This window comes from Xanthomonas sp. NCPPB 1067, assembly GCF_020783795.1.
Lineage (GTDB): Bacteria > Pseudomonadota > Gammaproteobacteria > Xanthomonadales > Xanthomonadaceae > Xanthomonas > Xanthomonas melonis.
Genome location: NZ_JAJGQG010000005.1, coordinates 113,512 through 226,015 on the forward strand (window position 1 = coordinate 113,512; position 112,504 = coordinate 226,015).

107 protein-coding genes, 2 other RNA genes and 2 pseudogenes (2 of these 111 running past the window's edge) are annotated in these 112,504 nt (G+C 66.6%); 50 read left to right on the forward strand and 61 right to left on the reverse strand.

Annotated features, from left to right (window positions below):
- Positions 1-459 carry the 3' end of a UDP-N-acetylglucosamine 1-carboxyvinyltransferase gene (gene murA / locus LL962_RS06000; RefSeq protein WP_104587241.1) on the forward strand. Its footprint begins 816 nt before the window's first position, so 459 of the gene's 1,275 nt are visible here — the last part of the coding sequence; its start codon lies off the left edge, out of view; its stop codon occupies positions 457-459.
- Positions 456-785: a hypothetical protein gene (locus LL962_RS06005; protein WP_104587242.1), complete on the forward strand. Its 330-nt coding sequence runs from the start codon at positions 456-458 to the stop codon at positions 783-785. The genes murA and LL962_RS06005 overlap by 4 nt, the downstream gene beginning before the upstream one ends.
- A gap of 529 nt (positions 786-1,314) precedes the next feature.
- On the opposite strand, the gene LL962_RS06010 is transcribed toward LL962_RS06005, so the two are convergent.
- The 6 genes from LL962_RS06010 to purM all read right to left on the reverse strand — a co-directional run bounded on the left by LL962_RS06010 (position 1,315) and on the right by purM (position 5,699).
- Positions 1,315-1,998, reverse strand: coding sequence for a DUF3108 domain-containing protein (locus LL962_RS06010; RefSeq protein ID WP_228316276.1), 684 nt, complete (start codon positions 1,996-1,998; stop codon positions 1,315-1,317).
- Between the two features lie 2 nt (positions 1,999-2,000).
- On the reverse strand, positions 2,001-2,840 hold the full coding sequence (locus LL962_RS06015; RefSeq protein ID WP_228316277.1) for a DUF3108 domain-containing protein: 840 nt from the start codon (positions 2,838-2,840) through the stop codon (positions 2,001-2,003).
- A gap of 64 nt (positions 2,841-2,904) precedes the next feature.
- Entirely contained in the window at positions 2,905-3,573 is a 669-nt protein-coding gene (gene purN / locus LL962_RS06020; RefSeq protein ID WP_228316278.1) for a phosphoribosylglycinamide formyltransferase, read from the reverse strand.
- Positions 3,560-4,177: a DUF2238 domain-containing protein gene (locus LL962_RS06025; protein WP_228316358.1), complete on the reverse strand. Its 618-nt coding sequence runs from the start codon at positions 4,175-4,177 to the stop codon at positions 3,560-3,562. The genes purN and LL962_RS06025 overlap by 14 nt, the downstream gene beginning before the upstream one ends.
- Before the next feature lie 22 nt (positions 4,178-4,199).
- Positions 4,200-4,658, reverse strand: coding sequence for a hypothetical protein (locus LL962_RS06030; protein ID WP_228316279.1), 459 nt, complete (start codon positions 4,656-4,658; stop codon positions 4,200-4,202).
- 15 nt (positions 4,659-4,673) lie between these two features.
- Positions 4,674-5,699, reverse strand: coding sequence for a phosphoribosylformylglycinamidine cyclo-ligase (gene purM / locus LL962_RS06035; RefSeq protein ID WP_228316280.1), 1,026 nt, complete (start codon positions 5,697-5,699; stop codon positions 4,674-4,676).
- A gap of 129 nt (positions 5,700-5,828) precedes the next feature.
- Here purM and LL962_RS06040 point away from each other — a divergent pair, with 129 nt between their 5' ends.
- The 3 genes from LL962_RS06040 to hda are packed head-to-tail and all read left to right on the forward strand — an operon-like array spanning position 5,829 to position 8,826.
- Positions 5,829-6,941: a DUF2066 domain-containing protein gene (locus LL962_RS06040; RefSeq protein ID WP_228316281.1), complete on the forward strand. Its 1,113-nt coding sequence runs from the start codon at positions 5,829-5,831 to the stop codon at positions 6,939-6,941.
- Complete coding sequence (locus LL962_RS06045) at positions 6,938-8,104, forward strand: AI-2E family transporter (protein WP_104587249.1); 1,167 nt, start codon at positions 6,938-6,940, stop codon at positions 8,102-8,104. The genes LL962_RS06040 and LL962_RS06045 overlap by 4 nt, the downstream gene beginning before the upstream one ends.
- Positions 8,101-8,826 (forward strand): DnaA regulatory inactivator Hda, encoded by a 726-nt coding sequence (gene hda / locus LL962_RS06050; protein ID WP_228316282.1) that lies wholly within the window; start codon positions 8,101-8,103, stop codon positions 8,824-8,826. The genes LL962_RS06045 and hda overlap by 4 nt, the downstream gene beginning before the upstream one ends.
- A gap of 79 nt (positions 8,827-8,905) precedes the next feature.
- Here hda and murU read toward each other — a convergent pair whose 3' ends face one another.
- The 4 genes from murU to LL962_RS06070 form a co-directional block, all read right to left on the reverse strand.
- The gene (gene murU / locus LL962_RS06055) at positions 8,906-9,640 is read right to left on the reverse strand and encodes an N-acetylmuramate alpha-1-phosphate uridylyltransferase MurU (protein ID WP_228316283.1); all 735 of its coding nucleotides are present in this window, start codon (positions 9,638-9,640) and stop codon (positions 8,906-8,908) included.
- Positions 9,637-10,656, reverse strand: coding sequence for an aminoglycoside phosphotransferase family protein (locus LL962_RS06060; RefSeq protein ID WP_228316284.1), 1,020 nt, complete (start codon positions 10,654-10,656; stop codon positions 9,637-9,639). Before LL962_RS06060 ends, murU begins: the two co-directional genes overlap by 4 nt.
- A 42-nt stretch (positions 10,657-10,698) precedes the next feature.
- Positions 10,699-10,971, reverse strand: a complete 273-nt coding sequence (locus LL962_RS06065) for a GlsB/YeaQ/YmgE family stress response membrane protein (RefSeq protein WP_104541895.1) — start codon at positions 10,969-10,971, stop codon at positions 10,699-10,701.
- 588 nt (positions 10,972-11,559) lie between these two features.
- Positions 11,560-13,053, reverse strand: coding sequence for a M20 family metallopeptidase (locus LL962_RS06070; protein WP_228316285.1), 1,494 nt, complete (start codon positions 13,051-13,053; stop codon positions 11,560-11,562).
- 157 nt (positions 13,054-13,210) lie between these two features.
- Between LL962_RS06070 and LL962_RS06075 the strand changes: the two genes are divergently transcribed.
- Complete coding sequence (locus LL962_RS06075) at positions 13,211-13,585, forward strand: ComEA family DNA-binding protein (RefSeq protein ID WP_323132941.1); 375 nt, start codon at positions 13,211-13,213, stop codon at positions 13,583-13,585.
- Between the two features lie 422 nt (positions 13,586-14,007).
- Entirely contained in the window at positions 14,008-14,709 is a 702-nt protein-coding gene (locus LL962_RS06080) for a HutD/Ves family protein (RefSeq protein WP_228316286.1), read from the forward strand.
- A 444-nt stretch (positions 14,710-15,153) separates the two neighbouring features.
- Here the strand turns inward: LL962_RS06080 and LL962_RS06085 are convergent, their stop codons facing one another.
- From LL962_RS06085 to LL962_RS06155, 15 genes are all read right to left on the reverse strand, one after another.
- Positions 15,154-16,776, reverse strand: a complete 1,623-nt coding sequence (locus LL962_RS06085) for a sulfite reductase subunit alpha (protein WP_228316287.1) — start codon at positions 16,774-16,776, stop codon at positions 15,154-15,156.
- On the reverse strand, positions 16,773-17,747 hold the full coding sequence (locus tag LL962_RS06090; RefSeq protein ID WP_228316288.1) for an FAD:protein FMN transferase: 975 nt from the start codon (positions 17,745-17,747) through the stop codon (positions 16,773-16,775). The genes LL962_RS06085 and LL962_RS06090 overlap by 4 nt, the downstream gene beginning before the upstream one ends.
- A 227-nt stretch (positions 17,748-17,974) precedes the next feature.
- Positions 17,975-18,778, reverse strand: a complete 804-nt coding sequence (locus LL962_RS06095) for a DUF4198 domain-containing protein (protein ID WP_104587256.1) — start codon at positions 18,776-18,778, stop codon at positions 17,975-17,977.
- A 147-nt stretch (positions 18,779-18,925) separates the two neighbouring features.
- On the reverse strand, positions 18,926-19,441 hold the full coding sequence (locus LL962_RS06100) for a DUF2271 domain-containing protein (protein WP_228316289.1): 516 nt from the start codon (positions 19,439-19,441) through the stop codon (positions 18,926-18,928).
- A 21-nt stretch (positions 19,442-19,462) separates the two neighbouring features.
- A complete protein-coding gene (locus LL962_RS06105; protein WP_228316291.1) occupies positions 19,463-20,101 on the reverse strand; it encodes a PepSY-associated TM helix domain-containing protein in 639 nt (212 codons plus the stop codon).
- A 7-nt stretch (positions 20,102-20,108) separates the two neighbouring features.
- Complete coding sequence (locus tag LL962_RS06110) at positions 20,109-20,867, reverse strand: tetratricopeptide repeat protein (protein WP_228316292.1); 759 nt, start codon at positions 20,865-20,867, stop codon at positions 20,109-20,111.
- Positions 20,860-21,546: a Fe2+-dependent dioxygenase gene (locus LL962_RS06115; RefSeq protein WP_228316293.1), complete on the reverse strand. Its 687-nt coding sequence runs from the start codon at positions 21,544-21,546 to the stop codon at positions 20,860-20,862. Before LL962_RS06115 ends, LL962_RS06110 begins: the two co-directional genes overlap by 8 nt.
- Positions 21,547-21,594: 48 nt before the next feature.
- Positions 21,595-23,913 (reverse strand): TonB-dependent receptor, encoded by a 2,319-nt coding sequence (locus LL962_RS06120; protein WP_228316294.1) that lies wholly within the window; start codon positions 23,911-23,913, stop codon positions 21,595-21,597.
- Between the two features lie 357 nt (positions 23,914-24,270).
- Entirely contained in the window at positions 24,271-24,600 is a 330-nt protein-coding gene (locus LL962_RS06125; RefSeq protein WP_228316295.1) for a non-heme iron oxygenase ferredoxin subunit, read from the reverse strand.
- Entirely contained in the window at positions 24,597-25,136 is a 540-nt protein-coding gene (locus tag LL962_RS06130) for a GNAT family N-acetyltransferase (RefSeq protein ID WP_104587263.1), read from the reverse strand. Before LL962_RS06130 ends, LL962_RS06125 begins: the two co-directional genes overlap by 4 nt.
- Before the next feature lie 195 nt (positions 25,137-25,331).
- Complete coding sequence (locus LL962_RS06135; protein ID WP_228316296.1) at positions 25,332-26,576, reverse strand: cysteine desulfurase; 1,245 nt, start codon at positions 26,574-26,576, stop codon at positions 25,332-25,334.
- Entirely contained in the window at positions 26,573-27,835 is a 1,263-nt protein-coding gene (gene sufD, locus LL962_RS06140; RefSeq protein ID WP_104587265.1) for a Fe-S cluster assembly protein SufD, read from the reverse strand. The genes LL962_RS06135 and sufD overlap by 4 nt, the downstream gene beginning before the upstream one ends.
- The gene (sufC, locus tag LL962_RS06145) at positions 27,835-28,599 is read right to left on the reverse strand and encodes a Fe-S cluster assembly ATPase SufC (RefSeq protein ID WP_104587266.1); all 765 of its coding nucleotides are present in this window, start codon (positions 28,597-28,599) and stop codon (positions 27,835-27,837) included. The genes sufD and sufC overlap by 1 nt, the downstream gene beginning before the upstream one ends.
- 107 nt (positions 28,600-28,706) lie before the next feature.
- Positions 28,707-30,164, reverse strand: a complete 1,458-nt coding sequence (gene sufB, locus LL962_RS06150) for a Fe-S cluster assembly protein SufB (protein ID WP_228316297.1) — start codon at positions 30,162-30,164, stop codon at positions 28,707-28,709.
- A gap of 15 nt (positions 30,165-30,179) precedes the next feature.
- Positions 30,180-30,638 carry an SUF system Fe-S cluster assembly regulator gene (locus tag LL962_RS06155; protein WP_104587268.1) on the reverse strand — a complete coding sequence of 153 codons (459 nt, stop codon included), beginning with the start codon at positions 30,636-30,638 and terminating at the stop codon, positions 30,180-30,182.
- A 173-nt stretch (positions 30,639-30,811) separates the two neighbouring features.
- Between LL962_RS06155 and LL962_RS06160 the strand changes: the two genes are divergently transcribed.
- A complete protein-coding gene (locus LL962_RS06160; protein ID WP_104587269.1) occupies positions 30,812-31,279 on the forward strand; it encodes an SET domain-containing protein in 468 nt (155 codons plus the stop codon).
- Between the two features lie 101 nt (positions 31,280-31,380).
- Entirely contained in the window at positions 31,381-31,920 is a 540-nt protein-coding gene (locus LL962_RS06165) for a type 1 glutamine amidotransferase domain-containing protein (RefSeq protein ID WP_228316298.1), read from the forward strand.
- A 132-nt stretch (positions 31,921-32,052) separates the two neighbouring features.
- Here the strand turns inward: LL962_RS06165 and LL962_RS06170 are convergent, their stop codons facing one another.
- From LL962_RS06170 to LL962_RS06200, 7 genes are all read right to left on the reverse strand, one after another.
- Positions 32,053-32,649: a DUF1439 domain-containing protein gene (locus LL962_RS06170; protein ID WP_228316299.1), complete on the reverse strand. Its 597-nt coding sequence runs from the start codon at positions 32,647-32,649 to the stop codon at positions 32,053-32,055.
- Positions 32,650-32,704: 55 nt separating this feature from the next.
- The gene (locus tag LL962_RS06175; RefSeq protein ID WP_228316300.1) at positions 32,705-33,127 is read right to left on the reverse strand and encodes a hypothetical protein; all 423 of its coding nucleotides are present in this window, start codon (positions 33,125-33,127) and stop codon (positions 32,705-32,707) included.
- A gap of 169 nt (positions 33,128-33,296) precedes the next feature.
- The gene (locus tag LL962_RS06180; protein ID WP_228316301.1) at positions 33,297-33,599 is read right to left on the reverse strand and encodes a DUF3861 domain-containing protein; all 303 of its coding nucleotides are present in this window, start codon (positions 33,597-33,599) and stop codon (positions 33,297-33,299) included.
- Positions 33,600-33,687: 88 nt separating this feature from the next.
- Positions 33,688-34,272: a M23 family metallopeptidase gene (locus tag LL962_RS06185; protein ID WP_228316302.1), complete on the reverse strand. Its 585-nt coding sequence runs from the start codon at positions 34,270-34,272 to the stop codon at positions 33,688-33,690.
- 142 nt (positions 34,273-34,414) lie between these two features.
- Complete coding sequence (locus LL962_RS06190; protein WP_104587274.1) at positions 34,415-34,837, reverse strand: HU family DNA-binding protein; 423 nt, start codon at positions 34,835-34,837, stop codon at positions 34,415-34,417.
- Positions 34,838-35,329: 492 nt separating this feature from the next.
- Positions 35,330-36,184 carry a pyrroline-5-carboxylate reductase gene (proC, locus tag LL962_RS06195; RefSeq protein WP_228316303.1) on the reverse strand — a complete coding sequence of 285 codons (855 nt, stop codon included), beginning with the start codon at positions 36,182-36,184 and terminating at the stop codon, positions 35,330-35,332.
- A 311-nt stretch (positions 36,185-36,495) separates the two neighbouring features.
- Positions 36,496-37,188, reverse strand: coding sequence for a YggS family pyridoxal phosphate-dependent enzyme (locus tag LL962_RS06200; RefSeq protein ID WP_228316304.1), 693 nt, complete (start codon positions 37,186-37,188; stop codon positions 36,496-36,498).
- A gap of 305 nt (positions 37,189-37,493) precedes the next feature.
- Between LL962_RS06200 and LL962_RS06205 the strand changes: the two genes are divergently transcribed.
- The 3 genes from LL962_RS06205 to LL962_RS06215 all read left to right on the forward strand — a co-directional run bounded on the left by LL962_RS06205 (position 37,494) and on the right by LL962_RS06215 (position 40,875).
- Positions 37,494-38,531, forward strand: coding sequence for a type IV pilus twitching motility protein PilT (locus LL962_RS06205; protein WP_104543511.1), 1,038 nt, complete (start codon positions 37,494-37,496; stop codon positions 38,529-38,531).
- 160 nt (positions 38,532-38,691) lie between these two features.
- Positions 38,692-39,822 (forward strand): PilT/PilU family type 4a pilus ATPase, encoded by a 1,131-nt coding sequence (locus tag LL962_RS06210; protein WP_104587276.1) that lies wholly within the window; start codon positions 38,692-38,694, stop codon positions 39,820-39,822.
- A 378-nt stretch (positions 39,823-40,200) separates the two neighbouring features.
- Positions 40,201-40,875, forward strand: a complete 675-nt coding sequence (locus tag LL962_RS06215) for a YitT family protein (protein ID WP_167395322.1) — start codon at positions 40,201-40,203, stop codon at positions 40,873-40,875.
- Between the two features lie 13 nt (positions 40,876-40,888).
- Here the strand turns inward: LL962_RS06215 and LL962_RS06220 are convergent.
- From LL962_RS06220 to LL962_RS06230, 3 genes and pseudogenes are all read right to left on the reverse strand, one after another.
- A pseudogene (locus tag LL962_RS06220) lies at positions 40,889-41,788 on the reverse strand (DUF72 domain-containing protein).
- Positions 41,789-41,887: 99 nt separating this feature from the next.
- Entirely contained in the window at positions 41,888-42,427 is a 540-nt protein-coding gene (locus LL962_RS06225) for a DNA-3-methyladenine glycosylase I (protein ID WP_228316305.1), read from the reverse strand.
- Positions 42,424-44,271 (reverse strand): DUF4153 domain-containing protein, encoded by a 1,848-nt coding sequence (locus LL962_RS06230; protein ID WP_228316306.1) that lies wholly within the window; start codon positions 44,269-44,271, stop codon positions 42,424-42,426. The genes LL962_RS06225 and LL962_RS06230 overlap by 4 nt, the downstream gene beginning before the upstream one ends.
- Positions 44,272-44,348: 77 nt before the next feature.
- On the opposite strand from LL962_RS06230, the gene LL962_RS06235 reads away from it, so the two are divergent.
- The 5 genes from LL962_RS06235 (at position 44,349) to LL962_RS06255 (ending at position 47,722) form a co-directional block, all read left to right on the forward strand.
- Positions 44,349-44,915, forward strand: coding sequence for a YqgE/AlgH family protein (locus tag LL962_RS06235; protein WP_104587280.1), 567 nt, complete (start codon positions 44,349-44,351; stop codon positions 44,913-44,915).
- Positions 44,908-45,375, forward strand: a complete 468-nt coding sequence (gene ruvX, locus LL962_RS06240; protein ID WP_228316307.1) for a Holliday junction resolvase RuvX — start codon at positions 44,908-44,910, stop codon at positions 45,373-45,375. The genes LL962_RS06235 and ruvX overlap by 8 nt, the downstream gene beginning before the upstream one ends.
- Before the next feature lie 13 nt (positions 45,376-45,388).
- Complete coding sequence (locus LL962_RS06245) at positions 45,389-46,336, forward strand: aspartate carbamoyltransferase catalytic subunit (RefSeq protein WP_104587282.1); 948 nt, start codon at positions 45,389-45,391, stop codon at positions 46,334-46,336.
- A 188-nt stretch (positions 46,337-46,524) separates the two neighbouring features.
- Positions 46,525-46,959: an OsmC family protein gene (locus tag LL962_RS06250; RefSeq protein WP_228316308.1), complete on the forward strand. Its 435-nt coding sequence runs from the start codon at positions 46,525-46,527 to the stop codon at positions 46,957-46,959.
- Between the two features lie 151 nt (positions 46,960-47,110).
- On the forward strand, positions 47,111-47,722 hold the full coding sequence (locus LL962_RS06255; RefSeq protein WP_167395315.1) for a glycine zipper 2TM domain-containing protein: 612 nt from the start codon (positions 47,111-47,113) through the stop codon (positions 47,720-47,722).
- Positions 47,723-48,000: 278 nt separating this feature from the next.
- On the opposite strand, the gene LL962_RS06260 is transcribed toward LL962_RS06255, so the two are convergent.
- Positions 48,001-48,882: a PhzF family phenazine biosynthesis protein gene (locus tag LL962_RS06260; RefSeq protein ID WP_228316309.1), complete on the reverse strand. Its 882-nt coding sequence runs from the start codon at positions 48,880-48,882 to the stop codon at positions 48,001-48,003.
- A 31-nt stretch (positions 48,883-48,913) separates the two neighbouring features.
- Positions 48,914-49,792, reverse strand: coding sequence for a PhzF family phenazine biosynthesis protein (locus tag LL962_RS06265; RefSeq protein WP_228316310.1), 879 nt, complete (start codon positions 49,790-49,792; stop codon positions 48,914-48,916).
- A 180-nt stretch (positions 49,793-49,972) separates the two neighbouring features.
- On the opposite strand from LL962_RS06265, the gene LL962_RS06270 reads away from it, so the two are divergent.
- The 5 genes from LL962_RS06270 (at position 49,973) to LL962_RS06290 (ending at position 56,966) form a co-directional block, all read left to right on the forward strand.
- The gene (locus LL962_RS06270; protein WP_228316311.1) at positions 49,973-52,582 is read left to right on the forward strand and encodes a bifunctional aspartate kinase/diaminopimelate decarboxylase; all 2,610 of its coding nucleotides are present in this window, start codon (positions 49,973-49,975) and stop codon (positions 52,580-52,582) included.
- Complete coding sequence (locus tag LL962_RS06275) at positions 52,566-53,024, forward strand: hypothetical protein (protein WP_228316312.1); 459 nt, start codon at positions 52,566-52,568, stop codon at positions 53,022-53,024. The genes LL962_RS06270 and LL962_RS06275 overlap by 17 nt, the downstream gene beginning before the upstream one ends.
- On the forward strand, positions 53,021-54,376 hold the full coding sequence (gene murL / locus LL962_RS06280; RefSeq protein ID WP_228316313.1) for a UDP-N-acetyl-alpha-D-muramoyl-L-alanyl-L-glutamate epimerase: 1,356 nt from the start codon (positions 53,021-53,023) through the stop codon (positions 54,374-54,376). The genes LL962_RS06275 and murL overlap by 4 nt, the downstream gene beginning before the upstream one ends.
- The gene (murD, locus tag LL962_RS06285; protein WP_228316314.1) at positions 54,357-55,766 is read left to right on the forward strand and encodes a UDP-N-acetylmuramoyl-L-alanine--D-glutamate ligase; all 1,410 of its coding nucleotides are present in this window, start codon (positions 54,357-54,359) and stop codon (positions 55,764-55,766) included. Before murL ends, murD begins: the two co-directional genes overlap by 20 nt.
- A 399-nt stretch (positions 55,767-56,165) precedes the next feature.
- Entirely contained in the window at positions 56,166-56,966 is an 801-nt protein-coding gene (locus tag LL962_RS06290; RefSeq protein WP_228316315.1) for a dienelactone hydrolase family protein, read from the forward strand.
- Between the two features lie 196 nt (positions 56,967-57,162).
- Here LL962_RS06290 and LL962_RS06295 read toward each other — a convergent pair whose 3' ends face one another.
- Positions 57,163-58,161 carry a polyprenyl synthetase family protein gene (locus tag LL962_RS06295; protein ID WP_104587291.1) on the reverse strand — a complete coding sequence of 333 codons (999 nt, stop codon included), beginning with the start codon at positions 58,159-58,161 and terminating at the stop codon, positions 57,163-57,165.
- Positions 58,162-58,433: 272 nt separating this feature from the next.
- Between LL962_RS06295 and LL962_RS06300 the strand changes: the two genes are divergently transcribed.
- From LL962_RS06300 to LL962_RS06330, 7 genes are all read left to right on the forward strand, one after another.
- On the forward strand, positions 58,434-58,961 hold the full coding sequence (locus LL962_RS06300) for a single-stranded DNA-binding protein (RefSeq protein ID WP_104587292.1): 528 nt from the start codon (positions 58,434-58,436) through the stop codon (positions 58,959-58,961).
- 614 nt (positions 58,962-59,575) lie between these two features.
- Positions 59,576-59,836, forward strand: coding sequence for a helix-turn-helix domain-containing protein (locus tag LL962_RS06305; RefSeq protein ID WP_228316316.1), 261 nt, complete (start codon positions 59,576-59,578; stop codon positions 59,834-59,836).
- Complete coding sequence (locus tag LL962_RS06310; protein ID WP_228316317.1) at positions 59,833-61,167, forward strand: type II toxin-antitoxin system HipA family toxin; 1,335 nt, start codon at positions 59,833-59,835, stop codon at positions 61,165-61,167. The genes LL962_RS06305 and LL962_RS06310 overlap by 4 nt, the downstream gene beginning before the upstream one ends.
- A gap of 414 nt (positions 61,168-61,581) precedes the next feature.
- Entirely contained in the window at positions 61,582-62,502 is a 921-nt protein-coding gene (locus LL962_RS06315; protein ID WP_228316318.1) for a hydroxypyruvate isomerase family protein, read from the forward strand.
- Positions 62,503-62,532: 30 nt separating this feature from the next.
- Positions 62,533-64,218 (forward strand): GMC oxidoreductase, encoded by a 1,686-nt coding sequence (locus tag LL962_RS06320; RefSeq protein ID WP_228316319.1) that lies wholly within the window; start codon positions 62,533-62,535, stop codon positions 64,216-64,218.
- The gene (locus tag LL962_RS06325) at positions 64,218-64,793 is read left to right on the forward strand and encodes a gluconate 2-dehydrogenase subunit 3 family protein (RefSeq protein ID WP_228316320.1); all 576 of its coding nucleotides are present in this window, start codon (positions 64,218-64,220) and stop codon (positions 64,791-64,793) included. The genes LL962_RS06320 and LL962_RS06325 overlap by 1 nt, the downstream gene beginning before the upstream one ends.
- Positions 64,794-64,837: 44 nt before the next feature.
- Positions 64,838-65,581 carry a 3-keto-disaccharide hydrolase gene (locus LL962_RS06330; RefSeq protein WP_228316321.1) on the forward strand — a complete coding sequence of 248 codons (744 nt, stop codon included), beginning with the start codon at positions 64,838-64,840 and terminating at the stop codon, positions 65,579-65,581.
- A 34-nt stretch (positions 65,582-65,615) separates the two neighbouring features.
- Here the strand turns inward: LL962_RS06330 and LL962_RS06335 are convergent.
- From LL962_RS06335 to LL962_RS06360, 6 genes are all read right to left on the reverse strand, one after another.
- Positions 65,616-65,691: non-coding RNA, sX9 sRNA (locus LL962_RS06335), on the reverse strand.
- A gap of 59 nt (positions 65,692-65,750) precedes the next feature.
- Positions 65,751-66,047: a c-type cytochrome gene (locus LL962_RS06340; RefSeq protein ID WP_228316322.1), complete on the reverse strand. Its 297-nt coding sequence runs from the start codon at positions 66,045-66,047 to the stop codon at positions 65,751-65,753.
- A gap of 16 nt (positions 66,048-66,063) precedes the next feature.
- Positions 66,064-66,918, reverse strand: coding sequence for a sugar phosphate isomerase/epimerase family protein (locus LL962_RS06345; RefSeq protein WP_228316323.1), 855 nt, complete (start codon positions 66,916-66,918; stop codon positions 66,064-66,066).
- A 19-nt stretch (positions 66,919-66,937) separates the two neighbouring features.
- Positions 66,938-68,062, reverse strand: a complete 1,125-nt coding sequence (locus LL962_RS06350; RefSeq protein ID WP_228316324.1) for a Gfo/Idh/MocA family protein — start codon at positions 68,060-68,062, stop codon at positions 66,938-66,940.
- A gap of 11 nt (positions 68,063-68,073) precedes the next feature.
- Positions 68,074-69,291 (reverse strand): nucleoside permease, encoded by a 1,218-nt coding sequence (locus LL962_RS06355; RefSeq protein WP_104587298.1) that lies wholly within the window; start codon positions 69,289-69,291, stop codon positions 68,074-68,076.
- 25 nt (positions 69,292-69,316) lie between these two features.
- On the reverse strand, positions 69,317-70,369 hold the full coding sequence (locus LL962_RS06360) for a sugar phosphate isomerase/epimerase family protein (RefSeq protein WP_104587299.1): 1,053 nt from the start codon (positions 70,367-70,369) through the stop codon (positions 69,317-69,319).
- Positions 70,370-70,464: 95 nt separating this feature from the next.
- Here LL962_RS06360 and LL962_RS06365 point away from each other — a divergent pair, with 95 nt between their 5' ends.
- The 5 genes from LL962_RS06365 to LL962_RS06385 all read left to right on the forward strand — a co-directional run bounded on the left by LL962_RS06365 (position 70,465) and on the right by LL962_RS06385 (position 75,795).
- Positions 70,465-71,475: a LacI family DNA-binding transcriptional regulator gene (locus LL962_RS06365; protein ID WP_228316325.1), complete on the forward strand. Its 1,011-nt coding sequence runs from the start codon at positions 70,465-70,467 to the stop codon at positions 71,473-71,475.
- Between the two features lie 296 nt (positions 71,476-71,771).
- A complete protein-coding gene (locus tag LL962_RS06370) occupies positions 71,772-72,578 on the forward strand; it encodes a MipA/OmpV family protein (RefSeq protein WP_228316326.1) in 807 nt (268 codons plus the stop codon).
- A gap of 49 nt (positions 72,579-72,627) precedes the next feature.
- Positions 72,628-73,599, forward strand: a complete 972-nt coding sequence (locus tag LL962_RS06375; RefSeq protein WP_228316327.1) for an aspartyl/asparaginyl beta-hydroxylase domain-containing protein — start codon at positions 72,628-72,630, stop codon at positions 73,597-73,599.
- 139 nt (positions 73,600-73,738) lie between these two features.
- Complete coding sequence (locus LL962_RS06380; RefSeq protein ID WP_208621441.1) at positions 73,739-74,422, forward strand: response regulator transcription factor; 684 nt, start codon at positions 73,739-73,741, stop codon at positions 74,420-74,422.
- Positions 74,419-75,795 (forward strand): sensor histidine kinase, encoded by a 1,377-nt coding sequence (locus LL962_RS06385; RefSeq protein ID WP_228316328.1) that lies wholly within the window; start codon positions 74,419-74,421, stop codon positions 75,793-75,795. The genes LL962_RS06380 and LL962_RS06385 overlap by 4 nt, the downstream gene beginning before the upstream one ends.
- Before the next feature lie 152 nt (positions 75,796-75,947).
- Here the strand turns inward: LL962_RS06385 and LL962_RS06390 are convergent, their stop codons facing one another.
- A complete protein-coding gene (locus LL962_RS06390) occupies positions 75,948-77,453 on the reverse strand; it encodes a GGDEF domain-containing protein (protein ID WP_228316329.1) in 1,506 nt (501 codons plus the stop codon).
- Positions 77,454-77,702: 249 nt separating this feature from the next.
- On the opposite strand from LL962_RS06390, the gene LL962_RS06395 reads away from it, so the two are divergent.
- The 8 genes from LL962_RS06395 (at position 77,703) to LL962_RS06430 (ending at position 87,099) form a co-directional block, all read left to right on the forward strand.
- A complete protein-coding gene (locus LL962_RS06395) occupies positions 77,703-78,710 on the forward strand; it encodes a zinc-dependent alcohol dehydrogenase family protein (RefSeq protein WP_228316330.1) in 1,008 nt (335 codons plus the stop codon).
- A gap of 395 nt (positions 78,711-79,105) precedes the next feature.
- Positions 79,106-79,765: an aldehyde dehydrogenase iron-sulfur subunit PaoA gene (gene paoA, locus LL962_RS06400; protein ID WP_255626215.1), complete on the forward strand. Its 660-nt coding sequence runs from the start codon at positions 79,106-79,108 to the stop codon at positions 79,763-79,765.
- Positions 79,762-80,712, forward strand: a complete 951-nt coding sequence (locus LL962_RS06405) for an FAD binding domain-containing protein (protein ID WP_104587307.1) — start codon at positions 79,762-79,764, stop codon at positions 80,710-80,712. Before paoA ends, LL962_RS06405 begins: the two co-directional genes overlap by 4 nt.
- Before the next feature lies 1 nt (position 80,713).
- Positions 80,714-82,921 (forward strand): aldehyde oxidoreductase molybdenum-binding subunit PaoC, encoded by a 2,208-nt coding sequence (gene paoC, locus LL962_RS06410; protein WP_228316331.1) that lies wholly within the window; start codon positions 80,714-80,716, stop codon positions 82,919-82,921.
- Complete coding sequence (locus LL962_RS06415; protein WP_228316332.1) at positions 82,918-83,928, forward strand: XdhC family protein; 1,011 nt, start codon at positions 82,918-82,920, stop codon at positions 83,926-83,928. Before paoC ends, LL962_RS06415 begins: the two co-directional genes overlap by 4 nt.
- A gap of 290 nt (positions 83,929-84,218) precedes the next feature.
- Positions 84,219-84,827, forward strand: coding sequence for a nucleotidyltransferase family protein (locus tag LL962_RS06420; protein ID WP_228316333.1), 609 nt, complete (start codon positions 84,219-84,221; stop codon positions 84,825-84,827).
- 547 nt (positions 84,828-85,374) lie between these two features.
- Entirely contained in the window at positions 85,375-85,590 is a 216-nt protein-coding gene (locus LL962_RS06425; protein WP_228316334.1) for a hypothetical protein, read from the forward strand.
- A 258-nt stretch (positions 85,591-85,848) separates the two neighbouring features.
- Positions 85,849-87,099, forward strand: a complete 1,251-nt coding sequence (locus LL962_RS06430; protein ID WP_228316335.1) for a DUF819 family protein — start codon at positions 85,849-85,851, stop codon at positions 87,097-87,099.
- A 181-nt stretch (positions 87,100-87,280) separates the two neighbouring features.
- Here the strand turns inward: LL962_RS06430 and LL962_RS06435 are convergent, their stop codons facing one another.
- A complete protein-coding gene (locus LL962_RS06435) occupies positions 87,281-88,465 on the reverse strand; it encodes an XVIPCD domain-containing protein (RefSeq protein ID WP_228316336.1) in 1,185 nt (394 codons plus the stop codon).
- A gap of 36 nt (positions 88,466-88,501) precedes the next feature.
- Positions 88,502-89,266: an ankyrin repeat domain-containing protein gene (locus tag LL962_RS06440; RefSeq protein ID WP_228316337.1), complete on the reverse strand. Its 765-nt coding sequence runs from the start codon at positions 89,264-89,266 to the stop codon at positions 88,502-88,504.
- Between the two features lie 237 nt (positions 89,267-89,503).
- Here LL962_RS06440 and LL962_RS06445 point away from each other — a divergent pair, with 237 nt between their 5' ends.
- Together LL962_RS06445 and LL962_RS06450 are read left to right on the forward strand one after the other, a co-directional pair.
- Complete coding sequence (locus tag LL962_RS06445) at positions 89,504-90,208, forward strand: HAD family hydrolase (protein WP_228316338.1); 705 nt, start codon at positions 89,504-89,506, stop codon at positions 90,206-90,208.
- Positions 90,209-90,312: 104 nt separating this feature from the next.
- Positions 90,313-90,388: non-coding RNA, sX9 sRNA (locus tag LL962_RS06450), on the forward strand.
- Between the two features lie 605 nt (positions 90,389-90,993).
- On the opposite strand, the gene LL962_RS06455 is transcribed toward LL962_RS06450, so the two are convergent.
- Together LL962_RS06455 and LL962_RS06460 are read right to left on the reverse strand one after the other, a co-directional pair.
- Positions 90,994-91,218 carry a YbdD/YjiX family protein gene (locus tag LL962_RS06455; RefSeq protein ID WP_005913245.1) on the reverse strand — a complete coding sequence of 75 codons (225 nt, stop codon included), beginning with the start codon at positions 91,216-91,218 and terminating at the stop codon, positions 90,994-90,996.
- Positions 91,218-93,290, reverse strand: coding sequence for a carbon starvation CstA family protein (locus LL962_RS06460; protein ID WP_228316339.1), 2,073 nt, complete (start codon positions 93,288-93,290; stop codon positions 91,218-91,220). The genes LL962_RS06455 and LL962_RS06460 overlap by 1 nt, the downstream gene beginning before the upstream one ends.
- Before the next feature lie 231 nt (positions 93,291-93,521).
- Here LL962_RS06460 and LL962_RS06465 point away from each other — a divergent pair, with 231 nt between their 5' ends.
- Positions 93,522-94,376, forward strand: a complete 855-nt coding sequence (locus LL962_RS06465; RefSeq protein ID WP_104587317.1) for a pirin family protein — start codon at positions 93,522-93,524, stop codon at positions 94,374-94,376.
- A gap of 352 nt (positions 94,377-94,728) precedes the next feature.
- Here LL962_RS06465 and LL962_RS06470 read toward each other — a convergent pair whose 3' ends face one another.
- The 3 genes from LL962_RS06470 to nfi form a co-directional block, all read right to left on the reverse strand.
- Positions 94,729-95,190, reverse strand: a complete 462-nt coding sequence (locus LL962_RS06470; protein WP_228316340.1) for a hypothetical protein — start codon at positions 95,188-95,190, stop codon at positions 94,729-94,731.
- Positions 95,191-95,442: 252 nt separating this feature from the next.
- Entirely contained in the window at positions 95,443-96,333 is an 891-nt protein-coding gene (locus tag LL962_RS06475; protein WP_228316341.1) for a pirin family protein, read from the reverse strand.
- Between the two features lie 153 nt (positions 96,334-96,486).
- Positions 96,487-97,194 (reverse strand): deoxyribonuclease V, encoded by a 708-nt coding sequence (gene nfi / locus LL962_RS06480; RefSeq protein ID WP_228316342.1) that lies wholly within the window; start codon positions 97,192-97,194, stop codon positions 96,487-96,489.
- Between the two features lie 102 nt (positions 97,195-97,296).
- On the opposite strand from nfi, the gene gpmA reads away from it, so the two are divergent.
- The 3 genes from gpmA to LL962_RS06495 all read left to right on the forward strand — a co-directional run bounded on the left by gpmA (position 97,297) and on the right by LL962_RS06495 (position 100,900).
- Complete coding sequence (gene gpmA / locus LL962_RS06485; RefSeq protein ID WP_228316343.1) at positions 97,297-98,046, forward strand: 2,3-diphosphoglycerate-dependent phosphoglycerate mutase; 750 nt, start codon at positions 97,297-97,299, stop codon at positions 98,044-98,046.
- Between the two features lie 147 nt (positions 98,047-98,193).
- Positions 98,194-98,508, forward strand: coding sequence for a hypothetical protein (locus tag LL962_RS06490; protein WP_228316359.1), 315 nt, complete (start codon positions 98,194-98,196; stop codon positions 98,506-98,508).
- A gap of 289 nt (positions 98,509-98,797) precedes the next feature.
- The gene (locus LL962_RS06495) at positions 98,798-100,900 is read left to right on the forward strand and encodes a M13 family metallopeptidase (RefSeq protein WP_228316344.1); all 2,103 of its coding nucleotides are present in this window, start codon (positions 98,798-98,800) and stop codon (positions 100,898-100,900) included.
- Between the two features lie 156 nt (positions 100,901-101,056).
- Here the strand turns inward: LL962_RS06495 and LL962_RS06500 are convergent, their stop codons facing one another.
- From LL962_RS06500 to LL962_RS06540, 9 genes are all read right to left on the reverse strand, one after another.
- Entirely contained in the window at positions 101,057-101,380 is a 324-nt protein-coding gene (locus LL962_RS06500; RefSeq protein WP_228316345.1) for a hypothetical protein, read from the reverse strand.
- Between the two features lie 175 nt (positions 101,381-101,555).
- A complete protein-coding gene (locus tag LL962_RS06505; protein ID WP_441004859.1) occupies positions 101,556-102,671 on the reverse strand; it encodes a protein-glutamate methylesterase/protein-glutamine glutaminase in 1,116 nt (371 codons plus the stop codon).
- 14 nt (positions 102,672-102,685) lie between these two features.
- Positions 102,686-103,492 carry a CheR family methyltransferase gene (locus LL962_RS06510; protein WP_228316347.1) on the reverse strand — a complete coding sequence of 269 codons (807 nt, stop codon included), beginning with the start codon at positions 103,490-103,492 and terminating at the stop codon, positions 102,686-102,688.
- Positions 103,493-103,495: 3 nt separating this feature from the next.
- Positions 103,496-104,779, reverse strand: coding sequence for an EAL domain-containing response regulator (locus LL962_RS06515; protein WP_228316348.1), 1,284 nt, complete (start codon positions 104,777-104,779; stop codon positions 103,496-103,498).
- Positions 104,780-104,804: 25 nt separating this feature from the next.
- Positions 104,805-105,320 carry a chemotaxis protein CheW gene (locus tag LL962_RS06520; protein ID WP_228316349.1) on the reverse strand — a complete coding sequence of 172 codons (516 nt, stop codon included), beginning with the start codon at positions 105,318-105,320 and terminating at the stop codon, positions 104,805-104,807.
- A gap of 11 nt (positions 105,321-105,331) precedes the next feature.
- The gene (locus LL962_RS06525) at positions 105,332-107,476 is read right to left on the reverse strand and encodes a methyl-accepting chemotaxis protein (RefSeq protein WP_228316350.1); all 2,145 of its coding nucleotides are present in this window, start codon (positions 107,474-107,476) and stop codon (positions 105,332-105,334) included.
- Between the two features lie 91 nt (positions 107,477-107,567).
- On the reverse strand, positions 107,568-109,571 hold the full coding sequence (locus LL962_RS06530) for a chemotaxis protein CheA (RefSeq protein ID WP_228316351.1): 2,004 nt from the start codon (positions 109,569-109,571) through the stop codon (positions 107,568-107,570).
- A gap of 18 nt (positions 109,572-109,589) precedes the next feature.
- Complete coding sequence (locus tag LL962_RS06535; protein ID WP_104587327.1) at positions 109,590-109,919, reverse strand: STAS domain-containing protein; 330 nt, start codon at positions 109,917-109,919, stop codon at positions 109,590-109,592.
- A gap of 569 nt (positions 109,920-110,488) precedes the next feature.
- Positions 110,489-110,629, reverse strand: a complete 141-nt coding sequence (locus tag LL962_RS06540) for a hypothetical protein (protein WP_228316352.1) — start codon at positions 110,627-110,629, stop codon at positions 110,489-110,491.
- An 864-nt stretch (positions 110,630-111,493) separates the two neighbouring features.
- Here LL962_RS06540 and LL962_RS06545 point away from each other — a divergent pair.
- Both LL962_RS06545 and LL962_RS06550 read left to right on the forward strand, forming a co-directional pair.
- A pseudogene (locus tag LL962_RS06545) lies at positions 111,494-111,822 on the forward strand (diphosphate--fructose-6-phosphate 1-phosphotransferase); the annotation flags it as partial.
- A 561-nt stretch (positions 111,823-112,383) separates the two neighbouring features.
- Positions 112,384-112,504, forward strand: partial view of a hypothetical protein gene (locus LL962_RS06550; RefSeq protein WP_228316353.1) — the start only. 641 nt of this gene lie beyond the right edge of the window; 121 of the gene's 762 nt are visible here — the first part of the coding sequence; its start codon is at positions 112,384-112,386; its stop codon lies off the right edge, out of view.

The window sequence follows — 112,504 nt, forward strand, 5'->3', positions numbered from 1 at the left end:
CTCGCCGAGGCCGGCGCCAGCATCACTGCCAGCGGCGACAGCATCACCCTGGACATGCAGGGCAAGCGCCCGCGCGCAGTCAACCTCACCACCGCCCCGTATCCGGCGTTTCCCACCGACATGCAGGCGCAATTCATGGCGCTCAATTGCGTGGCCGAGGGCGTGGGCGTGATCAACGAAACCATCTTCGAAAACCGCTTCATGCACGTCAACGAGCTGCTGCGCCTGGGCGCGGATATCCAGGTCGAAGGCCATACCGCCATCGTCCGCGGCGCCGAACGCCTGAGTGGCGCACCGGTGATGGCCACCGATCTGCGCGCCTCCGCCTCGCTGATCCTGGCCGGGCTGGTGGCCGACGGCGAGACCACCATCGATCGCATCTACCACCTGGACCGTGGCTACGAGAACATCGAGGAGAAGCTGGGGGCGCTGGGCGCGACCATCCGGCGCACCGCATGATCCTGCGCGGACGCTTCACCACCCGACGCAAGGTCCTGCTGGGCGTGATCGTGCTGATCCTGGCCTGGCTGGCCTACGCCTGGAGCGTGGGCATGGCGATCACCCAGGGCGTGGAATTCAACGACATGGACTGGAACGGCGACGGCACCGCCAGCCGCGACGAGATCGCGCAGTCGTTCTACGCGGTGGCGGTCAAGAAGACCGTCGAAGGCAGGCGCCATTGCGATCTGTTCTATTGGCGCAGCAGCGGCGAGCAGATCCGCGTGGACTGCCGCACGGTGTTCTCCAGCGGCGATGACAAGGCCGCGGCCAAGCCTGAGGAGTGATGGGTTGGTGCGGATGGATCAGTCGTAAAGCGGCTGATCTGCGGCCTGGTCGCAGGGCCCTTGCCCGCCTACCATCGCGGGACACGCTGCAAGTACGTCCTTGTAAGCTCTTACGCGGCATCCATGCCGCGTAAGGTCCCGCGACGGTAGGCGGGCAAGGACCGGTCGAGAGGGTCGGTGTGCATCGTAAGAGCAGGCACCGTGCCCTGCAGTTCTGACAAGCAAGCGTCCGCTAATCTCCCAACCCGAGCGGATCAATACGCAAGCCGATCAACGGACAAGCTTTTAAGCGAACAACCGACCAATTGTCTGGTGCGGTGTCCTCGCCGCTTGCGGGACCGTGTGGCGGCATGGATGCCGCCACCGAGCCTCCACGGACGGATTCACGGCGTGTCCCGCGAGCGGTGAGGGCGCCGCGCGCTCGGTTCAACACGCTTAAAACCGCTATCGACGGGTTGCCCGCCCAATAGCGGTGCCCGGCAGCGCACCGCAGCGCATTCCCGGGCACGCTCGGTCAGGCATAAAACGCTCAGCGCAGCGACTTGATGGTCAGGTCCAGCGCATCCTGGCCTTTTTCCTTTTGCAGCAGGCGCGCCGGCACCGGCAGGTCCTTGACCACCCAGGCGATCAATTCCTTGTCGCCGTCCACGCGCGAGACCTTGGTGGCCTGCTCCTGCTTGCCGTTGACGGTGATGGTGTCCTTGCCGACGACCTTGTAGCTCATCGGCTTGATGCGGCCTTCGTCCACCATGCGGTAGTTCAGCGGCTTGCCGGCGGCCAGGTCGCGGGTGATCGCCAGATTGATCAGGAGCGCGTCCATGTCGCCGGGTTGCAGTTTGACCGGGCCACGGCGATCGGGCTTGATATCGCCGCTCCAGGTGGCCTGGCTGGTCTTCCAGTCGTAATTGGCGGTGACGTTGCGCCGCTTGACCATCATCGAAGACGTGTCGTTGCTGCTCACCGGGCGCAGCTGCCCGCCGGCCTCTTCGAACACCGTGCTCTGGGTCAGGTTGGCCAGCTGGTTCTGGATGGTCAGCGTATAGCGCCACTGATTGGTACCGGCGGCGGCCAGGGTCATGGTGCCGTTGGCCTGCATGCCCATGTAGTTGGCCGAATAATCGGCCTGGAACGGCTGCACGGCAAAGGCCGGCAGGCTGGCCACGGCCAGGGCGGCGGCAGTGAGCAAAGCGTTGGTGCGGGAGAGGGTGTTCATGCTCAGGCTCCTTGGTATTCGACCAGGCGGAGATCGACCTGATCCTCACCTTTGTCACGTTGCAGGATGCGCACCGGGGTCGGAACCCCGTTGGCGATCCAGAGGATGGTTTCGTTGTCGCCGCTGTTGACGCGGTACACGCGCAACGCGTCGTAACTCAGATCGCCGACCTGCACCACCTCGGTGGTGTCGGCGGCGCGGTAGTCGTATTTGCGTACCCGGCCCACGTCGACGTAGCGATAGCTCAGGCTGCGCCCCGGTTGTGCGTCGCGCATCAGCGACAGGTTCAACGACAGCGCGCTCTGGTCGCCGCGTTGCAGGGCAATGGGTTGCTGACGCTCCTTCTTCAGATCGCCGTCCCATTGCGCGGTACCGGCCTGCCAGTCGTACACGCCGGTGACCTTCTTGCCGAAGAACACCGCCTTGCGCACCGTGCTCTGGCTCAGCGGCACATAGGTATCGCCGTCCACCCGAAACACCGTGCTCTGTTCCAGATTCAGGCCCAGGATGCTGGCAAAGCCCTTGCGGCCACGCACCGCCATGTCGATGCGCCACTGACTGCCGTCACCATGGCTGACCTGCATGGTCGCGTCGCCGGCCTCCTTGCCGCGATAAAACGCCTGGTAGGTCGCCACGAACGGCTCCAGCGGTGGTGGCGTCCAGGGGCTGGCCGGCAGCGCAGCTGCGGACGCCGTTGCTGGCTGCGCTGTCGCAGCGGCAGGGGAAGTAGCGGGCGCCGTCGTGGGCGCAGGCGCGGCGGGAGGCTGTTGCGCGCGGCCGGTGCCGGCCGAGGCGAGCAGGGCGGTGGTCAACAGCGCGGTGGCGATCGGGACGACGTTCATGCGCTGAGGGTGGGCACGGGGCCGCAAGGATGTCCGAAAGGGGATGAGGAGGATGTCTCCGCATTCAGGCCAATGCGGTGTCAGCGGACTCTAGTCGCAGTGGCGTAAACAGGCACTGACCGTCGAGATGGATGGCGTCGCCGTGGACCTGCACTCTCCCGCTGGCCAGCAGATCCAGCGTGGCCAGCAGCAACGGGTGCTCGCGACCGAGGACGCGCGCGGCCAGCTGATCGGCGCTGTCGCCGGGCAGTACCGGGACGCGGGCTTGCGCGATCACGTTGCCGGCATCGAGCTCCGGCACCACCAGATGCACGCTGGCGCCGTGCTCGGTATCGCCGGCCTCCAGCGCCCGCGCATGCGTGTGCAGACCCCGGTACTTGGGCAGCAGGGACGGGTGGATGTTGAGCATGCGCCCGGCGAAGCGACGTACCAGCGGCTCGCCCAGGATGCGCATGTAACCGGCGCAGACCACCCAGTCCGGCCGTACCGCGGCGATGGCGTCGCCCAGCGCGGCGTCGAAGGCTTCGCGGTCGGCGAACGCGCGCGGGCTGGCGCTCCAGCGCAGTGCTTCGTCGACCTTGAGCAGCGCCGGCGCCTGCGGGCGATCGGAAAACACCCCGACCACTTCTGCGCGCAGGCGTCGGTCGGCGATGGCGTCGAGGATGGCCTGCAGATTGCTGCCGCGGCCGGACGCCAGAATGGCCAGACGCAGGCACGGGTCAGTGGCGTGCATTGAACGATGTCCTCACCAAGGGGTAGGCGATCAGACTGCCGAGCGTGGCCAGCAGCATGTCGGTGTGTGCATCCCAGGGGTCGCCCTGCTGCCCGTTGTAGGCTTCGGCGGCCTGCGGCGACAGCAGCAGCGCGATGCCCCATTCGAACCATTCGTAGAGCAGGCTGACGCACATGATGCTCATGACGGTCAGTGCGAAGCCCGGCCGTTGCCCCAGACGCGGCCAGCGCCGCGCTGCGAGCTGCGCGATGGCCGGCGCGAAGCAGAGTCCGAACAGCAGGTGGATCAAGCGGTCGAAATGATTGCGGGTCCAGCCGAAGGCGGTGCCTGGCGACCAATGCAGCAGCTGCCGGCTCCATTGCTCGTAAGGCACGTAGGAATACAGCCAGCGCGCACCGATGCAATGCAGCGCGACGAACACGCAGATCAGCACGAACGCTGCATTGCCGAGCCGATGGCGGGGGTCGATCCAGGCCAGCGCGATCAGCCCGATCACCGTCAGCGAACTATGCAACGCCTGTTCGGCCGGCCACGGCGGCGCAATCCAGCTGGCCAGGAACACTGCGACGGCGACCAGCGATGCAGCCGGTTTGACGCCGCGCACTGCGTCTTCGCTCACGCCGGTCTCAGGCTGCGGTGGCCGCGCCACCGAACAAGGCCTTGACCTGGGGGCGCAACAGCACGACCAGCGTGAACACGCCGAGCACGGTGCCGAACGGCATGAACGAGCAGGAGATGCCGGCCACGATCAGGCACAGCAGATGCCGCCGGCGCTGGGCGATGCAGCGGCCGACATAGGCCATGAACCCGGCCAGGGTCAGGCCGCAGCAGATGAACCCAGCCGCGAACACCACGAAGAACCAGCCGAACCAGCGGGCATCCAGCGGCGGCGCATCGGGATTGGTGTTTTCCATCGGCAGGTGCCCGGTCACGATGGCCAGGCCCATGAACAGGTGGATCAGCGGGAACAACGAAAACAGCCCGGTGATGCCGGCCAGCACGTAATGGAAGATCGACAGCAGCTTGAGCTGCTGCAGATCTTCGGCGGTGGCACGCGGCGCCGATGCGATCGGGGAAGCGTCCATGCGGGTCTCCTGGGCTCAGCCGATCCGCACGCGGTCGTCGCCGTGCGTTGTCGTCACCTGACCGATACGCCAGTGTGCCAGCGACTGCGCGGTCAGCGCCTGTTCCAGCGTGGCAGCCTGGTCGGGCGAGACGATCAGCACGAAGCCGATGCCGCAGTTGAAGGTGCGCCACATTTCGGCATCGGCCACCGCACCCTCGCGCTGCAGCCAGGCGAACACCGGCGGCAGAGGCCACGCAGTGGCATCGATGTCCAGCCCCAGCCCGTCCGGAACCACCCGGATGATGTTCTCGGTCAGCCCGCCGCCGGTGATGTGCGCCATGGCATGGATCGCCTCGCCATGCGACCTGAGCAGGGCCAGGATCGGTTTGACATACAGCGCCGTCGGCGCCATCAGCGCATCGATCAGCCGGGTGCCATCGTCCAGCACATGCTCGGCCGGCGCGCCGGCGCGCTCGTAGATCTTGCGGATCAGCGAATAGCCGTTGGAATGCGGGCCGGAGGAGGCGATGCCGATCAGGACGTCGCCTGCGCGTACCTGCGCGCCGTCCAGCAGCTGGGATTTTTCCACCGCACCGACGGTGAAACCGGCCAGATCGTACTCGCCTGGCGGGTACATGTCGGGCATCTCGGCGGTTTCGCCGCCGATCAACGCGCAGCCGGACAACTCGCAGCCGCGCGCGATACCGCCGACCACCGCCGCGGCGGTGTCCACGTCCAGCTTGCCGGTGGCGAAGTAATCCAGGAAGAACAGTGGCTCGGCGCCCTGTACCAGCACGTCGTTGACGCACATGCCGACCAGGTCGATGCCGATGGTGTCGTGCCGGCCGAGCTGCTGGGCAAGCTTGAGCTTGGTGCCCACGCCATCGGTGCCGGACACCAGCACTGGCTCCCTGTACTTGCCCGACAGATCGAACAAGGCACCGAAACCGCCCAGGCCGCCCATCACTTCCGGCCGGAAGCTGCGCTTGACCAACGGCTTGATGCGTTCGACCAGCGCGTTGCCGGCATCGATATCGACGCCCGCATCGCGGTAGGTCATGGGCGAGGGGGCTGAAGGCGTTGGGCTGGTCACGGGCTGGAGGGCTCGGCGGCAAAGACGGCGATTTTAGCAGCCACGTTGGCGCTAGCGTCCCATTCGGGCAACAATTCACCCGGATACGCTTACGCCATGGAACCGTCGATGCGCCGCAGTCTCGCTTTCTTTCTCGCTCTCGTGGTCGCCATGCCGGTCATGCCGGCCTTCGCGCAGGCGGATCTGCGTACCGAAGGCGACGTCGCCAAGGCGCAGAGCGCCTATGACGCCGAAGTGCCGGTCAACAGCCAGAGCGAATCGGACCGCCCGGGTGCGCTGGCCCGCGCACTGGCGGCGGTGCTGGGCAAGGTGTCCGGCGATCGCAGCGTGATGAGCCGCCCCGGGGTGCCGCAGGCGCTGCGCAACGCGCCCAACTACGTCGACAATTACGACTACCGCCAGGATCAGGGCACCTCGCGCACCGGTGCGCCGACCTTCCGCACCACCCTGGTCGCGCGTTTCCGGCAGTCCGACGTGGATGGCCTGATCGCCGCGCTGGGCCTGCCGGTGTGGCCGCTGCCACGGCCCAAGCCGGTACTGTGGCTGGCCATCGACGATGGCAGCGGGCCGCGCCTGGTCGGGGTGGCCCAGGCCAACGCCGCGCGCAGCGTGCTCGACCGCGCCATCGAGCGCGGTTACCGGCTCGGCCTGCCGGGCGGAGCGGCGGCCGAACAGGCGCTGGCAGGCGCGATCTGGCGCAAGGACACGGCAGCGGTGGCGCGCGCCTCGGCCAAGTACAGCCCGCCGATGCAGCTGATCGGCAAGCTCTACCGCAGCGGATCCGGCTGGACGGCCGACTGGACATTCGTGGACAGCGGCAATGTGTTGTCCAGCTGGACCAGCAGCGATGGCGACGCCCGCCGCGCAATGGCCGCCGGTGCCGACGGCGCCGCCGACGCGCTGGTCAAGCGCTATGCCAAGCGGGTGGATTCGGGCGTCCCCGGTGTGTACCGCGCGGTGATCACCGGGATTCACAGTGCCGACGACTATCTGCGAGTTGCCGCCGCGCTGCAGGCGGTCTCGGTGGTACGCAGCATCCGCCCGGTCAGCGCCATTGGCGACCGCATGGAGGTGGATCTGGAATTGCTCACGGGCATTTCCGGGCTCAACCGTATGCTCGGCGACAATAGTCCCCTGGTCTCGGTGTCGGTGCCGACCGAGGGCCCGATCATCCTCGACAACGAGCACGCCGAGTACCGCCTGAAATGACCCTGACGCCCGAAGCCGAGATCGCCCTGTTCCTGCGCCGCCTCAAGTGGGCGGCGGTGATCGTCGGCGTGCTGTGGGTGGTGGCGTTGCTTGCCCCGATCCTGACCCCGTTCGTGCTGGCGCTGCTGTTGGCCTGGCTGGGCGACCCGCTGGTGGATCGCATCGAGCGTGCCGGACGTTCGCGCAACGTGGCGGTGTCTCTGGTGTTCGTGCTGGCGACGCTGTTGTTCGTACTGGCGTTGATGATCCTGGTGCCGATGATCGAACGCCAGATCATGACCCTGATCGAAGCGCTGCCGCAGATGCGCACCTGGGCGATCCGCACCGCGATCCCCTGGCTTGAGGCCAAGACCGGCGTGGAGCTGATGGGCTGGCTGGACCCGGAGCGCCTGATCGAGTGGATCCGCAGCCACTGGGAGCAGGCCGGCGGCGCGGCCAAGACCTTCTTCGGCTACGTGTCGCGTTCGGGCTTTGCGATGGTGACCTGGGTGATCAACCTGGCGCTGCTGCCGATCCTGGCGTTCTACTTCCTGCGCGACTGGGACCGGCTGGTGGAGCGGGTGGCTGCGGTGATCCCGCGCGCCTACATCGGCACCGTGAGCCGGCTGGCACTGGAATCCAACGATGTGCTCGGCGGCTTCATTCGCGGCCAGTTCCTGGTGATGCTGGCGCTGGGTGCGATCTATGCCACCGGCCTGTCCATCATCGGGCTCAATCTCGGCCTGTTGATCGGCATCATCGCCGGCTTCATCAGCTTCATCCCGTATCTTGGCGCCACCACCGGCATCGTGCTCGCCCTGCTGGCGGCGATCGTGCAGGCCCAGGGCCTGGATCTGAAGCTGCTGATCGGTGTGGGTGTGGTGTTCACGGTCGGCCAGCTGCTGGAAAGCTATGTGCTTACCCCGCGCATCGTCGGCGACAAGATCGGCCTGCACCCGGTGGCGGTGATCTTCGCGGTGATGGCCGGCGGCCAGTTGTTCGGCTTCCTCGGCATGCTGCTGGCGTTGCCGGTCGCGGCGGTGGCCAATGTGCTGCTGCGTTATGCGCACGAGCAGTACACCCGTAGCGATCTGTATGCGGGCGAGCGCGCCGGCATCGTGCTGCAGTCCACCAACGAGCGCAGCGTCATCATCGACCCGACCAAGGACGCGGATCGGCTGTGAGTGTCCCGCAGTTGCCGCTGGCGTTGCGCGCGCCCTCCGATCAGCGTTTCGACAGTTACATCGCCGCGCCCGAAGGGGTGCTCGCACAGTTGCAGGCGCTGGCCGCCGGGCAGGTGAACGATTGGCTGTACCTGGCCGGTCCCGCCGGTACCGGCAAGACCCATCTGGCGCTGGCGGTCTGCGCAGCGGCCGAGCAGGCCGGGCGCGGGCCCGCCTACCTGCCGCTGCAGGCCGCCGCCGGCCGCCTGCGCGATGCGCTCGAGGCGCTGGAAGGGCGCAGCCTGGTCGCGCTGGATGGCGTTGACAGCATTGCCGGGCAGCGCGAGGACGAAGTGGCGCTGTTCGATTTCCACAACCGCGCGCGCGCTGCCGGTAGCACCTTGCTCTATACCGGGCGGCAGATGCCCGACGGGCTCGCTCTGGTGCTTCCCGACCTGCGCTCGCGGCTGGCGCAGTGCGTGCGGATCGGATTACCGGTGCTCGACGATGTGGCACGTGCGGCAGTGCTGCGCGACCGTGCGCAACGACGCGGTCTGGCCCTGGACGATGCCGCCATCGAGTGGTTGCTGACCCATAGCGAGCGCGAGCTGGCCGGTCTGGTGGCCTTGCTGGATCGGCTGGATCGCGAATCGCTGGCCGCCAAGCGGCGTGTCACGGTGCCGTTTCTGCGGCGGGTGGTGGCGGGGGCGGGACCCGGGACCCGGGACCCGGGACCCGGGTAGGGCAGAAGCGAAGCGGATCGCGATGCCGTGTGGATGCGCTCTGGTGGGCTGCTCCAGGCAATGCCCACGCTGCGGCGGGTCAGCTTTTCCCGGGTCCCGGGTCCCGGGTCCCGGGTCCCGCCAATTCCCGCTGCAAATCCGCCAGCCGCTGCGGCGTGCCGACGTCGGTCCAGCGCCCGCCATGGTGAATGCCATCGATCACGCCTGCTGCCATCTGCGCGCGCAGGATCGGCGCCAGCGCAAACCGCGGTGCCATGCCGGCGGATTCGGGTAACGGCCCGACGATCGATTGCCAGTCGCGCAGCAGCGCGGGCCGATACATGCCGATTCCGGCGTAGGTGTGTGTGGCAGGTAGATCGGCGCGGACCTTGCCGTCGGCGTCCAGGGCGAAGTCCGCGCGGGCCGCATACGCAGGCGGGTCGACCAGCACCAGTTGCGCCAACCCGGCGGGTGTGTCGGACAGGCGCGCGAAATCGAAGTCGCTCCAGATGTCGCCGTTGACCAGCAGAAACGGCGCATCGCCCAGCAACGGCAGCGCATGCAGCATGCCGCCGCCGGTTTCCAGCGGCGTGGGGCCTTCGAAGGAGTAGGTCAGGCGCAGGCCGAAGGCGCCGCCATCTCCCAGCGCTTGCGGAAACTGCTCGGCCAGCCACGAGGTGTTGATGACCACCTCGTCCACGCCCAGTGCCGCGAGTTTGCGCAGATGCCAGACGATCAAGGCCGTGCCGCCGACCGGCAGCAGCGGCTTGGGCGTGTGCTCGGTGAGCGGGCGCATGCGCTCGCCGAATCCCGCGGCGAAGATCAACGCCTTCATGCCGGGACCTGCGTCATCCGCGCGGCCAGGGCCGGCTTGATCACGTCCTCCAGCACGCCGATCAACGGCGCCAGCTCCGCGTAGCGCGGCAGTACCTCGTCCAGGTAGGCGATGAAGCGCGGCACGTTGTCCAGATACCAGTGCTTGCCGTCGCGATGGCTCAGGCGCGAAAAGATACCCAGGTTTTTCAGATGCCGTTGCACGCCCATCCAGTCCGCATCGCGCAGGAACTGCGCCAACGGCGGAACCGGCAATCCGGCCGCCACGGCGCGCCCGTGGTAGCGCGCCAGCCAGCCGTCCACCCGTGCGATCGGCCAGCTCACCGAGGTGTCCTTGAACAGGCTGATCGGATCGTAAGCGATCGGGCCGATCACGCAGTCCTGGAAATCCAGCACCGCCGGGCCATCGGGCACCGGCATCAGATTGCGCGGCATGAAGTCGCGGTGGGTGAATACGCGGGGCTGCGCCAGCGCGTTGTCCATCAGGCGGCGCTGCACCAGTTGCAACTGTTCGGCATGCGCACACTCCAACCGCACGCCCAGGTGCCGGCCCAGGAACCATTCCTCGAACAATCCGGCATCGCGTTGCAACAGGGCCTCGCCGAACGTGCCGCTATCGTTCGGTGGCGAAATGCGTTGCAGCAACAACAGTTGCGTGATCGCCCCGTCCAGCAGCGCGTCGGCATTGGCCTCGGTCAGCACCTGCGCCAGGGTCGGTGCCCCAAGGTCCTCCAGCAGCAGGAAGCCGCTCTGCAGATCCTGCGCAAGTACCTGCGGCACGCGCACGCCCTGTGCGCCCAGCAGCGCCTGCATGCGCAACCACGGGGCCACGTTTTCCAGCTCCGATGGGGCATCCATCAGGATGCGATCGGCGCCACGCCCCTGGGTGCGCCAATAGCTACGAAATCCCGCGTCGACCGACGCGCGTTTCAACGTGGCATGCGGATCGTCGAGCGCATGGCGCGCCCATTGCAGGCGGAGCGCGTCGCGCGCGGTTTCTGAAGGCGATGGGGTCATCTGTCGTTGCTGAGGTAATGGGGAAAGCGCGTGCTGCAGCGCTCAGCGCTTGCTTCCGCTGAACAGCCGCAACAGCGCGAGGATGGCGATGGCGCCGAGCAGTGCGCCCAGGAATCCGGCCGGCTCTCCCGGCCGGTACCAGCCCATGTAGCGGCCGAACCAGCTCGCCACCACCGCGCCGGCGATGCCCAGCACGATGGTCAGCAGGCAGCCCAGACGTTGCGTGCCCGGGGTGATGAAGCGCGCCAGCAACCCGACCACGAAGCCGACCAGCAGGATGTACAGCCAGCTGTCGCTACCAAACAATGTGTTCATTGCAGCACCAGAGCGATCGGGATCGGCAGACTAGCATTTCGGATGCCGTTCGCTCGCGCTGCGCGCGCAGCGCCGGCCAGCTCGGTGGGGCCAGCGACCTCGTTGTTGGAGCGCGTGAAGCAAGGTGTCGTGCGCGCCGTGCGACGGCAGCAACCTACGCAGGAAAGGCGCGCAACGACCCGCTTGGCAGGCAGCACGATTGCGACATCTGCCGACGCCGTGAAAGGGAAGGGAGCGGGGAGCATTGCGGGCTGCCTGGAGACGGCGCAGGCCGCCGACGCATGGCCGACACCGGTAATCTGCCCCCGCCTGCACCGGCGGCGGCTCACCGGTCACGCTCGCCAGACACCGGATGCAGCTCCGTCAGTGCGTTCCGTCCGTGCAGGGCGACAGCAGCCACACCGCGAATGGAGAGCGCCGTCCACGCTCATTGAACGCACGGACGGAGCCCCTCTCGCATCGGGAGAGGGGCGGGGTGAGGGTGCGGCCGCCAGGCAATCCAAACCGATCGCCTCCTGCCAACCCCGGACGATGCAGTCCGTCCGACGATCCTCTCACCCCACTGCATGCAAGGCCCTGTCCCGGAACTCAGCAGCAGCCGTGCCCGCCATGCCGGGTACCGCTGTCGGCGGCCACCGGCGAGCCGCTGGTCTCCCCGCGCAGGCAGGCTGCGTGATGTTCTGCGATCACCTTCGACACGCAGGCGGTCACCCGCTTGCCCATCGGAATGTGCAGGAACTCGTTGGGCCCATGCGCATTGGAGTGCGGGCCCAGTACGCCGGTGATCATGAACTGCGCGCCGGGAAACTTCTCACCGAGCATGCCCATGAACGGGATCGAGCCGCCTTCGCCCATGTACATGGCCGGCTTGGCGAAGAAGGCCTGGCTGGCATCGTCGATGGCCTCTGCCAGCCACGGCGCCATGGCCGGCGCATTCCAGCCGGAGGAGGCCTTTTCCAGCTCCAGGCTCACCTGGGCCCCGTTGGGCGGGTCGCGCAGCAGCGCTGCCTTGAGCAGCTCGCCGCAGGCCTTGCCATCGGCGGTCGGTGGCAGCCGCAGCGACAGCTTCACCGCCGTCTGCGGGCGCAGGACATTGCCGGCTGACGCCAGCGGCGGCATGCCGTCCACGCCGGTGACCGACAGCGCCGGGCGCCAGGTGCGGTTCAACACCAGCTCGGTCAGGTCGTCGTGCATCGGCACCAGGCCATCGACCATCGGGAACTTGTCGAAGATCGCGGTATCCAGCGTAGCTGCGGCCGCCTGCGCCTGGGTCAGCCGCTCGGCGGGCACCTCCACGTGCAGCCCTTCCAGCAGGATGCGGCCGGTGTTCTCGTCCTCGATGCGCGACAGCAGTTGGCGCAGCAGGCGGAAGCTGGAGGGCACCACCCCGGACGCATCGCCCGAATGCACGCCTTCTTCCAGCACCTTCACGGTGAGGTTGCCACCGGTGAGGCCGCGCAATGACGTGGTGCACCACAGCTGTTCGTAATTGCCGCACCCCGAATCCAGGCACACCACCAGCGACGGCTTGCCGATACGCTGGGCCAGGTGATCCACGTAGGCAGGCAGATCGTAGCTGCCGGATTCTTCGCAGGCCTCGATCAGCACCACGCAACGCGCATGCGGCAGGCCCTGGGTGCGCAGCGCCAAAACCGCGGCCAGCGAGCTGAAGATGGCGTACCCGTCGTCGGCACCACCGCGGCCATAGAGTTTGTCGCCGCGCAGCACCGGCTCCCACGGGCCGAGGTCGGCGTCCCAGCCGGTCATCTCCGGCTGCTTGTCCAGATGCCCGTACAGCAGCACGGTGTCCTCGCCCGATTCCGGGCCAGTGGCCGGAATCTCGATGAAGATCAGTGGCGTGCGGCCTTCCAGGCGCACCACCTCGACCTGCATGCCCTCGATCGCCTGCGCGCGCGCCCAACGCTCCATCAGGGTGACGGCTTGTTCCATATAGCCGTTGGCCACCCAATCGGCATCGAACATTGGCGATTTGTTGGGAATGCGAATGTAATCGACCAGCTGCGGGACGATCTCGCGGTCCCAGGTGTCGCTGATGAATTGGTCGATCTTGGCGCTGTCCATGGAGGCTCCGAATACGTGACGTAGCAGCGCATTCTACGCCTGCCATTCGGGGTAGGGATTTTCCTACAAGGCGGCGCGCAGTTCACCGGCTGTATGAAAAGAGGGCCGGCGATAGGATTGCTGCATGTGGCGCGGGACACTGGCTCTGTCGGCAGGAATGCTGGCTAGGACCATCACCCAAGTCACAAGGAGCGTTGCAATGAAGTCATTTACCGTAGTCCTGAAGTCCCTGCTACTGGCGTTGTTGTTGTCCTCGAATGCGTATGCGCTCGACAAGGTCGATATCAACACCGCCTCTGCTGAGGAATTGGACAAGGTGCTGATGAACGTCGGGCGATCAAAAGCCGAGGCGATCGTCGAGCACCGTCAGGCGAACGGTCCATTCAAGAGCGCCGAGGAACTGGCGCTGGTGAAGGGCATCGGACTCAAGACGGTCGAACGGAATCGCGACCTGATCGAAGTGGGGGCCACGATGGCGCCCGCCAAGAAGGCTGCCAAGGGGGCGGTGGTGAAACCGGTGGGACGGCGTTGAGGGGAATGGATCCGAGATACGGTTCGACGCGAGGATGCGTGGCCGCAACCTAACTGGACAGGATGTCTGGGGGATGGCTGGAAGCCGACAGGGACGTGGAATCGCCCGGTGTTGCACTTGGACGTGCAGCCGGGCGTTTTTCGTTGGGCGTGCGTGGCTGTGGATTTCCTGGCGACGGATTCCGCCGGATGCAGCAGGCCAGGGGCGTCGCCTCCTGCGCGCGATCTCGCCCATCCCGTATACGCCCGATCCCGTGCACGGAAACAACAGCAGCGTCCCTTCAAGCATCGACGTCGCGCAGCAGGCGCGCGCGCATCGGGTGATGCCTGGAGCCTGCGCGCCGGAGTAGTCGCGTGGCGTCTTCGGGTGACACGCGTGCCAGCGTGACGGCCGCAGTCTCGTGCCTGAGGCACAATGCGCCAATGCAGCTGACAGATCTGAGCAGCCGGGTGATTCCGGCCAACGAGTACCGTCGTGAGCGCTGGCGCAATCGCTTGGGCTGGACCCGCGAAATCCTGCGGCTCGGCGATGCGCAACACTGGGCGTTGCGCCTGTCGATCGCCGAGATCGAGCAGGATGCGGCCTTCTCCGCGTTCCCTGGCGTCGATCGCGAACTGGTCCTGTTGCGCGGCAATGGGATGCGCCTGCAGTTTGGCGGCGGCGGTACCGGCGATCCGCATGCCGGCACGGCGGCGAGTCGGGCTGGTGGCGGCAGTCGGGCGCCTGGGCACTCCGTCGACGCGGCCGAGGCAGGCGCAGCAGGCGATGGTCGCTCGGTGGCATTGTCGCCGCCGTATCAGCGGGTTCGGTTTGCTGGCGAAGACACGGTGCACGCGACGCTGTTCGACGGTCCCACGCAGGACTTCAACCTGATGTGGCGGCGCGATCTGCTGCAGGCCGAACTGCTGCACCGGCCGTTGGTCGGCACCATGATGTTCTTCGCGGATCCAGACACGGCCTGGGCCATCCATCTGCTCGCCGGGCAGGCCAGCTTCGGGCGCGACAGCGCGCTGCCGCCGCTGGCTGCCGGTGATACGGCCTGGCTGAGTGCCTCGACGCGCACACGCCATGTACTCGATGGCGGCGGAGAACTGCTGGCGATCCGGGTGAGTCCGCTCTCCTGAGGGCACACCGCTTCTGGCTGCTGCTGCGCGCGGCAGACATTGCAATGCCACGGCCCCCCCAAGCTCTCTGAGCGTCTTTTCGCACGCAGGCCGCCCCGTGCTTCGGTGGTATTGCCTCAATGGATCGGTTTGCTTTGCATCGGTCGCTTCGCCGCGGCGCGGGAGAGTCGGGTGCGTTGATCGATACGCGTCGGGTGTGGCGTCCGCATCGCCTTTCGCGATGCAGATGTCGGTCATTGCCCATGGACCGTGGTGTCGGTTGCCCAGGCATCTGGCACGAGGTCATGCTCGATACATCGATGCGCGTTGGATGCCTGCGCATGCCGTGCACCGATGCAGCGGTGCAGCGGTGCAGCGGTGCAGCGATTGTCCAGCGATGCGGTCGGGCCGCCGCAGGGCCGGAGGATGCCGCGGCAATGCGTGGTCGCGGCGTGGCCGTGCACCTCAGTACACGTCGCGGCGATAACGGCCGCTATGCAGCAGCTGCAATCTGGCCTCGGAGCCGAGGACGCTGTCGAGCGTACGATCCACTTCGGGCGCCATGCCGCGCAGGCTGCCGCACAGATAGATGCAGGCACCCCGGTCGATCCAGAGCCGCAGGCGATCGGCGGCAGCGGCCAGCGCGTGCTGCACGTAGCGCATCGTCGGGTCGCCATCGCGCGAATACACCAGATTCAGGTGTGCGATGCAGCCGTCCCGCTGCCACTGCTGCAGCTGGTCGGCATAAAGCGCATCGTGCGCCGCGTTGCGTTCGCCGAACACCAGCCAGTTCTCGCAGGCGCCCGCGGCGATGCGTGCGCACAGATGCGCGCGCAGGCCAGCGATGCCGGTGCCGTTGCCGATCAACACCATCGGCAGGTCCGGCGCCGGCGGATGGAAACCGGGATTGCTGCGGATGCGCAGCGCGATCGGCGCATGTAGCGGGGCATGAGCGCACAGCCAGCCGCTGCCCAGGCCGAGACCGCCATCGGCATGCCGGTGTTCGCGGACCAGCAGTTCGGCATGTCCCTCCTGCGGAATCGACGCCAGCGAGTAGTCGCGATGCGGCAGCGCGACCAGGTTGCGGACCAGTGCGGGCACGTCGATCGCGCCAGTTGCGGGACTGCTGGCCGCAGTGCCGTCGGCGGGCAGCCGTGCGCCGCCCAGCCAGTCGCGCAATGGGCGATCATCGATCAGGCGCGCGCCGTCCAGCTGATGCCGGCGCAACCACGCGTCCACCAGATCCGGCGGATTCTGCGGGGCGATCTCGGCGATGTCGCCTGCGCTCCATTGCGGCAGCTGACCATCGCATGGGGTGAGCCGAAGGCGCTGGATGGGCGCGCCGGCGCTGCCCGGATTGACGTGGACACGTTCGCACAGCTGCCAGGCGGCGTAGCTCGGCACGCTCCATGTGGCCTGCGTGGCGAGCGCAGGCGCCAATGCGCTCAGTTGGCGCTGCCATTGCTGCAATGCATGGGGATCGGCGTTGTCGACATCGATGCGTTCGAAGAGCGCGTCGGCGCCGCGCGCCTGCAGCCAGCTGTCGATGCGGCGGCCGAAGGCGCAGAATTGTGCGTAGCGACGATCGCCCAAGGCCAGCACTGCGTAGCGCACGGCGGCAAGATCCTGGCTGTCGCGGGTGAGCCAGTCGCGCTCCACGGCCTGCGCGTGGTCGGGTGCATCGCCTTCGCCGCTGGTGCTGAGGATGCATAGCAGCCGCGAGACACGCGCGAGTTGATCGGTATCCACCGCTTCGAGCGGCAGGGTGTGGGCGGCGACGCCTGCGGCCTGCAGGGCGTTGGCGCTGCGCTCGGCCAGCTCGCGGGCGAATCCGGTCTGGCTTGCCCACACGATGAGCACGCCATCGCTTCCCCCTTCGGCGCCATGCTGTTTGCGGCGCCGTGCCAGTACCGCCACGCAGAGCACTGCGTACAACAGTACCGCGACACTGGCCCACTGCCAGCGGGCTGGTGCCGGAGTGCTCCACCAGATACCGGCATGCAGGCTGCCCAGCCAGCCGGCGAGTCCCGCCAGCGCAAGCAGCAGCGCGCCGTTGCCCAGCCACAGGCGTGCAGAAGTGCGGCTCATGCCCGAGCCAGATGCCGTTCGAAGGCCGGGCTCATGGATTCGTGCAGCGCGCCGTCCTGGCGGGTCAGGAATCGCACCGCCAGCTCGCTGCTGCGGGCGTGGGCAAGCCCGGCCTCCGGGCCGAGAACGGTCATCGCGGTGGCCCAGGCATCGGCATGCATGGCGTCGGCCGCCAGCACGGTCACGGCCGCCGCGGCATGCGGCACCGGCGCGCCGGTGCGCGGATCGATGGTATGCGCGTAGCGCGTGCCGCCGGCATCGAAGCGATGCCAGCGGTCACCCGACGTGGCCACCGCCAGCCCGTCCAGCACGACCACACGCGCCGGCAACCCGGCACCGGCCTCCTCGTCGGGAGCCGATTCGACCAGCACGCGCCAGGCGCTGCCATCGGGTTTGCGGCCATAGCCGAACAGCTCACCGCCCACCTCGATCAGGGCGCTGGCGACACCGGCCTGCAGCAATGCGCGGTGGACGCAATCCACGCCGTAGCCCTTGGCGATGGCGGACAGATCCAGCGCCACCGCGCCCGTCTGCAGCACCCGCCCGTCCACCAGATCCACACGCCGCCATCCGCAACGCAGGCTGGCCAGCGCGATCTGCTCGGGTGCAGGTACCCGTCGCTGGCCTGCGCCGGCACCGAAGCCCCATAGCTCCACCATTGGGCCGACCGTCGGATCGAACGCGCCGCCGCTGGCGTGCGCGATTTCCAGTGCAGTGCGCAGCACGGTGTGGAAATCCTCGGGCAAGTGCTGCCACTGGCCGGCTGGCGCGCGGTTGTAGCGGCTGATGTCCGAGCCGGCTTCCCAGGTGCTCATCTGCGCGACGACGCGGTCGAGCGCCGACTGGATGCAGGCATGCAGGGGATGCAGGTCGCGTGCGGGCGACACCACCAGCTTGACGCTCCAGGTGGTGCCCATGCTGCTGCCGCCCAGGGTGGCCAGCGTGGAGGGGACGGAAGCGGCTGAAGTCATGCGTGGACCGGAGAGCGATGGGGCAGGGCCGCAATGGTGACCTGCGGCGCGGCCGGGTGCAGCTGCTTGCTGAAGGAGCGCTGCGCTCGTCGGCAAGCGGTGGGAGTGGGCCCCTTCGACCATCGACGCAGTCGTCCATTGCACGGGGCGCGGCGGGGCGTGATGCCCCGCGCTGCCACGGCGTCGGCAACCGCCGAGGCCGTGGCAGGCCAGGCTTGAGCAGGCAGTTATTGCGGCAACACTTCGAGCGTCGCCACATAACCCAGGCGACGCTGCTTGGCCTGCGGCAACGAGGTCTTGCTGTCCTCGCTGCCGGTTTCCAGCCAGTACATGCCGGGCTCCGGCCAGGTCACGCTGAAGCCACCCTTGGCGTCGGTCTTCAACTTGATCTCGTTCTGCGCATCGCGATAGCGGGTGCCGCCGCGCACGATTTCGATCTCCAGGCCCGCCGCCGGCTTGCCGTCCAGCTGCAGGGTGAATTGCGCCGCTTCGCCGGCGACCAGGTCGTTGGGGTGGGTGACCGGAACCAGCTCGATGCCCTTGCCGCTGGGCTTGAACACCGTGGTGGTCGGCGCACCGCGGGTGACGAAGGTTTCCACCCGGCTGAGCGACTGCGACACCTGCAGGTCCTGTGCATTCTTCGGGACCTCGCTTGCGAAGCTGGCCTCGTTGCCGCGCCAGCGCTTGGGCTTGCCGTCCTCCTTCCAGCTGGCGAACAGACCGGCATTGACGATGCTGAGCTTGTAGGTGCCGGGTTGGGCGAGCTGCAGATCGAACACGCTGCGGTACTTGCCGGTGGCCGGGTTCTCCGGCTTGAGCGCGCTGCCGTCGGGCGCGGTGATGCTCAGGTTGTCCAGCCGCAGCGGCACATGGTTGAAGTAGAACAGGTCGTTCGAGACGGCAGCATCGACCGTGATCCAGGGCGCTTCGCCGGCGATGACGGTCTGCGATGGCAGCAACCAGGCCTTATGGGCGAGTGCGCTGACTGGCAGCGCGGCGAGCAGGGCGACCAGGACGAGGGAACGTTTCATGACAACTCCTTGAATGACGATGACAACGGTGGGTCACGTGTCTGATCAGCGCGAGACTGCAACGCTGCGTGGATGCGTGGAAAACGAAGGATCTTGGCTGCCTCAAGCGAACCGCAATGTGCATCGCTGCGGGCGGCACTGCAGCGGTCAGGGCTTTGCGACCAGGCTGACGGCGCCGAGCTCGCTGTTGCCGCTGGCCTTTGCGGTCTGTGCCGATGTCGCCGGCCAGGTGAAAGGCAGCTTGACCAACTCGCGGCCGCCGACTTCGCGGGCAGCTTCCACCACCAGCGTGTATTGCCCGGCCGGCAGCGACTTCAATGCGCCCTTGCTGTCGGAGAACGACAGCGCATGTGCGCCGGCCGGACGGGTGGGGCCGGTGACGCCATCGACCGGCACGGTCAGGGTGCGGCCGCTCTTGCGCCACCACTGGCGCAGATCCGGCAGCCACTTGGTCCCGTGGCCTTCGGCTGTGTCCTTGGACTGATACCAGACCGCAAGATTGGCGGCGACCTTTTGATCGGCGCCCTCCAGCCAGATCGCCACATACGGGCGGTGGTATTCGGCGACGTTGAGCTTGGGAATCTCGACGCTGATGTCGAGCGTGGCCGCGTACGCCGGCATGGCGAGCAGGCCGCTCAGGGCGATGGTGAGGGTGGTGCGCATGATCGTCTCCGATGGGAAAGGTCAGTGGATCAACAGCAGGGCAAGCAGCAGCGGGATCAGCAGGCCCAGGCCGACCAGCGGCCAGGTCATGCGGCGTTGCCGCGCATGCAGATGCAGCAGGAACAGGCCGGTGATGCAGAACACCAGGCAGGCGACGGCGAAGACGTCGATGAACCAGCCCCAGGCGGGCCCGGCATTGCGGCCCTTGTGCAGATCGTTGAGATACGCGACCCAGCCGCGCGAGGTGCGCTCGTATTCGACCGCCCCGGTCGCGCGGTCCAGGCTCAGCCAGGCATCGCCACCCGGGCGCGGCAACGCGACGTACACCTCCTCGGGCGACCATTCTCCGCTGCGCGTGCCGATGCCGACACCGAGCTCGCGCCCCAGCCATTGCGCAACGCGTGGCGGCAGCGGCGCATCGCCTTGCTGGCGCTCGCCCAGGGTGGTGAGCAGGGCCGCCGGTAGTGTCAGCGTGCGATGCTCGGTCGACGGGCTGGCTTCGATGCGCGCGGCGTGGTTGAGGGTCAGCCCGGTGATCGCAAACAGCAGCATGCCGATCAGGCACAGCGCAGAGCTGATCCAGTGCCATTGATGCAGCATGCGCAGCCAGAACCCGCGGCGCTGTCGGGCAATGGCGACGGGGTCGGGGGGGAGCGACATGCCGGGCTCAGACCACGTCCGCAGTGACGGCCGCTTGCAGTTGCGCTTGCCGTGCAGCCACTTCGCCCAGCAATGCGCGCAGGCGCGGCTGCGGCGCACTGTCGAGCAAGGCCGCGAGCTGGCGCAGAAAGCCGGCATGACCACCTGCGATGGCGCGGCGCAGCCAATGCTCTGCCTGCTCCAGCGCGCCTGCGTCGGCCAGCAAGGTGGCGTAGCTGGCCTGGCCGCGGAAGTCGCCGGCCTCGGCGGAGCGGCGATACCAGTCGTGCGCGGCTTGCGGGTCGGCGCGGCAGGCCAGGCCCTGGTCGAGATAGCGCGCCAGGAAATTCATCGACTTGGCGTGGCCGCGCTCGGCGGCGCGGCGATACAGCGCCAGGGCCTGCTCTTGGTCCTGCTCCACGCCACGCCCGGACGCGTAGAGATGCGCCAGGTTGTACATGCCCCAATCCAGATCGTGCTCGGCCGCGCGGCGATACCACAACGCCGCCAGCGCTTCGTTGACGGGGGTTCCGAAGCCCAGTTCGTGGCAGCGTCCGAGTCGGTTCATGGCGTCCGGATGCCCGGCATTGGCGGCCACTTCATACCACAGCATCGCTGCGGCCGGGTCGGCCGGGATGCCGCGCCCTTCGGCGTACAGCTGCGCGAGCAGCAACTGCGCGTGGATGTCCTGACCGGCAGCGGCCTTGCGCAGCGCGGCGACGGCGCGATCGGGCTGCGTGCGCAGCAACGCGATCAGTCGTGCGGGCTCCAGCGCAGCCTCAGACATCGGCCCATTGCCGCAACAGGTTGTGATACACGCCGGTGAGCTGGATCAGCGATGGATGGCCGGGCGCATCCTGGGTGAGGCGGCGAATCGAAACATCCAGTTCGAACAGCAACCGGCGCTGCGCTGCGTCGCGCAGCATGCTTTGCGTCCAGAAGAACGACGCCAGGCGCGTACCACGGGTGACCGGCATCACCCGGTGCAGGCTGGTGCCGGGATAGATCACCAGATGCCCGGCCGGCAGCTTGACCGACTGCGTGCCATAGGTGTCCTCGATCACCAGCTCGCCGCCGTCGTAGCTGTCCGGGTCGCTGAGAAACAACGTGCCGGAGACATCGGTGCGCACCGGTTCGGCGCCGCCACGGCTGCGGTCGTAACGCACCGCGTTGTCCACGTGATACCCGAACGATTGCCCGCCGCTGTAGCGATTGAACAACGGCGGATAGATCCGGCGTGGCAGCACGGCCGAGAAGAACGTACTGCTGCGCGACAATGCCTCCAGCACCAGCGCGCCGGCATCGCGCGCGATGGCGCTGTCTTCGGGTAGCTGTGCATTGTCCTTGGCCTGGGCCGATTGATGGCCGGCGGTGATGCGGCCATCTGCCCAGTCGGCCGCACCCAGGCGCGCACGCAGCGTGTCCAGCTGCGCGGCATCGAGGACCTCGGGGATGGACAGCAGCATGCGGTGGTCTCCATGCCGTCCGCACGCGGCGGACGGCGTCTTGCTGGGTCAGAAACTGAAGGTGGCGTTCAACACCGCCGAGCGCCCTTCGCCCGGAATCGCCCAGCCGTTGCCGGCAGTGACCGTACCGGCGGCATTGACGGTGAGGTTGTTGCGCACGCTGGTGTAGTACTCCTCGTCGAACAGGTTGTTGACGTTCAACTGCAGGCTGAGCCAATCGTTGACGCGCAGGCCGACCATCGCACGGTGAACCCAGTAGTCGTCGGTCTTGATATAGGCCGCGGTCGAGCCGTTGTTCGGGTAGAAGCCGCCCTGGTAGGTGATGCCGTAGCCGAAGATCCAGCGATCCAGCGTGTAGGTGGTCCAGACATTGCCGGCATTGCGTGGGGTCTGCACCAGTTCGCGTCCGGCCACCGGGTCGCCGGTGAGGCTGGCGGTGCGGTTGGACACGCTCTGCAGCACTTCGCTGTCCAGGAAGGTGTAGTTGGCGAAGATCGACCAGCGGTCGGTCAGATAGCCGGCCACGCCCAGCGCCACGCCGTCCACGCGCGCCTTGCCGTCCAGCACCTGTTCGGGAATCAGCGGGTCGCCGCTGTTGACCCGGTAGTTTTCGCGCTCGTTGCGGAACACCGCCGCGGTCAGCGCCAGACGCTCGTCCAGTACGTCCCACTTGCCGCCCAGTTCGATGTTGACCGCCGTTTCCGGCTCCACATTGCAATTGGCGCCGGCGGTGGCGGTGGCGACCGGCGTGCACGAGCCGTTGACCGAGGCCTTGGACGGGGTCTTGCTGTTGGCGTAGGACAGGTACAGGCTGGCGTTGTCCGCCGGCTTGAACACCAGGCCTGCGCGGTAGGAGAACAGGTCTTCTTCGTTGCCCGCCGGGAAGCCGGCCGCGACGCCGGTGACATCGCCGGCCGCGTTGACGGTGTAGTTGGTGCTATCGCCTTCGTTGTGCTCGTAGCGGCCGCCGAGATTGAGCATCCACTGCTCGTTGAACTGCAGCGTATCGAACAGGTACACGGCCTGATTGGTCAGGCTGCCCTTGCTGCGGCCGGTGCGGAAGTAGTTCTGCGGGCCGGTCCAGATGTTGTACGGGTTGTCGAAGGACTGCTGCGGATAGGTAATGCCGGTGGTGGAGCCGTCGGCGTTGCGGAAGGTGGTGCCGCTGTCCAGTTCGAAGTCTTCCTTGCTGATCGCCACGCCGGCGACGATGCGGTGCTCGATGGCGCCGGTGTGCAGCGTTGCGGTCAGGTCGGTCTGGCTATGGGCGATGAAGTTCTCGGTATTGCGTACCAACCCGCGCGGGCCGCTGCTCGGGTTCCAGGTCGCCGGCCGCTGGCCCACGCAGGCGCGCCCGGTGTACGGGTCGGTGCCGTTGGGCAGGCACCAGGTGCCCTGCAGCGCGGTGGCATTGAGGGACTGGTCCACCCGCTGCACGCGCGCCAGGCTGCGCAGCTTGAACGTGTCGCTGAAATCCATGTCCAGCACGCCGGTCAGCATGTCCACGTCGATCTCCTGACGCGAAGTGTTGCGGTACCCGAAATAGGTTTCCGGATCCACGCCCGGCAGCGGGCCGTCGTTGAACGGGCTGAGCGCGAACGGCACGCCGTATTGCGGCAGATTGTTGTCGTGCTGGTGCAGGTAGCTCAGGGTGAAGCGAGTGTCCGAACCCAGGCCGAAGGTGACCGACGGCGCAAAGCCCCAGCGATGACGGAACTCTTCATCGCGGCCGGGCACGTCCTGGGTGTGGCCCATGGCGTTCAGGCGCACTGCGGTGCCGTTGTCGAAATCCTGGTTGCTGTCGACGGTGAGGCGGCCGTAACGGTCGCTGCCGCCGCCGACCAGCACGTTGGTGAAATCGCCCTGGCCCGCGGTCTTGGTCACCAGGTTGATGTTGCCGCCGACCGAGCCGGCACCGGACATGGCCGAGTTGGCGCCATTGATCAGTTCCACCGCTTCCAGGTTGAAGGTGTCGCTGCGGCTGTACTGCGCGCTGTCGCGCACGCCGTCGGTGGTGATGTCGCTGCTGGCGGTGAAGCCGCGCAGGTTGATGCTGTCGCCATAGCCGCCGCCGCCTTCGCCTGCACCGAAGGTGATGCCGGGCAGGGTGCTGAGCACGTCGCGCAGCGACAGCAGGTTCTGCTGGTCCATGGTCTGCTTGGTGACCACGGTGATGGTCTGCGGCGTGTCACGCAGCGCCTCGGTGTACTTGGGCGAGGACGGCTTCTGCGCGCGTTCCTGCTGCACCCGGATCGCATCCAGATCCACCGCGCCCGGAGGAGCCGGCGCGTCGCCGGGTTGGGCGAGTACGGGGGCGGACAGCGTCAGCAGCACGGCCGAGGCGAGCGGGGAAATCCTGGGAGTCATGGCAGGTCTCGAAAAGGAAACGGTGTGCTCCTGCCTGGCGACGGCTCGGCGGATGCGGGAGGGTGGGGCGAAGCGAAGGAACCGGAGGAAGCCGGCTAGCCCGAGGCGGTGCATCGCTGCTGCAGTCCCACCGGCACGCCAGGGCGCGGCGCCAGCAAGCGCGGGCAGGGCGGCGGATTGGTGCGGGAGCTGAGCGGAGTCGGGCGCATGGGATCGCTGGAAAGGCCAGTTGTTAAGAAGGCCTGAAGGAATGCGATCTTAAATGCTAATCATTCTTTTTTGCAATATTCGCCGATGGGCGGTGCGCGGTGTGCCGACCTGGAGCTCCGCTGCTTCAAGGGACTGCGGATGCCGTGTTCAACGGTCGTCGCGGGTCCAGATGCCGCCGTGTTCGCGCTTGACCGGAAACTTTGCCACCGCAGTGTAAGCGGGAGGGCACAGCGGGCTTCCGTTGCGGACGTCGAAGCGGGCGCCATGCAGCTGGCATTCGAGGGTGCCGGTCACCGGGTCGAAGTCACCGGGAGACAGCGCGTAGTCCTCGTGGCTGCAGCGGTCTTCCAGCGCATACAGATCGCCGTCGAGGTTGAGCACCACGATCGGCGTGTCGGTCACGTCGTCCCACACCGTCTGCAATTCGCCGGGCAACAGGGCCTCGCTGGCGCACACGAAGGTCCAGGTCTCGCTCACGGCGCGGCGCCAGCGAAATACTTTTCCAGGACCTCGAAACGCAGGTCCTGGCGCAGCGGCACGCCGAAGCGTTCGTCGCCATAGGGGAACGGTTTGAAGATGCCGGTACGGCGGTAGCCGCGGCGTTCGTAGAAAGCGATCAGTTCGTGCCGCACATCGATCACGCTCATGCGGATCACCGGCAGCTTCCATTCGGCGGCCACGATGCGCTCGCCTTCGGCCAACAGGGTCTTGCCCAGCCCGCTGCCCTGCAGCGACGGATCCACCGCGAACATGCCGAAGTAGCCGGCGCCGCCATCGTCGGCGATGTTCGCGCAGGCCACCAGGCGGCGGTCCTGTTCCACCAGCAGCACCAGGCTGCGTTCGCGCAGGATGTCCTGGCGCAGCACGTCCGGCTCGATACGCGCGCCCTCCAGAAAATCGGCTTCGGTGGTCCAGCCCGCTCGGCTGCTGTCGCCGCGATAGGCCGAGGTGACCAGATGAACGATGGCGTCGATGTCATCGACGGTGGCGGTACGGAAGGTGGTGGTCTGCATGTGGAGCAGTTTAGCGAGAATCGGTGATTTGGGAGTGGGGATTCGGGATCCGCCAAGGCGTGGAAGCGCAGTCCTTGTATCGATGCCGGGTGTCACTGTCTCGCCCTTCGGTGCGTGGCGAGCGCAGTGCATGGACGCCCACGACGCCCGCTCTTGCGAATCCCGAATGCCGACTCCCCAATCCCGGCATCCGATTCACCCCAACAGGGTGCGTACCTTCTTCAGCGCTGCAACGAAGCGCTCGATTTCGTCGTGGGTGTTGTAGAACGCCAGCGATGCCCGGCAGGTGGCGGCAACACCGAAATACTGCAACAACGGATGCGCGCAGTGCTGGCCCGAGCGTATCGCCACTCCTTCCAGGTCGAGCAAGGTCGCCAGGTCGTGCGCATGGGCGCCTTCGATCAGGAACGACACCACCGCCGCCTTGTCGGGCCTGGTACCGAAGATGCGCAGCCCATCGATGCGCTGCAGCTCTTCGGTGAAGTGCACCAGCAACTCCGCCTCGCGCGCTTCCACATGCGCGAGCCCGAGGGCATCCAGATAGTCCACGGCCGCGCCCAGGCCGACGAAACCGGCGATGTTGGGGGTGCCGGCCTCGAACTTGTGCGGGGCGTCGTTGAACACCGTCCCCTCGAAGCTGACTTCCTTGATCATCTCGCCGCCGCCCAGGAACGGCGGCATCGCCTGCAGGTGTTCGCGGCGCGCCCATAGCGCACCGGTGCCGGTGGGGCCGCACATCTTGTGGCCGGTGATGGCATAGAAGTCGCAGCCGATCGCGGCCACGTCGATACGCCGGTGCGGCGCCGCTTGCGATCCATCCACGACGGTGACGATGCCGCGCTTGCGCGCATCGCGGCAGATCTCGCGCACCGGGTTCACCGTGCCCAATACGTTGGACACATGCGTGACGGCGAGCAGCTTGACCTCGGGCGTCATCGCCTTGCGCAGTGCGTCCAGATCCAGCGCGCCATCGGGCGTGATCTCGGCCACGCGGATGCTGGCGCCAGTGCGCTGGGCCACCAGCTGCCACGGCACGATGTTGGCGTGGTGCTCCATGCGCGAGATCAGGATCACATCACCCGGGCCCAGCCGCGGCAGCGCCCAGGAGTAAGCCACCAGGTTGATCGCGAAGGTGGTGCCGCTGCACAGCACCAGTTCGTCGGCGCGCACGTTGAGAAAGCGCGCCAGCTTGCTGCGCGCGCCTTCGAACGCATCGGTTGCTTCGGTTCCCAGCGCATGCACTGCGCGGCTGACATTGGCGTTCTGCCGGCGATAGAACGCGTCGGTGGCCGCAATCACCTGGAGCGGCTTTTGCCCGGTGTTGGCGTTGTCGAAATAGATCAACGGCTTGCCATGCACCTGCCGCATCAGCAGCGGGAAATCCAGGCGCACGCGGTCCCAGTCGGGCGCTGCGTGCTGCGGGACGGCTGGCATGTTCATGCCACGCCTGCCGAATTCAGGGCGCGATCCAGCTGCAACGCCAATGCGGCGGATAGTGCGTCCGGGAGGACCCGCAGCGGTTCGTGGCAGAACGCGGCGCTCAGCAACCGCTGCGCCTGCGCCTGCGGCAATCCGCGCGAGCGCAGATAGAACAAGGCGTTGTCGTCGAGCTGGCCGACGGTGGCGCCATGTGCGGCCTGGACTTCTTCGGCATCGATCACCAGCACCGGCTGGGTGTCGATTTCGGCGTTGGACGACAGCAGCAGGTTCTTGTTGGACAGCCGCGCATCGGTACCGTCGGCGCCGGGGCGGATGCGGATGCCGCCATGGAAGACCACGCGGCTGCGGTCGGCCCCTACGCCCCGCCACACCAGCTCGCAGGCAGTATCGCGGGCGATGTGTTCGATGCCCAGGCGGGTATCGACATGGCGGCGGCCATCGCCGAGCAGCACGCCGTTGGCGGTGAGCCGGGCATTGCTGCCTTCCAGCCGCACATTGAGTTCGTGTCGCGACAGGCCGGCGCCCAGTTCCAGATCCACGCGTTGGTAGCGGGCATCGCGCGCAAGCACCGCTTCGGTACGCAACAGCGAGGTCGCCTTCGCACCATCGGCCTGCACGCGAGCATGCGACAAGACAGCGTTCTGTGCCAGATGCACATGCATCACGCTGTTGCTCAGGTGCCCCGCGTCGCCAAGATGCACGTGGTGTTCGACCACGTTCAGCGATGCGCCGGCGCGCAGCTCGATCAAATGCCGGTGATGCCAGGCCAGGTCGTGCTCGCCTGCCGCGCTGACGAACACCAGGTGCAACGGCAGCGCGATCTGCGCAGCCTCCTGCACCTGTACCAGCACGCCCTCGTCGGCGAGCGCCGCATTGAGGCGGGCGAACACTGCGTCGCTGCCTTCGAAGCGGCGGCCGAGCAGGTGCTGCACCTGGCCGCCCGCGTGCAGCGCAGCGGACACGGTGTCCAGCTGTATGCCTTCGGACAGACCCGAAAGATCGCTCAGTGCCTGCGACGGGCGCCCGTTGACGAACACCAGCCGCGGCGAGGGGATCTCGTCCAACGCAGCGGCATCCACCAGCGTCGGCACCAGCGGTGCCGGTTCGAAGCTGCGCCGTTCGAGCTGGCGCAGCGAGGTGTACTTCCACGCTTCGGCACGCGGGCCAGGCAATCCGGCCTGCAGGGCGGCATCGAGTTCGGCGCGGCGGCTGTCATCGCCGCAGAAACCGCGCGAGAGGGAGTCGAGCAGGGCGCTCATCAGGCGGCAACCTCGGGCACCACGCGGTCCTTCAGGAAATGGTAACCGTGCTGTTCCAGCTCCAGCGCCAGTTCCGGGCCACCGCTCTGCACGATGCGGCCCTCGGCCAGCACATGCACCACGTCCGGCTTGATGTAGTCGAGCAGGCGCTGGTAGTGGGTGATGACCAGGAACGAGCGCTCCGGCGAACGCAACGCATTGACGCCGTCGGCCACGCTCTTGAGCGCGTCGATATCCAGGCCGGAGTCGGTCTCGTCCAGGATGGCAAGCTTGGGTTCGAGCACGGCCAGCTGGAAGATCTCGTTGCGCTTCTTTTCGCCACCCGAGAAGCCTTCATTGACGCCGCGGTGCAACAGCTCGTCCTTCAGATGCAGCACGGCCAGCTTCTGCCGCACCAGCTTGAGGAACTGCATCGAATCCAGCTCGTCTTCGCCGCGTGCCTTGCGCTGTGCATTGAGCGCGGCGCGCAGGAAATAGGTGTTGTTGACGCCTGGGATTTCCACCGGGTACTGAAAGGCCAGGAACAGGCCGGCGGCGGCACGTTCTTCCGGCGACAGCTCGAGCAGGTCCTGGCCGTCGAACTGCACGCTGCCTTCGCCGACCTCATAGCCCTCGCGCCCGGCCAGCACATTGCCCAACGTGGATTTACCCGCGCCGTTGGGGCCCATGATGGCGTGCACCTGGCCGGGCTGGATCTCCAGCGACAGGCCCTTGAGGATGTTCTTGCCGGCGATGCTGGCGTGGAGATTATTAATCGTAAGCATGGGATTGGGGATTCGAAATTTGGGATTGGTAAAAGCAGATCAACTGGCCGGCATGGGAACGGGGCTGTGCGAATCCCTAATCCCCAATGCCGAATCTCGAAGGCGCGTCAGCCGACGCTGCCTTCCAGCGAGACTTCCAGCAGCTTCTTGGCCTCTACCGCAAACTCCATCGGCAGTTCGCGGAACACCTGCTTGCAGAAGCCGTCGACGATCAAGGACACCGCATCTTCCTGGCTGATGCCGCGCGCGCGGCAATAGAACAGCTGGTCGTCGCTGATCTTGGAGGTGGTGGCCTCGTGCTCGACGGTTGCGCCGGGGTTCTTCACTTCGATGTAGGGGAAGGTATGTGCGCCACACTGTTTGCCGATCAGCAACGAATCGCATTGGGTGTAGTTGCGCGCGCCATCGGCGTTGCGGTCCACCTTGACCAGGCCGCGGTAGGTGTTCTGGCCGCGCCCGGCGCTGATGCCCTTGCTGACGATCTTGCTCTTGGTGCGCTTGCCGACGTGGATCATCTTGGTGCCGGTATCGGCCTGCTGGCGATGATGGGTGAGCGCCACCGAATGGAATTCGCCCACCGAATCGTCGCCGAGCAGCACGCAGGACGGATACTTCCAGGTGATCGCCGAGCCGGTTTCGACCTGGGTCCAGGTGACCTTGCTCCGCGCACCGCGGCATTCGGCACGCTTGGTGACGAAGTTGTAGATGCCGCCGCGGCCTTCCTCGTCACCGGGATACCAGTTCTGCACGGTCGAGTACTTGATCTCGGCATCTTCCAGCGCCACCAGCTCGACCACCGCCGCATGCAGCTGGTTCTCGTCGCGCATCGGTGCGGTGCAGCCTTCCAGATACGACACGTAGGCCTTGTCCTCGCAGACGATCAAGGTGCGCTCGAACTGGCCGGTATGGCCGGCATTGATGCGGAAGTAGGTACTCAGTTCCATCGGGCAGCGCACACCCTTGGGGATGAACACGAAGCTGCCATCTGAGAACACCGCCGAGTTGAGCGCGGCGAAGTAGTTGTCGCCGACCGGCACCACGCTGCCCAGGTACTGCCTGACGATCTCCGGGTGCTCCTTGATGGCCTCGGACATCGAGCAGAAGATTACGCCCTTTTCGGCCAGTTCCTTGCGGAACGTGGTGCCGACCGACACCGAATCGAACACCGCATCCACGGCCACGCCGGCCAGTTTGGCGCGTTCGTGCAGCGGCACGCCGAGCTTGTCGTAGGTGTCGAGCAGTTCCTTGGGTACCTCGTCCAGCGAAGCGTATTTGGGTCCCTTGGGCGCGGAGTAGTAGCTCAGGGCCTGGAAATCGATCGGCGCGATCTGCAGCTTCGCCCACTCCGGCATCGGCATTTTCAGCCAATGGCGGTAGGCCTCCAGACGCCAGTCGGTCATCCACTGCGGCTCGTCTTTCTTGGCCGAAAGTGCACGGATGACATCTTCGTCCAGGCCGGGCGGGAGCGAGTCGGATTCGATCTCGGTGACGAAGCCGGCGTCGTAACGCCGGCCTAGCCGTTCGAGGATCTGCGCATTCTGCGGAGGAGCAAGTTCGGTGGCCATCGGGCTGCCTACAGGTCAGGTGGTCGCGACGCGCGCGGCGATGGAGCGCCGGCGGCTGTCGCCAGGAAGGGAGAGGGGCTGCAGCATCTGCTCCAGCGTGACGCGGCGCAGGGCATCGGCCACCACGTCGTTGATCAACCGCCAATTGGAGCGCACCCCGCAGGTCTGCGCGATGCCGCACTGGCTGTGGTCCTGGCTGCACTCGGTGATCGCCAGCGGGCCTTCCATCGCCTCGACGATCTCCACCAGGGTGATGTCGCTGGCCGCACGCGCCAGCCGGTAACCGCCGTGCACGCCACGCAAGCCCTCCACCAGGCCGGCCTGCGACAGCGGCTTGAGAATCTTGCTCACCGTTGGTGCTTCCAGGCCGGCGTGCTCGGCCAGCTCGCTGGCGCTGAGTACCTGCTCGCCGCGGGCAGCAAGCACGGTCAGCACCACGGTGGCGTAGTCGGTAAGTTTGGTGACGCGCAACATGGGGAGACAGCTGAATCCTAAAGCGGACCGAAATTGTACTCTTTTGAAGCGGTACGGCCAACCGCCCGATTCAGCCACGGGCAAGCCGCGCCAGTTGCGATCGGTGATCCGCTTGTGCTTGGCGCATCGGCGCGCTGCGGTCACAATGGGCGGCCCCATCACCGGACCCTCACATGTCGCGCAAAGTTGCCGCCCGCAAGTCACGTATCCACGGCAATGGCATGTTCGCCCTCGCCCCGCTCCGCAAGGGCGAACGCATCATCCAGTACAAGGGGCGTCTGCGCACGCATGCTGAGGTGGATGCCGACGATACCGGCGATGTGGAAAGCGGGCACACCTTCCTGTTCACCTTGAGCGACGAATACGTGCTGGATGCCAACTACGAGGGCAATGTGGCGCGCTGGATCAACCACAGCTGCAACCCCAATTGCGAAGCGGTGATCGAAGAAGCCGAGGGCGACGATCGTCGCAAGGACAAGATCTTCATCGAGGCCAAGCGTGCCATCAAGCCCGGCGAAGAACTCACCTATAACTACGGCATCACCTTGAGCGAACGGCACACGCCGCGTCTGAAGAAGATCTGGGAATGCCGCTGCGGCTCCAGGAACTGCACTGGCACCATGCTGCAACCCAAGCGCTGAGCGCGCCACGCGCCTGGCCATGACGTCATGCAGACATCGGTTCACGGGTGCGCAACGGCGCGCTACCTAGGGTGCGGGCTTCTTTCAGCGAGGAGTCCCGCATGTCTTATTCGCTCTCTGGCAAGTCCGTCGCGGTGCTCGCCACCGACGGCTTCGAACAATCCGAGCTCACCGAACCCAAACGCCTGCTGGAATCCTGGGGCGCCAAGGTGGAGGTGATCGCGCCGGGCGAGGGCGCCGAGATCCGCGGCTGGAATCACACCGACTGGGGCGATTCGGTGGCAGTGGATCGTCGCCTGGATCAGGCGACGCACGATGGCTACGATGCATTGGTGCTGCCTGGCGGTGTTCTCAATCCCGATACGTTGCGTACCGATGCGACGGTGCTTGCCTTCATCCGCGCTTTCGCGGCAGCGCGCAAGCCGGTGGCAGCGATCTGCCATGGGCCTTGGTTATTGCTGGAAAGCGACCTGGTGCGCGATCGCAAGGTGACCTCCTGGCCCTCGGTCAGGACCGATCTGACCAATGCAGGGGCGCAGTGGCAGGACGCGGAAGTCGTGGTGGATGGCACGCTGATCACCAGCCGCAAACCTGACGATATCCCGGCCTTCAGCGCAGCGGTGGCCAAGGCACTTGCCTGAGGCGCCGGTCACGGCCACTGCACGGCCGATCGCACCGATGACAGCATGAAGGCCCGGCCATTCCTGCGCCGGGCCTTCGTTCGTTGGCAGTTGCCCCTCGATGCTCGAAGCGCGCACCAATTTCGATCTGGATCAGTTGCCGGAAAGTGCTGCCGGCGGCACCAACTGTTCGATGTTCTGATTGAAGTTGACCGCCACCCGGCCATTCTGGATGGCAACCGATTCCACCTGCACCGCTCCCATCAAGGCGGCAATCGATGGATCGATGCGGTAGATCGGCTCCTTGCGGGCGTAGTCTGCCAGCCAGGCATTGAGTAGTTCGCGCGTACTGTGGTCGAGCTTCGCACCGGCGTTGACCGGTCGAAACTCGTCGATGCGGGGTTGGTCGAGATAGAACCCCTGTTTGGCAGTGTCGTAGCGCAACGCACTGGTCAACGTGACGTTACCGACCGGGCTGGGCGCCGCACCCGCGGTGGCTACCGCCAGATCGAAGGCCATCTTGAGCCGGTCGCCCGGCGGCAACGACAACGCGGGATTGCTGACGGTCATGGCGATCAGACCACCAAGGGCATCGTGCGTTTGTGGAAAGCGGCCGCCAAGATACTGCTGCACGTCACTGGCCTGCACACTGATCTGGTGGCCCTGGATCTGTGGCGCCGCCCAGGCGTCGGTGACGGGTAAGGCCAGGGCGAGGGCGAGCATGGGTCCTGCGAGCAAGCACACTTTCATCGAATGGCTCCGGCAACGAATGGCACAACCTTAGTCGGTGCCGGTGAACCGAGGGTTAGCGCAATACCGGCTGCAAGGTGGCCGAATAGATCTCCCAGTCATCGCCGCCGGGGCGTGGTTGCAACCGGTATGTCCCGTTCAGTTGCTGACTGCCCGAGGTGGTGCGGACGAGGATGCGTACCGGCACTTCCACCCGTTGCAGCGGCTGTCGGGGATCCAGCGATCGTGGAGGATCGTTGAGGATGCGCATCGAGACGATGCCGCCGATGGCGCGCAGCGCAGCGTCGTCCGGCACCGGTGGTGGGCGGCCGCCGACCCAGAGTGCATCGGCCTGCGTGCGCGCGGCACCGGGCAGGGCACCCAGATAACGCTGCACGGTGGACCCGGCCGCGGTCAGGCCGGCCAGCGTCGCCGCATCGACCGCCGGAGCGGCAGCGGGTGGCACGGAGAGGTTGCCGCCGGCATTGGCGGCGGCCATTGCCGGGTTCGAATGTGTCTGCGCCGATGCTGCGGTCCGCGTGTCCGCGTCCGGGTTACGCCCGCAACTGCAGCCGCCGATCGTAACGACCGCGACGATGATTCCGATCCAGCGCATGGAGTTCCCCTTCCCGAAGCGCGCAGTGTAACGGCAGGTCGCGCCGCCATGCTCAGCCGCCGGGCTGCACGCGTTGCAGGCGCTCCAGCAGTGCCTGCAGTTTTGGCCGCAGTGCATCCAGCGCGTTGCTGGGGCGTGCGCGTGGGCGTGCTGCCAGATCTTCCAGCAGTTGCGCGCCCACCGTCAGCGCGGCGCACTCGTCGCTGCTCAGGTCGCGGCGCCGGTGCAGGTCTTCGAGCAGGCGCATCCAGTCCGCGCGGGAGCGCTGTTCGAATTCGATGGCGCAGCGGTCCGCGCAGGGGCGGCCATCGGGTTCGATGGGCGTGACCGTGATGCGATAGCGTTTTCTGGACATGGTGATCGCGTCGCTGTTGGTGCACCACCATAGGCATAGGGCGCGGCGCGCTCGATAGCGCAAGCCATGACGCAGTGTTCCAGCGTCCTCAATCGCCCGCTGCCGGCGCGTTCTGACGCAGTAGCGGCAACGGATCGTACGCACCGTTGCGTCCATAGACCCCATAGTGCAGATGTGGCGGTGTACCGCGTGCGTTCCCCGTCGTGCCCACCTTGCCCAGGTGCGTGCCGGGCTCGACCACGTCGCCGACCTTCAGCCCCGCGGCCCAGTCGTCCAGGTGCGCATAGTAGTGTCGCTCCATTGCCGGACCCAGTATCCACACCTGTTTGCCGCCCAGTCCGCGATCGCGGATCGCGCTGACCACGCCGCGGGTTGCGGCCAATACCGGAGTACCGCGCGGCGCGAAGATGTCCACTCCGGCGTGCGTGCGGTCGCGTCCACGTGGCGCGCCGAAGGTGTCTGCGATCTGTCGGGCACGTACGTCCTGCACTGGAATCCGCAACGCCTGCGGTGGCGGCATCCGCGACAACTCCCAGGTGGTGCGCAGTTGTTCGGCCATCGGCAGCTGCCATGCCCAGCGCGCGCCGACCGCCAGGACGCACAGCGCCGCGATCCAGAGCAGAAAGCGCCGAAGCCGGCGTGCCGGGCTCGATGTCGGAGTGGCTGAGGTCATGGACGCTGCTGCTTGCGGAGACACCGCTCAGGGTAGGGGAGCGGCGATGAGCGGCATGTGGTGCAGCGCTGCAACGAGGTTTCGAGCGGCACAAAAAAAGACGGCCCGAAGGCCGTCTCGATGGCATTGCCGGCGCGCTCGATCAGAGCGCGGCGTCCTTCAACCGCTTGAGCGGGCGAGACCGGAGTTTGACGGTCGCCGGCTTGGCTGCGAAGGTCTGCTCTTCCTTGGTGAACGGATTGATGCCCTTGCGCTTGGGCTTGGCCGGCACGTGCACGGTGGTCAGCTTCAGCATGCCCGGCAGGGTGAAGCTGCCGACGCCCTTCTTGCTCAGCGAGGCGTGCGCGGCGGCTTCCAGCGAGGCCAGCACGGCGCGGACGTCCTTCGGAGCCAACTGGGTGGATTCTGCGATGTGCGCGACCAGGCCGGTCTTGCTCAGGGCTTCCTTGATCGGCTTCGGCGCGGCGGACTTGGTCGCGGCCTTGGCCGGCTTTGCGGTCTTGGTGGCGGCGACCTTCTTCACTGCCTTCTTGGGGGCAGCCTTCTTAGCGGCGGTTTTTGCCATGGGTTATGCGTTCCGTATTCGTTGGTGGTGTTGGGTCTGCCGACCCGGTCGGCAACGCGAAATGTAGGGCAACTGTTGCGCGCCGCCAATAGGCAAACGATGAAACGGCATAAAAAAGCGCGTTTGGACCGGGATTCGTTCACTGGCGGGGTAAAACGCGGGGGAAACCGCGTGCGTTACGCAGATGGCAGCGACCTTCGCACGGCATCTGATGCACAGCAGCAGGTTGCGCAGGCGCATGTGCTCCGCGCGCCAGGCGACGGCGGTGCGCACTGCGTTCGGAGGTTGCGAACGATTGCACACGGCCGCTGTTGCCGTGAGCCAGGTATCCGTCAGCGGCCCTGCTGCTGGAAGCGGCGCCAGTGTGGCGGCGTCTGCTTGTGGACGCCTCGCCGCTGCGGTGGCGTGCGGTGGATGCCAGACGTGCGCGAAGCGCTGGACGCGATCGGCGGCATCCTGCCGGTCTGCACATGCCGCCCTGCCAGCGCCGGCCTAGTCGTTTGCGGCAGAAAGACTGCGGCCACGTTCGGTGGCTGCCGCGATCGCTTTCGACGCAAGCGCTTCGAAGCCGCCGGCCTGGAATGTCTCGATCGCTGCCTGCGTCGTGCCATTGGGCGAGGTCACGCGACGGCGCAGCACCTCGGGCGCTTCGCCCGATTCGGTCAGCATGCGCGCGGCGCCGAGCAGCGTGTGCAGGACCAGCGTGCGTGCGGTGTCCGCCGGCAGGCCTTGCTCCCGTGCCGCCGCTTCCATCGCCTCGGCCAGCAGGAACACATAGGCCGGCCCGCTGCCGGAGACCGCCGTCACTGCATCCATCTGTGCTTCGTCGTCGATCCACACGGTGACCCCGGCACTTTCCAGCAGCTGGCCTGCCTGGGTGCGTTGCGCGTCGGACACGCGTGCGTTGGCGTACAGGCCGGTGACGCCGGCGCCGAGTAGGGCGGGGGTATTGGGCATGGCACGCACCACGGCCAGGTCGCCGCCCGACCAACGCTGCAACTGGGTGGCGGTGATGCCGGCGGCGATGGACAGCAACAACGGCTGCTGCGCCTGTGCCAGCCCGGCCAGGTGCGCGCACACCGTCGGCATGACCTGCGGCTTGACCGCCATGATCCAGATAGCGGCGCCGTCGGCGGCGAGGCGTGCCTCGGTCACGGCCTCCACGCCGAAATCGTGCGACAGCGCCGCGCGCAGTTCGTCCATTGGTTCGGCGACCCGGATACTGGCGGCCGGCATTCCTTGCCGGATGAGTCCGGCAATCAGGCTGCGCGCCATGTTGCCGCCTCCGACGAATGCGATGCGCGCTGCGGTGGAAAGCGGCGATGCGGAAGACAGTGGCAGTGACATTGCGACACCTCGGAGCTTGGCGGGTGGATGGAACGGGCAGCCGGCACTCGGTTCGGCCGATGACCGCACAGCGCGTCAGTGTACGGGTGCGTGGTGCTGCGCGTTCGCAGGCGGACCATGGTCGCCGCGATGGCTGCGGTGTTGCCCATGAAGGCCGGTCCGGCTGTCCGGCGCGCGCCAGCCGCATGCGAACGCAGATGCATGTCGCGTCCACTGCGGTTGTTATGCGATCACGCTTGCCGATCCTCCTCCGCAACATGCTGTCTGCCGCTCCAGACCGGAGGCGCCACGCCCGATGCCGGGCACTCGACTCAGGCTGAGGCAGCGTGCGACGCCGCGCGCTCGCCGAACAGCGCTGTGCCCACCCGCACCATGGTGGCGCCGGCGGCGATCGCTTCGGTGAAGTCCGAACTCATTCCCATCGACAAGGTATCCACCTGGCCGAAGCGCTGCCTCAGCCGGGCGAACAGCACCTGCATGCGGGAGAACGCGGCGTCACGCCGCGCCTGCTCGGCAAACGGGGCGGGAATGGCCATCAGCCCGCGCAGCCGCAGACGCGGTTGCAGGGCGATGGCATCGGCAAGCCGGTCGATCGCCTCGGGCGCGCAGCCGTGCTTGCTGTCCTCGTCGTCGATGTTGACCTGGATCAGCACATTCAATGGGGCGCGATCCTGCGGGCGGTGGCGCGCCAGCAGCGGAATCAGCTTGGGTCGGTCAATGCTCTGCACCCAGTCGAAGCAGCGGCTGGCCATCTCGGCCTTGTTGGACTGCAGGTGGCCGATCAGATGCCATTCCAGCTCCAGGGCCTGCAGCGCGACGATCTTGGCTTCCGCCTCCTGCACATAGTTCTCGCCGAACGCGCGCTGGCCCTGGGCCGCCAATGCGGCGATGGCCTCGGCCGGCTTGGTCTTGGATACCGCCAGCAGGCGCACCTCCTGGCGCGCGTGCGCGACCGCAGCGGCCTGGATGGCATCGAGAATCTGCTGCAGCGACGAAGCCGGCACGTGGCGCTCCAATTAAGAATGCGGAGCGCTAGTGTGACGCCGCCCGCTGCCGCGTTCCAGGCCGGGGCCAACCATGACCCGCTGGCAGCCAGGCGAGATCGGGGCGTCGAGCCGGTTTGGTGGGAGCTGGCCAGGTTCTGCGAATCTGCTCTCGTCAGCCCGGCACAGCGAACAAACCGACCGCTTCAGCCACGCATGCGGTTGCCGGCCTGAACCGGCCCCGGGCCGCTTCCAGCGCGCTGCCAGAACGCTATACTGCCGGCCGGGGAGTACCTTCCAATCGCAGCCTAGGGGAAAAGCAGCGCATGGATATCGCTGAACTATTGGCGTTTTCAGTCAAGAACAAGGCATCGGACCTGCACCTGTCCGCCGGGTTGCCGCCGATGATCCGTGTCGATGGCGATGTCCGCCGCATCAACATTCCGGCGCTGGACCACAAGCAGGTGCACGCGCTGGTGTACGACATCATGTCGGACAAGCAGCGGCGCGACTACGAAGAATTCCTCGAGGTCGACTTCTCGTTCGAGATTCCCTCGCTGGCGCGCTTCCGCGTCAACGCGTTCAACCAGAACCGCGGCGCCGGTGCGGTGTTCCGCACCATTCCCTCCGAGGTGCTGACCCTGGAAGACCTGGGGTGCCCGCCGATCTTCCGCCAGTTGATCGACCAGCCGCAGGGGCTGATCCTGGTCACCGGTCCGACCGGTTCGGGCAAGTCGACCACGCTGGCCGGCATGATCGACTACATCAACAAGAACGAATACGGCCACATCCTCACGGTCGAGGATCCGATCGAGTTCGTGCACACCTCGCAGAAGTGCCTGATCAACCAGCGCGAAGTGCATCGCGATACGCACGGCTTCAACGAGGCGCTGCGCTCGGCGTTGCGCGAAGACCCGGACATCATCCTTGTCGGCGAATTGCGCGATCTGGAAACCATCCGCTTGGCGCTCACCGCGGCGGAAACCGGCCACCTGGTGTTCGGTACCCTGCACACCAGTTCGGCGGCCAAGACCATCGATCGCATCATCGACGTGTTCCCGGCCGGCGAAAAGCCGATGGTGCGCTCGATGCTGTCCGAATCGCTGCGCGCGGTGATTTCGCAGGCGCTGCTGAAGAAGGTCGGCGGTGGCCGGACGGCGGCGTGGGAAATCATGGTCGGCACCCCGGCCATCCGCAACCTGATCCGCGAGGACAAGGTGGCGCAGATGTACTCGGCGATCCAGACCGGCCAGCAATACGGCATGCAGACGCTGGATCAGCATCTGCAGGATCTGGTCAAGCGCAGCCTGATCACGCGCAACCAGGCGCGCGAGTACGCCAAGGACAAGCGGATCTTCGAGTGAAGCCGGGATTCGGGACCCGGGACCCGGGACCCGGTGAAGCGGCAGCGATGCACTGTGATTTTTCATCAGATTGGGCCGAAGCGGGTAAGGGGCGTGGGAACGGTGGCAGCCGCGGCTGTTCCGGGTCCCGGGTTCCGGGTCCCGGGTCCCGGAGCCTCAAATGAGCACCATCGACTTCACCTCCTTCCTCAAGCTCATGGCGCACCAGAAGGCGTCGGATCTGTTCATCACCTCCGGCATGCCGCCGGCGATCAAGGTGCATGGCAAGATCAGCCCGATCACGCAGACGCCGCTGACTGCGCAGCAGAGCCGCGACCTGGTGTTGAACGTGATGACGCCGGCGCAGCGCGAGGAGTTCGAAAAGACCCACGAATGCAATTTCGCCATCGGCGTGTCCGGGGTGGGGCGCTTCCGTGTGAGCTGCTTCTACCAGCGCAACCAGGTCGGCATGGTGCTGCGCCGGATCGAAACGCGCATTCCCACGGTGGAAGAGCTGAGCCTGCCGCCGGTGATCAAGACCCTGGCGATGACCAAGCGCGGCATCATCATTTTCGTCGGCGCCACCGGTACCGGTAAGTCGACCTCGCTGGCGGCGATGATCGGCTACCGCAACCAGAATTCCACCGGGCACATCATCACCATCGAGGACCCGATCGAGTTCGTGCACAAGCACGAGGGCTGCATCATCACCCAGCGCGAGGTCGGCATCGACACCGACAGCTGGGAGAACGCGCTGAAGAACACCCTACGGCAGGCGCCGGACGTGATCATGATCGGCGAGGTGCGCACCCGCGAGGGCATGGACCACGCCATCGCCTTCGCCGAGACCGGCCACCTGGTGCTGTGCACCCTGCACGCCAACAACGCCAACCAGGCGATGGACCGCATCATCAACTTCTTCCCGGAAGACCGCCGCAACCAGTTGCTGATGGACCTGTCGCTGAACCTCAAGGGCGTGGTCGCGCAGCAGCTGATTCCGACCCCGGACGGGCGCGGCCGCCGGGTGGCGATGGAGATCATGCTGGGCACACCGCTGGTGCAGGACTACATCCGCGACGGCGAGATCCACAAGCTCAAGGAGATCATGAAGGAGTCCACCAACCTGGGCATGCGGACCTTCGATCAGAGCCTGTTCGAGCTCTACCAGGCCGGCGAGATCAGCTACGAAGACGCCTTGCGCTACGCCGATTCGCAGAACGAGGTGCGCCTGCGTATCAAGCTGTCCCAGGGGGGCGATGCCAAGACCCTGGCCCAGGGACTAGACGGCGTGGAGATCGCCGAGGTTCGGTGAGGTCGGTAGCCAGGATGCCGATGGCGTGCCCTGGTCGCGTCGCCAGCTCACGGCATCAGGCCGATGGTCCGCTGGCAGGACCTAGACCCTTCTGTCTGTGCCGTCGGGAATGCCGCGTCCCGGGCTGGTCACAGGCAATCAGGCCGTAATCGTCGGCAAAACGCTGAATCGCACAGACACGCTGCGCTTGCCAACATCGTGCCCTGCAGAGGGCACGCTCCAATATGTCGCGCCAGCCCGCGTAGTCTCTGACGTCTGCCTGGCGCCCCGGTTTCAGATGTAACCGCGCCAGCCGATAGTGTCTAATATCGCACCCCACTGCAGTTCCCCATACCCGTGAGCCTTCCCGATTCCGACTTGCGTCCGGAGCAAGAGCCGTTGCCCGATGATGGCGCCGTGGTCACGTCCGGCCCGCTGACGCCACCGCCGGATTCGGCGGGCACCCCGGCCGACGACCACGCGTATCACCATTCGGTCGCCGAGGATGTGCAGGGAATGGTGCTGGCCACGTTGGTGGCGTCGCTGGGCCTTGCGATCTTCGCCAAGGGCGGGCTGATGATCGGTGGCATGGCCGGTGTGGCATTTCTGCTGCACTACGCGCTGGGCTGGAACTTCGGCCTGGTGTTCGTGCTGGTCAACCTGCCGTTCTACTGGTTGAGCGTGCGCCGGATGGGCTGGGAATTCACCCTGAAGACCTTCGTGGCGGTGGCTGCCTGTGGCGCGCTGACCAACCTGCTGCCGCGCTGGGCCGACTACGCGCGGATGAGTACCGCGTTTTCGGCCATCGTGGGCGGTGCGCTGTCCGGCCTGGGCATCCTGTTCTTCATCCGCCACCGCGGCAGCCTGGGCGGCATCGGCATCCTGGCGGTCTACCTGCAACGCGAACGTGGCTGGAGCGCCGGCAAGGTGCAGATGAGCTTCGATGCGATGCTGATGCTGGCGGCCTTCTTCGTGCTGAGGCCGGACAAGGTGCTGTATTCGGCGATCGGCGCGCTGATGCTGAGCCTGGTGCTGATGTTCAACCACCGCCCGCACCGTTACATGGGCGTGTGAGCGCGCCGCGGCACTAGGCCGGCTCCGCGCGCCCGGGGCAGTCGGTGGGCAGCCCCAGTCGCTGCATCAGGCCACGCGCATCGAACGGTGCATGCACCTTCAGGTCGTTGTCGAAGTAGCAATACACATCACGTCGCGCACGCCTGGTGGCGCGCGAGCCGATGCGTTCGGCATCGCCGGGTTCTCGTCCTGCGGCCCATGTCGCGATCCGTGCCGCCCAGCGATCCAGCGCCGGCTCGCTGTAGCCGCTGGCATAAAGTTGCGCGTCCCCGTGCAGGCGTAGATACATGAAGTCGGCGGTGACGTCTTCCAGATAAGGGAATCTGCCGGCGGTATCGGCCACGACCACGGCCACGTTGTGCTTGCGCAGCAGGTGCATGCAGGCCTTGTCGCAGAAGCTCGGGTGGCGTACCTCCAGCGCGTGCCGCAGCGTGCGGGCGCGATCGATGCTGAGCGCGGTGCGCCCATGCATGAGCGCACTATCGCGTCGCCGCGCCAGCGCGAGGGCGGCAGCGGTGTCGCGCGGCAGGCTGGAGAGGAAGGCGTCCAGAAGATCGGCGTCGAAACGCAGGTTCGGAGGCAGTTGCCACAGCACGGGGCCCAGCTTGGGCCCCAGGCGCAGGACGCCGGAAGCGAAGAAATTGGCCAACGCCTGCCGGCAGTCGCGCAGGCGCTTCATGTGGGTAACGAAACGCGGCCCCTTGATCGCGAACACGAAGTCGTCAGGCGTCTCGTCGTGCCAGCTTCGATAGCTCTCGGGCCGCTGCAGCGAATAGAACGAACCGTTGATCTCCACGCTGGGGAAGCACGCTGCGGCGTATTCGAGTTCGCGCCGCTGGACCAGTCCGCTGGGATAGAACGTGCCACGCTAGCGTGGGTAGCGCCAGCCGGAGATGCCGATGCGAATGCTCATGCGCCGACCATGCAGCGCGGGACGTGCAGCCTCCGTCGATACCGCGGCAAGGCGGCGTGGATCGCATGCGCCCGTTGCTTGAGGCGCGAATGCGATCGCTCACCCCGTGCGCATCCACGGTGGCGCCAGTGCCGCGATCTGCGCATGCACGGGGCAGCCGGCGTGATGCGCGCCGGGCAGATAGCCCAGGCTCATCAGGAATTCGCCGGTGATCTCGCCGCCGGTGAAGCGGAAGGTCTTCTTGAACAGCTTGACCCAGGCCGGCTTGTCCAGCGGATGCTGCGCATCCAGCCATTGCGCGAAGCTGCCGTGCGAGCGGCGCAGCGTCTGGATGACCTGCGCGTTGTGGATGGCCGCCAGGATCTTCAGCCGATTGCGAATGATGCCCGTATCGCCCAGCAGGCGCGCGATCTCGGCATCGCCGTAGGCGGCCACGCTGTCCACGTCGAACCCGGCATAGGCGCGGCGGAAGTTGTCGCGCTTGCGCAGGATGGTTTCCCAGCTCAGTCCGGCCTGATTGATTTCCAGCACCAGGCGTTCGAACAGCTCGCGTTCGTCACGTTGCGGAAAGCCGTATTCGTGTTCGTGGTAATGGGCATGCACCGGGTGGCCGGGTGCGACGGAGCAGTAGCTGCTCATGGGCGAGGCTCCGGTGCCAGGCCTTCGGCGCTGGGCTTGATGTCGATGCGCGTGTCTTCCGGCAGCACCAGATCCGGCCATCGGCTGGGGCGTGTGCGCAGCTGGCCGTTGCGCAGTGCGCCGCGCAACTGCTCCTGGGCATGGCCGCCGCCGGAATAGTGCCGGCTCGTGCCTGCCTGATACCAACCACCGGAATTGCGTGCATACAGCACGCAATCGATCGCATATTCGCCCTTGACGTTGCACAGCAGTACGTCGGGCTGGCCGTCGCCATCCAGGTCGTCGCTGCTGACCACGCAATCGCTGTCGCTGCGCGTGCAGTCGCCACGATCCTGCAGCCGCGGCGTGGAGGTCAGCAGGTAGGTCCACCAATCGGCTGGCGGCTCTGCCTTGCCGGCAGCCACGCCGACCTGCTTGCGGATCTGGGCGAGATCGGTCAATTCCCTGCTCGCCGGCTCCGCTGCCGGCTCGTCGCGCCTCCAGCGCTCGGTGCGTGCCAGCAGCCGCTCCACCCGCTGCTTGCGCGCCGCATCGCCGGCAATCGCCGGATCCTCGCGCAGCGACTGCACCGCCAGATAGCCGCGGCGACCGTTGTCGAAGCGCAGGAACTCCAGATTCTCGTTCGCACGGGCGGGCGTGGCGTTGGCCAAGCGCTGCAGCTGGCTATGCACGGTGATGCGGTAGGGATCGAGCAATGGGCTGTTGATCAGGATCGCCAGGCCGATCACCACCCACGACAGCAGCAGATTGCCGCTGGCCAGGTGCGGTAGCCAGCGATCGGCGCGCGGCCGCAGCACCGCGAAGGCATAGGCCAGGGCATAGGCCAGCGCCAGCGCCGCCAGGATCGCCGCGCAGAAGCGTTCGCCGGTCCAGCCGTGCTGGGTGATGCGCAGCATCACCGCGTAAGCCGCCAGGGCCGCATGCAGCGGCAGGCTGAGCAGGCCGGCCTCGACCACGCCGCGCAGCCAACGCGGATAGGGCGGCTGCACGCTGCCATCCCGATAGACCGCATTGGTGAACAGCACCAGCCCGAACACCAGGCTCAACAGGAGCGCGGCCGCCGAACGGGTCTGCCAGAGCGCCTGCAAGCCGGTGAACGGCAGTACCAGCAGGAACAGCAGCGCGATGCCGGCCAGCAGCGGCAGCAGGCCGGTACACAGCGAGAACAGGATCTGCCGCATCACCTGCACGGCGCGGTGCTGGGTCCGCCCGATCAGCACGCCCAGCCCGGCGATCACGCCGGTCGCCAGGTAGATGAAGGCCTGTTCGCGAAACAACTCGCGGAACACCATGATCTTGACCAGCGCGAACAGGCTGGCCCACAGCCACAACACCATCCAGCAGACCCACACGAACAGCAGCGCCAGTGCGAGCGTCAGCGCGTTCTGCCAGGCATGTTCGAACAGCTCGCGGTAGTCGGCCCGCCAGTGGCCGTGCTGTTGCCGATACTGCAACCACGGCAGCGCAACGAACCAGCCCACCGCAACAGTGAAGCCGAACGGCCACAGCACCGCGCCCGTCCGCAGCCCTGGCGCACCGGTGGCGCTCCATGCCGCCCAGCTGCCCAATGCAGCCAATACCAGCGTGCTGCCGGCCACGTGCTGCCACAGGCGTCGATCGCGCAGATCCTGCAGGCTCAGCAGCACCATGCTGGGAACCGTCATCACCAGGGTGTACCAGCAGACGCGTACGCCGAGGTCGGTGAAGGGCCGCATGCCCTGCTGCGCGCCCAGCGCGGCCAGGTACAGCAGGCCGCCCTGCAGCAATGCCACCAGCACGATGGCGGCGCGGATCTGGCGGGGCAGCGCCGCGTCGGGAAGCGCGGGTGGCGGTGGGCTCGGCATCGTCGGTCCTTGGCGGTGTGGGGCTGCAGTATCGCACCGGCCCAGCGCGCGGCAGAGCGAACGGCTAGAATGCGGCCATGTCCGTTTTGCCCACGCCGCTGGCCAACCAACTGCTGATTGCGCTCCCGGCGCTGTCCGACCCCACCTTTTCGCGTAGCGTCGCGCTGATCTGCCAGCACGACGAGAACGGCGCGATGGGGGTGCTGGTCAACCGTCCTTCCGAGTACACCTTGGGCGAAGTGCTGTCGCAGATGGGGATCGAAACCGAAGACGCGCAGTTACGCGAGCAGATCGTGCTCAGTGGCGGGCCGGTGCATCCGGAGCGCGGCTTCGTCATCCATGACGACGCGCGCGAATGGGATTCCAGCCTGGAAGTGGGGCAGGGCGTGTTCCTGACCACCTCGCGCGACATCCTCGAGGCCATGGCCGCTGGCGAAGGCCCGCGCAATGCGCTGGTGGCGCTGGGGTGTGCCGGCTGGGGGGCAGGGCAGCTGGAATTCGAGCTGGGCGAGAACAGCTGGCTCACCGCACCGTCCGATGCAGATGTGCTGTTCGATACCGCACTGGAAGATCGCTGGCAGACCGCTGCCGGGCGCATCGGTGTGGACCTGTTCCGGCTCACGGATTATTCCGGGCATGCCTGAGGCGGGCACCATCCGCCCCGATGGCACGGTGCTGGGCTTCGATGTGGGGTCGCGCAGGATCGGCGTGGCGGTCGGTACCGCGCTGGGCGCCGGCGCACGTGCGGTGGCCGTGATCAACGTGCATGCCGGCGGCCCGGACTGGGTGGCCCTGGATCGCGTGCACAGGGAATGGCGTCCGGACGGCCTGGTGGTCGGCGACCCACTCACCCTGGACGACAAGGACCAGCCCGCACGCAAGCGTGCGCATGCCTTCGCCCGCGAGCTGCGTGAACGCTACGCGCTGCCGGTGGTGTTGATCGACGAGCGCTCCAGTTCGGTGGAGGCCGCGCAACGCTTCGCACGCGAGCGTGCCGACGGGCGCAAGCGTCGTCGCGATGCCGAGGCGCTGGACGCGATGGCCGCGGCCGTGATCGTCGAACGCTGGCTGGCCGCGCCCGACCAGGCCACTTTCCTCCCTTGATTCCCGACCTGCGATGACTGCCATGCAACTCGATTCGGATGGACGTTTGCGTCACCTGCTCACCCTAGAAGGCTTGCCGCGCGCCACGCTGCTGCAGTTGCTCGACCGCGCGGGCCAGATCCGCGATGCCGCGGTGGGCCGTGTCGGCAAGCGCAGCGTGCTGGCCGGCACCGCGGTGTGCACGCTGTTCTTCGAGCCGTCCACCCGGACGCGCAGTTCGTTCCATCTCGCCGCGCAGCGCCTGGGTGCCGATGTACTCAATTTCGATGCATCGACCTCGTCCACCCGCAAGGGCGAGACCGCACGCGATACCTTGAAGAATCTCGAGGCGATGGGCGTGCGCGGTTTCGTGGTGCGCCATCCCGACGACGGTGCGGTGGAAGCGCTGGCCGCCGCGGCCGGCGAGGGCACCGCCCTGATCAACGCTGGCGACGGCCGCAGCGCGCATCCCACGCAGGGCCTGCTCGACATGCTGACCTTGCGCCAGGCCAAGGGCACCGATTTCTCCAGGCTCAAGGTCGTCATCGTCGGCGACGTGAAGCACTCGCGCGTGGCCCGTTCGGACCTGCACGCGCTGCGGACCCTGGGCGCCGGCGAGATCCGTGTCTGCGGCCCGGCCAGCCTGCTTCCCGACGACGGCATGCTCGACGGCTGCGTGGTCGGCCAGGATTTCGACGCCATGCTCGAGGGCGCCGACGCGTTGATGATGCTGCGCCTGCAGCGCGAGCGCATGGAAGAAGGGCTGGTACCGTCGCTGGAGCAGTACCACGCCGACTATGGGCTCACCCGCGAGCGCCTGGTGCGTGCCGGGCGCGATGCGGCAGTGCTGCATCCGGGCCCGATCAACCGCGGCGTGGAGATCACCGACGAGGTCGCCGACGGCGCGCAATCGTGCGTGCTGCGCCAGGTCGCCAACGGCGTGGCCGTGCGCATGGCCGTGCTGGAAACCCTGCTCGGTTAAGCGTTACCGGCAACGCGGCCGCCAGCCAGCGCGGTCGCGTCCGGCGTGTGACGTTGTCATGGCAAACAGACACGAGTCTCGCTACCAGACGCGCCCCGTCGTCCGCTCTCACGAATCCCGATTCCCAGCACCACCACGTAACACGCGCTCCCCTATCGTAACGACCCCTTTCAACGCAGGAGACCGCAATGGGTATTTCGCGTCACGCCACCGCACACTGGGTCGGCGACCTCAAGACCGGCAAGGGCCAGCTCAGCACGCCGCAAAGCGGCTTGATGGACAATACCCGCTACGCCTTCAGCAGCCGCTTCGGCGATGAGAAAGGCACCAATCCGGAAGAGCTCATCGCGGCCGCGCACGCCGGCTGCTTCACCATGGCGCTGTCTGCGCAGCTGAGCGAGGCCGGCTTTCCGCCCGCCACGCTGGACACGCGCGCGGATGTGGATCTGTCGATGGAAGGCGGCCCGCAGCTGTCGCAGATCCGCCTCAAGCTCAAGGCGGTCGTGCCAGGCATCGACGAGGCCAGGTTTCGCGAGCTGGCCGATACCGCCAAGAAGAACTGCCCGGTCTCCAAGGCATTGAGCGCGGTACCGATCAGCCTGGAAACCGAGTTTTCCAACTGATCCCTGCAGGCGTGCATCCGTCGGCGTCGGACGCCGACGGATGCAACTGGCGGCAAGCTGAATAGGCTTTTCGCCGGGCTGCGCGGTTCAGGGCGGTTTCACTGGCGCGCGCCGAGCATCGGCAGCGTGTCCTCCCTGTGAAGCTGCCGCAATGAAAACTCTTGTGCTTGGTGCTCTGGTAATGGGTCTGGCCGCGGCTGGCACCGCGACGGCGCAGCGTTACGACGGCGGGTACCGCGACGGTTATCGCGATACCTACCGCGGCGGCTACGAGGATGGCCGTTACGAATACGCGCGGGTCGTGCGCGTGGATCCGATCATCGTGTCCGACTCCTACAGCGAACGCACCAACGAGCGCTGCTACAACCGACCGGCGGACGGTTACTACACCAGCAACGATGGCTACTACCGCAACGAGGGTGGCTATGCGTCGCCCAATTCCGGTCGTGGCGTGGCGAGTGTGATCGGCGGCATCGCCGGCGCGGTGCTGGGTAGCCAGGTCGGCGGCGGCAATGGCCGGCTGGTGGGTACCGCTGTCGGCACCATGGCCGGCGTGGCTGCGGGCCGCTCGATCTACGAGGCCAACAACCGCACCTACCGTGGCAATGTCAGCGTTTGCGAGCCGGTGTCCTATCGCACCTCGCGCGAGCGCGTGGATGGCTACGACGTCACCTACGAGTACGGCGGGCGCATGTACCACACGCGCAGCGACTACAACCCCGGCGACCGGATCCGCGTGCGCGTGGACGTGCGTCCCGACTGAGTTGGTGCAAGGTCAGTAGGGTAGGAAAGAACGCTGCGGGCGGCCGCAGCGTTTTTTTGTATTCGGCTTGCGAAGCGCTTGCTGGCTCGACGCGTAATCGCTGCGTGCGGACAGGTTGCGACGAGTGCCCTGCAAGAGTTCCGGCATTCGCGCGCCCCTGCAGGCTGCGCGGTCGCGGCGGCGGTTGGCCGTTCCTGGGCGGGTAGCGTGTTGCGCTGGCCTGCTGCGTTCGGAGGCCGTCGTATCGCCCCTGATCGAGACACTCCTGCCGACCGCCCTCAGTCCCAGTCCAGCGTTCCGCGGATGACGGTCTGCACCTGGCCGCCGGACCATACATCGCCATTGCTATCGATGCGCAGCTCCAGCAGCGCATCGAAGCCGATTTCACGGCCCTGGCTGGCCACGTAGCGGCGACCGCTGCCGGGCAGTGCATGGCGGCTGTCCAACCAGGCGGCCAGCACGGCATTGGCTGCGCCGGAGGCGGCATCCTCGAAGCGTCGCCCATTGCCCACGAAGGCGCGCACGGCCAGATCGTAGGCGCCTGCGGCCGCCGCACGCGCATACGCGAACACGCCCATGCTGCCGGTGGATTCGGCCAATGCGGCAATCGCGTCCCAATCCGGTTGCAGGCTGCGCAAGGCGGCCTCGCTGGCCAGTTCCACCACCCACCAGGTGCGGCCGCCGTCCATCAGCGCCGGCGGCAGGGTGCCGAGCGGCCAGCCATGCAGGACGGCGCGCAGGCGCGGGTCGTCGGCGGTGGTCTGTTCGGCCAGGCGCGCACGCGGCGTGCGGATGGCGATGCTGCGGTGACCATCGCGCTGTTCGACGCGTAGCGGCAACTGGCCGGCGATGCCGTCCTGCACGAGCAGTCCGTCATCCGGCGCGGCCAGGCCTGCGTCGAGGGCTGCATGGGCTGTGCCCACGCTGGGGTGCCCGGCGAACGGGACCTCCTTCTGCGGCGAGAACATGCGCAGCCGGTAGCTGCTGTGCGCGTCGGCTGCCGGAAACACGAAGGTGGTTTCCGGCAGTTTGGTCCAGCGTGCGATCGCCTGCATCGCCGCATCGTCCAGGCCCTGGGCATCCAGCACCACCGCGAGCGGGTTGCCGCTGCCGGGGCGGGCGGAGAACACATCCAGTTGCAGGAAACGGCGGGTGGTCATGGGCGCGATCCGCGGGGCAGGGCGCGGCAGCTTACCAATCGATGTGGCCGTCGATCACCTGCAGCGTGCTTCCGCCGATCCAGACCTCGCCGTGGTCGTCCAGTTCCACCTGGATGCGTCCATTACGGCCGACCTCGCGGCCCTGGCTGGCGACATAGCGCGAGGCCGTGCCAGGCAGGCGTCCTTCGTCGTGCAGGCGCGCGGCGATGCAGGCGTTGGCGCTGCCGGTGACCGGGTCTTCCGGGATGCCGTCACCGGGGCAGAACGCGCGCACCACCAGGTCTTCGTTACCGCCATGGACGGGCGCGTAGATGGCCAATCCGGTGGCGCCACTGGCCTGGGTCAGACGGGTGATCGCGGCAAGATCGGGCAGCGCCTGCCGTACCGCATCGGCATCGGCCAGTTCCAGCAGCCACCAGTTCGGGCCGTTGTTCCACAACGCCGCAGGCTGCCGGGCCGTGCGCAGCCCGGCACAGGCGGCTTCCACTGCCGCGACGTGGGTGTCGCCGGTCGCCACCAGGCGTGCAGGCGGCGCGCGCAGCCGCACCTGCAGCGCGCCATGGCGGTCGAACACCTCCACCGGCAGCACGCCTGCAGCACATTGCTGGCGCAGACGGCCGTCGGGCTTGTAGCCGGTCAATCCGTGCGTCGCCGCGGCCCAGGCAGCGCCGACGCTGGGGTGGCCGGCGAAGGGGAGTTCGGCGCGCGGGGTGAAGATACGGATGTGGTAATCGGCATCGGGCACGCTGACCGGCAGGAAGAAGATCGTCTCCGACAGATTCAGCCACGCGGCGATCTGCTGCATCTGCTCGCTCGACAAGGCGGCCGCGTCGAACACCACGCCCAGCGGATTGCCGCCGCCGGTGCGGCTGGCGAAGACATCCAGTTGCAGATAGCGATGTTTGCTCATGCGGGTGCGATCTCGATGGTGGATGCAGATGCCGATGGTTGCAGCGCGAACCGTCTCGGCGTGGCGGGGCCAGGCCGTGCGACTGCGACCGCTGGCTGGGTCATGAGAGAGGTATTGGCAGTAGAATCGGGGGTTCCGCCCGGCATACCGGCTTTCCCCCCAATCTTAAACGCCTACTCCATGTCAGCTCCCCACTCTACCGATCGTTGGATCGTCCTCAAGTTCGGCGGCACCTCGGTGTCGCGTCGTCATCGCTGGGACACGATTGGAAAACTGGCGGGCAAACGGGCGAACGAAACCGGCGGCCGCGTGCTGGTGGTGGTGTCTGCGCTCTCCGGGGTGACCAACGAACTCACCGCCATTGCCGATGGTGCGGCCGACAGCGCGCAGCGCGTGGCTGCGCTGGAGCAGCGTCATCGCGCGTTCGTTGCCGAACTCGACCTGGATGCCGAACTGGTACTGGGCGAGCGGCTGGCCGCGCTGCACGCACTGGTTGGCGATGCGCGCGCCGCAACGCGCACGCTCGATTGGCAGGCCGAGGTGCTGGGCCAGGGCGAATTGCTGTCGTCCACGATCGGTGCGGCGTATCTGCGCGCCAGCGGTCTGGACATGGGCTGGCTGGACGCGCGGCAGTGGCTCGCGGCGTTGCCGCCGCAGCCGAACCAGAGCGAATGGTCCAAGCGCCTGTCGGTGTCGTGCCAGTGGCAATCGGATGCGGACTGGCGCGCGCGTTTCGATGCGCAGCCCACGCGCTTGCTGATCACGCAAGGTTTTATCTCGCGCCATGCCGATGGTGGCACCGCGATCCTGGGCCGTGGCGGTTCGGACACCTCGGCGGCGTACTTCGGTGCCTTGCTCGGCGCCAGCCGCGTGGAGATCTGGACCGACGTGCCGGGCATGTTCAGCGCCAATCCGAAAGAAGTTCCGGATGCGCGCCTGCTGACCCGGCTGGACTATTACGAGGCGCAGGAAATCGCCACCACCGGCGCCAAGGTGCTGCATCCGCGCTCGATCAAGCCATGCCGCGATTCCGGCGTGCCGATGGCGATTCTGGACACCGAACGCCCGGAGCTGCCAGGCACCAGCATCGACGGCAGTGCCGAACCGGTGCCTGGCGTCAAGGCGATCAGCCGCCGCAACGGCATCGTGCTGGTGTCGATGGAAGGCATTGGCATGTGGCAGCAGGTGGGCTTCCTGGCCGATGTGTTCGCGCTGTTCAAGAAGCACGGCCTGTCGGTGGACCTGATCGGTTCGGCCGAGACCAACGTCACCGTGTCGTTGGATCCATCGGAGAATCTGGTCAATACCGATGTGCTGGCCGCGTTGTCGGCGGATCTGTCGCAGATCTGCAAGGTCAAGATCATCGTTCCCTGCGCAGCGATCACCCTGGTCGGGCGCGGCATGCGCTCGCTGCTGCACAAGCTGTCCGATGTGTGGGCCACGTTCGGGCAGGAACGCGTGCACATGATTTCGCAGTCGTCCAACGACCTGAACCTGACCTTCGTCATCGACGAAGCCGATGCCGATGGCCTGTTGCCGATCCTGCATGCCGAACTGATCGACAGCGGCGCGATGCCGGTCGGCGAAGGCGAGGTGTTCGGCCCGCGCTGGCGCGAGATCATCGGCTCGGTGCGCGCGCGCGCCACGCCTTGGTGGCATGCCGAGCGCGCGCATCTGCTGTCGCTGGCCAAGGCCGGCACGCCGCGCTACGCCTATCACCTGCCGACGGTGCGCGCCCGCGCACAGGCGCTGGCGCAGATCGGCGCGGTGGACCAGCGCTATTACGCGATCAAGGCCAACGCGCATCCGGCCATCCTGATGGCGCTGGAACAGGCCGGGTTCGGGCTGGAGTGCGTGTCGCACGGCGAATTGCGCCGCGTGTTCCAGGTGCTGCCGGAGCTGTCGCCGCGGCGCGTGCTGTTCACACCGAGCTTTGCGCCCAAGGCCGAGTACGAAGCCGCATTCGCGTTGGGCGTGACCGTCACCGTCGACAACGTGGAGGCGTTGCGCAACTGGCCCGAGGTGTTCCGTGGCCGCAACGTGTGGCTGCGCATCGACCTGGGCCACGGCGATGGCCACCACGAGAAGGTCAATACCGGCGGTAAGGCGTCCAAGTTCGGTCTGTCGTCCACGCGCGTGGATGAATTCGTGGAGGCGGCGCGCACGCTCGAGATCACCATCACCGGCGTGCACGCACACCTGGGCAGTGGCGTGGAGACTGGCGAACACTGGCGGATGATGTATGACGAACTGGCCGGTTTCGCGCGCCGTATCGGCACCGTGGAGACCATCGATATCGGTGGCGGCCTGCCGATTCCCTACAGCGCCGAAGACGAGCCGTTCGACCTGGAGGAGTGGGCCAAGGGCCTGGCCGAGGTCAAGTCCGTGCATCCGGGCTATCGGCTGGCGATCGAGCCGGGCCGCTATCTGGTGGCCGAAGCCGGGGTGCTGCTGGCGCAGGTCACCCAGGTGATCGAAAAGGATGGCGTGCAGCGCGTGGGGCTGGATGCGGGCATGAACACGCTGATCCGTCCGGCGCTCTACGATGCCTGGCACGACATCGAGAACCTCAGCCGGCTCGACGCGCCGGCCGATGGCAGTTTCGATATCGTCGGGCCGATCTGCGAATCGTCGGACGTGTTCGGCAAGCGTCGCCGGCTGCCGGCCACCACCGCGCCGGAGGATGTGATGCTGGTGGCCGATGCCGGTGCGTACGGGTATTCGATGGCCAGTACCTACAACCAGCGCGAATTGCCGCGCGAAGAGGTCATCGATGCGCCCGCTGGCTGAGTTCGTGGCGCTCAGCGCGCTGGCCGGCGGCGTGTCGATGGCGATCTCCGCCGCCATCGAGATGGCCGGCCTGCGCCTGCCCTGGACCGACAGCCTGAAGTGGGTGCTGCCCGCGTTGCTGGCGGCCGGCATGGGCGCATGGTGGGCGGGCCGCTGGCAACGTCGCCGTCAGGCGCGCATGCCGGTACGGCAGGCCGGCGGCATGGCGCTGCGCACGGTGTTGTTGAGCGGGCTCGGCTATGTGCCTGCGCTGCTGCTGTATCTGCTGGTGGCGCTGGCCGCGACCGGGGATGCGAAGGTGATCGGTACGCAGGTGATGCTGCTGTTGTTTGCGGTCGGTTGCCTGCCACTGCTGTGGGCCGCGCTGCCGTTTTCCATGATTGAATATGTCCTGTGCCGACGTTATCTGCGTCGTTTGCACGTTCCTGCAGGTAGTCCATGAGCGCTTTCGACAAACACCAGATCTCCACCTTCCGTTTCGTGCGCTGCGCGCTCGACGCGCAGACCGGCGTGGCGACGCTGGTGTATGCCTTCGACCAGGGCCCGGAATTGGTGGAGACCGTCGCCGTGCCCGGTGCACCCTTCGTGCTGGAGGGCGCGCATGCCGTGGCGGTGCAACAGGCCTTGCGCCTGCTGCACCTGATCGCGGGCGTGAGTTACTACAAGGCCGCGGTGCCGCCGACCATCGCCATCGACGATTACAGCATCGATGCGGACACCGCCGCGTTGGTGGAAAGCGTGTATCTGCATGGCCTGGGCGAATTCGCCTACCGCAATGGCTTGAACCTGCATGGCAGGATCGCGTTTCCGGTGGCCGCGCAGGCAGCTGACCAAGCGCCTGCGTTGGGCTTGCGCGAGCATGCATTGGTCGCCATCGGCGGCGGCAAGGACTCGCTGGTCAGCATCGAAGCCTTGCGCCATGCCGGTATCGATCAGACCGTGAGCTGGATCGGCGGCTCGCAGCTGATCCGCGCCTGCGCCGAGCGGACCGGCCTGCCGGTGCTCAATATCGGCCGCGTGCTGGCGCCGGAGTTGTTCGAGCTCAACCGCCAGGGCGCATGGAATGGGCATATCCCGGTCACGGCGGTGAACTCGGCCATCCTGGTCTTGTCGGCGCTGCTCACCGGCGTGGACCAGGTGGTGTTCTCCAACGAGCGTTCGGCCAGTTACGGCAGCCAGATTCCCGGCACCGGCGAAGTGAATCACCAATGGTCCAAGGGCTGGGCGTTCGAGCAGGCCTTCGGCGAGTACGTGCAGCGCCATGTGGCCGCCGACCTGCGGTACTACTCGTTGCTGCGGCCCTTGTCCGAGTTGGCGGTGGCACGCCAGTTCGCCAGGACCGATCACTACGACGCGCATTTTTCCAGCTGCAACCGCAACTTCCACATCATGGGCGAGCGGCCGGTGCACCGTTGGTGCGGGGTGTGCCCGAAATGCCACTTCGTGTTCCTCGCGCTGGCGCCGTTCATGCCGAAGACGCGACTGGTCGGCATCTTCGGGCGCAACCTGCTCGACGACAGCGCGCAGGCCGCTGGCTACGATGCGTTGCTGGAATTCCAGGACCACAAGCCGTTCGAATGCGTGGGCGAAGGCCGCGAATCGCGTGCGGCGATGGCGGTGCTGGCCACGCGCGCGGAGTGGAAGGAAGACGCGCTGGTGAAGCGCTTCGTCCGCGAGATCCTGCCGCAGCTGGAGCCGCAGGCGCTGCAGCTGGAGCCGCTGCTGGCCCTCGATGGCGAGCACCGCATTCCGGCTGCGCTGTGGGAGCGCGTGCGTGCGAATTTCGCAGCTTGAGGGCAGGGCGGTTGCGTTGTGGGGGTGGGGCCGCGAGGGGCGCGCCGCCTATCGTGCCTTGCGTGATGCGCTGCCCGCCCAGCCGCTGACGGTGTTCTGCAATGCCGAGGAGGCAGGTGAGCTTGCGATGCTGGGCGATGCGGCACTGCAGATGGAAACCGATGCCAGCGCGCATGCACTGGGCCGCTTCGAGATCGTGGTGAAGTCGCCGGGCATCAGCCCCTACCGCGCCGAGGCGCTCACTGCCGCCGCAGCGCATGGCACCCAGTTCATCGGCGGCACTGCGCTGTGGTTCGCCGAGCACGCGCAGGCCGGGGGCGACGTGCCGGGCGCCATCTGCATCACCGGCACCAAGGGCAAGAGCACCACCACTGCCTTGCTGGCGCACCTGCTGCGCAGCGCCGGGCACCGCACCGCGCTGGTCGGCAACATCGGCCAGCCGTTGCTGGAAGTGCTGGCGCCGCAGCCGCCGCCGGAGTACTGGGCGATCGAGTTGTCCAGCTACCAGACCGGTGAGGTCGCGCGCAGCGGCGCACGCCCGCAGCTGGCGCTGGTGTTGAACCTGTTTCCCGAACACCTGGACTGGCACGGCGACGAGGCGCGCTACGTGCGCGACAAGCTGTCGCTGGTGACCGAGGGCCGCCCGCGGATCGCCTTGCTCAACGCCGCCGACCCGCTATTGCGCGGTCTGCAGCTGCCGGCCAGCGAGGTGCGCTGGTTCAACCAGCCCGAGGGCTGGCACCTGCGCGGCGAGGTGGTGTACCGCGGCGAGCAGGCCGTTTTCGATACCGCCGATGTGCCACTGCCCGGCGAACACAATCGCCGCAATCTGTGCGCGGTGCTGGCTGCGGTGGAGGCGCTGGGGCTGGATGCCGCGGCGCTGGCGCCGGCCGCGCGCAGTTTCCGTCCGCTGCCCAATCGCCTGCAACTGCTCGGCAGTGTCGACGGCGTCAGCTACGTCAACGACTCGATCAGCACCACGCCGCATGCGTCGCTGGCGGCGCTGGCGTGCTTTGCGCAGCGGCGCGTGGCCCTGCTGGTGGGAGGTCATGACCGCGGCCTGGATTGGCACGATTTCGCCGACCACATGGCGCAACAGGCGCCGGTGGAAATCGTCACCATGGGTGCCAATGGCCCGCGCATCCATGCCTTGCTGGCGCCGCTGGCCGCGTCGGGGCGTTTCGGTCTGCACGCCGCCAGCGATCTTGAGGACGCGATGCAGCTGGCGCGCGCTGCGCTGGGCGAGCAGGGGGGCGTGGTGCTGTTGTCGCCGGGCGCGCCCAGCTTCGGCGCGTACAGCGACTACGTGGCCCGCGGCCGCCATTTCGCGCAGCTGGCCGGGTTCGACCCGGCGGCGATCAGTGCGATTCCCGGGCTGGGCGTGCAGTAAGCAGCGTGCCGGTCTCCGCTTGCGTGGTCGCACGGTCCATCGGCAATGGCGGCAAGGGCGACGCGCTCACGCCGTGGGCAGGGTTCGCTGCGCCGGCTCCGGGCAGGCCGGCGAGAGAAGCATTGGCGTCGACGCGATCGTCATCGCTGCCGGTATCGCCGGACAACGTCAGCTGATCTCGGCCGGCAGCGTTCAAGCCGTCTTCGATCGAAGCAGGTCCGGATAGCGTGCAGCAAGTATGTTCGCGCCGCCTTCGCGGGGACGTTGCCCCGTGGTGGGCAGTGGTGGGAGCTGCGAGTTGGCTCATGGCCGGTCACTCGCCTGCTGCCAGCCTGCGCCGCGACCGGTGCTGCACAGCGATTGGGCCTACACTGCATGCACATCTCCCGGAGCAAGCACATGCACAAGCAATGGTCGTGGAGCCGCGTGGGCCTGGTCGGCGTCCTGGCGTCGCTGGCGTTTCCGGCAATGGCCGCGATGCAGGCCAAGCCGCTGGAATGGAAGGTCGGCAAGGACACCTTCAGCGGCGTGTTGGTGTACGACGATGCCGGCGATGCCAAGCGCCCGGGCTTGGTGATGGTGCCGAACTGGCGCGGGGTCAACGACTCGGCGGTGACCAAGGCCAAGCAGCTGGCCGGCGACGACTATGTGGTGCTGGTGGCGGATGTATACGGAAAGGACAAGCGTCCGGCCAACGACAGCGAGGCTGGGCAGTTTGCCGGCGCCCTGAAGAAGGACCCGCCGACGCTGCGCGCTCGTGCGCTCAAGGCGGTGGAGGTACTCAAGGCGCAGGCCGGCAAGGCGCCGCTGGATGCCGCCCGGATCGGTGCGGTGGGGTTCTGCTTCGGCGGCACCACGGTGTTGGAACTGGTGCGTGCGGGCGTGCAGCTGGCCGGGGTGGTCAGCCTGCACGGTGGCATCGCCACGCCCAGCCCGGCGGTCGCAGGCTCGGCCAGGGCGCCGTTACTCGTGCTCAATGGCGCCGATGACAAAGGCGTGAGCAAGGCCGACATCGCCGCGTTCGAGAGCGAGATGAATGCTGCCGGCGCCGATTGGCAGTTCGTCAACTTCAGCGGCGCGGTGCATTGCTTCGCCGAGGCCGATGCGAACAGTCCGCCCGGATGTCTGTACAACCCACGTGCCGCCAAGCGCGCGTACCGCATGTTGGGTGACTTTTTCGACGAGCGGTTTGGTTTGTAGCGGGGATTGGTGATTCGGGATTCGGGATTCGCAAAAGCGCGGTCCCGTCGTTCGAATTTTCCCGTGAGTTTGTGCCCAGGGGTTTACGCTGGCCCTATCGCCAGGCGATCGAATGCCGGGATTCGCAAAGACGCGATCAAGCCGCGTTTACGAATCCCAAATCCCAAATCCCATCCGGCGCGCCCAGCGCGCCGGATCAATGCGTGCGCTCGACCGCGTAACGGGCCAGGCCGCGTAGCGCGGCCAGCGCCGGGCTGGCGGGCAGCGCGTCCAGTGCCTGTTCGGCGGCGCTGGCATAGTCGGCCGCGCGCTGACGGCTGTAGTCCAGCCCGCCGGTGGCATGGATTGCGGCCAGCACTTCCGGCATCGCCGCTGCATCGCCTTGTTCGACGATCTGCCGCAGGCGCTGCCGCGTGGCCTCGTCCGAGTGTGCCATCGCGTGGATCAGCGGCAGCGTGGCCTTGCCTTCGGCCAGATCATCGCCCAGGTTCTTGCCCAGATCGGCGGCTTCGGCGGCGTAGTCGAGCACGTCGTCGGCGATCTGGAAGGCGAAGCCCAACTGCATGCCGTAGTCGTACAGCTGCTGCTGTACGTGCGCATCCGCACCAGAGGCCAGCGCGCCCAGGCGAGTGCCGGCGGCGAACAGCACCGCGGTCTTGCGCTCGATCACGCGCAGGTAGGCGGCCTCATCGGTATCGGGGTTGTGCACGTGCAGCAGCTGCAGCACCTCGCCTTCGGCGATACGGTTTGTGGTGTCGGCCAGGATCTGCATGACTTCCATGCGGTCCAGCTCGACCATCAGCTGGAAACTGCGCGAATACAGGAAATCGCCGACCAGCACGCTGGGCGCATTGCCCCACAGCGCATTGGCGGTGCTGCGTCCGCGACGCAGGTCCGACTCGTCCACCACGTCGTCGTGCAGCAGGGTCGAGGTGTGGATGAACTCGATGATCGCCGCCAGCTGATGGTGCTCCGGGCCGGAGCCGCCGGCTGCGTGACCGGCCAGCATCACCAGCATCGGGCGCAGGCGTTTGCCGCCAGCGGAGATGATGTGGTCGGCAATCTGGTTGATCAGCACGACGTCCGACGCCAGGCGACGACGGATCAGTGCATCGACCGCGGCCATGTCGGGCGCGGCGAGGGACTGGATCTGGGGCAGGCCCAGGGCGGTGGGGAGGTCTTCGGCGATGGTCATGCGCAGGCGTTCGTGATGTGCCTCGATTATAGGTGCCCCGGCCGGTTCCGTCCCGCCGCGTGTGCCGGTGGCACCTTGGGCAGGGTGGAAACCGTTGCGGCGCCTCGCCTGCGCAACGGCCGGCAGACATGGATTCCCACCTGCCAGCGCGGTGTTTCCCGGCCCGTCGACGGGCCGTATGGCGGCACCCGGGCGTGGCAGGTGCGGTAACATTGGCCCCAAGACATTCACCGCCGTGCCGCTTCGGCGCTGGCGCATCATCGGAAGCATTTATGGCCCGCGGCATCAACAAAGTCATCCTCGTCGGCAACCTCGGCAACGATCCCGACACCAAGTACACCCAGGCCGGCATGGCGATCACCCGAGTGAGCCTGGCCACCACCAGCGTGCGCAAGGACCGCGACGGCAACAACCAGGAGCGCACCGAGTGGCACCGCGTGGTGTTTTTCGGCAAGTTGGGCGAGATCGCCGGCGAATACCTGCGCAAGGGCTCGCAGGTCTACGTCGAAGGCGAGCTGCGCTACGACAAGTACACCGGCCAGGACGGCGTGGAGAAGTACAGCACCGACATCGTCGCCAACGAAATGCAGATGCTCGGCGGCCGTGGTGAAGGGGGCGGCATGGGCGGCGACCGTCCGCAGCGCTCGCAGGCCCCGCGCCAGCAGCAGGGTGGCGGCGGCCAGGGCGGCGGCGGGTACGGCGGCGGTGGTCAGGACTATGCCCCGCGCCGTCAGCAACCGGCCCAGCAGCAGTCGGCTCCGCCGATGGACGATTTTGCCGATGACGATATCCCGTTCTGAACAGCACTCGATCCAGTAGTGTTGATGAGAGAAGCGAGAAGCCCCGTTCTACGGGGCTTTTTTCTTTTTGGCTCTTCGCGTATTCGTGTGGGTGCCCTGAGGCCCTTGGAGGTGCCGTGAGTCCTGGAAACAGGCCGTTCGCGGCGGCCCTGGAGATTGTGCATGCTGCGCTGAGGTGTCGGCACGGTGTTCTGCATGAAGACGGGCCGTCGGCTGAGCGAGTTGTTCCTTCCCTGGCTTTTCGGCAGGAATGCTCGTCTTAGAGCTCAATAGAAGAAGCCAAGCAACCTTTCCTGCACGGCCCAATCCTGTCTTGCAGTGCACGACCACCCTTTGCCCGTCAGGCAGTTCGCGAATCAGAATGGGGCTAGCTCTTTCCACGGTGACAGGACGTGTTCGTCTGGTGCATTGCCGTCCGTAATAGATATGCCAAATCAAGCCATGGTCGTTGGCTTGAGTAGACAGAGAGGAGATCCTGAGCTCCTCAAACTCGTACGGTTGGCACAAGTAGGGCTCGACACGTCGGAGTCCATCCGCCCGCGCCGCCACTTGCAAATTAGGCGTATATCCCTAATAGTCGGGTCGTTCGCTCATTAGTTGGGTGTATACGTCTAATGCAAACGCTCGCGGAGCTAGGATTGGCCGTCGCCCATCGCCGGCGCGCCCTGCGCATGACCCAGGCCGATGTGGCCGCGCAAGCGGGGGTGTCGTCGGACACGCTGTCTCGGTTCGAGCTGGGGAGGGTGTCCGAGTTCGGATCCCGAAAGCTGCTTGCTGTCCTGTCCGCCCTAGGCATGGAGCTGGAGTTCAAGGAGGAGGGGGCCGCCGGCAACCTCGATGAGCTCCGGAAAGAGCACATGACGCCGCGCCGATGAAACTGTCTGTCTACGTGCGCGGGCGTGAGGTCGCCTCGCTGGAGGATCTGAACAGTTTCACGAGCCGGCTCAGTTACCACGATGATGTGAAGCAAGACGACTTCGTGTCACTCACCATGCCGGTGCGGCGGGAGCGGTGGGACTGGGACGACCAGCTGCACCCGATCTTCCAGATGAACCTGCCCGAGGGCTACTTGCTGCAGGTGCTGCAGGAGCAATTCGGCCCCCACATCGGCGGCAGCCCAATGAACCTGCTGTCGGTGGTCGGCAGGAACATGATCGGGCGCATCCAGATCGCGCCTCCTGACGCCGCGCTTGATGAGCCGGCCAAGCCAGTGGACGTGGCCGCGCTCCTGCAGGGCGACAACTCCGCCGACGCCTTCGCAGAACTGGTGCGCGAGCATGCCACCAGCGGTGTTTCTGGTGTCGTCCCCAAGTTCCTGGACACGGAGAAGCTGGCCGGCCTGGGCAACCACCAGAAGGGAACGCTGTTCACCCACCGGCACATCATCAAGGGCTCATCCCCGCACCTGCCGTTCGTGTCCCTCAACGAGCACCTGTCGATGCAGGTGGCGGCGAAGGTACTGCCCACGGCCAAGACTGAAATCTCGCGCGATGGCCAGGCGCTGGTCGTGGATCGCTTCGATGTGGATGACGACGGCCAGCTTCTATGGGGCATGGAGGACTTCTGCGCGCTGCTCGGCATGCGGCCGGCGAACAAGTACGAAACCACGTGGGAGCGGATCGCCAGGGCTGTTCGCGATCATGTTCCTGCCGATCGCAGGATGGGGGCGTATCGACATCTCGCCACGGTTGTTCTGTTGACCTATGCGCTCAGGAATGCCGACTGCCACGCGAAGAACGTGGCGCTTCGGTACACATCCCGCCGCGACGTTGAAGCCACGCCTGTCTACGACATGCTCACTACGGCAGCCTATGGCCAGTACGCCAAGAACCCGCCAGGCATCAGCCTGGGTGGTCGCAAGACTTGGGATCCGGGGCGGACCCTGCAGCAGTCGATCGTGTCGGTATTCGGGGTGCCCGCGCGCGAGCAAGCTCTGATCGTGGAGCAGATTGGCCAGGCAATCTCCGAGGTTGCGCCGGCAGTGCGAGAAGCAGTCAACGAGCATCCGGGCTTCCGCGAGATCGCCAAGCGGATGCTCCTGGCGTGGCAGGAGGGCCTAGGCATGCTGCGCAACAAGCGCACCTACAACCTTGGGGAGCTGGATCTTGGCGAGTCTTTCCGTGGACTGTCCGACTCCGAGCCGGTGAACGCCCAGCGGGTTGTTATTGGCCGATCCGGCCTTGCCGATTCGGATCCGATGGGCTGACCAGTTAACGAGGCCGGATTGCCATCGCCTCTGAGGCAGTTGCAATGATCAGTTTGGTTTTTGCCCATGCGGGTATCGCGCCAGGACCGAGCAGCTATTGCCAAGGCCAAGGGTAGGGACCAGACAGTGTCAAGCTGAGTGCCGACTGTCCGTGTTGAGGATCAATGCCCTAACTCAGGTCTTTCCCTCTCGGAAGAATGCCATCAGCAGCAATGGCAGGGAGTCATCGCCCGACGTTCCATCACCTTCATGCAGCGACTCGTGCGCCGGACGTGGTGGCCTGCGACATGGGTTTCGTGCACTGCGTCTTGCAAAAAAGCGATTGTCTACTCTATGGTGCAATCGATACGGTGCAATCGATTGAATCGCCGCGAATTTTCAGCATTTGATCCCGGTTGGGAGGCCGGAATACGGATGTCCATCAGATCGAGCGGGCCGGCGCCGGCCCCGGGATTCACGAGACGAGATGCGCTGCGGGTTGCTGTTGCCGGGAGCCTTGGCCTTGGCGCGACGAGTGTGTTGCCTGCGCTTGCCGTTGACGCGTCGCGCAAGGCTACGGGCGAGGGCAAGGGCAAGCTGAAGCTGAAGCATTCCGTGGCCCGCTGGACGTTCCCGCAGCAGTCGGTCGCCCAGCTTTGCCAGACGGTGAAACGGCTAGGGTTCGCTGCCATCGATCTGGTCGGCCCGGCAGATTGGCCCACGCTCAAGGCCAATGGTGTCGATAGCTCGATGTGCAATGGCGCAGAGATCGGCCTGGACAAGGGCTTCGCCAACCGCCAGTTCCACGACCAGCTGGTCGAGCGCTACACGCGGCACATCGATCTGGTGGCCGATGCCGGCTATCGCAACCTCATCTGTTTTTCCGGCAACCGGAATGGCATGGATCCGCAGGACGGCATGGCCCACGCCGAAGCCGGACTCAAGCGCATTCTCGGGCATGCGGAAAAGCGTGGCGTCGTACTGGTGATGGAACTGCTGAACTCCAGGGTCGATCATCCCGACTATCTGTGCGACCACTCGGCGTGGGGCGTGGAGCTGTGCCGGCGGATCGGCTCGGAACATTTCGGCCTGCTGTACGACATCTACCACATGCAGGTCATGGAGGGCGACATCATCGCCACCATCGGCAAGCACCACGCGTTCTTCAAGCATTATCACACTGCGGGGGTGCCTGGTCGGCACGAGATCGGAGACGCTCAGGAACTCCACTATCCCGCCATCTGTCGCGCGATCCGCGATACCGGTTTCGATGGCTATCTGGCGCAGGAATTCATTCCTACCGCGCCGGATCCCGTCGGTTCGTTGCGCGAGGCGATCCGCCTCTGCGATGTCTGAAACGCTATCCACCCAGGTGAAGTACAACCCATGGCAGACAATCACTACGACGCCATCGTCGTCGGTTCGGGAATCAGTGGCGGTTGGGCGGCGAAGGAACTGACCGAGAAAGGTCTCAAGGTGCTGATGCTGGAACGCGGACGCAACATCGAGCACGTCAAGGACTATGTCAACGCGATGAAGGAAGTGTGGGATTTCCCTCACTACAACCGGCCGACCCAGACGATGAAGGCCGACTATCCGGTGTTGCGACGCGACTACGGCCTGGTCGAGAACCTGCAGGGCATGTGGGCCAACGAAAAGGAATCGCCCTATACCGAGATCAAGCGATTCGACTGGTACCGCGGCTATCACGTGGGTGGGCGTTCGCTGCTGTGGGGACGGCAGAGCTATCGCCTGTCGGACCTGGATTTCCAGGCCAACCTCAAGGACGGCATCGCCACCGATTGGCCGATCCGCTACGCCGACATCGCACCCTGGTACGACTACGTGGAGAAGTTCGCCGGCATCGCCGGCACGCGCGAGGGCCTGGACGTATTGCCCGATGGTCAGTTCCTGCCGCCCATCCCGTTGAACATCGTGGAAAAGGACGTGGCCGCGCGGATCAAGAAGGCCTTCGGCGGAACCAGGCACCTGATCCATTCGCGCACCGCCAACATCACTCAGCCGATGGCCGAGCAGGGCCGCGTCAACTGCCAGTATCGCAACAAGTGCATCCTGGGTTGTCCGTTCGGCGCTTATTTCTCGACCCAGTCGGCGACGCTGCCGGCGGCCATGAAGACCGGCAATCTGACCTTGCGCCCCTTCTCGATCGTCAAGGAAGTGCTCTACGACAAGGACCGCAAGCGTGCGCGGGGCGTGGAGATCATCGATGCGGAGAGCGGCCAGACCTATCAGTACACGGCCAAGGTCATCTTCCTCAATGCGTCCTCGTTCAACTCGACCTGGCTGCTGATGAACTCGGCCACCGATGTCTGGGAGGGCGGGCTGGGCTCTTCGTCCGGCGAGCTCGGGCACAACGTGATGGACCATCACTTCGGCGCAGGCGCCTCCGGCCGGGTCGAGGGCTATGAAGACAAGTACTACTTCGGCCGTCGTCCGTGCGGGTTCTACATTCCGCGATTCCGCAATGTCGCCGCGGACAGGCGCGGCTACCTGCGCGGGTTCGGCTACCAGGGCGGCGCCAGCCGCACCGGGTGGTCGCGCGAGATCGCCGAGCTCAACATCGGCGCCGACCTGAAGGATGCGCTGACCCAGCCGGGCGATTGGCGCATCGGCATGACCGGATTTGGCGAAATGCTGCCTCACCACGACAACACGATTCGCCTGGATCCGCAGCGCAAGGACAAGTGGGGGCTGCCGGTGCTGGCGATGGATGTGTCCTTGCGCGCGAACGAAAAGGCCATGCGCAAGGACATGGCGGCCGATGCCGCCGAGATGTTCGAGGCCGCCGGCGTCAAGGACGTGCAGATGCACGACGACGACTACGCCCCAGGCAAGGGCATCCACGAGATGGGCACCGCGCGCATGGGTCGCGACCGCAAGAATTCCGTGCTGAACCAGCACAACCAGGTCTGGGACGCGCCGAACGTCTATGTCACCGACGGCGCCTGCATGACCTCCAGCGCCTGCGTGAATCCCTCGCTGACCTACATGGCGTTGACCGCGCGGGCCGCCGATCACGCCGTGCGCGAGCTGAAAGCGGGGAACCTGTGATGGACCGCCGCGAACTGTTGAAGATGATCGTCGCCGCCACGGGCGCGGCCATGGTCGGCCTGCCCGCGCTGGCCCATGCACAGGCGCCGGCCGCAGCAGCGAAGACGCTGTTCTCCTCCGCCGATATCGGCATGCTGGACGAGATCGCCGAGACCATCCTGCCGCGGACCGGAACGCCGGGGGCGAAGGACGCCGGCGCCGGCCCGTTCATGGCGCAATTCGTCACCGACTGCTACACCGCCCGCCAGCAGGCGGCGTTCCGCGCCGGCCTGCGCGAGATCGACAAACGCGCAGGCGGCCGATTCGTATCGCTGGCGCCGCAGGCGCGCGCCGAACTGCTGCGTGGCCTGGATGCGGAAGCCAGAAAACACGCCGTCAGAACGACCGATACCGGCACCGCCGAGACGGCGGATGCGATGCCGCATTACTTCACGATGATCAAGCAGCTCACCATCTTCAGCTTCTTCAGCTCGAAGGTCGCCGCCACCGACGTGCTGCGCTACGTCGCCGTGCCGGGCCGCTACGACGGCGACATGGCGTATGCCCCCGGCACGCCCGCCTGGGCGACCAACTGATGGATCGCAACGCTACGCTCCTGCGCTATTTTCCCGGGAACACCATGACCAGACCTTTGCTGATGGCGGCCTGCCTGTTGGCAGCGTTGCCTGCGCTCGCGCAGACCAGCGGCAACCCGTCGCGCGACCCGGCCAAGACCGAGGTGTGGACGCCCGTTCCCGCGATCGTGGCCACGCCTCCGGGCGGCGCGCCTTCCGACGCGATCGTGTTGTTCGATGGCAAGAATCTCTCCGCCTGGGAGTCGGAGCAGGGCGGACCGGTGCCCTGGAACGTCACCGACGGTGCGCTGACTGTGGTCCCGGGAAGCAAGGGCATCCGCACCAAGCAGCGCTTCTGCGATATCCAACTGCATGTCGAATGGCGCACGCCCACCGCGACCCGCGGTTTCCAAGGACAGCAGCGCGGCAACAGCGGCATCTTCCTGCAGGAACTGTATGAGCTGCAGGTGCTCGACAGCGACAACAACCCGACCTACGCCAACGGCCAGGCCGGCGCGATCTACAAGCAGGCCATTCCGTTGGTGAACGCGTCGCGTGCGCCGGGCCAGTGGCAGTCCTACGACATCATCTGGAAAGCGCCCCGCTTCTCGCAGGGGGGCGGGCTCACGTCGCCTGGGCGCATCACCGTCCTCCATAACGGCGTACTGGTGCAGAACGACACCGTCGTGTCGGGTAAGACCGAGTACATCGGTGCGCCGTCGTACGCGCCGCATGCCTGCGCGCCGATCTACCTGCAGGAACACGATTCCAAGGTCAGCTATCGCAACATCTGGGTGCGCACGCTGTAGCGCCGGCGTGCGGCTGGCGCCGGTCGCTTGGAGCGGCCAACGAAACGTAGCGAGCAGTCGTCCGGTGGGTGTGGGCCGCGCGGAGGAAACGCAGCGTACGCGTGGTACATGCCGCACCGAGCACCGGCCGCACCCGCCTGGCGGTGGGCACAGCCGCTATCCGTTGCTCTTATTGCACGAGGAAGCTGGCGATCTCGTCGAGTTCCTGTTGCGATAGCTGGGCAAAGGGCGGCATCAATCCGCCGCCCTTGCTGATCTTCTCCTTGATCTGCGCAGGCTGCAGCCGCTTGCCCACGTCGGTCAGCGCGGGAAATGCGGGCGGCATGCCTGCGCGATTCGCGCCGTGGCAGGCCGTGCAGTGTTGTGCGTAGAGCTGTGCGCCGGCCGTCGGCGCGTCCTTGGACCACGCCGTGGTCGCCAGCGTCGGCCCCAGCAGCGCCACCGCCAGTATCAGGATCGGTTTCAAGCGAAGCTCCTTCGCGCTAGCGATGCGTACGGGCGGGCAGGTGTACCCGCAGGTAGTCGGCACCGGTCCGGACGACCGTCGCCGGATCGCGCGGTTGGTCGTGTTCGATGATGTACCAGCGCACGCCAGCCCCGGCCGCGGCAGGCAGGATCGCGTTCCAGTCCAGCACCCCCCGGCCTACCGCGGCGAAGCCGCCCTCGTCCTCGGCCTGGCCTTTGGGGGCATTGTCCTTGGCATGCACCGCGAACATGCGGCCCTTGAACTTGCCCAGCATCATCGCCGGGTCGTAGCCTGCGCGCGCAACCCAGGCCAGGTCCAACTCGGTCTTGAGGTCGGGGCCGGCTGCTGCGAACAGCAGTTCCAGGCCGGTCTTGCCATTGAAGTCGACCAGTTCGAAGTCATGGTTGTGGTAGGCCAGTTGCATGCCCTTGGCCCGCATCCGCTTGGCGATCCGGCCCAGTTCCTGGCCCAAGGCGGTCCAGCCCGCGGCATCGGCCGGCCGGTCCTTCTCGTCCAGGTAGGGCACCACCAGTGTCGTGTTGCCGATCGAACGGTTGAACGCCACCACGCCGTCCAGGTCCCTGCGGAGTTCGGCCAGTTGTACGTGCGAGGAGATCGCCTTGATCGAATACTTGTCCAGCAGTTGCTTGAGTTCGGCGGCGCTGACGTTCTGCGTGCCGACCGTTTCCACCGCGCCCACGCCCGCGTCGTGGACGATCCTCAGCTGTTGCTCGAGCGAGCCGGCGTTGCGCAGCGTGTACATCTGCACCGCGATGGGTTTGTGCGGGCCGGCAGCGTCGCGTGCGAAGGCGGGCAGGGCGGCGAGCAGCAGCAGGGCGAGGGCCGCAGTCTTGCGTGTAGGTGTAGGCATCAGAATATCCTCCCGGGATTCAATCGATGGATGTCCAGCCGCGTGTTCTGGCCGATGTGATGACGCGATCGACGATCAGCGCCGAGCGCACGCCGTCTTCGAAGGTGGGCAGACCTTCCGGCCGCTCGTTGTCGATGGCGCGATAGGTGTCGGCGACGAACGCCTCGAAGCAATTGCCGTAGCCCTGCGCATGCCCGGCCGGCAGCACCGACAGCCGGCGTTGTTCGTCACTGCCGGCACCGGGCCCGCGCACGAAGATCTCCTCGCGCTGGTCGGGCAGGCCGATCCACAGCCGTTCGGCGTTCTCCTGGTCGAACGCCACGCTGGCCCTGGCGCCGTCGATCTCGAACCAGAGGCGATTGCGGCGTCCCGCCGAGACCTGACTCACCGTCAACGATGCCAGCGTGCCCGCGCCGGTTCTGAACATTGCCGCGGCCACGTCCTCGCTGGAGACCGCCTGCATCGCGCCGCCCGCCGCCGGTGTGCTGAAGCTCTGCCCGGTGACGGCGCCGCGTTCGGCGATCACGGTCGCGAACGCCGCGCTGACCTCGACGAAGCGCTCGCCGCCGACCCATTCCACCAGGTCGCACCAGTGCGAGCCGATGTCGGCGAACACGCGCGATGCGCCGCCCAGCGCCGGGTCCACGCGCCAGTTGTTGCTGGCAGGGTCCAGCAGCCAGTCCTGCAGATAGCTGCCGTGGATCAAGCGCAGCGGCCCCAGTTCGCCCTGCGCGATCCGCGCGCGCGCCTCGCGGACCACCGGATGGTAGCGGTAGACGAAGGGAACCGTGGCAACCAAGCCGGTCGAGGCGGCCAGTGCCGCCAATGCCTGGGCGTCCTGTAACGTCGTGGCCAGGGGTTTCTCGCAGATCACGTGCTTGCCGGCCTCCAGCGCGGCCTGCGCCATGGCGCGGTGCAGATGGTTGGGCGTGCACACGTGCACCACCTGCACCTGCGGATCTGCGACCACGTCCTCGATGTCGCGATAGGCACGCGGCACCTCCCATGCCTGGGCCGCGTCGCGTGCGCGTTCCAGGGAAGAGGCGGCAATGCCGCGGATCTGCGCACCGGCCAGCAGTGCCGCGCGACGATGCACGGCGCCGATCATGCCGGTGCCGACGATGGCGATTCCAAGCTTGCTCATCGAACTGGACCTCAGCGCGTTGAAGGAACGGCGGCGACGACCGGCCGGTCGCGGAACAGCAACAGGAAGGCGACCAGCACGATCAGCGCCACGCCTGCCGGGAACAACCAGATTTGCTGCCAGTCCGGACCGGCCGCGGTGGTGTAGTGCTCCACCACCGCGCCGGACAGGAACGTGCCGATCAACATGCCCACGCCGTAGGTGGCCAGGGTGATGAACCCCTGCGCGCTGCTGCGCGCAGCGGGGCCGGCATGCGCATCGGTGTAGATCTGGCCGGTGACGAAGAAGAAGTCGTAGCAGATGCCGTGCAGCACGATGCCGATCACCAGCAAGGCGAAGCCGCCGCCCGCATCGCCGAAGGCGAACATCACGTAACGCAGCACCCACGCCGCCATGCCCAGCGCCAGCATCGTCTTGACCCCGAGCCGCGCGAACAGGAGCGGCATGGCCAGCATCAGCAGCACTTCGGACACCTGGCCCAGCGATTGCAGGCCGGCTGCGCCGCGCACGCCCAATGCGTTGAGATACGGGTTGGTGAAGTTGTAGTAGAACGCCAGCGGGATGCAGATGGCGATGGATGCAAGGAAGAACACCAGGTAGGAGCGCGACTTCAGCAGCCGCAGCGCGTCCAGTCCCAGGATCTGCCCCAGCCCGGCGTCGCGCTGTCGCGCCAGCGGCGGCGTATGCGGCAGGGTGAAGGCATACAGGCCCAGGGCCAGCGATGCCAGCGCCGCCATCCGGAACGTCAGCTCGAGCCGGTGCGCCTGTTCCCAGCCCAGCCAGCCGATCAGCAGGCCCGCCACGATCCAGCCGACGCTGCCGGCCATGCGCACGGGTGGGAACTGCTTTTCAGGCGATTGCATGTGCCGCATCGCCACGCTGTTGGCCAGCGCCAGCGTCGGCATGAACAACAGCATGTAGGCCATGACGTAAGCGGAGAACACGCCGAAGCTCGCCGCCGTGGACGCCAGCCACAGGAGCACCGCGCCGGCGAGATGCAGCAACGCGAGAATGCGCTGCGCCGCGAAATAACGATCCGCGATCAGGCCAACCAGGAAGGGTGCCAGGATGGCGCCGATGGACTGGCTGAGGAAGGCGGTCGCCACCTGGCTCGCGCTGGCCTGGAGAGGGCCCTGCACCAGGTACGTGCCCAGGGTCACGAACCATGCCCCCCAGATGAAGAACTGCAGAAACATCATCGCGCCCAAGCGCGACATGGTGTGCGTCATGGCTTGCCCTCCCAGGCGGTTCGGCTCAGATCCCCAGCGTGCGGCGCAGTGATTGCGGATCGGCGCCGCTGTCGGCGAAGTCGTCGAAGGCGCGCTCGGTCACGCGGATGATGTGGTCGCGGATGAACGCCGCACCCTCGCGTGCGCCGTCTTCCGGATGCTTCAGGCAGCACTCCCACTCCAGTACAGCCCAACCCGGAAAATCGTACTGCGCGAACTTCGAGAAGATCGTCTTGAAGTCGATCTGGCCGTCGCCCAGCGAACGGAACCGCCCCGGACGGTCGATCCAGTCCTGGTAGCCGCCGTAGACGCCGCTGCGCGCGCTTGGGCGATACTCCGCGTCCTTGACGTGGAAGATGCCGATGCGCGCGTGATACCGGTCGATGAAGCCCAGATAGTCCATCTGCTGCAGCAGCAAGTGGCTGGGGTCGTACAGGATCCTGGCGCGCGGATGATGGTCCACCACATCGAGGAAGCGCTCGAAGGTCGCGCCGTCGTGCAGGTCCTCGCCTGGGTGGATCTCGAAGCACAGGTCCACGCCACAGGCATCGAAGGCATCCAGGATGGGACGCCAGCGGCGACCGAGTTCGGCGAACGCCGCTTCCACCAGCCCTGGCGGGCGCTGCGGCCAGGGGTACATGTACGGCCAGGCCAGCGCGCCGGAGAACGTGGCGTGCGCGGTCAGGCCTAGACGCTGGCTGGCCTTGGCCGCCAGCAGCAACTGTTCCACCGCCCAGGCCTGGCGGGCGGCAGGATCGCCGCGCTTGTCCGACGGTGCGAATCCGTCGAACAGGTGGTCGTAGGCGGGGTGGACGGCGACCAGTTGCCCCTGCAGGTGCGTGGACAGCTCGGTGATCTGCAGGCCATGCCCGGCCAGCATGCCGGCGATGTCGTCGCAGTAAGCTTGGCTCTGCGCGGCCTGGGCCAGATCGAACAGCCGGGGCGCGCTGGTGGGGACTTGTACGCCAGAATAACCCAAGCCCGCAGCCCAACCGGCCAGCGTGTCCAAACGATCGAAGGGAGGTTTGTCGTCAATGAACTGCGCCAGGAACAGCGCTGGACCTTTGAGCGTCTTCAACGTGATTCGCCTCGATGCAATCGATTGAATCATCCTAGCACGGGCGTCCCGCAAGACCCGTTGTGCACTGCACAGCAGAAAGAAGAACCAATGCCATGGCAACAACCATCTACGACATCGCAAAGCACGTCGGCGTCACTGCAGGCACCGTGTCGCGCGCGCTTTCCCGGCCGGAGAAAGTCCTGCCGGCCACGCGCACGCGCATCGAGCAGGCGGCCGCCGCGCTGGGCTATGTCCCCAACACGGTGGCCAGGACGCTCAAGACCCAGCGCAGCGGCAAGCTGCTGGTCACCGTTCCGGATATCGCCAATCCGTTCTTTGCCCAGATCCTGCAGGGCGCGGAGGACGCCGCGCAGGCGGTCGGCTACGCGGTCCTGCTGGGCGATACTCAGCACCAGGCCGACCGCGAGGAGCGCTATGCGCAGATGCTCCGGCGCAACGAGGCCGATGGCCTGATCGTGCTAGGGCACCGGCTTCCGCCGACGGCGCGCCAGATCGTCAAGCAACTGGGCGCCGCCGCGCCGGTGGTCAACGGATGCGAATTCGATCCGGCGCTGGGCATCCCCAGCGTCCACATCGACAACGCGGCCGCCGCGCGCGCCGTGATGGAACACCTCTACGGCTTGGGCCACGAGCGGATCGCCGTGGTGGGCGGTCCGCCCGACAACCCGCTGCACCGGCAACGGCTGGAAGGGGTGCGGACTTCCTGCAAGGCGCGTGGCCGTGTGCGCAAGCTGACCGTGGTGCCGGGCGACTTCTCGGTCGAATCCGGCCATGCGGCTGCGATGGCGCTATTGACCCACGCGCCGGCGCCGACCGCGATCTTCTGCTTCAGCGATCAAATGGCGCTGGGCGCGCTGGCGGCCTGCCGGGACCTGGGCATCCGCGTGCCGGATGCGCTGTCCATCGTCGGCTTCGACGACCTGGCATCGTCCAGTTACCTCACCCCGCCGTTGACCACCATCCGGCAACCCATGCGGGAGATCGGTGTGCGCGCAGTCAATCTGCTGCTCGCCATCATCGAAAGGGAAGACGTGCCGCTGCAGCAGACGCTGGATTTCAGTTTGATGTTGCGCGGATCCACTGCTGCGCCGAGGGAGAGGTGAGCGCAGCGGGAAGGGCCATCGGGACTGTTGGCGCAATCGCAGAAAGTGACTCGGCCCGCTCGCGCGGGCCTTTTCGATGGCGGCGATGAGCCGGGCGGTGAGCCGCTGCGGGATGCGCGAGGCCAATGGCTGAGTCAGCTGCCATTGCCGCGAAACGGATGCGCTGAGTCGGGCGTCGGCGCCACGCCGACATTTGGCCGACATCGCTGCGGCACGCTGCGTCCGCACCGCTGCTGCAGCGTGCCGACCAGCTCGGCCGCTGCCGCGGGGCTCCCCTTTCATCGAAGACCGCGCCCATGACCCTGTCCCGCCTTGCGCTCGCTGCGCTGTTCGCCTTGCCCGCAACTGCCGTCGCCCAGTCCACTCCGCAAACCGATCCGTCGTTGTCCGAGCAGGGCCCCTATCGCTGGGGCATCGGACTCGGCGTGGTGGCCCTGGATAGCCCGTTCGCAGGCGAGGGGACGCGGACCAATCCGATTCCGCTGGTGCTGTTCGAAGGCGAGCGCTTGTTCTTCCGCGGCATCAGCGGCGGCGCCCACCTGTTCCAGGGCGAGACCTTCGGCCTGGACGCGATCGTGGCGCTGCGCGTGGATGGCGTGGATGCCGACGATCTGGGTGCGGCAGAGCTGGCCCGCAACGGAATCGACCGTGCGCGACTGGACGACCGCGACCACAGCCTGGACATGGGGCTGGCAGGGGCCTGGCGCGGCGCAGCCGGCGAGCTGGAACTGACCGCCAAGGCGGACGTCACCGGCACCAGCGATGGGTACGAGCTGACCGCACGCTACGGCTATGCCATCGACATCGGGCGCGGCCAGCTGACGCCGAGTATCAGCGTCAGTCACCTGTCCAAGGATCTAGCCAATTACTACTACGGCACGCTCGATGAGGAAGTCGCGCGCGGCGTGGTGGACTACAAGCCCGGTTCGGCCACCGTGCCGACGGTGGGGCTGACCTATGTGCGGTCGATCGGCGCACGTTGGCAGTTCCTGACACGCCTGCAGTACAGCGTATTGCCCACCGCGTTGAGCGACAGCCCCTTGCTGGAGCCGGATCGCGACGGGGTCGGTTCGGTGCTGGTCGGCCTGGCATGGGGCTTTTGATGGACCGCGCAAACTCCACGCGGTGCGTTGCGATGCCGGGTGCACGGCCATGATCGCCGCCGCACTGCTCTGCGTGCTCTTGGCCTGGATGGCAGCGATGACCTACGTCTACCGCTTCCGCGGCCAGGCGCGCTACGCCAGCGTGCGTCAGTACCTGCGCAAGAGCTGGCCGGTGTTCGCGCTGCCCAACGTGGTCCTGTATGCCAACACCCGCGCGGCGGCGCGCGGGCCGTTCGTACCGTTGCGGCTCTATCGGAGACTTCCGGATCTGGCGCGGCACTGGGAGACCATTCGCGACGAAGCCATCGCGCTGCTGGACGGCGGCGGCTTCGAGGAGGCACGGCGCGAAGGCGCGGTGGCCTCTTTCGACGTGGGTTTCCGGACCTTCTACAAGTACGGCTGGAGCCGCTACTACCTCCGCTGGTATGGCGCGCCGCATGCATCGGCGCGTGCCAGCTGTCCGCGCACCCTGGCGCTGCTGGCAGGCTATCCGGAGATCCGCGCGGCGATGTTCGCGGTGTTGCCGCCGCGTTCGGCGCTTACCCCGCATGCCGATCCGCTGGGATGCTCGTTGCGCTATCACCTGGGCCTGGCGACGCCGAACGCGCCGCGGTGCTTCATCAACGTCGACGGGCATGACTGTGCATGGCGCGATGGCGAGGCATTCGTGTTCGACGAGACCTACCTGCATTTCGTGCGCAACGATACCGATGCGCCGCGCTTGATCCTGATGTGCGATGTGGAGCGGCCGATGCGCTGGCCAGGGCGGTTGTTCAATCTGGCCTACACGCAGGTGGCGCGCGCGGCGATGACGCCCAATGACGCGCGCGACCGGCGCGGACCGGTGAGCGCCCTGTTTGCGCGCGTTGCACCGTGGATGGCGGCCGGCAAGCGCCTGCGTGCGCAGTGCCGACCGCTCTATGCCTTGCTCAAATGGACGATCAATCTGAGCCTGCTCGGGTGCATGCTTGCGTTGGTTGCCGGCACGGCCGCTGCGCTGCGGTGGCTGCTGCATGGCTGAGCGCGAGCAACGATGGATGCCACGGCTGTGGTCGGCGCTGCCGTGCCTGTTCGAGGCCATCGGCCGTGCGCTGGGTATGATGGTCCCACCTTCGAGAATCACTATGCCGATGACGCAACCGGTCGCCGCCACGCAGGTGTTGCAGGTCCTCATCATCGAGGACAACCGCGCCCTGGCGGCCAATATCTTCGATTATCTGGAGGCCTGCGGGCACCGGCCCGACGCAGCGCCGGATGGGCAGTCGGGCCTGAATCTGGCCATCGGCAATCGTTACGACGCGATCGTGCTGGACTGGATGCTGCCGCGCATGGACGGAATGAGCGTGTTGCGCAAGTTGCGCGAAGAGCATGCCTGTCGCACGCCCATCATCATGCTCACCGCCAAGGACCAATTGGAAGGCAAGCTGCTGGGTTTCGAGAACGGGGCCGACGATTACCTGGTCAAGCCGGTCGCGCTGCCGGAACTGGAAATCCGCCTGCGCGTGATGGTGAGCCGTGCCCGCGCCAGTGCAGCGGCCGGCAACGTGCTGCAGGTGCACGACCTGCGCTACGACCTGGACCGGTTGGCGGTATCGCGTGGCGGGCGTGCGGTGGTGCTGTCGGGTACCTTGCGCAGTGTGCTCGAACTGCTGATGCGCGAATCGCCGCGTGTGGTGCGGCGTGACCGGCTGGAGCAGTTGATCTGGGGCGATGTCTTGCCCGAGGGCGACCTGTTGCGCTCGCATATGCACGTGTTGCGGCGTGCGCTGGATCAGGAGGGCGAGCCCAAGTTGCTGCATACCGTCACCGGTGCCGGCTACCGTCTCGGCGGAACGGGCGAATGAGTCGCGGCGGCCGTCCGCGCAGTCTGCAGTGGATGATCAGCGCCAGCTTGCTGATGTCGTGCGCGGTGCTGGCGTTTGGCCTGTCGGTGCAGGGCCTGCTCAGCCAGGAGGTGATCGAGGATCCGATCTGGCAGCAGCTGCTGACCGTCAGTACCGAGAACGTCGCGCGCCTGCCGCAGCAGGAGCAGCAGCAGGCATTGCCGCGCAGCGGTCCGGTCAAGGGCTGGCTGCTGCGCGAAGGCGCGCCGCTGCCTGCCGACATGCCCGCGTTCTTCGACGGGCTTGCGCCGGGCTATTACGGAGATGCCGAGCTGGACACGCAGGGCGATCCCTCCACGCTGGCGAAGCTGATGTCCATCGTCCGCCCGCACTGGGGGCCCTTCGCCGACGACACGGGCAGCGTGCGCCACGATCGCAGCTATTCGGCGCTGGTGACTGCGTTGCCGCAGGGGCGATTGATCATGAGCATCGAGCTGACGGCATTGGAGGACAAGCAGAACGGCAGCGTGCAGCTCAGCGTGCTGTTCTTCATCTGCAACCTGGCGATGATCGGGTTGGTGATCTGGTGGTTGTTCCTGGGATTCGCCCGGCCGGTGCAGGATCTCGCCCGACGCATGCGCCGACTGGATCCGCTGCAGCCGGCGCAGCGGTTGCCCACCGATTACCGCAAGAGCGAGCTCAACACCATCGCGCGCGAGGCCAACGCGCACCTGGAACGGGTGGAACGTGCCATCGAGCGCGAACGCAGTCTGCTGGATCAGGCCAGTCACGAGTTCCGCACGCCGCTGGCGGTGATCTCCGGTGCGGCCGATGTGCTGCACAAGCAGCAGTTGCCGGAGCGGGCGCTTGGTCCGCTGCACCGGATCGACGAGGCGGTGGACAATCTCACCCGCATCATGGAAGCGTTGCTGTACCTGTCGCGCGAACCCACGCCTGCCGAGCGCCGGCAGGTGACGATCCTGCACGGGGTGTTGCCCGAACTGGTGCACGATCACCTGTACCTGGTGTCGGCCAAGCCGGTGGAGTACCGCATCACTGCGCTGGAACCGCTGACCCTGCAGGCGCCCGAGTCGATGGTGCGCATCGCAGTCGGCAACCTGCTGCGCAATGCGGCCGATCACACCTATGCAGGCGATATCGAGGTGAGCGTGTGCGACCACCAGCTGCGCATCCGCGATTCCGGCGAAGGCTTCGACACCGCGCTGGCGGCGCAGCGCTACACCGAGTCGTTGAAGCAGTCGGTCAAGCAGGGCGGCGGCGCTGGGCTGGGACTGTTCCTGACCCGGCGCATCTGCGAGCGGTTCGGCTGGCGTCTGCACCTGGAATCCTCGGCCGCACAGGGCACCCTGGCGATGATCGACTTCCGTCCCTAGCGGCGGCGGGCGGCGGGGCAATGCCTTGCCGTCCTGTGGCTGCCCCGGGGTTTGCCTGGCGTGGCCGAGTATGTGTGGTCCGTGACGCGTGATGGCGGCGCGAGCATCGGGCACGTGCCGATTGGGCTGCGCTGCGCAGCGCAGCGCACAGCTCACATCGCAGTTCGATTCCGGCCAGCCTGTTTGGCGCGGTAGAGCGCCACATCGGCGTCGTGCACGATCGTCTCCGGCGCGGCCGGGGTCTGGCCGGGTTCGAAGGTGGCAGCGCCGATGCTGACGGTGACATGCGCGCTGGTCGGGCTGGGCAGATGCATCAGGCCCAGGTCGGCGATGGCACCGCGCACGCTGTCGGCCAGGCGCAACGCACCGGCTGCGTCGGTGTGCGGCAGGATCATCGCGAACTCTTCGCCGCCATAGCGCGCGGCAATGTCATCGCTGCGGCGCGTGCAGCTGGCGATCGCCTGGGCGATCAGGCGCAGGCAGGCATCGCCGTTCACGTGTCCATAGGTGTCGTTGTAGAGCTTGAAGTGGTCGACATCGATCATCAGGACCGATAGCGGGGCCTGTAGCTGCACTGCATCCTGCAGCGCCTGTGTCAGACGCCGGTCGAAGGCGCGGCGGTTGGCGATGCCGGTCAGCGCGTCCACCCAGGCTTCGGAGCTCAGCTGCGCCTGGTTGCGATGCATGCGCCGCAGCTGCAGATCCAGCCAGAGCCCGACTGCCAGCAACAGTGCGCAACCGAGCGCGGCAATCACGATCCGCTGCTGCGCCGCCTGTCGCCAGCTGCTCAGCGCATCGTCCACCGATAAGCCGGTCAGCACGGTCAGAGGATAGGGGCGCGCAGGCGCGAAACTGGCAATGCGCGTCACGCCGTCGATCGGCGAGCGATAGGTGGCGGTGCCGTGCCGGCGTGCGCGGATGGCGACGAAGATCGAAGAGCCCGCGATCGATGCGCCGATCACGCCTTGCCGGTCCGGGCGGCGCACCAGCACGATGCCTTCGTCGCTGACCATGCCGATGCTGCCGTGCGGGCCCACATTGAAGGCGCTGTAGTAGTTCTGGAAGTAGCGCAGTTGCAGGGTGACCAGGACCACGCCGGCGAACTCTCCGCTGGGGGTATTGAGCCGGCGGCTGAGCGTCATGACCCAGCTGCCATCGGAGCGGCTCTGCACCGGCGGTCCGACCAGCGACATGGCATCGCGGTGGTCGCGGTGGTATTTGAAATACGCGCGATCGGCGTTGTTGTGCGTTCTGGGAGTGCTGTCCAGCGACGAACTCACCCAGCTGCCGTCGGCGGCGTAGATGAAGATACCATGCAGACGATCCGAACGCCGCGCTTCGCCCATCAGGAACTGATGCATTGCCGCATGCGCACTGGCAGATCCCTGCTCGTGCTCGACGCGCGAGACCAGACCCGACAGCACTGCATCGGCGATGGACAGGCTGTCGCTGGCGTGTTGCGCCAGTGAATTGGCCAGGTTCAGCGATTGGACCTCGGCACCGCGCAGCGCCGAGGCCCGTTCCTCGCGAATGGACCAGTATTCCGATCCGAGCAACAGCAGGCAGGCGACGGCCAGCACGAAGTGCAACGCAATGCGCTGAGCATGGTGTCGTCGCTGTGCGGTGATGGAGATCACGGTCGCTGCCTGTCTGGACATTGGCTCGATGCAATCGTTGTGCCATCGTGCCCCGCCATCGCTGGCCATCAGTCGCGCGCCGCCGTGAAGCGCGAGGATCTGTGATCTGCACCACGTCAGCGCGGCCTGCGCCTCGCGCCGGCGCTGCGGTCACGCCTCTGCGATGCTGTCGCGGTCCTTGCCACGTCGTGGCGCGCAAGCCAGCTCGACTGCATGCGCATAACGGCTCCTTTGTTATCCAAGAAGCCGAATCACAGCAAGGAGTCTCCGATGCGTGCCATCCGTCTTTCGCAGCCTGCCGGACTGAGTGCCCTGCGCGCGGTCGATCTGGCCGACCCAGGGCAGCCCGCACGCGGTCAGATCCGCGTACGCCTGCATGCCAGTTCGCTCAACTTCCACGACCTGGGTGTGGTCCTGGGACAGATGCCGACCGCAGATGGCCGTATCCCCATGTCCGACGGCGCCGGCGTGGTGGAGGCGCTAGGGCCGGAGGTGGGCGAATTCACCGTGGGCGACCACGTGGTGTCCACCTTTTTTCCGCACTGGCTGGATGGCGAGCCGCTGCATGCGGGATTTTCCACCACCCCGGGCGATGGCGTGGATGGATACGCGCGGTCGGCCGTGGTCGCCGATGCGCACGCATTCACGCATGCGCCGGCCGGCTACAGCCATGTTGAGGCCGCCACCCTCACCACCGCCGGGGTCACTGCCTGGCGCGCGTTGGTCGTCAATGGCGGCCTGAAGGCAGGCGACACCGTGCTGGTATTGGGCACCGGTGGCGTCTCCATCTTCGCGCTGCAGTTCGCAAAGGCGATGGGCGCGCGCGTGATCGCCACGTCGTCTTCCGACGAAAAGCTGGAAAAGGTGCGCGCGCTCGGGGCCGACCATGTCATCAATTACCGGCAGCATGCCGAATGGTCCGCGCAGGTGCTGGACATCACCGACGGCCGCGGTGTGGACCATGTGGTGGAAGTGGGTGGGCCTGGAACGCTCGTACAATCGATCCGCGCAGCGCGCGTGGGTGGACACATCGCCCTGATCGGCGTGCTGACCGGCGCTGCCGGCCCGGTGCCGACCGCCGAGATGATGGGTCGTCAGCAGCGCCTGCAGGGGCTGGTCGTCGGCAGCCGTCGGCATCAGCAGGATCTGGTGCGCGCACTGGACAGCTTGCCGCTGCGCCCGGTCATCGACCGTCGTTATGCGCTGGAGGAGATTGGCGAGGCATTCGCGCTGCAGAAATCCGGTGGCCACTTCGGCAAGATCGCGCTGGAGTTCTGAGCCCGCCTGCTGCCCTGTCTGCAGGGAAATCACGGCAACACAGCGCACATGCGCCTGCACCGCGCCCGCCAATGACGTATTGGCGGGCGCAACCGTGACGACTTCGGTCGCTGGCGCGTCGTCCCGACAGTTGCCGCGGAGTGTGCTGCAACGCGCATCATCGTGCATGCCGCACGCTTGTGCCTGTGCTTCCAGCCGCATCCGTTTACGTCCCTGCAGTGAGGCGATACGGCCCGCTCGGCGGCGTATTCCGCAGGCTATGCGGATGCAGCCAACCCCGTCCCAGGATGGAGCAATACCCTGCGCGTTGTGACCCGTGCGGTCAGTCGCTCACGCGCCTGTGACCCGCTGCGCTGCACATTGATAAAGAACTGTACAAGCCAGCATTGTTGGAGATGCCAGCCATGAGAGACATCAAGATGACCCGTCGCGAGGTATTGATCGCTGGCACGGCGTCGGCAGCCGGCGTTGCCGCAACCCAATCGATGGCCGCCAGTGCTGCCGGCGCGGCAGCGCAACGGCAGGCCGTGGAACCGACCAACGCATCCAGTCGGGTGAGCTTCGATGTCAATGGCAAGCCGGTGACGCTGACCCTGGACAACCGCACGACCTTGCTGGACGCGCTGCGCGAACATCTGCACCTGACCGGCACCAAGAAGGGCTGCGATCATGGTCAGTGTGGCGCCTGTACGGTGATCGTCGACGGGCAGCGCATGAACTCCTGTCTGTCGCTGGCGGTGATGCACCAAGGTGCCAAGGTCACCACCATCGAAGGGCTGGGAACACCCGACAAGTTGCACCCGATGCAGGCCGCCTTCGTCAAGCACGATGGCTATCAGTGCGGATACTGCACGCCCGGTCAGATCTGCTCCGCAGTGGCGGTGCTGGACGAGGTCGAACGCGGTATACCGAGCCATGTGACCGAGGATCTCACCGGCAAGACCAGGCTCACCACGCCCGAGTTGCAGGAGCGCATGAGCGGAAACATCTGCCGCTGCGGCGCATATTCCAACATCGTCGATGCGATCAATGACGTCGCCGGAGGTCGCGCATGAAGGCTTTCAGTTACGAGCGCGCGTCGTCGCCGGCCGATGCGGCGGCCAAGGCCGCGCGTCAGCCCGGCGCCAAGTTCATCGCTGGCGGCACGAATCTGCTGGACCTGATGAAGCTGCAGATCGAAACGCCTTCGCATCTGATCGACGTCAACGGGTTGAGCCTGGACACCATCGAAGCCACTCCCGAAGGTGGCCTGCGGATCGGCGCGCTGGTACGCAACACCGATCTCGCTGCCGACCAACGGGTGCGCCGCGATTACGCGGTGCTATCGCGCGCCCTGCTTGCCGGGGCCTCGGGGCAGCTGCGCAATCGTGCCACCACGGCTGGCAACCTGCTGCAGCGTACCCGTTGCCCGTATTTCTACGACACCAACCAGCCGTGCAACAAACGTCTGCCCGGCAGTGGCTGCGCGGCCATCGGCGGGTTCAACCGGCAGTTGGCGGTGATCGGTACCAGCGAGGCGTGTATCGCCACCCATCCCAGCGACATGGCGATCGCCATGCGCGTGCTGGATGCAACGGTGGAAACCGTGCGACCGGACGGGCAGACCCGCGCGGTGCCGCTTGCGGAATTCTACCGGGCGCCGGGAACGACCCCGCATCTGGAGACCGTGCTGGAGCGCGGCGAGTTGATCACCGCGGTGACGCTTCCCAAGCCGCTTGGCGGCACGCACGTCTATCGCAAGGTACGCGATCGTGCCTCCTACGCGTTCGCACTGGTATCGGTTGCCGCCGTCGTGCAGCGCGATGGCAGCGCGCGCGTCGGTGTAGGTGGGATAGCGCACAAGCCCTGGCGCAGCGAGGCCGCGGAAGCGCAATCACGCCAGGGCGCGCGCGCCATCGCATCGGTGCTGCTCGGCGGCGCGCAGCCGACCGAACACAACGCCTTCAAGCTGCCGCTGGTGGAGCGCACCTTGACCTCGATCCTGGCCGACGCGAGGGCCTGATATGAAATTCGACACTCCTGCCGGTCGCAATCCCATCGATCAGCTCAAGGTCGTCGGCAAGCCCATCGACCGTATCGATGGCCCGCTCAAGACCACTGGCCAGGCACCGTATGCCTACGAACACCACGACCTGCCGGGCCGCACGGCCTATGGGCACGTGGTTGGTGCGGGGATTGCCAAAGGCACCATCCGCAGCATCGATCTGAGTGCCGCGCGCAATGCGCCCGGTGTGCTGGGCATCGTCACCGCGCAGAATGCCGGAACCTTGCACAAGGGCAAGCTCAATACCGCCAAGCTGCTGGGGGGGCCCCAGATCCAGCATTACCACCAGGCGATCGCGGTAGTGGTTGCCGAGACGTTCGAGCAGGCCCGCGCCGCTGGACAGCTGATCAAGGTGGACTATGGCCGCCACGTGGGGGCGTATGACCTGAAGAAGGCGCGCGGCGGGGCCAAGGTCGTCACGTCGGGCGGCGCGCCCAACAGCAACGTTGGCGATTTCGCCACTGCGTTCGCCGCGGCGCCGGTGCAACTCGATGCCGAGTACACCACGCCCGATCACTCGCACGCCATGATGGAGCCGCATGCGTCGATCGCGATGTGGGAGGGCGACAAGCTCAGCGTCTGGACCTCCAATCAGATGATCGCCTGGGGTGCACGCGATCTGGCCACCACGCTGGGCATCCCGCGCGAGAACGTGCGCATCATGTCGCCTTACGTCGGTGGTGGCTTTGGCAGCAAGCTGTTCCTGCGCGCCGATGCGCTGCTCGCCTCGCTGGCAGCGCGCCAGGTCGGGCGCCCGGTGAAAGTCATGCTGCCGCGGCCACTGATCGCCAATAACACCACCCACCGCCCGGCCACACTGCAACGCATTCGCCTGGGTGCCGGGCGCGACGGCAAGCTCACTGCCATCGCGCATGAAACCTGGTCCGGCGATTTGCCCGACGGCGAGCCGGAAATCGCCGCCGCGCAGACGCAGTTGCTGTACGCCGGTGCCAACCGCCTGATCGCCACGCGCCTGGCCGTGCTCGATTTGCCCGAAGGCAATGCGATGCGCGCGCCCGGCGAAGCGCCCGGGATGATGGCCCTGGAAGTGGCCATGGACGAAATGGCCGAAAAACTCGGCATGGACCCGGTCCAGTTCCGCATCGTCAACGACACCCAGGTCGATCCGGAAAATCCGCAACGCAAGTTTTCGCAGCGGCAGCTGGTCAAGTGCCTGGAAGATGGCGCCAAACGCTTCGAGTGGTCCAGGCGCAAGACCAGGCCAGCCAGCACGCGCGATGGTCGCTGGCTGGTCGGCATGGGCGTGGCCGCGGCATTCCGCAACGCCCCGGTCATGACCTCGGGCGCGCGCATGCGGCTGGAGCAGGGCGGGCGTGTTGTGGTGGAAACCGATATGACCGACATCGGCACCGGCTCCTACACCATCATCGCGCAGACAGCCGCCGAAATGCTGGGCGTGCCGCTGGATTGGGTGGATGTGCGTCTGGGCGATTCCAGCTTTCCGGCATCGGCAGGTTCGGGCGGACAGTGGGGGGCGAACAGCTCCACCGCCGGCGTCTATGCGGCGGCGGTGAAACTGCGCGAGGCCATCGCCACGCGGCTTGGAATGGATCCGGCCAGGGCCGAGTTCGCCGATGGCCACGTCCGTGCCGCGGGCAAGCGCGTCGCGCTGGGCGATGCGGCCGCCAACGGCGCGCTGGTGGTGGAGGAAAAGATCGAATTCGGCGACCTGGCCAAGCAACACCAGCTGTCCACGTTCGGCGCGCACTTCGTCGAGGTCGGCGTGGACATCGCGACGGCCGAGATCCGCATTCGCCGCATGCTGGCGGTGTGTGCGGCAGGCCGCATCCTCAATCCAAAATCTGCGCGCAGCCAGGTGATCGGCGGCATGACCATGGGCGCGGGCGCGGCATTGATGGAGGAGCTGGCGGTGGACAAGCGCTTCGGGTTCTTCGTCAATCACGACCTGGCCGGCTACGAAGTGCCGGTGCATGCGGACATTCCGCACCAGGAGGTGGTGTTCCTGGAAGAAAGCGACCCGCTGTCTTCGCCGATGAAGGCCAAGGGTGTGGGCGAGCTCGGGATCTGCGGGGTTGCGGCGGCGATCGCCAATGCGGTCTACAACGCCACGGGCGTGCGTGTGCGCGAGTATCCGATCACGCTGGACAAGTTGCTGCCGCAACTGCCCGAGCTGCTGCGCGCGTGAGCGCCGTGGTCGCCCCCACCGCCCGGGCCGCGCCAGTGGCGTCGGCCTGGCCGGCCTGGCCGGGCTACGCCCTGCACGAAGACCTGTTGCCGGTTCTTGCCGCCTGGCACCGTGCGGGGCAGCGTGTCGCGATGGCGACCCTGATCGAGATAGAGGGCTCTTCGCCGCGGCCACTGGGTAGCGAGATGGCGATCACTGCCGACGGCGACGTAGCCGGCTACGTCTCGGGCGGGTGTGTAGAGGCCGCGGTGGCGCATGAGGCGCAGGCGGCATTGCGCGACGGGCGGCCGCGCTGGCTGGAGTACGGCGCAGGCAGCGCGGTACTGGACATCCAGCTCAGCTGCGGCGGCCGCATCGGCATTCTGGTCTGGCCTGTTGCGGATCTTGGCGAGTACCTGGCACGCTGGCGTAACGCGCGTCAGCACCGTCGGGCGTTCCTCGTCGGCCTGGATCGCAGCAGCGGCGCGGTGCGCTATCCGGCCACGGCGCGCGACATTCGTCCTGGCGAATTCCTGCGCGTGCACCGCCCGCCCTTGCGGCTGGTGCTGGTCGGCGCGGACCCGGCGTTGTTGGTGTTGGTCTCCCTGGCCAGCCAGATGGGCATCGAGGTGCGTGTGCTGCGCCCGCACGGCCCCGGCGAACCGCCACCCGGGCTGAGCATGGAACACTACGATCGCCGCAACCTGAGCGATGCATTGCGCGAGCTGCAGCTGGACGCGGAGACGGCCGTGTACAGCCTTGCGCACGACGAGCAGATCGATCTGCAGGTGGCGCAGCGCGGTCTCGCATCGCCGGTCGCCTGCATCGGCATCCTGGGAAGTCGCAGCAAGCGCCAGGCGCGCCTGCAGGCGCTGCGTGCGCTGGGGTACGACGAGGCGGCATTGGCGCGCTTGCGGCTGCCCGCCGGCTGGCGCACGGGGCACTCGTCGCCACATGGCATCGCGCTGGGGATCCTTGCCGAGGCGACCCAGGCCGTCGCCGACGCGCAGAGGGCGGCAGCCGCCTGATGTGCTTGGGCTATCGCAACCCACCTCAACGTCGCTGACCCGCGTTCGCCACGGTCTAGGTCACCTGGCACGTACAGCCCAGTCCCTACGCTGATGCTTCCCCTCACCGCGGGCAACGTCGCCATGTTTCCGTTCTCCGTTCGCCGCGACGCCTCGGACTGCAGTCAGTCGTTTGGTTCGTCCATCCCGGTGGCAAGACAGGTGCGCCCGGCATGCAGCGCCATGGGAACGCACGCACCGATGCGGTCCGCGCATTGGCCCGGTGCCCTGCTGCCACGGAGTTTCAGCGCATGAGCAACGACCACGCGGCACTGGTATTGGCGGCAGGGGAGAGCAGGCGCCTGGGACGTTCTAAGCAGGCCCTGTTGCGCGATGGAGAGCCGTTGCTGCGTCGGGTGGTGCGCATCGCGTTGCAGACCGCGCCGCTGCGCTGCGCAGTGGTGCTGGGCTCCGATGCGGCGCATCTGCGCGACATGCTGCACGGGTTGCAGGTGGACATCCTGCAGCACGAAGACTGGAGCGCAGGCATGGGCTCCAGTCTGGGCGTGCTCCGGCGCCATGTGCGCGAGGACGGCAGGCTGCGCCGCAGCCTGATCCTCGGCTGCGACCAGCCTGCGCTCGAGGCGGCGCATCTGCACGCGCTGCTGGACGCGGCCGACCGCGCCGCGTCCGGATGTGCCAGCAGCGGCTACGCGGGCGTGCGCGGCATCCCCGCGGTGGTCGCGCATGCGGTCTTGGCGAATGTGCCCCTGCAAGGCGACAGCGGCCTGCGCGGCCTGTTCGCCAGCCTGGATCTCCATTCGCTCGGTTGCGTCAGCGCCCCCGCGCTCGCACTGGACGTGGACACGCCCGCCGATCTGGCCGCAGCGCAGCAGCGTGGCTGGGTGGATCGCGACTGAGACATTCTGTCGGGCACAGCTCCCTGGGCCCGGCAGGCTATGTCTCCGAACGCTGCCGGCCCGTCAGGACCACAGCACCACGACTTCCCGGATGATCAGGACATAGCCGACCACCATGGCCGTCTTGACTGGAAACTGAAACTTTCTGAGCAGATACATGCGGGCCCTCCCCCGAGGCATGAACTCACGAATCGATTGCAACAGCGGGTGAATCCCACGGATCCGGCGGCCTTGTCGTGGCCGCTTGTTACATGGCGTTCACCCTGTGTATAGGAATGTACCGCTGGACGTGATCCGTGTCACGTAAGAATTTTCCTACCGGTACGCCAGTGTCCCCCCGACGGCGCCACCATTAGTAAATACGCATGCTGGCTATGCCGAACGCGGGGCCTCTGGCTACTCTCCCGCGGCCCCTTGAGTAAGGGCATGTCGGCATGCGGGGTGTACACGCAGGTTGAGACGGATGGTCCGATCCCGGGTGCACCGCGCGGTTTGCGCGGCAGGGCACTCCTCGTTTAGAGCGCTGTACCTACTGGCCGGAGGCCTGATGGACGAGTCCCGATACGTCGTACGCATTCATCCCGAACAAGGCGGCTGGTGGGTCACCCGCCCACAATGGTCGCCGCTACGTTACCTGCGCGAGCAGGGCGCGCTGGAAAATGCCGAGCTGATGGCCAAGCTGCATTGCATGCTCACCGGTCAACCCAGTGGGGTGGTGCTGAACACCGCCGAGGGCGATCGCGTGGTGCGGCGTTACGGCTGATCCGATGTGAGGCGTTCGTGCCGGCTGTCCGCACGAGGGCAATCCCGGCACGAACATCACCCTTGGTCCGCTTGCCGGTCGGCTGGCCGGTGTACGGTCGTGCGCTGCGCCGTTGCCGGCTGACCCATACGGCTGGAGTGCGGGCATGCTGCAAGCCTGCAGGGCTTTGCGCGGGCGACCGGGTCGGCTAGATTCAATGCATCGGCCGCTGTCGGACCGATCCGCATCGGCGGCCCTCTGTCCGGAACCCGCCTTGCAGTGACTGCGTCCGCTCCTGCCCTGATCCAGAACGATATCGTCGTCTTCGGTCTGATCGCCGCCACCCTGGGCGCGGTGTTCTGGACCTCTTCGCGCGAGCAGGGGCTGTGGCGGCGGGTCTACGCGGTGGTGCCGGCATTGCTGCTGTGCTATCTGCTGCCGGGGATCTACAACACCATCGGCTTGATCGACGGCGGCAACACGCGGTTGTATAGCCCGATCGCCCGCGATGTGTTGTTGCCTGCGGCGCTGATCCTGCTCACCCTGAGCATCGACCTGCGCGCCATCCTGGGGCTGGGGCCCAAGCTGGTGGTCATGTACCTGGGGGCGTCGCTGAGCATCATGCTGGGTGCCGTGGTGGCGTTCCAGGTGATGGGCTGGCTGCATCCTGCCACCGTGGCGGGCGATACCTGGGCCGGCATGGCGGCGTTGGCCGGTAGCTGGATCGGTGGCGGCGCCAACATGCTGGCGATGCGCGAGGTGTTCAATGTGGATGCAACGACCTTCGGCCAGTTTGCGGTGGTCGATGTCGGCGTCGGCTATGTGTGGATGGCGGTCCTGATCTTCGTGGCCGGGCGCTCCCGCGCGATCGATGTGCGCAGCGGCGCCGATACGCGCGCGCTGGACGCGCTGCAGGAGCGCATGGCGCGCTTCCAGGCCGAGCATGCGCGCATTCCCAGCCTGAGCGATCTGATGGTGATCGTGGCGGTGGGGTTCGGTGGTGTCGGCCTGGCGCATGCGCTCGCCAATCCGCTGGCCGCTTGGTGCAAGGCGCATCTGAGCTGGGCCAGCCGATTCAGTCTGGATGCGCCGTTCGTCTGGGTGGTGGTGCTGGCGACCAGCCTGGGGCTGCTGCTCAGCTTCACCCGCGCACGCAATCTGGAAGGCGCCGGCGCCTCCAGGATCGGTTCGCTGCTGCTGTATTTCCTGATCGCCTGCATCGGCATGCAGATGGATCTGCTGGCGCTGCTGGACCGGCCCTGGCTGTTCCTGCTCGGCCTGATCTGGATCGCGGTGCATATCGTCCTGCTATGGGCACTGGGCCGTTGGCTGCAGGTGCCGTTCTTCTACTTCGCGATCGGCTCGCAATCCAATGTCGGCGGCCCGGCCTCGGCGCCTGTGGTCGCCGCCGCATTCCACCCGGCGCTGGCACCGGTCGGAGTGCTGCTCGGCACGCTGGGCTATGCCACCGGTACCTATCTGGCCTATGTCGTTGGCATCACGCTGCGCGCGATGGCCGGGGCCGGATGACAGGCTGCCTGCCTGCCGCAACCCCGCCTGCGTTCAGCCGCGCCCCTTGCGCCTGACAGCGGCTGTACGTCGGGCGGCTGCGGCAGGGAGCGCAGCGCCGCCGCCGGTACGGCGACGCTGCAATGCCTCTGGATCTCGAGCCTGCGGCGGCGCCAGTGGTTCTCGCGTCGCCAGGCGCGCGTCAGTGCTGGACGACGCGCCGCTGCTCTTCCTGTTGGGCAGGCTGATGCGCCTGTTGCTGGTTGTGCTGCTGCAACTGACTCACGTTGCCTTGCACAGGTTCGTTGGCCGCCGAGGCAGTCTGTACGTGGCTGCGCAGATGGGCCGGGTCGTCCATCCGGCCCTGCACCGCAATCAGGCTGTCGCCGTGGCGGTTGGGGACCAGGTGATCGATCCGCCGCAGGCCGTCGTTGCCGGCACGCGCAGCGACGCTGGCGGCGGTGTTGAGGAAGGCGTCGTCGTCGCGCAATCCCAGGCGTTCGCGCTGGCCGTCCAGCCGCACCACCGCATCGTTGAACAGCTGGCTGCCGGGCTGCAACGCGGCGGCACGGTTGGGCTCCGGTGATTGCATGTCCTGCGCCTTGATCACCGCATCCATGCCGTGCAGGTCCAGACGATGCTTGAGCATCATGCCGGGCACCAGACGCTGCCCGAACGACAATGGATCCGGGTCAGGCAATTCGATCTGGTGGCCGGCCGCATCGGGCATCGCCCACTTGAGCGGAATGCTGTCTTCCTGCAAGTGGGTCAGCAGTTCGTTCTTGACGTGATAGCCGCGGATCAACTCGCTGCTGGCGTACTCCTTGGCTGCCGCTGCATCCAGGCCCTGGCGTTCCAGCGTGCGGTCGTTGACGCCGGCCGCGTTGTAGGTCACAGCGGGAATGTCGTTGACCATGGCCGATGCGGCCGCCAGTCCGCCGCCCAGGGAATGGCCGGAAATCACGACCTGGTCGCCGAATGCCTGCCTGGCCTGGCTGCCGAGCTGGATGGCCGATGCGTACTGCGCATCGTCGAACCCCAGGCCCTGGCCGATATTGTGCTTCCAGTCCTTGCCCTCGTCGGTGCCGCAGAAACCGAGCACCACCTGGCCCTGGTCGTTGCGATAGAACGCGGCATCGAAGCCGCTCTTGCCATCGTGCAGCAGGGCAGGGTCGATGCCGGCCTGCCGCAATGCGTTGTCGTCCATGCGCGACCAGCCATTGGCGAGCGGCGCAAACGTCTCGGGGACGCCCTCGCGGCGCTGGTTCGCAGTTGCGTAGAGGTCTTGCAGCAGCGCCGGAAACTGCCGGTCCTGCGGCTGCGGCTGTTGTCCGCGCATCGCTTCTGCAAATGCGGCGGTGGAAGAAGTGGAATCTTGCGGGCTCATGCGCGGCTCCTTGCGTTGATCGTGCGGAAAGCGCGCTTAGCGGCTGCTTTCAACGGGAATGTCGTGGGCGTTCAACCATGCGCGCACATCCGATCTGACCTGCTGGCCGCCGGCATTGAGCAGCCGGTCCGGTGTGGTGAAGAAATACGCCTGGAAGGTCTTCTGCTGTGCGTTGCGCAGCGCAGGATCCACGCCGGCCTCGAGTAACCGCAACACTGCCGGGTTGGCGGCACCGCTCTGGGCGGCCACATGCAGCAGGCTGTTGCCGGTGTGATCGACGCGCCTGGCGTCGGCGCCGGCGTCGAGCAGCAGATCGATCTGCGCATCGCGCTTGCTCTGTACGGCGCGGAACAACGGCGTCCAGCCGGCACGCGCACTGACCACGTCGATCGGCGCCCTGTGCTGCAGCAGGATCTTCAGATACTCCGGATCCTGCGCCATCGCGGCCATGTGCACCACGGTTTCCTGGTCCATACCCGGCAGCGCAGGGTCTGCGCCTGCAGCGAGCAGGGCATCCAGCGCGCGCGGTTGTTCGTTCCAGATCGCCCACTCCAGCAAGGTCACGTGCTGATCGCCGTGCGCGGCGAGATCGACGGTGGGGGCGAGGGCCTTGATCCGGGCGACGTCGCCTTGCGCGATGGCGCCGGCGATGTCGGTCAAGCGTGGGTCGCGAAAGGCGACGGTGTGGTCCTGCAGCGTAGCTGACATGTTGGTTTGCTCCTTGGCACCAGCGGAAGCGGTGCATGAGACCGCGAAAAACGAGGTCGCAAGAACGAGCAGGGTCGGGAATCGCGTCTGCATCGAAATCTCCTTCTCCTGATCGCATTCCTGAAGACGCTACGGCAGGTCCCGCCGCAGCGGGGCAGATCCTACCAGCTGCAAAAATCGGGTGCGGTAAGATTTCGTAACCTGCGTCTGCAGCAGCGTCGGCGTACGGCCCGGCCTGCTTGCGCGGCTGTGCAGCCCCGGGGTCGTCCGATGCGGTCAGCGTCACGCAGGCGCCGCGGCACGGCCAATGGTCACAAGGCGGCCGGCATAATGGCGCTTTGCAAGCAGATGGGTGCAATGGGCTACGAGCTACTGATCAGTGACTGCGATGGTGTTCTTGTCGACAGCGAGATATTGGCCGATCGGGTGATGCGTGAGGCGCTCGCGTCTTTTGTGCCGAGCGAGCCGCTGGAACAGCTGCTGGAAACCACGTTCGGGCAGACCACGCGCGAGGTGTTGCGGCGTGTGGAAGAGCATTTTGCCTTGCCGTTGCCGGACACCTTGCTGGCGCAGATCCAGGCACGCAGCGAGTCCCTGATCGCCGCCGAAGTACAGCCCATCCCGGGCGTGCGCGAGGCGCTGGAGCAGATTCCGTTGCCGCTGGCGGTGGCCTCCAACAGCCGGCGTCACAACGTGATTGCATCGGTGGAGCGGGCCGGGCTCACGGCGCGTGCGGCAGGGCGGATTTTCAGTGCCGATATGGTGGAGCGGCCCAAGCCGGCACCGGATGTGTACCTGCTGGCCGCGCGCACCGCCGGTGTCGCCCCGGAGCGTTGCCTGGTGATCGAAGACAGCCCGACCGGTGCCACTGCCGCGCTGGCGGCAGGCATGCAGGCGTTGGGGTTTACCGGTGCCAGGCATATTCCACAGGGGCACAGCGAGACCTTGCGTCGGATCGGCGTGCTGGAGGTATTCGACGATATGCGCGATTTGCCTGCATTGTTCGAGCGGCTCGCGCAAAAGCGCGCTGGTTGAGGATGTCGCGTCGTCGCATCGTTTGGCTGCAGTCGAATGCTCAGAGCAACTGATAAAGCGGCTGTGCAGCCGCCAGGCGGGCGCGACCGGTGCTCGGAATCGGCACGAACCACCCGTACACTCCGGCTCCTCCGCGCCGTCCACACCCACCTGACGACCGCTCGCCACGTTTTGTTAGCCGCTCTTAGATCAAAAGCCTAGTTGGTCGAGCGTGCGATGCCCTCACCGCTTGCGGGACACGCCGTAAACCCGTCCCTGGGGGCTCGGTGGCGGCATCCATGCGCCAAACGGTCCCGCAATCGGTGAGGACATCGCACCAGAGTTGGTCGGTCGCCAGGTGAAAACGGGCCAGCTTGCTAGTTGCATTGGCTTGCCGCTGCGGGCCGCAACGACATGAGAATTAGCGAATTGGAAGCACCTCATGTATTGCCTCCTGCATTTTGCATACCGACCATCCCGACTGGTCCTTGCCCGCTCACCGTCGCGTAAGAGCTTACAAGGACGTACTTGCAGCGTGTCCCGCGATGGTGGGCGGGCAAGGGCCTTGCAGCAAAGCAGCAGTTCAGCCGCTCTAGCTTGCAGCGTGTCCCGCGATGGTGAGCGGGCAAGGGCCTTGCAGCCAAGCCGCAGATCAGCCGCTCTACTTTGCGGCGCATCCCGCGACGGTGGCAGGCAAGCACCCTGCGGCTAACTCACGCTAGCAACGCAACAGGGCGCGATTCGCATCGCGCCCTGTTGCGGTTCCACTAGATGATCAGTCACTCGCTGATCAGCCACTCAGCCGATCAACAGCAGCGAAATCCACTCTTGCCGCCGTAGCGCGCGTCCTGGCGCTCGCGGAAGAAGGCGGGGTAATCCATCACCGGCTTGTCGGGATGCTTTTCCAGCATATGCCGCACGTAGTTGTCGTAGTCGGGAATGCCGCAGCACAGCCGCGCGGTCTGGATCAGGCGCCGCCAGATGCGGCGGTGCGCCTGATACTGGCTGGCCAGGACGAGTTGGGTGCCCATTACAGGTCCGCCATCTGGTGTGGCTGCAGGGCCACGTAGGGGGTTTCGCGGTCACTGCGCTGCGGAGTGCGTCGCGCGATCACGATCGTCTTGACCGAGTAGATCAGGATCGCGCCCACCACGAACAGGAACAGCACCGTCAGCCCTGTGTTGACGTAGGCATTGGTGACGATCTGCTGCATCTGCGGCACGGTCTTGGCCGGTGCGGTGATGGTGTTGCTGGCAATGGCGGCCTGGAACTTGTGCGCCTGTGCCAGGAAGCCCTGCGCCGGGTTGCTGTCGAAGATCTTGATCAGCCCGGCGTAGGTCGTGCACAGCAACAGCCACAGCGCCGGCACGATGGTGACCCAGGCGTAGCGGTCGCGCTTCATCTTGAACAGCACTACCGTGCCCAGCATCAACGCGATCCCGGCCAGCATCTGGTTGGAGATGCCGAACAACGGCCATAGCGTCTGGATGCCGCCGAACGGATCGACCACGCCGGTGTACAGCAGATAGCCCCACAGCGCCACGCAGCCGGCGGTGCCGATGATGTTGGCGGCCCACGACTCGGTCTTCTTCAGCGCCGGGATGAAGTTGCCCAGCAGATCCTGCAGCATGAAGCGGCCCGCACGCGTGCCGGCATCGACCGCAGTGAGGATGAACAAGGCTTCGAACAGGATGGCGAAGTGGTACCAGAACGCCATGGTGTCCTCGCCCGGCAACAGCTGGTGCAGGATCTGCGCGATGCCCACCGCCAGCGTGGGCGCGCCGCCGGCGCGGGCCAGGATGCTGTGTTCGCCGATGTCCTTGGCGGTGGCTTCCAGCACTTCAGGGGTAATCGCAAAGCCCCATTCGGACACCTTGGCCGCGACGGCGACCGCATCGGTGCCGACCAGCGAAGCGGGGCTGTTCATGGCGAAATAGACGCCCGGCTCGATGATCGACGCTGCCACCAGCGCCATGATCGCCACGAACGATTCCATCAGCATGCCGCCGTACCCGATGTAGCGCATGTGGCCTTCATTGGCGAGCAGCTTGGGCGTGGTGCCGGAAGAGATCAGCGCATGGAAACCGGAAACCGCGCCACAGGCGATGGTGATGAACAGGAACGGGAAGATGCCGCCCTTCCATACCGGGCCATCGCCGCTGGAGGCGAACTGGGTCAGTGCCGGCATCTTCAGGTCGGGCATCACCACCAGGATGCCGATCGCCAGTGCCAGAATCGTGCCGATCTTGAGAAAGGTGGACAGGTAGTCGCGCGGCGCCAGCAGCAGCCACACCGGCAGTACCGAGGCCACGAAACCGTAGCCGATCAGCATCCAGGTGATCTGCTTGGCGGTGAAGGTGAAGGCCGGGCCCCAGGTAGGGTCGGCGGCGACCTTGCCGCCCAGCCAGATCGCAGCCAGCAGCAGGATCAACCCCACCACCGAAATCTCGCCGATCTTGCCGACGCGGATGTAGCGCATGTACACGCCCATCATGATCGCGATCGGCATCGTGGCGATCACCGTGAACATGCCCCACGGGCTTTCGGCCAGCGCCTTGACCACCACCATCGCCAGTACCGCCAGGATGATGATCATGATCAGGAACGCACCGAACAGGGCGATGGTGCCCGGTACTTGGCCCATCTCTTCGCGGACCAGGTCGCCCAGCGAGCGGCCGTTGCGGCGGCTGGACAGGAACAGCACCATGAAATCCTGCACCGCACCGGCGAACACCACGCCCACCACCAGCCACAACAGGCCGGGCAGGTAGCCCATCTGCGCGGCCAGCACCGGGCCGACCAGCGGGCCGGCGCCGGCGATCGCGGCGAAGTGGTGGCCGAACAGCACGTGCTTGTTGGTGGGCACATAGTCCAGGCCGTCGTTGTTGGCGATGGCCGGGGTGGCGCGTGTGGGATCCAGCTGCATCACCTTGTTGGCGATGAACAGGCTGTAGAACCGGTAGGCGATCAGATAGATCGACACCGCCGCCACCACGATCCACAACGCGTTGATGTGCTCGCCGCGCCGCAGCGCCACGGTACCCAGGCAGAACGCAGCCAGCAGCGCCAGCGCGCCCCAGGCCAGCTTCGAGAACCCTTTCATGCATGCCCCTCAGAAACGATTCGCCCAAGGGTCCACCCGTGCCCGCCTGCGGTCAATGCCGGCGCTCCGCAGCGGGGTAAAACTTTGGTCGTAGAGTGATTGGGCACAGGATGCGCTAGCAATCTGGAAGCAGGCTGGCGTTTGGAACGATCGGTTGCAGCGGTCGTGATTGGGAGCGGCGCTACCCGTACCCATGATGGCTGTACCTAGACACTGCACAGGGATCAGGCAATGACCACTCCGACCACACCGGCGCATGTGCTGCGCACCATCCGCGGCCTGCCCACCTCCGACGGCGCCGGCGTCAGCCTGACGCGCGTCATCGGCACCCAGCAGCTTCCCGAACTGGACCCGTTCCTGATGCTGGACGAGTTCGGTACCGAGAAGCCCGAAGACTATATCGGCGGGTTTCCCAGCCACCCCCACCGCGGCTTCGAGACGGTGACCTACATGCTGGACGGGCGCATGCGGCACAAGGACAACCACGGCAACGAAGGTCTGCTGACGCCCGGCAGCGTGCAGTGGATGACTGCCGGCCGCGGCGTGATCCATTCGGAAATGCCCGAACAGGAATCCGGGCGGATGCGCGGGTTCCAGCTCTGGGTGAACCTGCCGGCACGCGACAAGATGACCGACCCCCGGTACCAGGAGTACGCGCCGGACCGCATTCCGGTGGCGCAGCCTGCGGCAGGCGTGACGGTCAAGGTGATCGCCGGCGCAGTGGGCGAGGTGACCGGCCCGATCGTGCAGCCGGCGACCAGCCCGGTGTACCTGGATATCGCCCTGGACGCGAATGCGGCGTGGGACTATCTGCTGCCCGAGGGGCACAGTGCCTTTGCGTATGCCTTCGAGGGCGCGGTGGCGGTGGGCGAGGGCGAGGCCGCACGCAACCTGCCGGCGCAGGAACTGGCGGTGCTGGGCGGCGGCCAGCGTCTGGCGCTGCGTGCGGGCGATCAGGGCGCGCGCCTGATCCTGGTGGCCGGGCGCCCGCTCAACGAGCCGGTGATGCGGCATGGCCCGTTCGTGATGAACACCAGGCAGGAACTGATGCAGGCGTTCGTCGACTTTCAGGAAGGACGGTTCTGATCCCGAACGCGCAAGCGTGCGGCAGGGCGCCGGTCACACGGGTTGTTGCGCCCGGCGCGATAACGCTGCCGCGCGCGCGTTCCTGAGGCCAGACCTATCGGGCACGCACCGCCGCGGCAGCGACGCCTCGCGGGCCGACAGCCAGGATGTGTGGCTGCCGGCCCGCGAGCTCAGGTGCGATTGGACGCAGGGCATGCGTGGTGCATTCACGTGACACGTGGCGCATGCGGGGTTCGATGTGCGCTGCCTTGGCGCCCATCAACGACCGGCGCTCGCCGTGCGGACGTCCGGAAGGCGAGGGGGATCCGATGAGGCGCGCTCCGGCAAGGGATGGCGCCTCATCGCACACGGGTCAGCGCTGCAGGGCGAGGCTGGCCGGTTGCAGATCCATGGCCTGGACCAGCGATTGCATCGAGGCCAGTTCGTCGTTGTTGGCCCCGTCGATCCAGAGCTGCGCATAGCGCTTCTTGCCCAGCTCCACCACGGTGACGCGGCGCGACTCCATGCCTGGTATCTCGCGGCCGCCCAGGTCGAGCTTGTACCAGTAGAAGTCTTCCTGCTGGATCTGGCCCTTTTCGGCGCGCCGGTCGCGGGCCAGCGCCATGGCCGGGTCCCGCGTGGTCAGCATGATGCCCACCAGCTGGCGGCCTTCGGCATTGACCGCCTTGCAGACCAGATAGTCGGCACCGGCCAGCTCGTTCCACTGCAGGCCCGAGGCTGGCGGCAGCGGTGGGCAGACTGGCGAGGTCTGGGCGTTGGCCGTGGCTGCGGCTAGCAGCAGACTCAGGCCGACAAGGAAGGATGCAGGCTTCATTCAAGGGTTCCCCGGCGTTGGATGACGATGCGGGGGGCGACGTCGACCTTCGTGCCGTGCAGCGCCTCTAGCTCCCCGCTTCGAGTCTGCCGTGCACGTGACGCGCTCCGCTCACGCCACCATCACTACCACATCTGCGGGAGCAAGCTCAAGCCCTGTCGCAATCCCCCGCGGCACCGCTTGTGCGGTGCGGCACTCGCAAAACGGGACATGGCGACCGATCGGGTACCGATGCTGGTTTCGCGCACGGTTTCAAGGGTAATCAACCGGCTTCGGTGCCGGAGTCTGCGGCAGGGGGATGAACTCCTGATCGTCGCCCGGAATGGTGCCGAAACGGCCGGCCTGCCAGTCGTCCTTGGCCTGCTCGATGCGCTCCTTGGAGCTGGACACGAAGTTCCACCACAGATGACGCGGGCCATCGAGTGGCTCGCCGCCGAGCAGCAGTGCCTTCAGCGGGGTTTTGGCGCGCAGGCGCCCACGAGCGCCCGGCGCGGGTACGATCAGGTGGCGCGCCGGCACATCGGCGCCGTCCAGTTGCGCCTGGCCGTCGAGGATGTACAGGGCACGCTCGGCATGGCCGGCATCCAGGTCGATCTCCGCCTCCGGTGCCAGATCCAGCGCCACGTTGAGGGTGCCGCTGAACACCTGCACCGGCGATTCCTCGCCATAGGCGCGGCCGGCGATCACGCGCAGCCATACCCCGTTGCGGCGTTGCTGCGGCAGGCTGGCGGCGGCGAAGTGATGGAACGCCGGCGCGGTTTCCTCGGCCGAGCGCGGCAGCGCGATCCAGGTCTGCATGCCGTGCAACGCGTGTTCGCGCACGCGCCCGGGGCCGGGCGTGCGTTCGGAATGGGCGATGCCGCGCCCGGCGGTCATCCAGTTGACGTCGCCCGGACGGATGATCTGATCCGAGCCCAGCGTATCGCGATGGCCGATCTCGCCGGCCCACAGGAAGGTCACCGTGGCCAGGCCGATATGTGGATGCGGGCGCACGTCGATCCCATGCTCCGGCTCCAGCACCGCAGGCCCCATGTGGTCGACGAACACGAACGGACCCACGCTGCGCGCCTGCAGGGTGGGCACGGCGCGGCGCACTTGCAGCCCGCCGATGTCGTGCACACGCGGGGCGATCAGGGTGGTCATGGCGCTGGCTCGTGACGAAGCGGAGGCCGAAGCTTCGCATGCGCATCGCGTCCTGCGTGCGGCGGCGCCCAAGATGGAATGTTCTGCCTGCCCCGATCGCGCACGGCTGTGGTCCACGCGCAGGCCATGCAGGGGGCCCGCGCTCGTGCTGTATCAGAGCAGGCTTGCTTGCGCGGGCAGCACGATCTCGCCGCGGCGTGAGGCCAGGTGGTCTGCAAGACGCGTGGGTTCCGGCAGGCGATAGGCTCGCAGGGTGCGCAGGGTCCAGTCGAGTGCGCCTTGCAGTGACACGCGATGGCCGGGCGAGACGATCAACGGCTTGCAGCGTGGCTTGCTGCGCAGCGCCCAGCCGATCTGCGCGCCGCCCAGCAGGATCGGGCTGTGGTCGCCGCGTTCCGGGCCGGGGTCGGCGAACTGGCCGGCAAGACGCTGCTTGGCCACCCCGATGCTGGGTAGCCCGGTCACCACGCCGAAGTGCGCGGCGATGCCGAGCCGGCGCGGATGGGCGATGCCCTGGCCGTCGACGAACACCAGATCCGGCGGCCGCGACAACAGCGCCAGCGCCTGCAGTAGGGCCGGCAGTTCGCGAAAGCTGAGCAGGCCGGGCACGTAGGGCATCGAGGTCGGTACGCGTGCCACCTGCATCTCCAGCGGCAGCAAGCTCTGCGCGTCCAGCAGCACGGCCGCCGCGCGCGTGGTCCGGCCTTCGTCTTCGAAACCGACGTCGAAGCCGGCCAGCAGCTGCGGCGCTGCGGCGAGCGTATCCTGCAGCACGACCTGCTGCGCCAGTTGCTGCTGCAACTGGCGGGCCTGGACGACACTGCCGTCCCAACCGGCGAAGACGGGAGCGATGGTGGACATGACCGCAGCATCGCGTGCAGCGCGTGGCGGCATCGTGCACGCCAGCGATGCGCTGGCTGCCGCTACAATCGCAGGCTGATCGGCCCCAATCGGAGAACCGTAGTGACCCGCAAACTCGTACTGCTGCGCCATGGCCAGAGCCAATGGAACCTGGACAACCGCTTCACCGGCTGGGTGGATGTGGACCTCACCGAGCAGGGCCGTCAGGAGGCCGCTGCCGCCGGCAAGCTGATGAAGGACGAAGGGCTGCAGTTCGACGTGGCGTATACCTCGGTGCTCAAGCGCGCCATCCATACGCTGCAGGGCGCATTGAAGGAGCTCGACCAGGACTGGCTGCCGGTGCACAAGAGCTGGCGCCTCAACGAGCGCCATTACGGTGGGTTGCAGGGTCTGGACAAGGCGGAGACCGCGGCCAAGCATGGCGAAGAGCAGGTCAAGATCTGGCGGCGTTCCTACGACATCCCGCCGCCGACGATGGATGTCGAAGACCCCGGCCATCCCTGCCACGATCGCCGCTATGCCAGGCTGGATCGCAATGCGTTGCCGGGCACCGAGTCGCTGGCGACCACGCTGGTGCGCGTGCTGCCTTACTGGCACGACGCAATCGCACCGCAGTTGAAGGCCGGCCAGACCGTGCTGGTGACCGCGCACGGCAATTCCCTGCGCGCGCTGTACAAGTATCTCAACGACATTTCCAACGAGCAGATCCTGGAGCTCAACATCCCCACCGGCATCCCGCTGCTGTTCGAACTGGACGACAGCCTGCAGGTGCGCAGCTACCGCTATCTGGGCGACCCGGAAACGGCCAAGCGGGCGGCCGAGGCAGTCGCCAATCAGGGCAAGGCGAAGTAAGCGCCGCTGGCGGTTGCAGCGTTGCGTGCGTCGCGCGCAGCGCCTGTTCTTGTGTGGCACACGGCTGCGAAGCGCTGCGTGCTGCGTTGCATGGAGGTGGTGCATGGGCGTGATGCGCGCCCCGCACGCGTGTGCGGGCCGGACATGATGTTCGGCAAACGGAAGACCCGGCAGATGAATGCCGTCTACTGCCGCGCATATCTGGTGACGCTGGGCATGCTGGTGGCAGGCGGCGCTGGCTTTGTCGCCCTGGCCGCTCGCGACATCTCCGGCGCTGGGCTGGTGCTGGCGTTGTTGATCAGCGCGATGGGCGCGCTGCTGATGGGGTTTGGCGTCGTCGGACCGGTGCGACAGATGGAAGCATGGGCCGATGCGGCATCCGGGCATGAGGTCGCCCTGGTGCTGATGGTGTTGGCGTATCCGCTGTATCTGGTGATGGCGCCGTTCTACGTGCGTCGTTGAGGGCATGCGATGGCGCGTGCTGCGCCGGGATGCGGGTGTTGGGTGGCAAACGTCGGTCGCGGCGTCAGTGGTAGGTGCGCCAGCGGCCAGGGGTTGCAATGACGTTCGATAACGCGCGGCAGCGGACGTCGGTGCCTTGCGGTGCCGCTGCAGTGATCTGGGATGGCCGGTTGTCGAGTGGCTGACGAAGGAGCGGGCGCTGCTCGATGCGCTGCTCGTCGCCAGCGCTCTCGACCGGCTGCCGACCTTTCTTCGGCCGCGCATGCGCGGTCGTGCCTTGGAGAATGCAATGAAGTTGAGCAGTTTCTCGCCGTTGTCGCTTGCGTTGGCCATGACGGCCGGGTTGTCGGCCTGTGGTGCCTCGGACCAGGCCCCCAAGGCCGCGCCTACCGCGCCGCAACCCGCGCCGGCCAGGGTGGACGTGTCCGCACTCGACGCGCCGATCGTGGCGTTCGGCAGTGGCGACCTGGATCCGTCCATCAAGGCCTGCCAGGACCTCAACGGCTTCGTCAACGCCAAGTGGCTCAAGGCCAACCCGGTGCCGTCCGACCGCAGCAGCTGGGGCAGTTTCGAAGTGCTGGCCGAGCGCTCGTTGACCATCCAGCATGCGCTGGTGGAGCAGCTGGCACGCGGCAATCTATCGGCCGGCTCGGTGGACGCCAAGATCGCCGATCTGTGGCGCACCGGCTCGGACGAAGCGGCCATCGACGCCGCCGGTATCGCGCCGTTGCAGCCGCAGTTGCAGGCGATCGATGCGCTGGCCGATGCGCCGGCCATCGCGGCGTGGCTGCGCGACAGCTATGCCAAGGGCCAGGGTTTGGTGTTCTCGTTCGGTGCCAATGCCGACTACAGGAATTCCGAACAGATGATCGCCTATGCGGGGCAGGGCGGTCTGGGCCTGCCCGAGAAGGGCTATTACACCGATCCGGCGCAGGCCAGGATCCGCGAGCAGTACGTGGCCTACATCGCACGCGTGCTGGAACTGTCCGGCATCCCGGCGGCGCAGGCGGCAACGCAGGCCAAGGCAGTGATGGCATTCGAAACGCGGCTGGCCAAGGCCTCGCTGTCGCGGATCGAACTGCGCGACCCGGCCAAGCGCTACAACCCGGTCGATGTGGCCGGCGCCAACGCGGTGACGCCGCACTTCGACTGGCAGGCCTTCTTCAGCGTGCTCAAGGTGCCGGCCGGCACCTTCTCGTTGAGCCAGCCTGGCTATTTCGCCGAACTCGATGTAATGCTCGCCGACACTCCGGTGGAGACCTGGAAGGCCTACCTGCGCTTCCACAGCATCGACGAGGCCGCGCCGTATCTGGCCAAGCCATTCGAGCAGGCCAACTTCGATTTCTATGCCAAGACGCTGCGCGGCCAGCAGGACATGCTGCCGCGCTGGAAGCGCACCTTGAACGCGGTCAACGAGGCGATGGGTGAGGCGCTGGGCCAGCTCTACGTGCAGTCCGCCTTCCCCGCCGAATCCAAGGAGCAGATGCAGCAACTGGTGCAGAACCTGTCTGCGGCGCTCAAGGCGCGGCTGGAAAAGCTCGACTGGATGAGCGCGGAAACCAAGCAGCGCGCGCTGGAAAAGTGGGCCAGCTTCACGCCCAAGATCGGCTACCCGGACCAATGGCGCGACTGGTCGGGCCTGCAGACGCGTGGCGACGGATTCCTGGCCAACATGCAGGCCGCCCAGGCGTTCAACTACCGCTACATGCTGGACAAGATCGGCAAGCCGGTGGACAAGCGCGAGTGGCATATGACGCCGCAGACGGTGAACGCGTACTACAACGCCACCCGCAACGAGATCGTGTTCCCGGCGGCGATCCTGCAACCTCCGTTCTTCGATCCCAAGGCCGATCCGGCCTTGAACTACGGCGGCATCGGCGCGGTGATCGGCCACGAGATGATGCACGGCTACGACGATTCCGGCAGCCAGTTCGATGCCAAGGGCAATTTCGCGACCTGGTGGACCGATGCCGACCGCAAGCTGTTCACCCAGCGCACCGATCAGCTGGTGGCGCAGTTCGACGGCTACGAGGCGATTCCGGGCGTGCACGTCAAGGGCAAGCTGACCCTGGGCGAAAACATCGGTGACCTGGGGGGCCTGACCGTGGCCTACGACGCCCTGCAGATGGCGTTGAAGGAGCAGCCGGATGCGAACAAGCCGATCGACGGCTATTCGCAGGACCAGCGCTTCTTCATGAACTGGGCCACGGTGTGGCGCCGCAACTTCACCGATGGCGAATTGCGCGTGCGTCTGAATACCGACCCGCATGCGCCGGCGAATTTCCGCGCCAACGGGGCGCCTTCGAACATGCCGGCGTTCGCGCAGGCATTCCAGTGCAAGCCGGGCGATGCGATGGTGCGCGGCGACAAGGGCCGCGTCGCGATCTGGTAATCGCGGCATCTCGAACGACCGCGCTCGCCTTGGGCGAGCGCGGTCGGCCTGCGGCGCCGCAGTGCGGCCACGGTGCCTGGATGGCTGCCGCCGGATGCGCAGCGCCGAGATCCGCCGGCGCATGCGAGCGGCGTGGGTCGGCAATGCACACCCTTGTCAGTGCAGGCGGCAGCCGTGCGGCGAGCGGTCGAGCGGTTCCGGCGCAGCTCCATCGTCTTGCGCATCGCCCATCGCGAGCAAGGCGGCCCGTGCCTGCACCCACTCGGCGCGAAGAACCGGCTGCGGCTGCGGGCACTGCACGGTGAGCGCCTGCTGCAGTCGCTGCGGCCGCAAGCGCTCGTCCTCGGTGATAGGGGCCGGCGGTGCAGTGGCGGCAGTGCAGTGGATGTGGGCACCTGCGTCGATGACGGGGTCGACGAATACCGAGTCGACGCTGACCGGATCGATGAACAGGCTGTCGGTGAGATCGCGTGTGGCCATGCTGCACCTCCTGTCCCGTGACGGCGGGCGTCGCCGCACCGGGTGACCCGCGCAATGCTGGGTCTTCAAGAACGATAGCGGCAGCGGTGGTGGATCTTTAGGGGCTGGCGACCAAGAGTTCCAGTCGCCCGGGGGCATGCATGCCGGTAGAGCCACGACCACGAGCGCGTGGCAGCTACTGCAACTGCGTGACGATCTCGCGCGCCATCGCGCCCAGCGGCAGGATGCGGTCGGCACCGCCGCGCTTGATCGCTTCCTTGGGCATGCCGAACACGATGCTGGTGTGCTCGTCCTGCGCCACCGTGCGTGCGCCGGCCTGACGCATTTCCAGCAGGCCGGCGGCACCGTCGTCGCCCATGCCGGTCATGATGATGCCCAGCGCGTTGCTGCCGGCCGCTCGCGCGGCCGAGCGGAACAGCACATCCACCGACGGGCGGTGCCGGTTGACCGGCGGGCCTTCCATCACCTCGACGAAGTATTGCGCCCCGCTACGGCGCAACAGCAGGTGCTTGCCTCCCGGTGCGATCAGCGCACGGCCGGGCATGACGCGGTCGTTGTTGGCGGCCTCCTTCACTGCGATCTGGCACAGGCCGTCGAGGCGTGCGGCGAAGGCGGCGGTGAACTTTTCCGGCATGTGCTGCACGATGACGATGCCCGGGCACACGCGCGGCAGAGCGGTGAGCACTTCTTCCAGCGCCTGGGTGCCGCCGGTGGAGGTGCCGATGGCCACGATGCGCTCGGTGGTCTGCGCCAGGGCGCGGCCGCTTTGCGCCGGCAGGATCACATCGGCGGTGTGCTTGACCTCGGCCTCCAGCGGCGCGGCGCTGACGCGTGCGGCCAGCCGCTTGACGTTGGCGCGCGCGGCGCTGCGCACCGTGGCCACCAGTTCATCGGCCGAATCGGTGAGGAATTGCTTGAGCCCCAGGCGCGGCTTGGTCACCACCGCGACGGCACCGGCCGCCAGCGCATCCATGGTCACGCGCGCACCCTTCTCGGTGAGCGTGGAGCAGATCACCACCGGGGTGGGACGCTCGCTCATGATCTTGCGCAGGAAGGTGATGCCGTCCATGCGCGGCATCTCCACGTCCAGCACGATCACGTCCGGCCATTGCTGGCGCATCTTCTCGATCGCCAGCAACGGATCGGCGGCGGTGGCGATCACCTCGATGCCCTGCGCGTCGTTGAGCACGCCCACCAGGACCTGGCGGACGACCGCCGAGTCGTCCACCACCATCGCCTTGATGGTGTGCAGGGCAGGGGCGGCGGCGGGGCGGTTGAACGCTGTCGGCATGGCGGATCCTCGGGTCATGCCTTGCGGAAGATCGAGGGTGCCACCTGGACCAGATCGATGTCGAGTTCGCTCAGGCTTTCCGAATGGCCGATACAGAAGTAGCCGCCCGACTTCAGGTTGGCGAGTACACGCAGGATCACTTCGCGCTTGGTCTGGCCGTTGAAATAGATCATGACATTGCGCAGGAAGATCGCATCGAAGCTGCCCAATGCGGGCAGCGCGGCATTGAGATTGGCATGCACGAACTGCACGCGCTCGCGCAGGCGCCGCTCCACCAGCAAGGTGCCGGCGTACTCGCCCTGGCCACGCAGGCAGTAGCGCTTGAGATACGGCTGCGGAATGCCATCGATGCGCTGCAGCGCGTAGTGCCCGGTACGCGCCTTGGCCAGCACGCGGGTGCTGATGTCGGTACCCACCACGTCGAACGGGCGCCCCTGCAAGGTGTCGTCCAGCACCATCGCCATGCTGTAGGCCTCTTCGCCGCTGGAGCTGGCCGCGCTCCAGCACCGCAACGGCAATCCGCCACGGTGCTCGCCGGCCAGTTTGCGCAATAGTTCGAAGTGCTTGGGCTCGCGGAAGAAATAGGTTTCGTTGGTGGTCAGCAGATCGATCGCAGTCTGGATCTCGGCGCGGTCCTGGCGGCTTTCCAGCAGCTGCAGATACTGCGTGTAGCTGTTGAACTGATGTTCGCGCAGGCGCTTGCCCAGGCGGCCGCACAGCATGGCTTTCTTGCCGGAGGAAATGCTGATGCCGGCCGCCTCGAAGATGAAGCGCTGGAAGCGGCCGAACTCCTGCTCGGTGATGGCAGTGGCGGTACTCATGACTCAGGCCACATCCGCATCGGCGGAGAAGGAACCATCGCTCAGGCGCGCGATGCGCACGGCGTGCTCGCGCCACCAGTCCGACAGCATCGGCCCCGGCATCGGCGAGCCCATCAGGTAGCCTTGCGCCAGATCGCAGCCCAGCTCGCGCAGCAGGCGCCAGTCGTCGGGCGTTTCCACCCCTTCGGCCACTGCAGTCAGCTCCAGCCGGTGCGCTAGTTCCAGCGTGGATTCGAGCACGGTGCGCTGGCTGCGGCTGCGATGGGCGGCCTGCACGAAGCTGCGGTCCAGCTTGAGTTCGGTGAACGGAATGCTGGCCAGGCGCTGCAGCGACGAAAAGCCGGTGCCGTAATCGTCGATGGACAGCCCGAAGCCGTGCAGGCGCAGGCGCGCCAGCATGCTCAGTGCGTTGGCCGGCTCCACGATGGCGCTCTCGGTCAATTCCAGCACCAGGTCGGCCGGGCTCAGGCCGTTGTCGGCCAGCTTGGCGCACAGCTGTTCGAGGAAATCCTGCTCGCTCAGCAGGTTCGGCGACAGGTTCAACGCCAGGCTGAGCTGAAAGCCTTCCTCGCGCCAGTCCACCATCTGCGTAATGGCCTTGTCGATTACCTGCTGGGTCAGCGCGTGGATCAGTCCCTCACGTTCGGCCAGCGGAATGAAACGGTCCGGCCCGATCATGTCGCCCTGCGGGCGGCGCCAGCGCGCCAGGGCTTCCACGCCACGCAGCCGGCCGTCCTTCAGATCGAGCTTGGGCTGATACGCCACGCGGATCTCGCCGCGGCGCATGGCACGGTCCAGCCGCGAGGCGGCTGCGCCCCCGCTGGACATCAGTGGCGAGATCGCCGCCGACCGCGCTGCCGGCGTCGCACCGGCGGAGGCAGGTTCGCATTCCAGCACGGCGGCCAGGTCCTGCAGGTTCATCGGCTTTTCGATGCCGCCCAGCACGCGCACCCCGGCGCTGCGGCTGAGCTGCATCACCGCGTCGATCAGCGCGCCGCCGCGTTGCGACACCACCACCACCGGCACGGTGTACTGGCCGCGTGCCAAGGCGTCGAGCAACTGCACGCCGTCCATGCCGGGCATTTCCAGATCGACCAGCAGCAGCGAAGGTGCGTTGGCGCGGCTCAACCAGTCCAATGCGGCATGACCATCAGCGGCGCCCTCGACCACGTTGGCGCCAAGCTGGCGGCACAGCGCCATGGCGTGTTCGCGCTGGACCACGCTGTCGTCGACGACCAGCACCGGGCCGGCCAGCGTACAGTTGCAGGAGAGAAGAACAGGGCGCATGGGAATCCTGGCGAGCATCCGAGAGTCAGGCCGCCAGTGCGGCGGCGGGGAGCTGGGCCAGTGCATCCTGGCCCAGTACGGCATCGGCATCGAGCAGGATCACGAAGCGCTCGCCGATCTTGCCCATGGCATGGATGAAATCGCGCGCAACCCCGGTACCGAAGCTGGGCGCCTGGACGATGTCTTCGGCTGCGATCTCCAGCACTTCGCTGACCGCATCCACCAACAGGCCAAGCACCTGCTGCCCGTCGCCATGGGCGATCTCCACGATCACGATGCAACTGCGCTTGGTGATCGCGCTGGCGCTACGGCCGACGCGCTGCTGCAGATCCACCACCGGCACCACCGTCCCGCGCAGGTTGATCACCCCACGCAGGGCGGGCGGCATCATCGGCACATCGGTCGGTACGCGGTACTCGATGATTTCCTTGATGCCGAGAATGCCCAGGCCGAACATCTCCTTGCCCAACGAAAACGTCAGGTATTGCTGCGGCGCCGTGGGCGAAGGCGCATCGGCGGACGCGCTGCTGTGCGGTTGCATCGTCGGCTCCTTCAGAAACTGGCGAACTGCGATTCGTCGATGGCATCGGCAGTGGCGGCCACCACGCCGATCTGGCGCACATTGGTACGCCGTGCCGGTGCATGGGCGGCCACCGGCTGGCTGGCCTGCGTCGTCCGACGCGGCCCCGACCGGCCGGCCGGGCGTCCGCCATTGCCCAGCCGGAAGAAGCCCATCAGCTGCTGCAGCTGTTCGGCCTGCGCGCTCATCTCCTCCGAGGTGGCGGCCAGTTCCTCGGCGTTGGCCGCGGCCGACTGCGTGGTCTGGTTCAACTGCCCCACCGCGGTATTGATCTGGCTGACGCCGGCAGTCTGTTCTTCCGAAGCGGCGGCGATCTCCTGCACCAGATCGGAGGTGCGGCGGATCGAGGGCACCATCTCGCCCAGTACGCGGCCGGCGCTTTCGGCCAGTTCCACGCTGGAGCCGGCCACCTCGCCGATTTCCTGCGCGGCGATCTGGCTGCGTTCGGCCAGCTTGCGCACTTCCGCGGCGACCACCGCAAAGCCCTTGCCATGCTCGCCGGCACGCGCGGCCTCGATGGCGGCGTTGAGCGCCAGCAGGTTGGTCTGGTAGGCGATGTCGTCGATGATGCCGATCTTCTTGGCGATGTCCTTCATCGCCACCACGGTGGCGCGCACGGTGTCGCCGCCGTCGGCCGCTTCGCTGGCGGCCTTGGCGGCCATGCTGTCGGTGACCCGCGCGTTTTCGGTGTTCTGCGCGATGGAGGCGGTCATCTGCTCCAGCGAGGCGCTGGTCTCTTCCACGCCGGCGGCCTGCTCGCTGGCGGCCTGGGCCAGCGCCTGTGCGGTGGCACTGACCTCTTCGGAGGCGCTGGCCAGGTTCTCGGCGTTGCGGTTGACCTCGTCGACGATCTCGGTGAGGCGGCTCATGGTGGTGTTGACGTAGCGCTGCATGTCGGCGAACGCGCCTTCGTAGCGGCCTTCCACGGTATGGGTGAGATCGCCCTCGGCCATGGCGCCCATCACCTGGATCACCTCCGAGATGCTGCGCAGGTTGCCGCGCGCGCGCTCCACGGTCTCGTTGATGAAGGCCTTCTTGCCCGGCAACTGCGCCAGCGGCGCATCGAAGTTGCCGCGGCCGAATTCGGCCATCACGCCCATCGCCAGTTTCTTCACCGCGATATGCGCGCCGACCATCTGGTTGATGCCCAGCGCCATGCTGCGGAAATCGCCATCGAAGCGGCTGATGTCGATCACCACGTCGATGTCGCCGGCCTCGTGTTCGGCCGACATATGGTTGATCTGGCCGATCAGTCCGGTGAGATTACCGCGCACCTGCTCGATGGTCTCGTTGATGAAGCGCTTCTTGCCCGGCAGCAGCGGCAGCTGCGCGGTGAAGTTGCCGCGACCGAACTCGCCCACGCAGGCGATGGCCTGCTTCTTGACCGCGATATGGCCGGCCACCATCGCGTTGATGCCTTCGGCCATGCGGCGGAAATCGCCGGTGAAACGCTGGGTGTCGATGACCACGTCGATATCGCCGGCATCGTGCTCGGCCGACATGCGGTTGACCTCGGCGACCAGGCCGGTGAGGTTGCCGCGGATCTGGTCGACGATCTCGTTGATGAAGGCTTTCTTGCCCGGCAACCGTTCCAGTTCGGCGGAGAAATTGCCGCGGCCGAACTCGGCCACACAGGCCATCGCCTGCTTCTTGACTGCGATATGGCTGGCCACCATGCGGTTGATGCCGTCGCCCATGGCGCGGAAATCGCCTTCGAAGCGCGCCACGTCGATGCGCGCATCGATCTCGCCGGCATCGTGTTCGCGCGAGACGCGAATGATCTCCTCGTTGACGTGGCGGATGCCGCTTTGCACCTTGCGCAGCCCGCGCAACACGTCGCCGGCCTGCTCGTCGCGATCCTGCGGCAGGGCGACATCGAAATTGCCGCGCGAGAAGGCATCCAGCGTCGTGGTGGCCAGGTCCAGCGAACCGTTGACCAGGCGAATGGCCCATGCCAGCAGTACGCCGCTGACCAGCGCGGCGACCACGCTGGCGGCCAGCAGGGCGGCATGCGAGAGCGTCAGCGCGAAGCCGGCGACGATCACGAGAACGGGCAGGGCAACGGCCAGTGCGGCGGTGAACCACAGCTGCGTGGCGATCGGAAGACGGTGTGACATGGCGGTAGCTTCCTGGGGTCAGGGAACAACGTGACGAACGGTGTGGTTGGCCAGCGATGACGCCGGATATCAACAGCGGTGGTGCAGGCACTCAGGCGGCCAGCGCGTCCTGCTGCGGGTGCAACTGCTGAATCAGGCTGGGCACATCCAGGATCAGCGCGACATCGCCGCTGCCCAGAATGCTCGAGCCGCTGATGCCCTTGACCTGCGCGAACACCTTCGACAGCGGCTTGATCACCGTCTGCCATTCGCCCAGCAGGGTGTCCACCACCAGGCCGAAGCGCTGCGCGCCCTGGCGGATCACCACGATGCTCTCGCGGGCCGGCGTCTTGCCGCCAAGTGCGAACAGCTCGCGCAGACGCACATACGGCAGCACGCTGCCGCGCAGGTCGATGTAGTCGCTGGCGTAGTCGGGTGCGAACTCCACGCATTCCTCCACCACGTCCAGCGGCACCACGAACACCGACTTGCCCACGCCCACCTGGAACCCGTTGATGATGGCCAGGGTCAACGGCAGGCGGACCGAAATGGTGGTGCCCAGCCCGGCGGCGCTGTCGATTTCCACGGTGCCACGCAGCGCGGTGATGTTGCGCTTGACCACGTCCATGCCGACGCCGCGGCCGGACAGGTTGGTGACCTTTTCTGCGGTGGAAAACCCCGGTTCGAAGATCATGGCGAAGACGTCGCGGTCGCTGAGCTGGCGGCCGGGTTCGACCAGACCGCGTTCCAGCGCCTTGGCCAGGATCTTGTCGCGATTGAGCCCGCCACCATCGTCGGTGATCTCGATGACGATGCTGCCGGAGTCGTGGTAGGCGTTGAGGCCCACGGTGCCGCGTGCCGGTTTACCGCGCGCCACGCGCACCTCGGCCGGTTCGATGCCGTGATCCATCGCGTTGCGCACCAGGTGGGTGAGCGGGTCGCCGATCTTTTCCACCACCGACTTGTCCAGTTCGGTGTCTTCGCCGGCCACCACCAGCGCGATGTCCTTGCCCAGCTCGCGGGCCACATCGTGCACCACGCGCTGGAAGCGGCTGAAGGTGCCGCCGATCTTGACCATGCGCAGCTGCAGCGCGCTCTCGCGCACCTCTTCCACCAGCCCGGCCAGGATCGAGGCCGATTCCAGCAGCTGCGCGTCGCCGCTGCGCTGCGCGTTGGCATTGGTGCTGGCCACGGCGATGATGAGTTCGCCCACCAGATCGATCATGCGATCGAGCTTGTCCGCATCCACCCGGATCGAGCGCGCGTCGGCACCGCCGCGTGCACCGGACTCCGGTGCTGGACGCGGCGCTGCCGGTGCGGCCGCAGGCACGCTGGCCGGCGCCGCAACCGTCACCGGTGTGCTGGCCAGCAGTGCGGCGGCGGCGTCGGCCGGTGCCGGAACGGCGGCGATCTGCAGGTCGCAATCGTCGCGCACGAATTCGAATACGTCGTCGATGGCAGCACGGTCGGCATCGCTGCGCAGCAGGATCCGGAAGCCCAGGTAGTTGGCCTCCGGGTCGAGTTCCTCGAAGGCGGGCAACTGGCTGTCGTCGGTGTCGATCGACTCGACCGAGCCCAGGCTGCGCAGGTTGCGGATCAGCTTGAGCGGGGAATTGCCGAAGCGCAGCGCATCGGCGAACAGTTTCAGGTCGATGCGCCAGTAACCGCTCTGTTTTTCCGGGGTGCTGTGCTGCGCGACGGCCGCGGTGACGCCACAGCCGCTGCCTTGCAGGTAGGTCTGCAACTGCGCCAGCAGCGGTTCGGCTTCGGCGGCCAATGCCGCCGCATCGGCATGGCCGGGATCGGCCGCGGTTTCCACCAGGGCGTGGATATGGTCGCAGCACACCAGCAGCAGCGCGATCAGTTCCGAACTCAGCGTCAGCGCTTCATCGCGCACCAGGTCCAGCACGCTCTCCACCACGTGGGTGAAGCCCACCAACTGCGGCAGATCGAACAGGCCGCCCGAGCCCTTGATGGTATGCGCGGCGCGGAAGATCGCGTTGACCGCATCCGGCGAGGATTCGCCACGCTCGGCTTCGAGCAGGTGGCGTTCCATGTCCTCGAGCAGATCCCGGCTCTCGGCCAGGAAGGTCTGCATCAGCTGATTCATGTCCATGCGCGCGTCACCGGTCCGTTAGTGAATGCGTGCGTCGAGGCTTGCGACCGCATGCGGATACAAGGCTTCGAGCAGGCCCAGCAGTTCGATCACATCGACCACCGCCCGGCTGGAGTCGGTCAGCGAAAACGGCCGTCCGTCGGCCTGGATGGCCTGCTTGGTGGCCAGCAGCAATTGCAGACCGGTGGTGTCGATCTCGCTGACCGCGCCCAGGTCCAGATGCAGACCGCCCGGATGCGCCAAGGCCGGCTGCAGCAGCGGCTTGAGTTCGGCGGCGCGCCGAATGGTCATCTCGCCCTCCAGGGCAAGCGTCAGCGGCGCAGGAAAATCGGACGATGGGGTGCTCATGGATGCCTCGAGGCGATACGCTGACGCGGGGAATGGCGCTGCGGTGGGGTGAACGTGCGCGGTTCGCACACGCCGCAGCTGCCGGTCTATGCAGGTATCGGCCCTGGTCCGGAATATTTAGGCCTAATTCAGTGCGATGACGGAAATGCGAAACGGGTCACTGCGCGCGAATTAATCGCTCAGTTTTGTCGCAAGCAGGCTCAGGGACGGATTGTCCGGGACAGTCCTGTGGACAATGGCGCCGGATCGATCGTGCCTGGACAGCGCGCACCCCCAACGCAGCCATAGCGCGGGAGATTGGTCGATCGGCGTGAAGGTGGCGGTGTGGTGCCGCAGGCAAGCCGATCCCGACGGTGGAAGAGCGCCGCTGGAGTAACGGCGAGGTGGGCGCATGATGGGAATGCGCAAGCGTGCAGCGGCTGGGGTCTTGCCCGGATCCAGGTGCGGCCGGGACTGGATGGGTGCCTCGCCGCCGGGCACATGACAGGCATGCGCACACCACGCACAGTGCGCACGCCGCGTAACGTTCGAGTCTGCCTGCTCAGCGGAGCGTTGCGCCGCTACCCGCTTCAGCCCGGTGCCAGCGCCGCCAGCAGGCCGCGTGCGGCGTTGAAGCGGTCGGCGCCTTCGGGCAGCGGCAGCTTGATGCGCAGTTTGTCGGGGCCGTCCATCGCGTAGATCTTCGGACTGAGCGCCGCTCGCGTCTTCAAGACAGTCGCCGGGAGGGTTCCCGCTGCCGGCCAGGACGTCCTGACCTCCCGAACGCGCATGCCACGGCACGCAGTCCAGGCAGCACGTCCTTGGCCGCCAGCGCACGTTTGTCCGGCGGCGGGCCCGCGTCCCCTGATCCCCCACCGTATGCATCGTTCCCGTGATAACCTGCCCGCCGCCGTCCTGGCGAAGACGGAAAGCCAGGTGACCCAGCCGACACCATGGCAACGGTGTCTGGGCTATCTCGCTGAGCCATGCCTAGCGCAAGTTGCCAGAGACAAGCATGTCACTTCAATTACTACCAGGGAGGTATTCGTTATGAAACTACGCAGCATGGCCACCACGTTCGCACTCGCTGCGGCTTTAGGCCTTGGCCTGAGTGCGCCGGTTCGCGCCCAGACGGTAGATCCTTGTTCGGTCTTTCTTTGCATGGCCGGCGTGTCTGGCCCCGGCACTCCGAGTCCGGAATGTACGGCGCCGATCGCAGCCTTTCATGCTATCCAGGTGTGGAGCCCGGCCTTTAACCCGCCGGCCACGGCGGCTGCACGCCGGACATATCTGATGACATGTCCAGGCGTTGTCCCGGTGAATCAAGCCACCTTGGAATTGATCATCTCGCAGTGGGGTTATACACCCTGACGAGGATCGCCCGCTGCCCGAGTTGGTCAGCCATAGTGAGTTTGCCGCAAAGGATATTTTGATCAATCACCGCTTTGCACAGACTGCTTAGGCGCTGCGTCGGGTTTCGGCTGCAATCGGCTTGATTCCAACGTTAATCGCCTGGGGTGGGGTGACTCCACAATCGGACGTCAGATTTTCCCATCTGGCAACTCTGCCCCTGAGGCGGCGAGACTCTGGACGCTGCCCGGGTCTGCGGTGTGACCGCGTTCCTGGCTGCACAGGTCAAGCAGGCGCTGGGCTACAAGATGCACTTGGCGTTTCCCGACTAGCGCAGCGTTCCGCGCGCCACCTGGCTTCGAAGACCTACTGGGAATAGACCCAGGCCGCCGGCAAGACTGCCGCGAAGAGATGTCTCCCAGCTTCCTGCGCGGGGACGGCTTCGTCATCACCGGGCACGCCCGTCGGCACTTCGCCCCGCTAAGAGAGGGCGAGGCCCCGCTGGCACGGCAGCGATGGCCTGCTCAGATATGCCAGCCTGAAGAATGTCTCGATGGCGAGGAAGTTGCCAGCTGGGGGAAGGCGAAACGATCGTCTGCCGGCAGAGCTGCTCGCATCGCAAAAAGCCTACGCAGTCGGGAACCTTAGCAACTGTCGGAGATCTGCGGCATCGTCACCCCATACGACTGTCACGCTATGGTCGACCTCCGGCGCCACCCGGCCGCTCATGGATAGCCAAGTGGTATGCCATGCCGGCAAATGCCGCGACCGATTGTAGGACTTTTCCTACAGATGCCCGGCAGACCACGTCGGGCCTGCGACTTGGCGTTAGTGAAGGCTGGAGCGGCCCCCTTGGCTTGGTAGAAATTCAGTTAACTGTGTGCAACACTTCTCACCAAACCTGCCTCATCGCGCATAAGGATCATGGCTTCAGCAGGCAATCCCCTCCAACTCCCAAGAGCGGCAGTCCCCGTCGCGGGCGCCTGCGTGTTGAAGCAGAGGCCTCACTCGCTCGCGACGAGCTGATGATTTATAACGCCAGCGCTGCTTGCTGACCAGGCAAGCGGCCTTCACTTCCGTTCCGCTGCACTGTTCCTGCCATCTATCTATACCGAAAAGATCGACGAGACTCGCCATGACCGCACGCTCCCGCCGCCTTCGCCATCCCATTTCCCGCCTTGCCGCCGGCCTGCTGCTAACCATTGGACTGTGCGCAGGCTCCGCCAACGCGCAAGTCGTCGTCGTCAACCCGTCGG

What these genes read in the sequence shown, in the direction of transcription:
- LL962_RS06005 (WP_104587242.1), top strand. Translation starts at nt 456, where the DNA reads ATGATCCTGCGCGGACGCTTCACCACCCGACGCAAGGTCCTGCTGGGC.
- LL962_RS06010 (WP_228316276.1), bottom strand. Translation starts at nt 1,998, where the DNA reads ATGAACACCCTCTCCCGCACCAACGCTTTGCTCACTGCCGCCGCCCTG.
- LL962_RS06015 (WP_228316277.1), bottom strand. Translation starts at nt 2,840, where the DNA reads ATGAACGTCGTCCCGATCGCCACCGCGCTGTTGACCACCGCCCTGCTC.
- purN (WP_228316278.1), bottom strand. Translation starts at nt 3,573, where the DNA reads ATGCACGCCACTGACCCGTGCCTGCGTCTGGCCATTCTGGCGTCCGGC.
- LL962_RS06030 (WP_228316279.1), bottom strand. Translation starts at nt 4,658, where the DNA reads ATGGACGCTTCCCCGATCGCATCGGCGCCGCGTGCCACCGCCGAAGAT.
- purM (WP_228316280.1), bottom strand. Translation starts at nt 5,699, where the DNA reads ATGACCTACCGCGATGCGGGCGTCGATATCGATGCCGGCAACGCGCTG.
- LL962_RS06040 (WP_228316281.1), top strand. Translation starts at nt 5,829, where the DNA reads ATGGAACCGTCGATGCGCCGCAGTCTCGCTTTCTTTCTCGCTCTCGTG.
- LL962_RS06045 (WP_104587249.1), top strand. Translation starts at nt 6,938, where the DNA reads ATGACCCTGACGCCCGAAGCCGAGATCGCCCTGTTCCTGCGCCGCCTC.
- murU (WP_228316283.1), bottom strand. Translation starts at nt 9,640, where the DNA reads ATGAAGGCGTTGATCTTCGCCGCGGGATTCGGCGAGCGCATGCGCCCG.
- LL962_RS06060 (WP_228316284.1), bottom strand. Translation starts at nt 10,656, where the DNA reads ATGACCCCATCGCCTTCAGAAACCGCGCGCGACGCGCTCCGCCTGCAA.
- LL962_RS06065 (WP_104541895.1), bottom strand. Translation starts at nt 10,971, where the DNA reads ATGAACACATTGTTTGGTAGCGACAGCTGGCTGTACATCCTGCTGGTC.
- LL962_RS06070 (WP_228316285.1), bottom strand. Translation starts at nt 13,053, where the DNA reads ATGGACAGCGCCAAGATCGACCAATTCATCAGCGACACCTGGGACCGC.
- LL962_RS06075 (WP_323132941.1), top strand. Translation starts at nt 13,211, where the DNA reads ATGCTGGCTAGGACCATCACCCAAGTCACAAGGAGCGTTGCAATGAAG.
- LL962_RS06080 (WP_228316286.1), top strand. Translation starts at nt 14,008, where the DNA reads ATGCAGCTGACAGATCTGAGCAGCCGGGTGATTCCGGCCAACGAGTAC.
- LL962_RS06085 (WP_228316287.1), bottom strand. Translation starts at nt 16,776, where the DNA reads ATGAGCCGCACTTCTGCACGCCTGTGGCTGGGCAACGGCGCGCTGCTG.
- LL962_RS06090 (WP_228316288.1), bottom strand. Translation starts at nt 17,747, where the DNA reads ATGACTTCAGCCGCTTCCGTCCCCTCCACGCTGGCCACCCTGGGCGGC.
- LL962_RS06095 (WP_104587256.1), bottom strand. Translation starts at nt 18,778, where the DNA reads ATGAAACGTTCCCTCGTCCTGGTCGCCCTGCTCGCCGCGCTGCCAGTC.
- LL962_RS06100 (WP_228316289.1), bottom strand. Translation starts at nt 19,441, where the DNA reads ATGCGCACCACCCTCACCATCGCCCTGAGCGGCCTGCTCGCCATGCCG.
- LL962_RS06105 (WP_228316291.1), bottom strand. Translation starts at nt 20,101, where the DNA reads ATGTCGCTCCCCCCCGACCCCGTCGCCATTGCCCGACAGCGCCGCGGG.
- LL962_RS06110 (WP_228316292.1), bottom strand. Translation starts at nt 20,867, where the DNA reads ATGTCTGAGGCTGCGCTGGAGCCCGCACGACTGATCGCGTTGCTGCGC.
- LL962_RS06115 (WP_228316293.1), bottom strand. Translation starts at nt 21,546, where the DNA reads ATGCTGCTGTCCATCCCCGAGGTCCTCGATGCCGCGCAGCTGGACACG.
- LL962_RS06120 (WP_228316294.1), bottom strand. Translation starts at nt 23,913, where the DNA reads ATGACTCCCAGGATTTCCCCGCTCGCCTCGGCCGTGCTGCTGACGCTG.
- LL962_RS06130 (WP_104587263.1), bottom strand. Translation starts at nt 25,136, where the DNA reads ATGCAGACCACCACCTTCCGTACCGCCACCGTCGATGACATCGACGCC.
- LL962_RS06135 (WP_228316296.1), bottom strand. Translation starts at nt 26,576, where the DNA reads ATGAACATGCCAGCCGTCCCGCAGCACGCAGCGCCCGACTGGGACCGC.
- sufD (WP_104587265.1), bottom strand. Translation starts at nt 27,835, where the DNA reads ATGAGCGCCCTGCTCGACTCCCTCTCGCGCGGTTTCTGCGGCGATGAC.
- sufC (WP_104587266.1), bottom strand. Translation starts at nt 28,599, where the DNA reads ATGCTTACGATTAATAATCTCCACGCCAGCATCGCCGGCAAGAACATC.
- sufB (WP_228316297.1), bottom strand. Translation starts at nt 30,164, where the DNA reads ATGGCCACCGAACTTGCTCCTCCGCAGAATGCGCAGATCCTCGAACGG.
- LL962_RS06155 (WP_104587268.1), bottom strand. Translation starts at nt 30,638, where the DNA reads ATGTTGCGCGTCACCAAACTTACCGACTACGCCACCGTGGTGCTGACC.
- LL962_RS06160 (WP_104587269.1), top strand. Translation starts at nt 30,812, where the DNA reads ATGTCGCGCAAAGTTGCCGCCCGCAAGTCACGTATCCACGGCAATGGC.
- LL962_RS06165 (WP_228316298.1), top strand. Translation starts at nt 31,381, where the DNA reads ATGTCTTATTCGCTCTCTGGCAAGTCCGTCGCGGTGCTCGCCACCGAC.
- LL962_RS06170 (WP_228316299.1), bottom strand. Translation starts at nt 32,649, where the DNA reads ATGAAAGTGTGCTTGCTCGCAGGACCCATGCTCGCCCTCGCCCTGGCC.
- LL962_RS06175 (WP_228316300.1), bottom strand. Translation starts at nt 33,127, where the DNA reads ATGGCCGCCGCCAATGCCGGCGGCAACCTCTCCGTGCCACCCGCTGCC.
- LL962_RS06180 (WP_228316301.1), bottom strand. Translation starts at nt 33,599, where the DNA reads ATGTCCAGAAAACGCTATCGCATCACGGTCACGCCCATCGAACCCGAT.
- LL962_RS06185 (WP_228316302.1), bottom strand. Translation starts at nt 34,272, where the DNA reads ATGACCTCAGCCACTCCGACATCGAGCCCGGCACGCCGGCTTCGGCGC.
- LL962_RS06190 (WP_104587274.1), bottom strand. Translation starts at nt 34,837, where the DNA reads ATGGCAAAAACCGCCGCTAAGAAGGCTGCCCCCAAGAAGGCAGTGAAG.
- proC (WP_228316303.1), bottom strand. Translation starts at nt 36,184, where the DNA reads ATGTCACTGCCACTGTCTTCCGCATCGCCGCTTTCCACCGCAGCGCGC.
- LL962_RS06205 (WP_104543511.1), top strand. Translation starts at nt 37,494, where the DNA reads ATGGATATCGCTGAACTATTGGCGTTTTCAGTCAAGAACAAGGCATCG.
- LL962_RS06210 (WP_104587276.1), top strand. Translation starts at nt 38,692, where the DNA reads ATGAGCACCATCGACTTCACCTCCTTCCTCAAGCTCATGGCGCACCAG.
- LL962_RS06225 (WP_228316305.1), bottom strand. Translation starts at nt 42,427, where the DNA reads ATGAGCAGCTACTGCTCCGTCGCACCCGGCCACCCGGTGCATGCCCAT.
- LL962_RS06230 (WP_228316306.1), bottom strand. Translation starts at nt 44,271, where the DNA reads ATGCCGAGCCCACCGCCACCCGCGCTTCCCGACGCGGCGCTGCCCCGC.
- LL962_RS06235 (WP_104587280.1), top strand. Translation starts at nt 44,349, where the DNA reads ATGTCCGTTTTGCCCACGCCGCTGGCCAACCAACTGCTGATTGCGCTC.
- ruvX (WP_228316307.1), top strand. Translation starts at nt 44,908, where the DNA reads ATGCCTGAGGCGGGCACCATCCGCCCCGATGGCACGGTGCTGGGCTTC.
- LL962_RS06245 (WP_104587282.1), top strand. Translation starts at nt 45,389, where the DNA reads ATGACTGCCATGCAACTCGATTCGGATGGACGTTTGCGTCACCTGCTC.
- LL962_RS06250 (WP_228316308.1), top strand. Translation starts at nt 46,525, where the DNA reads ATGGGTATTTCGCGTCACGCCACCGCACACTGGGTCGGCGACCTCAAG.
- LL962_RS06255 (WP_167395315.1), top strand. Translation starts at nt 47,111, where the DNA reads ATGAAAACTCTTGTGCTTGGTGCTCTGGTAATGGGTCTGGCCGCGGCT.
- LL962_RS06260 (WP_228316309.1), bottom strand. Translation starts at nt 48,882, where the DNA reads ATGACCACCCGCCGTTTCCTGCAACTGGATGTGTTCTCCGCCCGCCCC.
- LL962_RS06265 (WP_228316310.1), bottom strand. Translation starts at nt 49,792, where the DNA reads ATGAGCAAACATCGCTATCTGCAACTGGATGTCTTCGCCAGCCGCACC.
- LL962_RS06270 (WP_228316311.1), top strand. Translation starts at nt 49,973, where the DNA reads ATGTCAGCTCCCCACTCTACCGATCGTTGGATCGTCCTCAAGTTCGGC.
- LL962_RS06275 (WP_228316312.1), top strand. Translation starts at nt 52,566, where the DNA reads ATGCGCCCGCTGGCTGAGTTCGTGGCGCTCAGCGCGCTGGCCGGCGGC.
- murL (WP_228316313.1), top strand. Translation starts at nt 53,021, where the DNA reads ATGAGCGCTTTCGACAAACACCAGATCTCCACCTTCCGTTTCGTGCGC.
- LL962_RS06290 (WP_228316315.1), top strand. Translation starts at nt 56,166, where the DNA reads ATGCACAAGCAATGGTCGTGGAGCCGCGTGGGCCTGGTCGGCGTCCTG.
- LL962_RS06295 (WP_104587291.1), bottom strand. Translation starts at nt 58,161, where the DNA reads ATGACCATCGCCGAAGACCTCCCCACCGCCCTGGGCCTGCCCCAGATC.
- LL962_RS06300 (WP_104587292.1), top strand. Translation starts at nt 58,434, where the DNA reads ATGGCCCGCGGCATCAACAAAGTCATCCTCGTCGGCAACCTCGGCAAC.
- LL962_RS06305 (WP_228316316.1), top strand. Translation starts at nt 59,576, where the DNA reads ATGCAAACGCTCGCGGAGCTAGGATTGGCCGTCGCCCATCGCCGGCGC.
- LL962_RS06310 (WP_228316317.1), top strand. Translation starts at nt 59,833, where the DNA reads ATGAAACTGTCTGTCTACGTGCGCGGGCGTGAGGTCGCCTCGCTGGAG.
- LL962_RS06315 (WP_228316318.1), top strand. Translation starts at nt 61,582, where the DNA reads ATGTCCATCAGATCGAGCGGGCCGGCGCCGGCCCCGGGATTCACGAGA.
- LL962_RS06320 (WP_228316319.1), top strand. Translation starts at nt 62,533, where the DNA reads ATGGCAGACAATCACTACGACGCCATCGTCGTCGGTTCGGGAATCAGT.
- LL962_RS06325 (WP_228316320.1), top strand. Translation starts at nt 64,218, where the DNA reads ATGGACCGCCGCGAACTGTTGAAGATGATCGTCGCCGCCACGGGCGCG.
- LL962_RS06330 (WP_228316321.1), top strand. Translation starts at nt 64,838, where the DNA reads ATGACCAGACCTTTGCTGATGGCGGCCTGCCTGTTGGCAGCGTTGCCT.
- LL962_RS06345 (WP_228316323.1), bottom strand. Translation starts at nt 66,918, where the DNA reads ATGCCTACACCTACACGCAAGACTGCGGCCCTCGCCCTGCTGCTGCTC.
- LL962_RS06350 (WP_228316324.1), bottom strand. Translation starts at nt 68,062, where the DNA reads ATGAGCAAGCTTGGAATCGCCATCGTCGGCACCGGCATGATCGGCGCC.
- LL962_RS06355 (WP_104587298.1), bottom strand. Translation starts at nt 69,291, where the DNA reads ATGACGCACACCATGTCGCGCTTGGGCGCGATGATGTTTCTGCAGTTC.
- LL962_RS06365 (WP_228316325.1), top strand. Translation starts at nt 70,465, where the DNA reads ATGGCAACAACCATCTACGACATCGCAAAGCACGTCGGCGTCACTGCA.
- LL962_RS06370 (WP_228316326.1), top strand. Translation starts at nt 71,772, where the DNA reads ATGACCCTGTCCCGCCTTGCGCTCGCTGCGCTGTTCGCCTTGCCCGCA.
- LL962_RS06375 (WP_228316327.1), top strand. Translation starts at nt 72,628, where the DNA reads ATGATCGCCGCCGCACTGCTCTGCGTGCTCTTGGCCTGGATGGCAGCG.
- LL962_RS06385 (WP_228316328.1), top strand. Translation starts at nt 74,419, where the DNA reads ATGAGTCGCGGCGGCCGTCCGCGCAGTCTGCAGTGGATGATCAGCGCC.
- LL962_RS06390 (WP_228316329.1), bottom strand. Translation starts at nt 77,453, where the DNA reads ATGTCCAGACAGGCAGCGACCGTGATCTCCATCACCGCACAGCGACGA.
- LL962_RS06395 (WP_228316330.1), top strand. Translation starts at nt 77,703, where the DNA reads ATGCGTGCCATCCGTCTTTCGCAGCCTGCCGGACTGAGTGCCCTGCGC.
- paoA (WP_255626215.1), top strand. Translation starts at nt 79,106, where the DNA reads ATGCCAGCCATGAGAGACATCAAGATGACCCGTCGCGAGGTATTGATC.
- LL962_RS06405 (WP_104587307.1), top strand. Translation starts at nt 79,762, where the DNA reads ATGAAGGCTTTCAGTTACGAGCGCGCGTCGTCGCCGGCCGATGCGGCG.
- paoC (WP_228316331.1), top strand. Translation starts at nt 80,714, where the DNA reads ATGAAATTCGACACTCCTGCCGGTCGCAATCCCATCGATCAGCTCAAG.
- LL962_RS06420 (WP_228316333.1), top strand. Translation starts at nt 84,219, where the DNA reads ATGAGCAACGACCACGCGGCACTGGTATTGGCGGCAGGGGAGAGCAGG.
- LL962_RS06425 (WP_228316334.1), top strand. Translation starts at nt 85,375, where the DNA reads ATGGACGAGTCCCGATACGTCGTACGCATTCATCCCGAACAAGGCGGC.
- LL962_RS06435 (WP_228316336.1), bottom strand. Translation starts at nt 88,465, where the DNA reads ATGAGCCCGCAAGATTCCACTTCTTCCACCGCCGCATTTGCAGAAGCG.
- LL962_RS06440 (WP_228316337.1), bottom strand. Translation starts at nt 89,266, where the DNA reads ATGCAGACGCGATTCCCGACCCTGCTCGTTCTTGCGACCTCGTTTTTC.
- LL962_RS06445 (WP_228316338.1), top strand. Translation starts at nt 89,504, where the DNA reads ATGGCGCTTTGCAAGCAGATGGGTGCAATGGGCTACGAGCTACTGATC.
- LL962_RS06455 (WP_005913245.1), bottom strand. Translation starts at nt 91,218, where the DNA reads ATGGGCACCCAACTCGTCCTGGCCAGCCAGTATCAGGCGCACCGCCGC.
- LL962_RS06460 (WP_228316339.1), bottom strand. Translation starts at nt 93,290, where the DNA reads ATGAAAGGGTTCTCGAAGCTGGCCTGGGGCGCGCTGGCGCTGCTGGCT.
- LL962_RS06465 (WP_104587317.1), top strand. Translation starts at nt 93,522, where the DNA reads ATGACCACTCCGACCACACCGGCGCATGTGCTGCGCACCATCCGCGGC.
- LL962_RS06470 (WP_228316340.1), bottom strand. Translation starts at nt 95,190, where the DNA reads ATGAAGCCTGCATCCTTCCTTGTCGGCCTGAGTCTGCTGCTAGCCGCA.
- LL962_RS06475 (WP_228316341.1), bottom strand. Translation starts at nt 96,333, where the DNA reads ATGACCACCCTGATCGCCCCGCGTGTGCACGACATCGGCGGGCTGCAA.
- nfi (WP_228316342.1), bottom strand. Translation starts at nt 97,194, where the DNA reads ATGTCCACCATCGCTCCCGTCTTCGCCGGTTGGGACGGCAGTGTCGTC.
- LL962_RS06490 (WP_228316359.1), top strand. Translation starts at nt 98,194, where the DNA reads ATGTTCGGCAAACGGAAGACCCGGCAGATGAATGCCGTCTACTGCCGC.
- LL962_RS06495 (WP_228316344.1), top strand. Translation starts at nt 98,798, where the DNA reads ATGAAGTTGAGCAGTTTCTCGCCGTTGTCGCTTGCGTTGGCCATGACG.
- LL962_RS06500 (WP_228316345.1), bottom strand. Translation starts at nt 101,380, where the DNA reads ATGGCCACACGCGATCTCACCGACAGCCTGTTCATCGATCCGGTCAGC.
- LL962_RS06505 (WP_441004859.1), bottom strand. Translation starts at nt 102,671, where the DNA reads ATGCCGACAGCGTTCAACCGCCCCGCCGCCGCCCCTGCCCTGCACACC.
- LL962_RS06510 (WP_228316347.1), bottom strand. Translation starts at nt 103,492, where the DNA reads ATGAGTACCGCCACTGCCATCACCGAGCAGGAGTTCGGCCGCTTCCAG.
- LL962_RS06515 (WP_228316348.1), bottom strand. Translation starts at nt 104,779, where the DNA reads ATGCGCCCTGTTCTTCTCTCCTGCAACTGTACGCTGGCCGGCCCGGTG.
- LL962_RS06520 (WP_228316349.1), bottom strand. Translation starts at nt 105,320, where the DNA reads ATGCAACCGCACAGCAGCGCGTCCGCCGATGCGCCTTCGCCCACGGCG.
- LL962_RS06525 (WP_228316350.1), bottom strand. Translation starts at nt 107,476, where the DNA reads ATGTCACACCGTCTTCCGATCGCCACGCAGCTGTGGTTCACCGCCGCA.
- LL962_RS06530 (WP_228316351.1), bottom strand. Translation starts at nt 109,571, where the DNA reads ATGGACATGAATCAGCTGATGCAGACCTTCCTGGCCGAGAGCCGGGAT.
- LL962_RS06535 (WP_104587327.1), bottom strand. Translation starts at nt 109,919, where the DNA reads ATGAGCACCCCATCGTCCGATTTTCCTGCGCCGCTGACGCTTGCCCTG.